General features: G+C 67.4%; 107 protein-coding genes, 2 tRNA genes, 1 pseudogene and 1 riboswitch (1 of these 111 cut by a window edge). Of the genes and pseudogenes, 61 read left to right on the top strand and 49 right to left on the bottom strand.

Going from position 1 to position 111660, the window contains the following annotated elements; genetic code table 11:
- Positions 1 to 97 precede the first annotated feature (97 nt).
- The 3 genes from Ga0080574_RS05265 to Ga0080574_RS05275 form a co-directional block, all read right to left on the bottom strand.
- The gene (locus tag Ga0080574_RS05265) at positions 98 to 1393 is read right to left on the bottom strand and encodes an MFS transporter (RefSeq protein ID WP_076695795.1); all 1296 of its coding nucleotides are present in this window, start codon (positions 1391 to 1393) and stop codon (positions 98 to 100) included.
- A 229-nt stretch (positions 1394 to 1622) separates the two neighbouring features.
- Positions 1623 to 2672: a tRNA preQ1(34) S-adenosylmethionine ribosyltransferase-isomerase QueA gene (gene queA, locus Ga0080574_RS05270; protein WP_076695797.1), complete on the bottom strand. Its 1050-nt coding sequence runs from the start codon at positions 2670 to 2672 to the stop codon at positions 1623 to 1625.
- Positions 2673 to 2679: 7 nt separating this feature from the next.
- Positions 2680 to 5970 carry a YhdP family protein gene (locus tag Ga0080574_RS05275; RefSeq protein ID WP_076695799.1) on the bottom strand — a complete coding sequence of 1097 codons (3291 nt, stop codon included), beginning with the start codon at positions 5968 to 5970 and terminating at the stop codon, positions 2680 to 2682.
- An 88-nt stretch (positions 5971 to 6058) separates the two neighbouring features.
- On the opposite strand from Ga0080574_RS05275, the gene Ga0080574_RS05280 reads away from it, so the two are divergent.
- The 10 genes from Ga0080574_RS05280 (at position 6059) to Ga0080574_RS05325 (ending at position 16238) form a co-directional block, all read left to right on the top strand.
- On the top strand, positions 6059 to 6511 hold the full coding sequence (locus Ga0080574_RS05280; protein WP_076695801.1) for a peroxiredoxin: 453 nt from the start codon (positions 6059 to 6061) through the stop codon (positions 6509 to 6511).
- Between the two features lie 85 nt (positions 6512 to 6596).
- A complete protein-coding gene (locus tag Ga0080574_RS05285; RefSeq protein WP_076705699.1) occupies positions 6597 to 7415 on the top strand; it encodes a ferritin-like domain-containing protein in 819 nt (272 codons plus the stop codon).
- A 194-nt stretch (positions 7416 to 7609) separates the two neighbouring features.
- A complete protein-coding gene (locus Ga0080574_RS05290; RefSeq protein WP_076695808.1) occupies positions 7610 to 8920 on the top strand; it encodes a M23 family metallopeptidase in 1311 nt (436 codons plus the stop codon).
- Positions 8910 to 9428, top strand: a complete 519-nt coding sequence (locus tag Ga0080574_RS05295) for a bactofilin family protein (RefSeq protein ID WP_076695809.1) — start codon at positions 8910 to 8912, stop codon at positions 9426 to 9428. Before Ga0080574_RS05290 ends, Ga0080574_RS05295 begins: the two co-directional genes overlap by 11 nt.
- Before the next feature lie 389 nt (positions 9429 to 9817).
- Positions 9818 to 10903, top strand: a complete 1086-nt coding sequence (locus Ga0080574_RS05300) for an ABC transporter ATP-binding protein (protein ID WP_076695810.1) — start codon at positions 9818 to 9820, stop codon at positions 10901 to 10903.
- Between the two features lie 38 nt (positions 10904 to 10941).
- Positions 10942 to 11910 carry an ABC transporter substrate-binding protein gene (locus tag Ga0080574_RS05305; protein WP_076695811.1) on the top strand — a complete coding sequence of 323 codons (969 nt, stop codon included), beginning with the start codon at positions 10942 to 10944 and terminating at the stop codon, positions 11908 to 11910.
- A gap of 4 nt (positions 11911 to 11914) precedes the next feature.
- Positions 11915 to 13651 carry an ABC transporter permease gene (locus Ga0080574_RS05310; protein WP_076695816.1) on the top strand — a complete coding sequence of 579 codons (1737 nt, stop codon included), beginning with the start codon at positions 11915 to 11917 and terminating at the stop codon, positions 13649 to 13651.
- Entirely contained in the window at positions 13639 to 14664 is a 1026-nt protein-coding gene (locus Ga0080574_RS05315; RefSeq protein WP_076695817.1) for an MBL fold metallo-hydrolase, read from the top strand. The genes Ga0080574_RS05310 and Ga0080574_RS05315 overlap by 13 nt, the downstream gene beginning before the upstream one ends.
- Before the next feature lie 3 nt (positions 14665 to 14667).
- The gene (locus tag Ga0080574_RS05320) at positions 14668 to 15249 is read left to right on the top strand and encodes a dual specificity protein phosphatase family protein (protein ID WP_076695818.1); all 582 of its coding nucleotides are present in this window, start codon (positions 14668 to 14670) and stop codon (positions 15247 to 15249) included.
- Positions 15246 to 16238, top strand: a complete 993-nt coding sequence (locus tag Ga0080574_RS05325) for a LacI family DNA-binding transcriptional regulator (protein WP_076695819.1) — start codon at positions 15246 to 15248, stop codon at positions 16236 to 16238. The genes Ga0080574_RS05320 and Ga0080574_RS05325 overlap by 4 nt, the downstream gene beginning before the upstream one ends.
- Positions 16239 to 16303: 65 nt before the next feature.
- Here the strand turns inward: Ga0080574_RS05325 and Ga0080574_RS05330 are convergent, their stop codons facing one another.
- The 5 genes from Ga0080574_RS05330 to phnC form a co-directional block, all read right to left on the bottom strand.
- On the bottom strand, positions 16304 to 16915 hold the full coding sequence (locus Ga0080574_RS05330; RefSeq protein WP_076695820.1) for a DapH/DapD/GlmU-related protein: 612 nt from the start codon (positions 16913 to 16915) through the stop codon (positions 16304 to 16306).
- A complete protein-coding gene (gene phnE / locus Ga0080574_RS05335) occupies positions 16912 to 17769 on the bottom strand; it encodes a phosphonate ABC transporter, permease protein PhnE (RefSeq protein WP_076695822.1) in 858 nt (285 codons plus the stop codon). Before phnE (Ga0080574_RS05335) ends, Ga0080574_RS05330 begins: the two co-directional genes overlap by 4 nt.
- Positions 17766 to 18710 (bottom strand): phosphonate ABC transporter, permease protein PhnE, encoded by a 945-nt coding sequence (gene phnE, locus Ga0080574_RS05340; RefSeq protein WP_076695823.1) that lies wholly within the window; start codon positions 18708 to 18710, stop codon positions 17766 to 17768. The genes phnE (Ga0080574_RS05335) and phnE (Ga0080574_RS05340) overlap by 4 nt, the downstream gene beginning before the upstream one ends.
- A gap of 63 nt (positions 18711 to 18773) precedes the next feature.
- Entirely contained in the window at positions 18774 to 19691 is a 918-nt protein-coding gene (gene phnD, locus Ga0080574_RS05345) for a phosphonate ABC transporter substrate-binding protein (protein WP_076695824.1), read from the bottom strand.
- A gap of 47 nt (positions 19692 to 19738) precedes the next feature.
- Positions 19739 to 20554 (bottom strand): phosphonate ABC transporter ATP-binding protein, encoded by an 816-nt coding sequence (phnC, locus tag Ga0080574_RS05350; protein WP_076695825.1) that lies wholly within the window; start codon positions 20552 to 20554, stop codon positions 19739 to 19741.
- A gap of 309 nt (positions 20555 to 20863) precedes the next feature.
- Here phnC and Ga0080574_RS05355 point away from each other — a divergent pair, with 309 nt between their 5' ends.
- Together Ga0080574_RS05355 and Ga0080574_RS05360 are read left to right on the top strand one after the other, a co-directional pair.
- Entirely contained in the window at positions 20864 to 22078 is a 1215-nt protein-coding gene (locus Ga0080574_RS05355) for an alpha-D-ribose 1-methylphosphonate 5-triphosphate diphosphatase (RefSeq protein WP_076695826.1), read from the top strand.
- Positions 22075 to 22854, top strand: a complete 780-nt coding sequence (locus Ga0080574_RS05360) for a class I SAM-dependent methyltransferase (protein ID WP_076695827.1) — start codon at positions 22075 to 22077, stop codon at positions 22852 to 22854. The genes Ga0080574_RS05355 and Ga0080574_RS05360 overlap by 4 nt, the downstream gene beginning before the upstream one ends.
- A gap of 33 nt (positions 22855 to 22887) precedes the next feature.
- On the opposite strand, the gene Ga0080574_RS05365 is transcribed toward Ga0080574_RS05360, so the two are convergent.
- A complete protein-coding gene (locus Ga0080574_RS05365; protein ID WP_076695829.1) occupies positions 22888 to 23958 on the bottom strand; it encodes an Mrp/NBP35 family ATP-binding protein in 1071 nt (356 codons plus the stop codon).
- A gap of 236 nt (positions 23959 to 24194) precedes the next feature.
- Here Ga0080574_RS05365 and Ga0080574_RS05370 point away from each other — a divergent pair, with 236 nt between their 5' ends.
- The 5 genes from Ga0080574_RS05370 to Ga0080574_RS05390 all read left to right on the top strand — a co-directional run bounded on the left by Ga0080574_RS05370 (position 24195) and on the right by Ga0080574_RS05390 (position 30476).
- On the top strand, positions 24195 to 24413 hold the full coding sequence (locus Ga0080574_RS05370; protein WP_076695830.1) for a DUF1127 domain-containing protein: 219 nt from the start codon (positions 24195 to 24197) through the stop codon (positions 24411 to 24413).
- 648 nt (positions 24414 to 25061) lie between these two features.
- Positions 25062 to 28148 (top strand): valine--tRNA ligase, encoded by a 3087-nt coding sequence (locus Ga0080574_RS05375; RefSeq protein ID WP_076695831.1) that lies wholly within the window; start codon positions 25062 to 25064, stop codon positions 28146 to 28148.
- Positions 28149 to 28193: 45 nt separating this feature from the next.
- Entirely contained in the window at positions 28194 to 29348 is a 1155-nt protein-coding gene (locus tag Ga0080574_RS05380) for a serine hydrolase (RefSeq protein ID WP_083716779.1), read from the top strand.
- A 67-nt stretch (positions 29349 to 29415) separates the two neighbouring features.
- Complete coding sequence (lspA, locus tag Ga0080574_RS05385) at positions 29416 to 29895, top strand: signal peptidase II (RefSeq protein WP_076695834.1); 480 nt, start codon at positions 29416 to 29418, stop codon at positions 29893 to 29895.
- A gap of 53 nt (positions 29896 to 29948) precedes the next feature.
- Positions 29949 to 30476, top strand: a complete 528-nt coding sequence (locus Ga0080574_RS05390) for a DUF3035 domain-containing protein (protein ID WP_076695836.1) — start codon at positions 29949 to 29951, stop codon at positions 30474 to 30476.
- Between the two features lie 199 nt (positions 30477 to 30675).
- Here the strand turns inward: Ga0080574_RS05390 and Ga0080574_RS05395 are convergent, their stop codons facing one another.
- The 3 genes from Ga0080574_RS05395 to Ga0080574_RS05405 are packed head-to-tail and all read right to left on the bottom strand — an operon-like array spanning position 30676 to position 32709.
- Positions 30676 to 31464 (bottom strand): metal ABC transporter permease, encoded by a 789-nt coding sequence (locus Ga0080574_RS05395; RefSeq protein WP_076695838.1) that lies wholly within the window; start codon positions 31462 to 31464, stop codon positions 30676 to 30678.
- Between the two features lies 1 nt (position 31465).
- Positions 31466 to 32233, bottom strand: a complete 768-nt coding sequence (locus tag Ga0080574_RS05400) for an ATP-binding cassette domain-containing protein (protein WP_076695840.1) — start codon at positions 32231 to 32233, stop codon at positions 31466 to 31468.
- The gene (locus Ga0080574_RS05405; RefSeq protein WP_076695842.1) at positions 32230 to 32709 is read right to left on the bottom strand and encodes a transcriptional repressor; all 480 of its coding nucleotides are present in this window, start codon (positions 32707 to 32709) and stop codon (positions 32230 to 32232) included. Before Ga0080574_RS05405 ends, Ga0080574_RS05400 begins: the two co-directional genes overlap by 4 nt.
- Positions 32710 to 32798: 89 nt before the next feature.
- On the opposite strand from Ga0080574_RS05405, the gene Ga0080574_RS05410 reads away from it, so the two are divergent.
- Positions 32799 to 33809: a zinc ABC transporter substrate-binding protein gene (locus Ga0080574_RS05410; protein ID WP_076695844.1), complete on the top strand. Its 1011-nt coding sequence runs from the start codon at positions 32799 to 32801 to the stop codon at positions 33807 to 33809.
- Positions 33810 to 33931: 122 nt separating this feature from the next.
- The gene (locus tag Ga0080574_RS05415; RefSeq protein WP_076695846.1) at positions 33932 to 34303 is read left to right on the top strand and encodes a DUF2237 family protein; all 372 of its coding nucleotides are present in this window, start codon (positions 33932 to 33934) and stop codon (positions 34301 to 34303) included.
- A 48-nt stretch (positions 34304 to 34351) separates the two neighbouring features.
- Here Ga0080574_RS05415 and trpB read toward each other — a convergent pair whose 3' ends face one another.
- Positions 34352 to 35578: a tryptophan synthase subunit beta gene (gene trpB, locus Ga0080574_RS05420; protein WP_076695849.1), complete on the bottom strand. Its 1227-nt coding sequence runs from the start codon at positions 35576 to 35578 to the stop codon at positions 34352 to 34354.
- 182 nt (positions 35579 to 35760) lie between these two features.
- Here trpB and Ga0080574_RS05425 point away from each other — a divergent pair, with 182 nt between their 5' ends.
- Positions 35761 to 36849, top strand: coding sequence for a transglutaminase-like domain-containing protein (locus tag Ga0080574_RS05425; RefSeq protein ID WP_076695851.1), 1089 nt, complete (start codon positions 35761 to 35763; stop codon positions 36847 to 36849).
- 26 nt (positions 36850 to 36875) lie between these two features.
- On the opposite strand, the gene Ga0080574_RS05430 is transcribed toward Ga0080574_RS05425, so the two are convergent.
- The 14 genes from Ga0080574_RS05430 to Ga0080574_RS05495 form a co-directional block, all read right to left on the bottom strand.
- Positions 36876 to 37427: an NADPH-dependent FMN reductase gene (locus tag Ga0080574_RS05430; protein ID WP_076695854.1), complete on the bottom strand. Its 552-nt coding sequence runs from the start codon at positions 37425 to 37427 to the stop codon at positions 36876 to 36878.
- A 100-nt stretch (positions 37428 to 37527) separates the two neighbouring features.
- Complete coding sequence (locus Ga0080574_RS05435; RefSeq protein WP_076695856.1) at positions 37528 to 38295, bottom strand: LamB/YcsF family protein; 768 nt, start codon at positions 38293 to 38295, stop codon at positions 37528 to 37530.
- A gap of 11 nt (positions 38296 to 38306) precedes the next feature.
- Positions 38307 to 39320 (bottom strand): 5-oxoprolinase subunit C family protein, encoded by a 1014-nt coding sequence (locus Ga0080574_RS05440; RefSeq protein WP_076695858.1) that lies wholly within the window; start codon positions 39318 to 39320, stop codon positions 38307 to 38309.
- Positions 39317 to 40054: a 5-oxoprolinase subunit B family protein gene (locus tag Ga0080574_RS05445; RefSeq protein WP_076695860.1), complete on the bottom strand. Its 738-nt coding sequence runs from the start codon at positions 40052 to 40054 to the stop codon at positions 39317 to 39319. The genes Ga0080574_RS05440 and Ga0080574_RS05445 overlap by 4 nt, the downstream gene beginning before the upstream one ends.
- 181 nt (positions 40055 to 40235) lie before the next feature.
- Positions 40236 to 41486: an aminotransferase class V-fold PLP-dependent enzyme gene (locus Ga0080574_RS05450; protein WP_076695862.1), complete on the bottom strand. Its 1251-nt coding sequence runs from the start codon at positions 41484 to 41486 to the stop codon at positions 40236 to 40238.
- A complete protein-coding gene (locus Ga0080574_RS05455) occupies positions 41483 to 41671 on the bottom strand; it encodes a DNA gyrase inhibitor YacG (protein ID WP_076695864.1) in 189 nt (62 codons plus the stop codon). The genes Ga0080574_RS05450 and Ga0080574_RS05455 overlap by 4 nt, the downstream gene beginning before the upstream one ends.
- On the bottom strand, positions 41668 to 42684 hold the full coding sequence (locus Ga0080574_RS05460) for a ribonuclease E/G (protein ID WP_076695866.1): 1017 nt from the start codon (positions 42682 to 42684) through the stop codon (positions 41668 to 41670). The genes Ga0080574_RS05455 and Ga0080574_RS05460 overlap by 4 nt, the downstream gene beginning before the upstream one ends.
- Positions 42681 to 43259 carry a Maf family protein gene (locus Ga0080574_RS05465; RefSeq protein ID WP_076695868.1) on the bottom strand — a complete coding sequence of 193 codons (579 nt, stop codon included), beginning with the start codon at positions 43257 to 43259 and terminating at the stop codon, positions 42681 to 42683. Before Ga0080574_RS05465 ends, Ga0080574_RS05460 begins: the two co-directional genes overlap by 4 nt.
- Before the next feature lie 66 nt (positions 43260 to 43325).
- Complete coding sequence (infA, locus tag Ga0080574_RS05470; protein WP_007792573.1) at positions 43326 to 43544, bottom strand: translation initiation factor IF-1; 219 nt, start codon at positions 43542 to 43544, stop codon at positions 43326 to 43328.
- A 97-nt stretch (positions 43545 to 43641) separates the two neighbouring features.
- Positions 43642 to 44526 (bottom strand): carbon-nitrogen hydrolase family protein, encoded by an 885-nt coding sequence (locus Ga0080574_RS05475; RefSeq protein WP_076695870.1) that lies wholly within the window; start codon positions 44524 to 44526, stop codon positions 43642 to 43644.
- Between the two features lie 78 nt (positions 44527 to 44604).
- Positions 44605 to 45186, bottom strand: coding sequence for a GNAT family N-acetyltransferase (locus Ga0080574_RS05480; protein WP_076695872.1), 582 nt, complete (start codon positions 45184 to 45186; stop codon positions 44605 to 44607).
- Positions 45186 to 45584: a ketosteroid isomerase-related protein gene (locus Ga0080574_RS05485; protein ID WP_237219324.1), complete on the bottom strand. Its 399-nt coding sequence runs from the start codon at positions 45582 to 45584 to the stop codon at positions 45186 to 45188. The genes Ga0080574_RS05480 and Ga0080574_RS05485 overlap by 1 nt, the downstream gene beginning before the upstream one ends.
- Positions 45581 to 46027, bottom strand: coding sequence for an arsenate-mycothiol transferase ArsC (locus tag Ga0080574_RS05490; RefSeq protein WP_076695876.1), 447 nt, complete (start codon positions 46025 to 46027; stop codon positions 45581 to 45583). The genes Ga0080574_RS05485 and Ga0080574_RS05490 overlap by 4 nt, the downstream gene beginning before the upstream one ends.
- 2 nt (positions 46028 to 46029) lie before the next feature.
- On the bottom strand, positions 46030 to 46509 hold the full coding sequence (locus Ga0080574_RS05495; protein ID WP_076695878.1) for a UPF0262 family protein: 480 nt from the start codon (positions 46507 to 46509) through the stop codon (positions 46030 to 46032).
- 146 nt (positions 46510 to 46655) lie between these two features.
- Between Ga0080574_RS05495 and Ga0080574_RS05500 the strand changes: the two genes are divergently transcribed.
- Positions 46656 to 47864 (top strand): alpha/beta hydrolase family protein, encoded by a 1209-nt coding sequence (locus Ga0080574_RS05500; RefSeq protein WP_076695880.1) that lies wholly within the window; start codon positions 46656 to 46658, stop codon positions 47862 to 47864.
- A 3-nt stretch (positions 47865 to 47867) separates the two neighbouring features.
- Here Ga0080574_RS05500 and hisD read toward each other — a convergent pair whose 3' ends face one another.
- The 4 genes from hisD to Ga0080574_RS26180 form a co-directional block, all read right to left on the bottom strand.
- On the bottom strand, positions 47868 to 49169 hold the full coding sequence (gene hisD, locus Ga0080574_RS05505) for a histidinol dehydrogenase (RefSeq protein WP_076705701.1): 1302 nt from the start codon (positions 49167 to 49169) through the stop codon (positions 47868 to 47870).
- A gap of 111 nt (positions 49170 to 49280) precedes the next feature.
- The gene (locus Ga0080574_RS05510) at positions 49281 to 49745 is read right to left on the bottom strand and encodes a DUF2948 family protein (protein WP_076695882.1); all 465 of its coding nucleotides are present in this window, start codon (positions 49743 to 49745) and stop codon (positions 49281 to 49283) included.
- Positions 49742 to 51013, bottom strand: coding sequence for a UDP-N-acetylglucosamine 1-carboxyvinyltransferase (gene murA / locus Ga0080574_RS05515; RefSeq protein ID WP_076695884.1), 1272 nt, complete (start codon positions 51011 to 51013; stop codon positions 49742 to 49744). The genes Ga0080574_RS05510 and murA overlap by 4 nt, the downstream gene beginning before the upstream one ends.
- 3 nt (positions 51014 to 51016) lie before the next feature.
- Positions 51017 to 51175, bottom strand: coding sequence for a hypothetical protein (locus Ga0080574_RS26180; protein WP_198039776.1), 159 nt, complete (start codon positions 51173 to 51175; stop codon positions 51017 to 51019).
- 99 nt (positions 51176 to 51274) lie between these two features.
- Between Ga0080574_RS26180 and Ga0080574_RS05520 the strand changes: the two genes are divergently transcribed.
- A tRNA-Thr gene (locus Ga0080574_RS05520) sits at positions 51275 to 51349 on the top strand.
- An 83-nt stretch (positions 51350 to 51432) separates the two neighbouring features.
- Here Ga0080574_RS05520 and Ga0080574_RS05525 read toward each other — a convergent pair.
- Together Ga0080574_RS05525 and Ga0080574_RS05530 are read right to left on the bottom strand one after the other, a co-directional pair.
- Entirely contained in the window at positions 51433 to 52635 is a 1203-nt protein-coding gene (locus Ga0080574_RS05525; RefSeq protein ID WP_156876305.1) for a hypothetical protein, read from the bottom strand.
- Between the two features lie 264 nt (positions 52636 to 52899).
- On the bottom strand, positions 52900 to 54936 hold the full coding sequence (locus Ga0080574_RS05530; protein WP_076695888.1) for an NADH:flavin oxidoreductase: 2037 nt from the start codon (positions 54934 to 54936) through the stop codon (positions 52900 to 52902).
- A 119-nt stretch (positions 54937 to 55055) separates the two neighbouring features.
- Here Ga0080574_RS05530 and Ga0080574_RS05535 point away from each other — a divergent pair, with 119 nt between their 5' ends.
- Positions 55056 to 55697 carry a TetR/AcrR family transcriptional regulator gene (locus tag Ga0080574_RS05535; protein ID WP_076695890.1) on the top strand — a complete coding sequence of 214 codons (642 nt, stop codon included), beginning with the start codon at positions 55056 to 55058 and terminating at the stop codon, positions 55695 to 55697.
- An 83-nt stretch (positions 55698 to 55780) separates the two neighbouring features.
- On the opposite strand, the gene Ga0080574_RS05540 is transcribed toward Ga0080574_RS05535, so the two are convergent.
- Complete coding sequence (locus tag Ga0080574_RS05540) at positions 55781 to 57436, bottom strand: thiamine pyrophosphate-dependent enzyme (RefSeq protein WP_076695892.1); 1656 nt, start codon at positions 57434 to 57436, stop codon at positions 55781 to 55783.
- A gap of 186 nt (positions 57437 to 57622) precedes the next feature.
- Between Ga0080574_RS05540 and Ga0080574_RS05545 the strand changes: the two genes are divergently transcribed.
- The 9 genes from Ga0080574_RS05545 to Ga0080574_RS05585 all read left to right on the top strand — a co-directional run bounded on the left by Ga0080574_RS05545 (position 57623) and on the right by Ga0080574_RS05585 (position 64216).
- A complete protein-coding gene (locus Ga0080574_RS05545) occupies positions 57623 to 57907 on the top strand; it encodes a hypothetical protein (RefSeq protein WP_076695894.1) in 285 nt (94 codons plus the stop codon).
- The gene (locus Ga0080574_RS05550; RefSeq protein WP_076695896.1) at positions 57904 to 58278 is read left to right on the top strand and encodes a response regulator; all 375 of its coding nucleotides are present in this window, start codon (positions 57904 to 57906) and stop codon (positions 58276 to 58278) included. Before Ga0080574_RS05545 ends, Ga0080574_RS05550 begins: the two co-directional genes overlap by 4 nt.
- 2 nt (positions 58279 to 58280) lie before the next feature.
- The gene (locus tag Ga0080574_RS05555) at positions 58281 to 60419 is read left to right on the top strand and encodes a chemotaxis protein CheA (protein WP_076695898.1); all 2139 of its coding nucleotides are present in this window, start codon (positions 58281 to 58283) and stop codon (positions 60417 to 60419) included.
- On the top strand, positions 60412 to 60879 hold the full coding sequence (locus Ga0080574_RS05560) for a chemotaxis protein CheW (RefSeq protein ID WP_076695900.1): 468 nt from the start codon (positions 60412 to 60414) through the stop codon (positions 60877 to 60879). Before Ga0080574_RS05555 ends, Ga0080574_RS05560 begins: the two co-directional genes overlap by 8 nt.
- Positions 60876 to 61745 carry a CheR family methyltransferase gene (locus tag Ga0080574_RS05565; RefSeq protein WP_076695902.1) on the top strand — a complete coding sequence of 290 codons (870 nt, stop codon included), beginning with the start codon at positions 60876 to 60878 and terminating at the stop codon, positions 61743 to 61745. Before Ga0080574_RS05560 ends, Ga0080574_RS05565 begins: the two co-directional genes overlap by 4 nt.
- 9 nt (positions 61746 to 61754) lie before the next feature.
- Positions 61755 to 62141: a response regulator gene (locus Ga0080574_RS05570; protein ID WP_076695904.1), complete on the top strand. Its 387-nt coding sequence runs from the start codon at positions 61755 to 61757 to the stop codon at positions 62139 to 62141.
- A 1-nt stretch (position 62142) separates the two neighbouring features.
- Positions 62143 to 62499 carry a DUF8776 family protein gene (locus Ga0080574_RS05575; protein WP_076695906.1) on the top strand — a complete coding sequence of 119 codons (357 nt, stop codon included), beginning with the start codon at positions 62143 to 62145 and terminating at the stop codon, positions 62497 to 62499.
- A gap of 125 nt (positions 62500 to 62624) precedes the next feature.
- On the top strand, positions 62625 to 63689 hold the full coding sequence (locus Ga0080574_RS05580; RefSeq protein WP_076695908.1) for a CheB methylesterase domain-containing protein: 1065 nt from the start codon (positions 62625 to 62627) through the stop codon (positions 63687 to 63689).
- A complete protein-coding gene (locus Ga0080574_RS05585; protein ID WP_076695910.1) occupies positions 63686 to 64216 on the top strand; it encodes a chemotaxis protein CheD in 531 nt (176 codons plus the stop codon). The genes Ga0080574_RS05580 and Ga0080574_RS05585 overlap by 4 nt, the downstream gene beginning before the upstream one ends.
- Positions 64217 to 64226: 10 nt before the next feature.
- Here the strand turns inward: Ga0080574_RS05585 and Ga0080574_RS05590 are convergent, their stop codons facing one another.
- The 4 genes from Ga0080574_RS05590 to Ga0080574_RS05605 all read right to left on the bottom strand — a co-directional run bounded on the left by Ga0080574_RS05590 (position 64227) and on the right by Ga0080574_RS05605 (position 68259).
- On the bottom strand, positions 64227 to 64949 hold the full coding sequence (locus tag Ga0080574_RS05590; protein WP_076695912.1) for a proteasome-type protease: 723 nt from the start codon (positions 64947 to 64949) through the stop codon (positions 64227 to 64229).
- 91 nt (positions 64950 to 65040) lie between these two features.
- Positions 65041 to 65877: a transglutaminase family protein gene (locus Ga0080574_RS05595; RefSeq protein ID WP_076695914.1), complete on the bottom strand. Its 837-nt coding sequence runs from the start codon at positions 65875 to 65877 to the stop codon at positions 65041 to 65043.
- A complete protein-coding gene (locus Ga0080574_RS05600; RefSeq protein ID WP_076695916.1) occupies positions 65874 to 66827 on the bottom strand; it encodes an alpha-E domain-containing protein in 954 nt (317 codons plus the stop codon). The genes Ga0080574_RS05595 and Ga0080574_RS05600 overlap by 4 nt, the downstream gene beginning before the upstream one ends.
- Before the next feature lie 7 nt (positions 66828 to 66834).
- Positions 66835 to 68259, bottom strand: coding sequence for a circularly permuted type 2 ATP-grasp protein (locus Ga0080574_RS05605; protein ID WP_076695918.1), 1425 nt, complete (start codon positions 68257 to 68259; stop codon positions 66835 to 66837).
- A 472-nt stretch (positions 68260 to 68731) separates the two neighbouring features.
- Here Ga0080574_RS05605 and urtA point away from each other — a divergent pair, with 472 nt between their 5' ends.
- The 11 genes and pseudogenes from urtA (at position 68732) to selD (ending at position 83979) form a co-directional block, all read left to right on the top strand.
- Positions 68732 to 70021: an urea ABC transporter substrate-binding protein gene (gene urtA, locus Ga0080574_RS05610; RefSeq protein ID WP_076695920.1), complete on the top strand. Its 1290-nt coding sequence runs from the start codon at positions 68732 to 68734 to the stop codon at positions 70019 to 70021.
- Positions 70022 to 70099: 78 nt separating this feature from the next.
- A complete protein-coding gene (urtB, locus tag Ga0080574_RS05615; RefSeq protein WP_076695923.1) occupies positions 70100 to 72058 on the top strand; it encodes an urea ABC transporter permease subunit UrtB in 1959 nt (652 codons plus the stop codon).
- Between the two features lie 193 nt (positions 72059 to 72251).
- Positions 72252 to 73493 (top strand): urea ABC transporter permease subunit UrtC, encoded by a 1242-nt coding sequence (urtC, locus tag Ga0080574_RS05620; protein ID WP_076695925.1) that lies wholly within the window; start codon positions 72252 to 72254, stop codon positions 73491 to 73493.
- Positions 73493 to 74233: an urea ABC transporter ATP-binding protein UrtD gene (gene urtD, locus Ga0080574_RS05625; protein WP_076695927.1), complete on the top strand. Its 741-nt coding sequence runs from the start codon at positions 73493 to 73495 to the stop codon at positions 74231 to 74233. The genes urtC and urtD overlap by 1 nt, the downstream gene beginning before the upstream one ends.
- Positions 74234 to 74306: 73 nt before the next feature.
- Positions 74307 to 75002: an urea ABC transporter ATP-binding subunit UrtE gene (gene urtE, locus Ga0080574_RS05630; protein WP_076695929.1), complete on the top strand. Its 696-nt coding sequence runs from the start codon at positions 74307 to 74309 to the stop codon at positions 75000 to 75002.
- Between the two features lie 285 nt (positions 75003 to 75287).
- Positions 75288 to 76637 (top strand): ABC transporter substrate-binding protein, encoded by a 1350-nt coding sequence (locus Ga0080574_RS05635; protein WP_076695931.1) that lies wholly within the window; start codon positions 75288 to 75290, stop codon positions 76635 to 76637.
- Between the two features lie 61 nt (positions 76638 to 76698).
- A complete protein-coding gene (locus Ga0080574_RS05640) occupies positions 76699 to 77940 on the top strand; it encodes a carbohydrate ABC transporter permease (RefSeq protein WP_076695933.1) in 1242 nt (413 codons plus the stop codon).
- Between the two features lie 85 nt (positions 77941 to 78025).
- Positions 78026 to 79231, top strand: coding sequence for a carbohydrate ABC transporter permease (locus Ga0080574_RS05645; protein WP_076695936.1), 1206 nt, complete (start codon positions 78026 to 78028; stop codon positions 79229 to 79231).
- 94 nt (positions 79232 to 79325) lie between these two features.
- Positions 79326 to 80561: an MGH1-like glycoside hydrolase domain-containing protein gene (locus Ga0080574_RS05650; protein ID WP_076695938.1), complete on the top strand. Its 1236-nt coding sequence runs from the start codon at positions 79326 to 79328 to the stop codon at positions 80559 to 80561.
- A 7-nt stretch (positions 80562 to 80568) separates the two neighbouring features.
- A complete protein-coding gene (locus Ga0080574_RS05655) occupies positions 80569 to 81597 on the top strand; it encodes an ABC transporter ATP-binding protein (RefSeq protein WP_076695940.1) in 1029 nt (342 codons plus the stop codon).
- Positions 81598 to 81817: 220 nt separating this feature from the next.
- Positions 81818 to 83979, top strand: a pseudogene (gene selD, locus Ga0080574_RS05660) (selenide, water dikinase SelD).
- Here the strand turns inward: selD and mnmH are convergent.
- On the bottom strand, positions 83961 to 85019 hold the full coding sequence (mnmH, locus tag Ga0080574_RS05665) for a tRNA 2-selenouridine(34) synthase MnmH (RefSeq protein ID WP_076695942.1): 1059 nt from the start codon (positions 85017 to 85019) through the stop codon (positions 83961 to 83963). The pseudogene selD and the gene mnmH sit on opposite strands and share 19 nt — an antisense overlap.
- A 149-nt stretch (positions 85020 to 85168) precedes the next feature.
- Between mnmH and Ga0080574_RS05670 the strand changes: the two genes are divergently transcribed.
- The 12 genes from Ga0080574_RS05670 (at position 85169) to Ga0080574_RS05725 (ending at position 95447) form a co-directional block, all read left to right on the top strand.
- A tRNA-Phe gene (locus Ga0080574_RS05670) sits at positions 85169 to 85243 on the top strand.
- 244 nt (positions 85244 to 85487) lie between these two features.
- A riboswitch (cobalamin riboswitch) is annotated at positions 85488 to 85679 on the top strand.
- A 137-nt stretch (positions 85680 to 85816) separates the two neighbouring features.
- Complete coding sequence (locus tag Ga0080574_RS05675) at positions 85817 to 87760, top strand: TonB-dependent receptor plug domain-containing protein (RefSeq protein ID WP_076695945.1); 1944 nt, start codon at positions 85817 to 85819, stop codon at positions 87758 to 87760.
- Complete coding sequence (locus Ga0080574_RS05680) at positions 87747 to 88574, top strand: ABC transporter substrate-binding protein (RefSeq protein WP_076695947.1); 828 nt, start codon at positions 87747 to 87749, stop codon at positions 88572 to 88574. Before Ga0080574_RS05675 ends, Ga0080574_RS05680 begins: the two co-directional genes overlap by 14 nt.
- Complete coding sequence (locus Ga0080574_RS05685; protein ID WP_076695950.1) at positions 88571 to 89548, top strand: FecCD family ABC transporter permease; 978 nt, start codon at positions 88571 to 88573, stop codon at positions 89546 to 89548. Before Ga0080574_RS05680 ends, Ga0080574_RS05685 begins: the two co-directional genes overlap by 4 nt.
- Complete coding sequence (locus tag Ga0080574_RS05690) at positions 89545 to 90294, top strand: ABC transporter ATP-binding protein (RefSeq protein ID WP_076695952.1); 750 nt, start codon at positions 89545 to 89547, stop codon at positions 90292 to 90294. Before Ga0080574_RS05685 ends, Ga0080574_RS05690 begins: the two co-directional genes overlap by 4 nt.
- 19 nt (positions 90295 to 90313) lie before the next feature.
- Positions 90314 to 90934, top strand: coding sequence for a MotA/TolQ/ExbB proton channel family protein (locus tag Ga0080574_RS05695; RefSeq protein ID WP_076695954.1), 621 nt, complete (start codon positions 90314 to 90316; stop codon positions 90932 to 90934).
- A 175-nt stretch (positions 90935 to 91109) separates the two neighbouring features.
- The gene (locus Ga0080574_RS05700) at positions 91110 to 91493 is read left to right on the top strand and encodes an ExbD/TolR family protein (protein ID WP_076695956.1); all 384 of its coding nucleotides are present in this window, start codon (positions 91110 to 91112) and stop codon (positions 91491 to 91493) included.
- Positions 91490 to 91873 carry an ExbD/TolR family protein gene (locus Ga0080574_RS05705; RefSeq protein WP_237219325.1) on the top strand — a complete coding sequence of 128 codons (384 nt, stop codon included), beginning with the start codon at positions 91490 to 91492 and terminating at the stop codon, positions 91871 to 91873. The genes Ga0080574_RS05700 and Ga0080574_RS05705 overlap by 4 nt, the downstream gene beginning before the upstream one ends.
- A 3-nt stretch (positions 91874 to 91876) precedes the next feature.
- Complete coding sequence (locus tag Ga0080574_RS05710) at positions 91877 to 92698, top strand: energy transducer TonB family protein (protein WP_076695960.1); 822 nt, start codon at positions 91877 to 91879, stop codon at positions 92696 to 92698.
- Positions 92699 to 92771: 73 nt separating this feature from the next.
- A complete protein-coding gene (locus tag Ga0080574_RS05715) occupies positions 92772 to 93572 on the top strand; it encodes a TatD family hydrolase (RefSeq protein WP_076695962.1) in 801 nt (266 codons plus the stop codon).
- Complete coding sequence (locus tag Ga0080574_RS05720; protein WP_076695964.1) at positions 93569 to 94369, top strand: MBL fold metallo-hydrolase; 801 nt, start codon at positions 93569 to 93571, stop codon at positions 94367 to 94369. The genes Ga0080574_RS05715 and Ga0080574_RS05720 overlap by 4 nt, the downstream gene beginning before the upstream one ends.
- Positions 94370 to 94517: 148 nt before the next feature.
- Positions 94518 to 95447 carry an AEC family transporter gene (locus tag Ga0080574_RS05725; RefSeq protein WP_076695966.1) on the top strand — a complete coding sequence of 310 codons (930 nt, stop codon included), beginning with the start codon at positions 94518 to 94520 and terminating at the stop codon, positions 95445 to 95447.
- Positions 95448 to 95450: 3 nt separating this feature from the next.
- Here Ga0080574_RS05725 and Ga0080574_RS05730 read toward each other — a convergent pair whose 3' ends face one another.
- On the bottom strand, positions 95451 to 95846 hold the full coding sequence (locus Ga0080574_RS05730; protein ID WP_076695968.1) for a DUF6524 family protein: 396 nt from the start codon (positions 95844 to 95846) through the stop codon (positions 95451 to 95453).
- A 154-nt stretch (positions 95847 to 96000) separates the two neighbouring features.
- On the opposite strand from Ga0080574_RS05730, the gene Ga0080574_RS05735 reads away from it, so the two are divergent.
- Together Ga0080574_RS05735 and Ga0080574_RS05740 are read left to right on the top strand one after the other, a co-directional pair.
- A complete protein-coding gene (locus Ga0080574_RS05735; protein WP_076695970.1) occupies positions 96001 to 97293 on the top strand; it encodes an adenylosuccinate synthase in 1293 nt (430 codons plus the stop codon).
- Positions 97293 to 97523, top strand: coding sequence for a DUF2842 domain-containing protein (locus Ga0080574_RS05740; RefSeq protein ID WP_076695973.1), 231 nt, complete (start codon positions 97293 to 97295; stop codon positions 97521 to 97523). Before Ga0080574_RS05735 ends, Ga0080574_RS05740 begins: the two co-directional genes overlap by 1 nt.
- Before the next feature lie 61 nt (positions 97524 to 97584).
- Here the strand turns inward: Ga0080574_RS05740 and glnT are convergent, their stop codons facing one another.
- From glnT to Ga0080574_RS05760, 4 genes are all read right to left on the bottom strand, one after another.
- On the bottom strand, positions 97585 to 98901 hold the full coding sequence (glnT, locus tag Ga0080574_RS05745; RefSeq protein ID WP_076695975.1) for a type III glutamate--ammonia ligase: 1317 nt from the start codon (positions 98899 to 98901) through the stop codon (positions 97585 to 97587).
- A gap of 136 nt (positions 98902 to 99037) precedes the next feature.
- Positions 99038 to 100363 carry an FMN-binding glutamate synthase family protein gene (locus Ga0080574_RS05750; protein WP_076695977.1) on the bottom strand — a complete coding sequence of 442 codons (1326 nt, stop codon included), beginning with the start codon at positions 100361 to 100363 and terminating at the stop codon, positions 99038 to 99040.
- Between the two features lie 10 nt (positions 100364 to 100373).
- Positions 100374 to 101054: a GltB/FmdC/FwdC-like GXGXG domain-containing protein gene (locus Ga0080574_RS05755; RefSeq protein WP_076705703.1), complete on the bottom strand. Its 681-nt coding sequence runs from the start codon at positions 101052 to 101054 to the stop codon at positions 100374 to 100376.
- Positions 101055 to 101090: 36 nt separating this feature from the next.
- On the bottom strand, positions 101091 to 101978 hold the full coding sequence (locus Ga0080574_RS05760; RefSeq protein WP_076695979.1) for a class II glutamine amidotransferase: 888 nt from the start codon (positions 101976 to 101978) through the stop codon (positions 101091 to 101093).
- Positions 101979 to 102265: 287 nt separating this feature from the next.
- On the opposite strand from Ga0080574_RS05760, the gene Ga0080574_RS05765 reads away from it, so the two are divergent.
- Together Ga0080574_RS05765 and Ga0080574_RS25825 are read left to right on the top strand one after the other, a co-directional pair.
- Positions 102266 to 102739, top strand: a complete 474-nt coding sequence (locus Ga0080574_RS05765) for a hypothetical protein (RefSeq protein ID WP_076695982.1) — start codon at positions 102266 to 102268, stop codon at positions 102737 to 102739.
- Entirely contained in the window at positions 102736 to 102912 is a 177-nt protein-coding gene (locus Ga0080574_RS25825) for a hypothetical protein (RefSeq protein ID WP_156876306.1), read from the top strand. The genes Ga0080574_RS05765 and Ga0080574_RS25825 overlap by 4 nt, the downstream gene beginning before the upstream one ends.
- 24 nt (positions 102913 to 102936) lie before the next feature.
- Here the strand turns inward: Ga0080574_RS25825 and Ga0080574_RS05770 are convergent, their stop codons facing one another.
- The 4 genes from Ga0080574_RS05770 to Ga0080574_RS05785 all read right to left on the bottom strand — a co-directional run bounded on the left by Ga0080574_RS05770 (position 102937) and on the right by Ga0080574_RS05785 (position 108634).
- Positions 102937 to 103575 (bottom strand): helix-turn-helix domain-containing protein, encoded by a 639-nt coding sequence (locus tag Ga0080574_RS05770; protein ID WP_076695984.1) that lies wholly within the window; start codon positions 103573 to 103575, stop codon positions 102937 to 102939.
- A 144-nt stretch (positions 103576 to 103719) separates the two neighbouring features.
- Positions 103720 to 104871: an iron-containing alcohol dehydrogenase gene (locus Ga0080574_RS05775; protein ID WP_076695986.1), complete on the bottom strand. Its 1152-nt coding sequence runs from the start codon at positions 104869 to 104871 to the stop codon at positions 103720 to 103722.
- 40 nt (positions 104872 to 104911) lie between these two features.
- On the bottom strand, positions 104912 to 107278 hold the full coding sequence (locus Ga0080574_RS05780; protein ID WP_076695988.1) for a trimethylamine N-oxide demethylase: 2367 nt from the start codon (positions 107276 to 107278) through the stop codon (positions 104912 to 104914).
- 3 nt (positions 107279 to 107281) lie between these two features.
- Positions 107282 to 108634 carry a trimethylamine monooxygenase gene (locus Ga0080574_RS05785; RefSeq protein ID WP_076695990.1) on the bottom strand — a complete coding sequence of 451 codons (1353 nt, stop codon included), beginning with the start codon at positions 108632 to 108634 and terminating at the stop codon, positions 107282 to 107284.
- 189 nt (positions 108635 to 108823) lie between these two features.
- Here Ga0080574_RS05785 and Ga0080574_RS05790 point away from each other — a divergent pair, with 189 nt between their 5' ends.
- Both Ga0080574_RS05790 and Ga0080574_RS05795 read left to right on the top strand, forming a co-directional pair.
- Positions 108824 to 109843, top strand: coding sequence for an alpha/beta fold hydrolase (locus Ga0080574_RS05790; protein ID WP_076695992.1), 1020 nt, complete (start codon positions 108824 to 108826; stop codon positions 109841 to 109843).
- Positions 109840 to 111384: a GMC family oxidoreductase gene (locus Ga0080574_RS05795; RefSeq protein WP_076695994.1), complete on the top strand. Its 1545-nt coding sequence runs from the start codon at positions 109840 to 109842 to the stop codon at positions 111382 to 111384. Before Ga0080574_RS05790 ends, Ga0080574_RS05795 begins: the two co-directional genes overlap by 4 nt.
- A gap of 63 nt (positions 111385 to 111447) precedes the next feature.
- Here Ga0080574_RS05795 and Ga0080574_RS05800 read toward each other — a convergent pair whose 3' ends face one another.
- A protein-coding gene (locus Ga0080574_RS05800; protein WP_076695997.1) for a DEAD/DEAH box helicase crosses the window boundary here: on the bottom strand, positions 111448 to 111660 show its 3' portion. 1080 nt of this gene lie beyond the right edge of the window; the window shows 213 of its 1293 coding nt (coding positions 1081-1293); the start codon falls outside the window, past its right edge; the stop codon is at positions 111448 to 111450.

A 111660-nucleotide genomic window follows, 5' to 3' on the forward strand; every position in this document is an offset into this window, starting at 1 on the left:
CGGTCCCACTCCGCGTGCGTCACAGGAAGGTTACAATCCCCCCCGAGACGAACAAAAGTAAAAAATTCTGTCAATTACGACATTCCGCCAGCGGCGATTATCCGACCGCTCCCTGTCGGCGTGCCTCCGATTCGGCCTCTGCCTCGGCTTCTGCCGCCTCGATGGCCTCGATCACCACCTCCTGGGCGGCCTCCATGGCCACCGGGGTGACGGTGGGACTCATCGCGGTATAGGCGCTGGTCTCGTCCACCGAGGGCGCCGGGCGCCGAGTCATCCGCCAGCCCGCGTAGCCGGTGAGGCTGAGCAGCAGCACCGCGATCAGCGCGAAATAGCCGCCCGGCCCGAAGGTCTCGATCGCCCAGCCGGTGACGATGGGGCCGGCGATGGCACCAACCCCGTTCACAAAGAGCAGCCCCGCCGAGGCGGCGGCCATGTTTTCGAGGTCGAGAAAGTCGTTGGTATAGGCAATGAGCAGCGAATAGAGCGGATTGGCCGCGCCCCCGATCAGGAAGGCCGCGCCGAGCAGCACATAGAACCGGTCGGGCATCACCGCCGCCAGACAGGCGGCGAGCCCGCCCATCAGCGCCACGCCGGCGACGAGCTGGCGACGGTCCATCCGGTCGGAGAGCCAGCCCAGCGGGTATTGCGTGACCAGCGCGCCGACATAAAAGGCCGCGACGAACATCGAGATCTGCGTCAGCCGCAGCCCCGCCTCGGCGGCGAACACCGCCGCCATGCCGAACTGCGCGGCGAAAACGCCACCGAGCAGGATCATACCGACGACCCCCAGCGGCGAGGCGGCGTAAAGCTCGCGCAGGCTCATCCGCTTGGTGGTGTCGAAGGCCGGGGTCGGCGAGACCGAGAGCAGAATCGGCGCGAAGGCCACCGAGACCAGCACCGAGGGGATCACGAAGAGCAGGAAGCCCGAAGGGTCTGGCACCAGCAGCATCGCCTGCGCGGCGATGATCCCCAGCATCTGCACGATCATGTAGGCCGAGAGCGTCTGGCCCCGCGACTCGTTCGAGGAGGCGTTGTTGAGCCAGCTCTCGGCGGTGACGTAAACGCCGCAATAGCAAAAGCCGATGATCATCCGCTCGATCGTCCAGGCGATGGGATGCGGGAAAGCCGGGTAGAGGATCAGCACCGCCGAGACGAAAGAACCCAGCGCCGCGAAGACCCGCACATGGCCGACGCGGCGAATCATGCCGGGCGTCAGGCGGGAGGCAAGCAGGAAGCCGGCGAAATAGGCCGACATGACCACAGACATCTCGAAGGCGGAAAACCCCGCGCCGCTGCCGCGCACGCCCAAAAGCGAGCCCTGAAGGCCATTGCCCAGCATCAAAAGCAGCATGCCGAGAAGCAGCGCCCAGGAATGTCTCAGAACCTCGAGCATGCGGGGGCTCCTCCTTCGTCGTGCCGGTTCGCGTGAGTGCGAGTCGGTTCGGCGCACCCGTGCCATTGGTCCGGGACAAAGGCAACTATCCAGTAAAGGCCGGTTGACGATCCCTCTTGCACACGGGCAATGGGCGGCCGTTTTATCTTTGGACATTCGAGCACAGTCTGCGCGGAACAAGGCGATGGCGCGGCTGCCGTTGCGTGCGGACAGGCCCCTCACCCAACCGTCACGGCAGCAGCAGCGACGAATCCCCATAGGAGAAGAACCGGTAACGCTCCGCCACCGCATGGGCATAGATCCGCTTTATCCGTTCCTGCCCCATCAGCGCCGAGACCAGCATCATCAGCGTCGATTTCGGAAGGTGGAAATTGGTCATCAGCGCATCGGTCACCCGGAACTCGAAACCGGGATAGATGAAGATCTCCGTCACCCCCGTCCAGGGGACGATGGCACCGGTCTCGCGCGCCGCCGTCTCGATCAGCCGCAGCGCCGTGGTGCCGACCGGGATCACCCGCCCGCCGGCGGCCTTGGTCGCCGCGATCTCGGCGGCGGCGGCGGCAGAGACCTCGCCCCATTCGCCATGCATCTTGTGGGTGGTCACGTCGTCGACCTTCACCGGCAGGAAGGTGCCCGCGCCCACATGCAGCGTCACATGGGTGAACGCCACGCCCCGTTCGCGCAGCGCCGCCAACAGCGGCGCGTCGAAATGCAGCGAGGCGGTGGGGGCCGCCACCGCACCGGAATGCTTTGCCCAGACGGTCTGGTAATCCTGCTTGTCGCGCGCATCGGCGGCGCGCTTGGCAGCAATATAGGGCGGCAGCGGCATGGCGCCGGCCTCGGCCAGCGCGGCGTCGAAATCCTCACCCGCAAGATTGAAGCGGAACAGCCCCTGCCCCTCCTCGCGCGCCTCCAGCGTCGCCGAGAGCGCGTCGGAAAACACCACCGTCTCGCCTTCGCGCAGCTTCTTCAGCGGCTTGACCAGCGCCGCCCAGAGCCCGCCGGCGCGCGGTTCGAGCAGCGTCACCTCGATCTGCGCCCGCGTCAGCCCCTGCGCGCTCTGCCGGCTGCGGGTGCCGAAGAGCCGCGCCGGGATCACCTTGGTGTCGTTCAGCACCAGCCGGTCGCCGGGGCGCAGCCAGTTGCCCAGATCCGAGACCACCGCATCGGTGATCCGCTCGCCCTCCGCCACCAGCAGCCGCGCAGAGGAGCGCGGTTGCGCCGGCCGCGTGGCGATCAGCGCCTCGGGCAGATCGAAATCGAAATCGCTGAGTTTCATGATGTCCCTACTGGCTCAGGCTGGGAGGCGGGCGGCGGAAGATGTCACGGAACATCCCCGGGGTGAAGGCCGAAAGCGGGTTCACCGAGACCGCCGGATCGTCCACCGAGCCCGCGAGATTGAAGTTGAAGCCGATCAGCCCCTCGCCCTTGCGCGAGAACAGCCGCCCGATGCCGTTGAGGATATAGACCGGCGACAGCACCCCCTGCATGTCCATGCGGCGGCTGGCGAGATCGTAATAGCCATCCATCGAGATGCCCATCGACGGCCCCACCGCGCTCGACCGGGAAAGCACCACCTGCGACGGTGTCAGCCGGAACCGCGCCTCGACCTCGGAGAAAAAGATCCCCGCGCCGTTCAGCTCGTCGAGCAGCCCGACGACAGAGACCGCATCGAGCAGCCCGGTGATCGCCGGCGCGTCCTGCAAGCGCGCGCCCTCGATGGCCAGCGTGCCATCGTATTCGCCCGCCCGCCCGCGCACCGGCACCAGCGTCAGATCGAAGGTGCCGTCCTGCACATTGCGGAACACCCCCGCCCCGGCGAGCACGTCGCCCGCGTCGCGGCTGCGAATGCGCACGGCGCTGCCGCCGCGCTGCGGCACGATCTCGCCGGTGACCGGGGCGCGGTCGCCCACCCGCGCGCGGAACTCGCCGTTGATGCCCCCCGCCGAAGAGAAATCCCCCTCGAAATCCGCCAGATAGATCGCATCGCTCACCTGCAACCGGTCGAGCGCGATGCTCAGCGGGCCGCCGCCACCGGCAGCGCCGCCCGCGCCGCCGCCCATGCCGAAGGGCGCGCGGCGCAGATCCAGCCAGCCGCCGTTCAGCGCCACCGCCAGCGCGGCGCCACGTCCGCGCGGGGTCAGCACCGCCGCGCTGTCGAGCCAGTTGCCGACCTTGAGCTCCGGCAGGTCGAGCCGCGTCAAACCGCCGTCATTGCCCAGCGTGACCGAGCCGCGCGCCTCCAGCCCGGCGCCGCTCAGCGCCAGCCGGTCGATGCGCACCGGCTGCGCCAGGCTGCCCGCCAGATCCAGCGCGCCGGTGCCCGCCTCCGAAAGCCGCCAGCCGATCTGCGGCAGCGAGATGCCCAGCCCCGCCAGCGACGATGTGAGGGTAAAGCGCGGCGCCGTACCCGGCTCCAGCGCGATGCTCACCTTGCCGGTGCCCCGCCCCGACAACACGCCCGGCGCCAGCCGCAGCCCCAGCGCCTCGGCCACCGACCCCGAGAGCACGATCTCGCCCTCGACCCGGCTGCCCGCCCCGGGCGGGGTCAGCGGCTGGGTCCAGCTGCCGCGGAACGGCACGCCCGACAGATCCGCCGAGCCGGAGATCACCAGTTGATCGTCGGTCAGGTCGAAGCCGAGCCGCGTGGCGCTCAGGATCTTGCCCGGCACGATCTCTTCGCTGCGCACATCCTCCAGCGTGCCGGTGCCGCGGATCCGGATATCCTCGCGCTTCACGCCCCGGACCAAGGGCACGTCGATCCGGCCCGAGACCGCAACCCGCCCCTCGCCGAGCTGCACCGGCTTGCCCGCCTTGCGCATCAGCTCAAGCTTCGGGCTGTCGAGATAGGAGAGCGCCGCCACCAGCGGCCCGCGGGCGCGCAAGGACAGCTCACCCATCAGCGGACGGGCGCGCAGATCGGGGATGACGAACCGGGTGCCGGCACCGTCGATGGCGCCGCCCTCGGGCGGGGTGGCCTGCCCGGCCTCCATCGTCACCGCCAGCCGGTTGTCGTAGATGGTAAGCTGCCCCGCCGCATCGGTGACGCGCGGGAGCGTGCGCGAATAGGTCAGCTCGATCCCTTCGAGCCTTGTGTCCAGATAGGGCACCAGGCCGCCGCCCGGCGCCAGGCGCAGCGCAAAGACCGTGTCGCGCAGCCCGCCGGCATAGATATTGTCCGCCACCCATTTGCGCGGCTTCTCGGCCAGCGCCTCGGGCCAGTAGGAGAGCAGCTCTTCATGGCCGACGGCGTCGAGCCTGCCGTCGAGCGCCAGCCGCCAGCCCTCGCGTTCGGCGGCCAGCGTGCCGGACAGCCGCAGCGGCAGCGCCGGGTCGGTGCTGCGGAAGCGGCCCAGATCGAGCCGGAACGGATCGAAATCGAGCTGCCAGTCGAGCTCGGCGCCGCTGAGCCGGACCGGGCTGTCGAGAAAGCCCCTGGGATCGGCCTCGAACCGGGTGACGCGGAACTGCCCGGTCATGCCGCGCGGCCAGCCGCCCTCGGCCCCGCGCAGCACCGCGCGCCCGTCCGAGACGATGGTGCCGAGGCGGCTCGTCACCGAGATCTCGTCGAAGCGCAGGCTGGCGCTGGCCGGGTCGTAGGAGAAATAGGTGCGCGCGCGGTCGAAGGGGATGGGCCGGGTGCGCGGATTGGGCTGCACCGCGCCGGCGCCGATCTGGAGCGTGGCGCTGAGCGCACCGAGCCGGCCGCCGGAACTGACGGAGCCGCGCAGCGCCCCGGAGATCGGCGCCCGCAGCGCGTTGAGCCAGGCCAGCGCGGGGCTCTGCGTGGCGATGTCCTGCGCGTCGAGCCCGCTGAGATTGAGGCCGAAACTGCCGCTGGTCTCGCCGATCGGGCTTTCGGCATTGAGCGCCAGCGTCGCCGCCACGTCGCCGCGCCCGAGCAGCGCCATGTCGCCGGCGAGCCGCAGCGCGCCGCCCTCGCGGGTGAGGCTGAGCCGGCCGCCATCGGCGGTCCAGCCGCGCCCGGCGCGGGCGTCCTCGTAGCGGATGGTCAGCGCGTCGGCCTGCACCTCGCGCAGCCCGGCGAGGCGCGGATCCGACATCGCCTCGTCCACCCGCGCGATGATCGTGGGAATGTCGGGCGTTGGCGTGTCGGAGGCGAACACATCCCCGAGCGCCAGCCCCAGCTCGCCCTCGGCATTGCGGCGCAGGGTCAGCACCGCGCCGGAGAGCCGCGCGGCGCGCAGCTCCGCCTCGCCGAAGAGCAGCTTGCCGGGGGTTACGCCGATCTCCACATCCGAGAGCGTCGCCACCTGCGCCCCGGTCTCGGCACGGATATCCACATCCGTCAGCACAAACCGCGCCAGCCCATCGGGCTGCACCAGCAGCCGCAGGTCGCCGAAACGGATGTCGAGCCCGGGCACCATGGCGCCCAGCCGCGACTCGATCCGCTCGCGCAGCCAGTCCGGCGCGGCAATCGCCCGGCCCTGCGCATACCAGAGCCCGCCGGCCAGCAGCAGCGCCACGAGCGTCAGCGGCAGCAATATGGCGGCCAGCCAGCGGCGCGTTCTGCGCCCTGCCCGCGTGGCCGCCGGGTCTTCGTTCTCGGATGTCACTGCCTGTCGTGTCTCTCGGTTTGCTTTGCCGCTCCGGCGTTCTACACCCTCTCCAGGGAATTGAGAAACGCAAGAATGGAGCGCCCCCATGGCCGAGACCGCCCCCGATTTCACCCTGCCCGCCACCAACGGAGAGGAGGTGACGCTCTCCGCCCTGCGCCCGGCCCCGGTGGTGCTGTTCTTTTATCCGCGCGACGACACCTCGGGCTGCACGAAGGAGAACCAGGATTTCTCTGCCCTGCTGCCCGAGTTCGAGGCGGCGGGCGTGAAGGTCTTCGGCCTGTCGAAGGATAGCCTCGCGAGCCATGAAAAATTCATGACGAAGAAAGAACTCACCGTGCCGCTGCTCTCCGACGAGGGCTCGGAGGTCTGCGAGGCCTTCGGCGTCTGGAAGGAGAAGAAGATGTATGGCAAGACCTTCATGGGGATCGAGCGCAGCACCTTCCTGATCGACGCCAGTGGCGCGATTGCAAGGGAATGGCGCAAGGTGAAGGTGCCCGGCCACGCAGAAGAAGTGCTGGAGGCGGCAAAGGCATTGTGAGCCCGCGCCGCAAATCTCTTGCAAGAGATTTGCAATGTCCTTCGAAGGACATTGGCCCGGCGGAGAGGAACGGGACGACGCGGCGATGATGAGCTTGAGCGAAATGGCGGTGGATGTGCTGACCACCGCCGACGGGCGCGAGAAGACCGCCAAATCCCATGCCCACGCGGCGGCGTGGTTCGCCGCGCGCGCCGCCGGCGAGACGATCCCGCTCGGCGAGGCGAGCCCGCCGCTGCGCCCGGCGCGCCCCGCCCGGCCCGAGCTGCTCGACCCGCGCGAGGTGCCCAAGCGCAAGCCCGGCTCGCCCGCGGGCCGCATCGCGCTTTTGCACGCGGTGGCGCATATCGAGCTGAACGCGGTGGATCTGCACTGGGACATCATCGCGCGTTTCACCGATGTGCCTTTCCCGCCGGGCTTCTACGACGACTGGGTCAAGGCCGCCGACGAGGAATCCAAGCACTTCAACCTCATCTGCGACTGTCTCGAAAGCCTCGACAGCTTCTATGGCGCCCTGCCCGCCCATGCCGGCATGTGGCGCGCCGCCGAGGACACGGTGGACGATCTCATGGGCCGGCTCGCCGTGGTGCCCATGGTGCTGGAGGCGCGCGGGCTCGACGTGACGCCGGGCATGATCGAGATCTTCCGCCGCGCCGGGGTGGACAACGCCGTCGCCGCGCTGGAGACGATCTATGCCGAAGAGGTCGGCCATGTCGCCTATGGCTCCAAGTGGTTCCACTTCCTCTGCGGTCGTCACGATCTGGACCCCAAGGAGGTGTTCCACGATCTCGTGCAGACCTATTTCCATGGCGCGCTGAAACCGCCCTTCAACGAGGAAAAGCGCGCCGAAGCCGGATTGCCGCCGGATTTCTACTGGCCGCTGGCGGACGAGCGCGGCGCCCGATGACGCGGAAATAGGCGCACCGAACCTATTGGCGTCGGCGGTTTTTCGCCATTTTGGCGGAGATTCGCGGCATGCCGCCGGGGCAAAGCCCAAAAATGTTGCGATCATGTCGGGCTCTGGGTAAGGCCCTTTGACAGGACGCCGGGTGTTTTGGGGAACCGAGCGTCGTTGTTGGGACGGGAACAAAGGACAGACAGGTGAGAACGCGTCTCGCGATCAGAACCCATGCGCTCATGGAGCGCTTTTTTCCGGAACGTCGGCTGTTTCTGAAATCGGATACCGACACACGTTTCATCCGCCTGCGCTCGGAAACGCAGCTGGTGGCTTTTCTTGGCGGCGCCCTTCTGGTCGCCTGGGCGATCATCGCCACCGCGATCCTGCTCATGGACAGCATCAGCGCCGGCAATTTCCGCGAACAGGCCAAGCGCGACCAGATCACCTATCAGCGCCGGCTGAACGAGCTCTCCGCCGAGCGCGACGCGCGCGCCTCCGAGGCGCTGGCCGCGCAGGAACGGTTCAACACGGCGCTGGCGCAGGTCTCCTCCATGCAGTCCAAGCTGCTCGATTCCGAGACCCAGCGCCGCGAGCTGGAAACCGGCATCGACGTGATCCAGACCACCCTGCGCACCACCATGGAAGAGCGCGAGGCGATCGGTGAGCGTCTGGCCAGCCTACAGACCCAGATCGAAGGCGGCGCGGTGCAGAGCGCCGGCAATGGCGAGAGCGACAGCACGCTCGATCTGCTGGCCGAGGCGCTGGCCCGCACCGCCGAGGAGCGCGACCAGGTCGTGGCCGATGCCCAGGACGCGCTGGTGCGCGCCGACGAGATGGCCACCGAGCTGCGCCTGATGGAAGAGAAGAACGACCGCATCTTCCGCCAGCTCGAGGAGGCGATGACCGTCTCGGTCAAACCGCTCGACAAGATGTTCTCCGCCGCCGGCATGGACCCGGACCGCATCATCGACCAGGTGCGCAAGGGCTATTCCGGACAGGGCGGGCCGCTGACGCCGATCACCTTCTCGACCCGTGGCGAAGAGCCCTCCGCCGATATGGAGCGCGCCAACCGCATCCTTGGCGAGATGGACAAGCTGAACCTCTACCGCATCGCCGCGCAGAAGGCGCCCTTCGCGGTGCCGCTCAAGGATCCGTTCCGCTTCACCAGCGGCTTCGGGCGCCGCTGGGGCCGCCTGCATGCGGGCACCGATTTCGCCGCGCCGCACGGCACGCCGATCTATGCCACCGCCGACGGTGTCGTCACCCATGCGGACTGGATGTCAGGTTATGGCCGTCTGGTGAAAATCCAGCACGAGTTCGGCATCGAGACCCGCTATGCGCATATGTCCAAAATCCGCGTGAAGGTGGGTCAAAGGGTCTCGCGCGGGGACCGTGTTGGTGATATGGGGAATACCGGACGGTCGACCGGAACGCATCTTCACTACGAGGTTCGCGTCGGAGGTGAGCCCGTAAACCCCATGACCTACATCAAGGCTGCAAACGATGTTTTCTAAAAGCAAGATCAACGAGCCCGGCCCCAAGGCCGAGGACACAGCACCGAAGCCGGCCGCGCCGGAAGCACCGCGTCAGCCGAGCGGCGAGTTCAAGCCGTCGACCCCGCCCAAGGCAAAGCCCCCGGCATCGGTGCTGTCGAGCGATCTTCACATCACCGGCAACCTCAAGACCACCGGCGACATTCAGGTCGAGGGCACGGTCGAGGGCGACATCCGCGCCCATCTGCTGACCATCGGCGAGACCGCCACCATCAAGGGCGAGGTCGTCGCCGATGACGTGGTGATCAATGGCCGCATCGTCGGTCGTGTGCGCGGCCTCAAGGTCCGCCTGACCGCAACCGCCCGCGTCGAGGGCGACATTATCCACAAGACCATCGCCATCGAGAGCGGCGCGCATTTCGAAGGTTCGGTGCAGCGCCAGGACGATCCTCTCTCGACGCGCGGCAAGGGCGCAGCCGCTGCCCCGGCCCCGCAGCCGAAACCGGCCGCCGAAGGTCAGGCCGGCTAAGCGCCGCCGCCTTTCATCGCTTTTCGAAACGCCGGGCCTTACGCCCGGCGTTTTCGTTTCCGGCCGGCTTGGCACCGCCGTCCGGAGAGATATCGCCTGGCACGGGCGGGCTTCGCAGGGAAACGCCAGCTGGCGTACATAAAGCGCCGCCCTCTGCTCTCTCGTGTCCCCCGCCCCCGACGTGATCCGGGGCCTCCAAGCCTCCTCACCGCACACACGCAGAGGCCCCGGACCAGGTCCGGGGCGGGTATCCGCCAACCGCTGCCCGCGCGTCCCCTCTCGCGATGTCATAAAATCATCACCGATCCGTCGCCCGGCTGTTGCGCCCTGCCCGCATCCATCGCCGCAACGCTGCACAGCTGTGCAGCCCATCGTGTAGGGGACGGATCGTGAGCGACATCGCCATCGACGCATTGGACAAGCAGTTCGGCCAGACGCAGGTGCTGCATCAGGTCTCGCTCGCCATCGCCGACGGCGAGTTCGTCGCGGTGCTCGGCCCCTCGGGATGCGGCAAGACCACGCTGCTGCGCTGCCTCGCAGGGTTTGAGCGGCTCGACGGCGGCCGCATCGCCATCGGCGGCGAAACCGTCTCCGGCCCTGGCCGTCACCTGCCGCCCGAGAAACGCGGCATCGGCGTGGTGTTCCAGAACTACGCGCTCTGGCCGCATATGAGCGTGGCGCAGAACGTCGCCTACGGGCTGAAGATCGCCGGCCTGCCGAAACCCGACCGCGACAGGCGTGTCGCCCATGTGCTGGATCTCGTCGAACTGGGCCCGCTCGCCAAACGCCGCCCCGCCGATCTTTCCGGTGGCCAGCGCCAGCGCGTGGCGCTCGCCCGCTGCCTCGCCATGGAAAGCCGCGTGGTGCTGCTCGACGAGCCGCTGGCCAATCTCGACGTGCATCTGCGCGGCACGCTGGAAGAGGAATTCGCCCGCTTCCACGCCCGCTCGGGCGCTACCATGTTCTACATCACCCACGATCAGGCCGAGGCGCTGGCGCTCGCCGACCGCGTCGCCGTCATGGACCGGGGCCGCATCCTGCAATTCGCCCCGCCGCAGGCGCTGTTCCGCCAGCCCGCCAGCGAGGCGGTCGCGGGCTTCATCGGCGAGGGCCGCGTGCTCGACGGCGAGCACCTGCACCCGACCGGCGCCGGGCTCGCCCGCGCCTCCGTGCTGGGGCATCCTGCGAGGCTGCGCTGCGCCCCTGACGAGCGCCCGCGCCATCGCGCCCGCATCTCTATTCACCCCGGCGATCTCGACCTTGTGCCCGAGGGCACCGACAACGCCATCACCGCCCATGTCACCCGCGCCAGCTTTCGCGGCGCCTATCTGCGCGCCGAGGTCATGGCCGGCCCCGCGGGCGACGTGCCGCTCTCCCTCAACATCGCCGCGCCCGCCTCGCTGGGGCAAGGGCAGCGGATCTCTCTCGCCCTGCGCGACGGCTGGGTCATCCCCGACACGGCCGCCACCTCCTGACCCTTCATCTTTCTTCAAATACTCAAAGGACGGATCCCATGAAGCTTCTCCCCATGACGCTCGCCGCGGCCCTGCTCTCCAGCGCCGCCTATGCGGAAACCACCCTCACCCTCTACACCAGCCAGGCGCCCGAGCAGGCGCAGCAGACCGTCGATGCCTTTGAAGCGGCGCATCCCGACATCAAGGTCGAATGGACCCGCAACGGCACCTCGGCGCTGATGAACGTGATGCGCGCCGAGATCGAGGCCGGCCAGGTGCAGCCCGACGTGCTTCTGGTCGCCGATGTGATCAACCTCGGCGAGCTTAAGGTCGGCGGCCACCTGATGGCCTACCCGGAGGCCCCCGTGGCCGAGTACGCGCCGGAAACCTACGATCCCGACATGACCTTTTTCGGCACCAAGGCAATCACCACCGGCATCGCCTATAACACCCAGATCGCCGAGCCGGTCGAAACCTGGGCCGAGCTGCTGACCGAAGACAATCGCGGCATGATCGCCGTGCCCTCGCCGCTCTATTCCGGCGCCGCGCTGAACCACCTGCACGCGCTGATCAACGCCGACGGCATCGGCTGGGGCTTCTACGAAGGGCTGAACGATCTCGACATCGTGCCTGAGGGCGGCAACGGTCCGGCCACAAAGGCGGTCGCCTCGGGCATGGCGAAATACGCCATCATCGTCGATGCCAACACGCTGCGCGCCAAGGCCGACGGCTCGCCGGTCGACTATATCGCGCCCAAGGACGGCGTCAGCTTCATCACCGAGCCGGCGGCGATCATGGCCACCACCCAGCACCCGGATGAAGCCAAGATCTTCATCGACTTCCTGCTCAGCCGCGAAGGTCAGGAGCTGGTGGCCGAGCAGGGCAACCTGCCGATCCTGCCCGGCGTCGCAGGCCCCGAGGGCTACCCCGCCATCGAGGACATGAAGCTGCTGGGCTACAATGTCGAAGCGGCGGTCGAGACCAATGACGCGGTCCGCGCCAAATTCGCCGACATCTTCGGGCTCTGACCCCTTGAGCCTCGCCGACAACACCCCGAAGCGCCCCTACCGGGCGCTTCGTCTCCCCCGGGCTCCGGGCGGCGAGCGGCTGTTGCTGCTCGCGCTGGTGCTGTTCGTAGGGGTGCTTTCCATCGTGCCGCTGGGGCGTCTGGCCTATGCGGCGCTCTTCCCGCAGGGCAGTTTCGACGCGGCCCGCATCGCCGATATCCTCGGCGGACGCCGGGTGGCCGAAGCGGTGGTCAACACGATCTGGATCTCCGTCGCCGCCACCCTGCTCGCCACGGTGACCGGCACGCTCGCGGCGCTGATGACCGGGCTCACCGACATGCGCAACCGCACGCTCTGGGTCTTCGGCTTCGTGCTGCCGCTGATGATCCCGCCGCAGGTCACAGCCCTTGCCTGGATCCAGGCCTTCTCGCCCGCGAGCCCCATTCTCGGCCCGCTCGGCCTGTCGCTGCCGCCGGGCACCCGCCATCCGCTCTATTCCATGGGCGGCATCATCTTTCTGCTCGGGCTCTACAACGCGCCGCTTGTGTTCCTGTCGGTCCGCGCCAGCCTGCAACGCCTGCCCGCCTCGCTGCTCGAAGCTGCCCGCGCCAATGGCGCCGGTGGCGTCGCCCTGACCCGGGACATCGTGCTGCCGTTGATCCGGGGCGGCATCTTTGCCGGAGCGGCGCTGGCCTTTGTCTCGGCCATCGGCAATTTCGGCATTCAGGCGATGCTGGGCATTCCCGCCCGCGTCTCCACGCTGATCACGCTCATCTATCGCCGGCTCAGCTCCTACGGCCCCTCGGCGCTCAACGACATGGCGCTGCTGGCGCTGCTTCTGGCGGCACTGACGGTGCTGGGTATGGCGGTCACCGCCTGGCTCGGGCGGCGCGGCGACCAGCGGGTCGATGCGGCGCAGCGCCCGCCGCGCATGGCGCTGGGGCGCTGGCGCCTGCCCATCGAGGCGACCGCCTGGGCCTATCTGCTCGCCTGCCTCGTGCTGCCGCTCTCGGCGCTGTTCGGCACGGCGCTGGTGCGCGGCTACGGCCAGCCGCTGAACGCCGAGACCATCACCTTCGAAAATTTCGCCAATGCGCTCTTTCACCACGAGGGCATCCGCGAGGCCTTTGCCACCAGCCTCTGGCTGACGCTGCTCACCGTGGCCGTATTGATCCCGGTGGCGGTGGCGCTCGGCTATGTGCTGGTCTGGCGCAAGGGCTGGGTGGCGCGGATGCTGCGGCTTGCCTCCGAGCTTGCCTACGCCCTGCCCGGCATCATCATCGGCGTGGCGATGATCCTGTTTTTCCTACGCCCCCTGCCGCTGATCGGCACCGGGCTTTACGGCACGGTCTGGGTTATCCTCGCGGCCTATCTCTCGAACTACCTCGCCCTCGCCCTGCGCCCGATCCTCGGCGGCTATGCCCAGATCGAGCGCGGGCTCGACGAGGCGGCGCAACTCGCCGGCGCGGGCATCTTCGCGCGGCTGCGCGACATCGTGCTGCCCGCGCTCGCGCCCTCGGCCATGGCCGCCGGCATCCTCGTCTTCATGACGGCGATCAACGAGATCCAGACCTCGGTGCTGCTGGTCTCGTCGCGCGCCCAGACCATCGGGCCGATGATCATCTTTCTCGAAGAGGCGGGGTCGTCGACGCTGGCCGCCGCTGTCGGCTGCCTGATGGTGCTCCTGGTGCTGGTGCTGATGGGGCTGAGCCTGATCGTCGGGCGCCGTCTGCCCGAGGGGGTGCTGCCATGGCGCGACTGACCGCCCTGAGCGGGCTGGGGCGCAAGAGCGCCGCCGTGTTCCTGCTGGAGATCGCGGGCAAGCGGCTGCTGCTCGACATGGGCACCGGGCTGGAGGCGGGCGAGCGCCCCGACCTCTCCGGCGCGGGCCGCATCGACGCGGTCCTGCTGAGCCACGCCCATGGCGACCATATCGGCGCGCTCGACCGGCTGGACGAGATCGGCGCGCCGCCGGTCTTTGCCTCCGCCGAGACCCTGCGCCAGCTGCCCCCCGCGCTGCGCCCGGCGCAGACCCATGCCCTGCCCGAACGGGGATGCACCCACGTGCTGGGTGTCACCGTAGAAACGGGCCGAGCCGGGCACGCTCCGGGCGGGATCTGGATGCGGTTCGAGACGAGTCGCGGCGGTTTCCTCTACACCGGCGATTTCAGCACCGAAACGGCGCTGCTGGTCTGCGATCCGTTTCCGCGTGCGGCCACCGTGCTGGCGGATGCCTCCTATGGCGACCGCGAAGAGGCGCTCTCCGATCAGGTCGCCGCGCTGGCAGACGCCGCAGAAGGCGGCGCCGTGCTGCCCTGCCCGGCGGACGGGCGCGGGCCGGACATGGTTGCGGCGCTCTCCGCGCGGGGGCTGGAGGTCCACGCCTGCGCGCAGGTCGCCGAGGAGATGCTGCGGCTCACCGGTTCCCGCCCGCCCGAGGCGAGTGCGGACACCGCCCGCCCCGGACAGATCATCGTTGCTTCGGGGCCGAATGCCGAAGAAGGCCTGCCCGCCGCGCTACGCGACCGGGGCGGGTTTCGCTTTGTCTTCTCCGGCCATGTGCCGCAGACAAGCCCGGCGCACGCGATGATCGCCGAGGGCCGCGCCCGCTGGATGGGCTGGAACGTGCATCCGCGCCGCTCCGACGTGGTTGCTTTGGCCGACAGCACCGGCGCGACCCGTGTCCTGCCCGCCTTCGTCGATCTCGATACCGCGCCGAACCTCGTGGCCGCGCTCGGTCCCCGGCTCTGCCGCGCCCCCTCTCTGGAGGTCTGACACATGACCCGCCATGCCCTGCCAACCGATACCCCCGCCCATGAGGCGCGCGAGGATGCGCGCCCGCTGCTCTATCGCGCAAGCGAGACGCCCGGTCCGGGGCTGGGCACGCTCTGGCTCGGCAACCTGCCCGCCGCCGAGGATGCGCAGGCGCTGCATAAGAACGGCATCACCGCCACACTGAACCTGGCGATGAACATCTTTCCCGGCCCGCTCGTCCTGTCCGACGGCACGCAGGTGCGGCGTTATCAGATCGGCATGATCGACGGGGCGGGCAACGCGCCGCAGACGCTGGCCGCCGCCGTGCAGCTGATCGACGGGCTGGCGGCGGGCTATACACCGGGCAAGCCGCACTACCCCGCCCACCGTCCCGGCGGGCTGCTGGTGCATTGCCGGGGCGGGCGTTCGCGTTCCGTCACCGTGCTGGCGCTCTGGCTGCATCTGCGCCGTCCCGCCACATACCCCGATCTTGCCACAGCCCTTGCGCATCTGCGTGCACTGCGCGGCACGGACGACACCTATCCCCTGCCGCCGATGCTGGCGCTGGCGCAGGAGGTGCTCGACCGGGGGCTCTGCGCGCGATGAGCGACCGGCGGCGCTTTGTCTCTGCGGCGGATGTGGCGCGGCGCGCGGGTGTATCGCGCTCGGCGGTGTCGCGGGCGTTTACACCTGGCGCGCAGGTCTCGGCCACTGCGCGCACGCGCATCCTCGCCGCCGCCGAAGAGCTGGGGTATCGCGTCAACCGGCTGGCACAGACGCTGCATCAGGCGCGCTCGGATCTGGTGGGCGTGGTCGGCGGCAATCTCGGCAACCCCTATATCTCGGCACAGCTCGACGCGCTGAGCGCCGGGCTGCACGCGCGCGGGCTGCAATGCCTGCTGATGAACAGCGCGCAGGGCGGCGCGGCGGATCTGGCGCGGCTGCTGGATTACCGGGTGCGCACGGTGGTGCTGCTGTCGGGCGCGGCGCCGGACGATCTGATCCGGCTTTGCGCTCGTAACGGGGCGCGCATGGTGCTGATCAACCGCCCCGCCCCGCCCAAAGGCACGCTCGCCGATCTGATCCAGGCGGATTCCACGCAGGGCGGCCGGCTGGCCGCAGAACGGCTGATCGCGGCAGGCTGCCGCAATGTGGCGGTGGTGATCTCGGGCTCTCGCACCTCGGCCAAGACCGAACGCGCCGAGGCCTTCGAGGCGGAGATGGCCCGCCACGGCATCCCGGTGACCCGGTGGGCGGAAGGCCCCAACCGCTATGAGACCGGCTGCGCGGCGGCGCGGGCGCTGCTGACCCGGCCCGGGCTCGACGGTGTGTTCGGCGTCACCGACGAACTGGCGCTCGGCGTGCTAAACACTGCGCGGGCCGAGCTGGGGCGTGCGGTGCCGGGGGATCTGTCGGTGATCGGGTTTGACGATGCACCGGTCTCGGGCTGGGCTTCGCACCGGCTGACCACGATCCGCCAATCGCTCGACGCGCTGACCCGCGCCACGCTGGAGGCAGTGGACCGCCCCGCCGAAGCGGCATCCACCTGCGAGCATATCCCGGTGACGCTGGTGGAGCGGGACAGCGTGGCGTGATCTCTTCGCACGGCTCCTGAAAATGCCAATGCCTCGTAGGGTGGGCAATCCTGCCCACCGCTCTCTCACCGCCGATATTTCTCGATAAACGCGTCGATGCTCAGCCGCCGGATATCCGGCAGCGCCGCGCGCAGCGCCTCGTGCGACCAGTCCCACCAGGCGATCTCCTGCAAGGCCATGCCCTGCGCCTCGGTGAAGCGGCGCTTGATCGGCTGCGCCGCGACACCGCCGACGATGGTGTAGGGTGCCACATCCTTCGACACCACCGCCCCCGCGCCCACCACGGCGCCGTCGCCAATGCGCACCCCCGGCAGCACCGTCACGCCATGGCCGATCCACACGTCATGACCGATGCTCACCCAGTGATCCCGGCGCCACTGAAAGAACGCCTCGTCATCCTCGCCCAGCCCGAACTGCGCCGCGCGATAGGTGAAATGATGCTGCGCCGCGCGCCAGGTGGCGTGGTTGCCCGGGTTGATCCGCGCGCCCTCGGCAATCGAGCAGAACTTGCCGATGCTCGACCAGACGACATTGCCGTGTTTGACGATATAGGAATAGTCGCCGAATTCCACTTCACGCATCGAGACATGCGCCTGCACCTCGGTCCACCTCCCCAGCGTGCAATCGACGACGCTGGAGGTCTCGTGGATCGTCGGCGCCTCTGACAGCATTTTCATTTTGCGCTTCCCCAGTCGCCGATGATGCGCGCGCGGATCTTGGCCGAGAGAAAGTCGATCACATAGACCATGAGGATGATCAGGAAGATGATCGACCAGGCCTCGTCCCAGCGATAGGCGCTGATGCGGTCGGAGAGCAGGAAGCCGATGCCGCCGGCACCGACGATGCCCAGAATGGTGCCCGAGCGCACATTGGATTCGAAATTGTAGAGCAGGATCGAGAACAGCACCGGCAGCACCTGCGGCAAGGTGCCGAAACGGATCTGCTGGGCGCGCGAGCCGCCCGAGGCCTTCACCCCTTCGACCGGCTTTTCCGACGTGTTCTCAATCGCTTCCGAAAAGAGTTTGGCAAAGGTGCCGATCTCGCTGACGGCAATCGCAAGGATGCCCGGCAGCGGCCCCAGCCCGAAGGCGCGAATGAAGATCAGCGCCAGGATCAGCGTCTCGAAGGCGCGTATGATGTCATAGCCGCGCCGCACCGAGAGCCGCAGAAACGGCAGCCGGTTGATGTTCTTCGCCCCCAGAAAACTCAGCGGAAAGGCAAAGACCGCGCCCAGCAGCGTCCCGAGAAAGGCCATGGAGAGCGTCTCGCCCAGCCCTTTCAGGATCTCGGAAAACGCCTCCCAGCTTTTCCAGACATAGGGCGGGAACATGAAGCCCGCGACATCGCCAAAGCGCTGCATGCCGGTCCAGATCCGCGCCGGCGTGATGTCGAAGGCCCAGATGCAATAGACAATGAGCCCCAGAAATCCCGCCCAGAGCGCCGCCCGGCGCAGGCGCACGGATAGCGGCGCGCGGAAGGCCAGCGGCATCGTGGCCTTGGCCCGCGCGATATCGAGATCGGTGACGCTCATGACCGTCCCTCCAGCCCGATGATCCGGTGGCGCAGCTTTTCCGAGCCGAAGTCGATTACGACCACGGTTACGAAGATGATGACGAAAAGCGCCGACAGATCGGTATATTCCTGAAAACTCATGGCGGTGCGGAACTCCTGCCCCAGCCCGCCGGCGCCGACATAGCCGATGATCGAGGAGGAGCGGACATTGATCTCGAACCGCAGCAGCGTGTAGCTGATGATATTGGGCAGCACCTGCGGCACCGCGCCATAGCGGATCTGATCGAACCAGCTGCCGCCCGCCGCCTTGACGCCTTCGAGCGGCGCCATGTCGATGTTCTCGTTCACTTCCGAATAAAGCTTGCCGAGCGCGCCGGTGGCGTGCAGCCCCACGGCCATGACACCGGCCATCGGCCCGACCGAAAAGCAGAAGACAAAGATCAGCGCCCAGACCAGCTCGGGCACGGTGCGGGCGATCTCGAGATAGCGCCGGCAGATCCACAGCACCCAGCGGTTGGGCGCAAGGTTGCGCGAGGCGGGAAAGCTCAACAGAAACCCGCCGATCACCCCCAGCGTGGTGGCCATGAAGGCGATGAGAATGGTTTCCACCAGCAGCCGCAGCCAGATCCGCCAGCGCCAGAACCATTCCGCCAGATCGGCGCCGAGGCTCTCCCAGCGCAGCACTGGCAGGGTTTTCTCGATATATTCGCCCAGTCGCGGGATGCCCGCCGGGACGATCCAGCGCCAGTCGCGCGAGCCGTCCGGCAGCGTCACCTGCGTGACCTTGAAGAAATCGCCCAGCCAGGCTGTGGCAATAAACAGCGCCACGAACACCGCCGTGCCAAGCGCCCAGTTGATCCGCGCCGCCTTGCGTTTGGCGGTGAAATCGCGCTCGAACGCCGAAATCGCGCTCGGTCCGCTGACCGGCGGATAGGCGGTCAGCTCCGCTACATCGCTCATGCCTGCCCCCTCACAAAAGAACCGGGGCGCATGATGCGCCCCGGTCTGCCTGTCTGCCCTGGCTTACGAGCCGCGGCGCTGTTCCTTGATCCACTGACGCATGTCGACGATCCACTGATAGCGGTCGTGATCGACGCGGATGTAATCGCTGTCGGGGTTGGCATCCTCGGGGTCGAAGGAGGTCACCAGCTTGAAGCCTTCGGGATCGTTCTCGGCAAAGTTCTCCAGCGCGACGGTGATGTCTTCGACCATCTCGTCGGGCAGGTTGTTGCGCACGGCCCAGGGGCCAACGGTGATCTCGGGGCTTTCCCAGATGGTGCAGATCACACCATCCTCGATCATGCCCTTGGAGACCATGCGCTGCGGGATGCCGTCGACCTCGTTGTTCTGATAGGTCGATGCGGTGTCGAAGGTGCCGTTGACGACACCCTGCACACCGGCCTCATGCGAACCGGAAAACGGCGTGGCGGCGAAATAGCTGGCCGGGTCGATGCCCAGCTTTTCCTTCATGTTGAAGAAGGGCACCGCATAGCCCGAGGTGCTGTCGGGATCGGCAAAGGCATGGACCTTGCCCTTGGCGTCGTCGAGCGACTTGATGCCGCTGTCGCAGCGGGTCACGACGATGGAGTTGTAGCCGGTGTTGCCGTCTTTCTTGGTGGTGGTGAGGATCGGGCGCACGCCGCCCTCGGTCGCGGTATAGGCGGCCGCGTAGGAGGAGGAGCCGAAGCGCGCGATCTCGATCTGGTCGGCGGCCATGGCCTGCACCACGCCATCGTAGTTACCGGCGGTGAAGATCTCGACCTTCACGCCAAGTTGGCTTTCGAGATACGTGCGCAGCGGCTCGTTGCGCATCAGGCGGTCTTTCTCGTTCTCGCCCGAGAGGATGCCGAACTTGATGACCTGATAGTCATCCTTCCAGCCCTCGGCCATGGCGGGGGCGGCGATGAGCGCCACAAGGGCGGCAGTGGTGAAGAGTTTCATAACGGGTGTCTCCCTGAGATATGTCAGAAGCTGTGAGGGGGCCACAATCACGCCGGCGTCAGGGCCGGGTTGCGCGTGACCGTGGTCGAGGTGACGGCCTCGTTGAACTCGGCGAGTCCCTCCGAGCCGTAGATGTCGCGCACCACATCGTCGGTGAGCTGGTGCGCGGTGCCGTCGAACATCACACGGCCCTCGCGCATCGCGATGATGCGGTCGCAATAGGCGCGCGCGGTGTCGAGCGTGTGCAGGTTCACAAGAACGGTCAGCCCGTCCTCATGGTTGATATTGCGCAGCGCCTCCATCACGCGGGTGGCGTTGCCCGGATCGAGCGAGGCGATTGGCTCGTCCGCCAGCATGATGCGCGGGCGCTGCACCAATGCGCGGGCGATGGCCACGCGCTGCTGCTGCCCGCCCGAGAGCGTGCCGGCGCGTTGCAATGCCTTGGGCGCCATATCCAGCCGGTCGAGCGCCTGGATCGCCAGCGTGCGCTCTTCGTCGGTGAAGTTCATCGCCATCGAGGCGAGGAACCCGCGCTCCGCCAGCCGCCCGACCAGCACGTTGGTCAGCACATCCAGCCGGTCGACCAGGTTGAACTGCTGAAAGATCATCGCGCAGTCGCGGCGCCATTGCCGCAGCGCCTTGCCACGGAGCGCCGTCACGTCGGTGTCACCGTGATGGATCTGGCCCTCGCTGCGGTCGATCAGCCGGTTGATCAGCCGCAACAAGGTGGATTTGCCCGCGCCGGAGCGTCCGATGACGCCTACGAACTGGCCCTGCGGGATATCGAGCGTCACGCGGTCGACGGCGGTGTTGCCGCCGAAACGGCGCGTGAGCGAGGTGAGGCGAAGCGATGCGTGTTCCATGAGGCCGGAGCATCGCCGTGCGAGATGACGGCTTGAACACATCCGGATGAATTTTGTATCGCCGCTTCTTGTCGCTTTCGTGAAGGCCATCGCCCCGGGTGACGGAAAATCAAGCGCTTGCCGGTTTCACGCTGTTTCCATGCCTGGAAACCGTCCCACACGGGCTTTGCCACGTCACGTTTGCATCATAGAAGCGCAGCAAAACCGTCACAAAACCGAAATGCGCCGGTCACCTGCCAGCGCCAGAAATTCATTCGGATCAATCCGCGTCGGGGTGCTGCTCCGGACGCACTCAGGGAGCCCCCGACGATGGCCATGATTTTCGAAGGCGCCGAGGTTGTCCTGCCCGATAGCACCGCGCGCGTGTCGCTGCGTGTCGAGAACGGGCATATCACCGGGCTCGACAGTACTCCGGACGGCGCAAACCGCATCGACGCGCGCGGGCTGACACTGGCCCCCGCGCTGGTGGATGTGCATGGCGACGCTTTCGAGCGCCAGCTCATGCCGCGTCCGGGCGTGTTCTTTCCGCTCGACATGGCGCTGATGGAGACCGACCGGCAGCTTGCCGCCAACGGCATCGCCACCGCCTATCACGCGCTGACGCTCTCGTGGGAGCCCGGGCTGCGCTCGGTGGATCAGGCAACGCGCATCCTTGATCGGCTGGCGGCGCTGGAACCACGGCTGGCGGCGGAGAACCGGCTGCAACTGCGCTGGGAGACCTTCTGTTTCGAGGCGCGGTCGCTGATCGCGCGGGCCCTTTCGGGCGCGCTGACCCCCTCGGTGGCGTTCAACGATCACACCTCCATGGCGATGCTCGACCCGGCGATTCCCTTGCAGGAGCGGCCCTTCGACCTCGTGGCCGATTACCCGTCCATCGACCTCACGCTGATGGCCACCGCCGGAAAGTTCGAGAAACGCGCCGCGCGCGCCGGCATCGACGCCGCCGCCTATCTGCGGCTGCTGGGCGAGGTCTGGGAGCGGCGCCCGCAGGTGGCGGGCGCCATCGCCGAGGTCGGCGGCCAGGCGCGCGCGGTGGCGGCGCCGATGCTCAGCCATGACGACACCCAGATCGAGACCCGCGATTTCTATCGCGGCCATGGCGCGCGGATCAGCGAATTTCCAATGAACGAGACCGTTGCGCGGGCGGCGCGCGAGGCCGGCGACTGGATCGTCTTCGGCGCGCCCAACGCGGCGCGCGGCGGCAGCCATCTCGGCTCGCCCGGCGCCGCCGACATGGCCGCGCGCGGGCTCTGCGATATCCTCGCCTCCGATTACTACTACCCCGCGATGCTCGCCGCCGTGGCGCGGATGCGCGCCGAGGGCCTGGCACCGCTGCACGCGCTGTGGAAGCTGGTCAGTGCTAACCCGGCAAAGGCCTCCGGGCTGCACGACCGGGGCGAGATCGCGCCGGGCAAGCGCGCCGATCTGGTGCTGCTCGACTGGCCCGAGGGCAGCGCGCCGGCGCCGGTTCTGACGCTCCGGGCCGGGCGCGTGGCGCATGCGGCGCGGGGCTTCGGGCTGTGATCTGCGAGGCCGCCGAACGCTTCGAGGGTCTGGCAGAGACCTATGCGCTGCACAGGCCCGGCTATCCGGTGGCGGCGTTTTCCGATCTGGCGACACAGGTGGACAGCCCGGCCCGCATCGCGGTCGATGTCGGCGCGGGCCCCGGCAATTCCACCCGCGCGCTGCGCGCGGCGCTGCCGCAGGACTGGCTGGTGATGGCGGTGGAGCCCGGGCGCGACATGCGCCGGGTGCTGGCGCGCAGCTTTCGCGACGAACCAAGGGTGCAGGTCGATGAGGGCGCCGCCGAGGCGCTGCCCCTGCCCAATGGCTCCGCCGGGCTGCTCACCGCCTGCGCCGCCTTTCACTGGTTCGACCGCGCGGCATTTTTCACCGAGGCCGCGCGGGTGCTCGCCCCGGGCGGTGTGCTGGCGCTGCTGCGCAATCGCCGGGTGCCCTGCCCGCTGGTCGCGGCTTTTGACGCCTATGTCGCCGAGCAATCGGTCGAGGTGTCGGATTTCCAGGCGCGCGAACGCTCCAAGGAGCCCACGGTGCGCGATCTGGGCGCGCTCGAGGCGTTCCGCTCGGGCAAGTCGCGCACCTATTCATGGCAGCAGGAGATGGAGGCTCACGGGCTGATAGATCTCTACCTGACCCGTGCCACGGTCTGGGCGCTGGTGCGCCGCATGGGGCTGGGCCGGGTGCTGGAGGATCTGCGCGCGCTCTGCGAGATCCATGGCGGCGCGGGGCGCTTTACGCTGGAGTGGGAAACCACGGTGAAATGGACCCGGCGGCGCTGAGGCGGAGGCCGTAGCGGCCCCCGCCATGAGAGGTCAGACGATACCGCCCTTGATCAGACGGTCGGCGAGCTGGGCATAGGCCTGCGCCATCACGCCATCGCCAAGCGCCACCGGTGTGCCGGCATCGCCGCCGAGCCGGGTTTCCAGGTCGATGGGCAGATTGGCCAGCACCGGCAGGCCAAGCCGCTCCGCCTCTGCCGCCACGCCGCCCTCGCCGAAGAGATGCGCCTCGTGGCCGCAATTGGGACATTTATATAGAGACATGTTCTCGATCAGCCCGAGCACCGGCACTTTCAGCGTCTCGAAAGCGTCAAGCGCCTTCTTGGCGTCGAGCATCGCCACGTCCTGCGGCGTCGAGACCACGATGGCGCCGGCAAGATCGCTCTTTTGCCCCAGCGTGAGCTGCACATCGCCGGTTCCCGGCGGCAGATCGACGATCAGCACGTCGAGCTCGCCCCACTCCACCTGCATCATCATCTGCTGAAGCGCGCCCATCAGCATCGGCCCGCGCCAGACCACCGCCTTGTCCTCGGGCAGCATGAGCCCGATCGACATCAGGGTCACCCCATGCGCGTGCAGCGGAATGATGGTCTTGCCGTCCGGGCTCGCCGGGCGCTTCGACACGCCGAACATGCGCGGCTGCGAGGGACCGTGGATATCTGCATCGAGCAGACCGACCTTCTTGCCCGCCCTGGCCAGCGCCACGGCGAGATTCGACGACACCGTGGATTTGCCCACCCCGCCCTTGCCGGAGCCGATGGCGATCACCGCCTTGACGCCCGGCGGGTTCATCCGGCCCTCCTGCGGCTGCGGATGGCCGCCGACCTTCAGCGAGGGCGGCTTGGGCGCGGCCGCCGGCGTATGCGCGGTGAGCGCCACGCGAACGGATTGCACACCGGGAATCGCCGCGACGAGCTTTTCCGCCGCCAAGCGCAACGGCTCCATCTGGCCGGCGATCTGGGGACTCGGCGCCTCGATGACAAAGCGGACATCGCCGCCCTCGACGCTCAAAGCTCGAATCATGTCTCTGGAAATCAGGTTTCCCCCGTCGGGCAGCGGCAGCCGTTCCAGCTCGGCCTTCACCGCCTCGATTGTCCGGCTCATGTCTCGTCCTTTCCCTATACGCAAACCGACGTAAGGTCACATTGCGGTGGATGCAATCCTCGCCCAGATTGCGCCTAATTATTACGCTTAACGCCTTGCTTTCGCTCAGCTCCCCGCCAAAAACCCTATGCGTTTTCCGCATAGCGGCATTGTGGCTTAGCGGGATTGTGCACTTGCAGCATTTGCCCCAGATTGATCCCAACAACGCAATAGACCGACGCAGGCAAGTTAAGCAAATGGCATACGCAACCGAACAGACCTCCCGCAGCCAAAGCGCTGTGACCGGACGCTTCGCCAATCTCGCCGCAGGTCTTCGCGAACATCTGGCACGGCGCCGTCTCTACAAGGAGACGTTCCGCGAACTCGCGGCGCTGAGCAACCGGGAACTTGGCGATCTGGGGCTGAACCGCTCGATGATCCGCCGGATCTCCTGGCAGGCCGCCTACGGGGCCTGAGACATAGGAATTGGTTTCGAAGGGCTCTCTCCTCCTCCCTGAGCCCTTCGGATATCGGCGGCGGCCTCACTCCTCCTCCCGAGGCCGCCGCCGCAAAGATCAAGGGGCAGAAATGCCCTAGACGACATCGAAGGCCCTCTCCTCCTCCCTGGGTCTTTCGTGTCAGCGACGGTGCCTCTCCTCCTCCCTGGCATCGTCGCACCCTACATCCGGGCTGAACGCCCGACAGTTTCGGAGCCCCCTCTCCTCCTCCCTGGGGCCTTCGATACGCGGCGGGGTCTCTCCTCCTCCCTGACCCCGCCGCACCGAACATAGGGGCCCGATGCCCCACCGGAACGAAGACCCTCTCCTCCTCCCTGGGTCTTTCGTGACCGCGACGGGGCCTCTCCTCCTCCCTGGCCCCGTCGCACACCACAACAAGAGCCGCGAGGCTCACCAGTTTCTGGACCCCCTCTCCTCCTCCCTGGGGTGTCCGGAAAATCGACGGCGGTGCCCTCTCCTCCTCCCTGGGCACCGCCGTTTCCTTTTCTCCCCCCCTGCTCATGACCGCTCATCCGCCGGAGGACGGCCCGGATTCGCGGCCTTCCCCTTCCCCACGGCTTTCGATAGACGAGACGGGACGACAGATGCAGGCACGGGAAGACACCCATGGCGATGGAAAAGACATTCGACGCAGGCCAGGCCGAGGCGCGGATCTACGAGGCATGGGAGAAGGCGGGCGCCTTCAAGGCCGGGGCCAACGCCTCGCGCTCTGAAACCTTCAGCATCATGATCCCGCCGCCCAATGTGACGGGCTCGCTGCATATGGGCCATGCGTTCAACAACACCTTGCAGGATATCCTGATCCGCTGGCACCGCATGCGCGGCTTCGACACGCTGTGGCAGCCCGGTCAGGACCATGCGGGCATCGCCACCCAGATGGTGGTCGAGCGCGAACTGGCCAGGGACGCCTCCAACGCCACCCGCCGCGAGATGGGGCGCGAGGCCTTTACCGCGAAGATCTGGGAATGGAAGCAGCAATCCGGCGGCACCATCATCAACCAGCTCAAGCGGCTGGGCGCCTCCTGCGACTGGTCGCGCAACGCCTTCACCATGTCCGGCGCCGAAGGGGCGCCCGCGGGCGAAGAGGGCAATTTCCACGATGCGGTGATCAAGGTCTTTGTCGACATGTACGACAAGGGGCTGATCTATCGCGGCAAGCGGCTGGTGAACTGGGATCCGCATTTCGAGACCGCGATCTCCGATCTCGAGGTCGAGAATATCGAGGTGCCGGGCCATATGTGGCACTTCAAATACCCGCTCGCCGGAGGCGAGACCTATGAGTATTTGGAGAAAGATGAAGACGGCAACGTGCTCTTCCGCGAGGAGCGCGATTACATCTCCATCGCCACCACCCGCCCCGAGACCATGCTGGGCGACGGCGCCGTCGCGGTGCACCCTTCGGACGAACGCTATGCGCCCATCGTCGGCAAGCTCTGCGAGATCCCGGTGGGGCCGAAGGAACACCGCCGGCTGATTCCCATCATCACCGACGACTATCCCGATCCCGATTTCGGCTCGGGCGCGGTGAAGATCACCGGCGCGCATGATTTCAACGACTATCAGGTCGCCAAGCGCGGCGGCATCCCGATGTACCGGCTGATGGACACGCGCGGCACCATGCGCGAGGACGGCAAGCCCTATGCGGATTGCGCCGAAATCGCGCAGCAGGTCGCGCGCGGCGAGCTGGAGCTGACCGAGGCCGAGGCGGATGCGATCAACCTGGTGCCCGACCATCTGCGCGGGCTCGACCGGTTCGACGCGCGCGAGGCGGTGATCCGCGAGATCACCGAAGAGGGTCTCGCGGTGATGACCGAGGTGACCGACCCGCGGCTCGGCGCTGCGGCGGGCAAAGCGCCGGTCGCCCCCGAAGAGGGCGGCGAGGCGCGCGACGAAGAGGCGCAATGGGTGCCCCTGGTCGAGTCGAAACCGATCATGCAGCCCTTTGGCGACCGCTCCAAGGTGGTGATCGAGCCGATGCTCACCGACCAGTGGTTCGTCGACACCGCCAAGATCGTCGGGCCCGCGCTCGACGCGGTGAAGGACGGCACGGTGAAGATCCTGCCCGAGAGTGGCGAGAAGACCTATTACCACTGGCTGGAGAATATCGAGCCCTGGTGCATCTCGCGTCAGCTCTGGTGGGGGCATCAGATCCCGGTCTGGCACACCCCCGGCTTTGGCGGCGAATGGCGCAGCTTCTGTGCCGCGACCGAGGAAGAGGCGCTGGCCAAGATGCGCGATTTCTTCGGATTCTTCGGCGAGGATACCGAGTTCCTCCTCGTCGAGGATGCGGCGGCTGCCGAGGATCTGCTCGCCGATCTGCTGTCGCAGGGCACCGATTACACCGGCGTCGATCAGCGTCAGCGCGCGCAGGCGATCCCGGTCTTCCGCGATCCGGACGTTCTCGACACCTGGTTCAGCTCGGGCCTCTGGCCGATCGGCACGCTGGGCTGGCCGGAAAAGACCCCCGAGCTGGAGAAATACTTCCCCACCGACGTGCTGGTGACCGGGCAGGACATCCTGTTCTTCTGGGTTGCGCGCATGATGATGATGCAGCTCGCCGTGGTGGACGAGATCCCGTTCCACACGGTCTATCTGCATGGGCTCGTGCGCGACGCCAAGGGAAAGAAGATGTCCAAGTCGCTCGGCAATGTGGTCGATCCGCTTGAGATCATCGACGAATACGGCGCCGACGCGCTGCGCTTTACCAATGCCGCCATGGCAAGCCTCGGCGGCGTGCTGAAGCTCGATATGCAGCGCATCGCCGGCTACCGGAATTTCGGCACCAAGCTGTGGAACGCCGCGCGCTTTGCCGAGATGAATGAGGCGGTGGGGCTCGGGGGCGGCATGCCGCAACCGCAGGCCACGGTGAACAAATGGATCCTGGGCGAGACCGCCCGTGTCCGCGAGACCGTCGATGCGGCGCTGGAGGAATACCGGTTCAACGACGCGGCGCAGGCGCTTTACGCCTTTGTCTGGGGTGTGGTCTGCGACTGGTATGTCGAGTTCTCCAAACCCCTCCTGCAAGGCGAGGATGCGGCGGCTAGGGCCGAGACGCAGGCCACCATGTCCTGGGTCATCGACCAGTGCCTGATCCTGCTGCACCCGATCATGCCCTTCATCACCGAAGAGCTCTGGGGCACGCTGGGCGAACGCTCCAAGATGCTGATCCATGCCGACTGGCCGGTCTACACCACCGAAGACCTGCTCGACCCGGCGGCGGATGCGGAGATGACCTGGGTGATCTCGCTGATCGAGGGCGTGCGCTCGGCGCGGGCGCAGATGCATGTGCCGGTGGGGCTCTATGTGCCGGTGCTGGTGAGTGAGATCGACGCCGCCGGCGAGGCCGCCTGGGCCAATAACGAGACGCTGATCAAGCGGCTGGCGCGGCTCGAAAGCCTCACCAAGGTCGAGAGCTTCCCCAAGGGCACGGTCACCGTGCCGGTGGGCGGCGCGGTCTTTGGCCTGCCGCTGGCCGATATCATCGACGTCGAGGAGGAAAAGGCCCGGCTCGAAAAGGGACTCGCCAAGCTCGCCAAGGAGCTGGGCGGGCTGCGCGGCCGGCTGAAGAACCCGAAATTCATCGAAAGCGCCCCCGAGGAGGTGGTCGAGGAGACCCGCGACAACCTCGCCGCGCGCGAAGAGGAAGAGGCCAAGCTCAAGGACGCGCTGGCGCGGCTCCAGGAGATTGGCTGACATGGCGCCGCCGTCCCGCGGCGCGCGCCGATGAGAGGCCTTCTCATGGCCCTCGCGATGCTGCTCGGCACAGGCGCGGCCTCTGCCGAGCCGGCGCCCGCGCCGGATGCGGTGCTGCGCGCCCTGCTGGATGACGGTGCGGCGGCGACGGAGTTCACCCCGGATTTTCTGCAACAGGTGCCGCGCCCGGCGCTGGAGCAGGTGCTTGGCGGGCTGCGCGAACAGCTCGGCCCGGTGACCGGAATCGAGACCTCGGGCGACGGCTATACGGTGCTCACCGAAACGCACCGCGTGCCGGCGCGGATCGGCCTCGATGCCGGGGGCCGCGTGGCGCTGCTCTGGTTCGGTACACCCGAGCCGCGCGTCGCCGATCTCGCGGCAGCGGAGGCGCTGCTGTCGGAGCTCGGGCAGGACGTGGCCTGGCTGGCGCTGCGCGAGGGTGAAACGCTGGCCGCACATCGCGCCGGAGAGGCGCTGGCGGTGGGCTCGGCCTTCAAGCTCGGCGTGCTCTCGGTGCTGGCCGACCAGATCGCCGCCGGGCGCCGCGACTGGGCGGATGTGCTGCGGATCGGGGCCCACCACCGCTCGCTGCCCAGCGGGCGGATGCAGGATTTCCCCGAAGACGCGCCTGTGACGCTGCACACGGCGGCGCTGGCGATGATCGCCGAGAGCGACAACACCGCCACCGATCTGCTGCTCGATACGCTGGGGCGCGATGCGGTGGCGGCGCGGCTGGGGCTCGCCCCCGGCGATCTGCTGAGCACGCGGGAATTCTTCGGGCTCAAGGCGGATGCCGATCTGCGCAGGGAGTGGCTGGCGGCAGAGGTCTCAGACCGCCCTGCCCTCGCCGCGCGCGCCGCCCGCACGCTGCCGCCGGTCGCGGCGGTCACCGGGCCGCATGTGGACGGGCTGGAATGGACCCTGCCGCTGGAACGGCTCTGCGCGCTCGGCGCGCCACTGGCGGAGCTGCCGCTGATGCAGGTCAATCCCGGCCCGGTGCCCCCGGGCGCGCCCTGGACGCGCATCGCCTACAAGGGCGGCTCGGAGACCGGGGTGCTGAATTTCACCGCCTTGCTGCGCGACGCGGACGGGCGCGACTATTGCGCAGCGCTCACGGTGAACGACCCCGGCATGGTGGCGCTCGACACCGCGATCAGCGCCTTTGGCGCCTTTCTGCGCAGCCTTACCGCCACGCCCTGAGCAGCGGCTTTCCATCGCGCGCCGCAACGGGTAGAGCGGAGCGGGCAGAAACGGGCGGGGACGAGCGATGCGGACAGTGGCGCTGGTGGCGGCGATCACCTTTGTGATCGACCAGCTGACAAAATGGCTGGTGGTGCATGTGATGTCGCTCGACACGCGGCTGGCCATCGACGTCTGGCCTCCTTTCGTCAATTTCCGCATGGCGTGGAATGACGGCATCAATTTCGGCCTGCTGGGCAGCGGGGACGAAGCGGCGAAGTGGATCCTGATCTCGGTCGCGCTCGGCATCGTGCTCTTTGTGCTGGTCTGGCTGCGCCGCGATCCGCCGGGCTGGCCCGGGCTGGTGGCCGGCGGGCTGCTGATCGGCGGCGCGCTCGGCAATGTGGTCGACCGGCTGCTCTATGGCGCGGTGGCGGATTTTCTCAACATGTCCTGCTGCGGCATCGACAACCCCTTTGCCTTCAACGTCGCGGATATCGCGATCTTTGCCGGGGCGCTGGGGCTGGTGCTGCTGCCCGGGCGCAAACCGGGGAAAAAGGGCTCGTGACGCGGCGGATCACATGCGTTAAAGCAGGACAAGGCAAGAACCGGAGGGTGGCAATGAAGCTGTCGCACATGGTGCTGATGATCGGGCTGGTCGGGCTCTCCGCCTGTTCCGGGCGCGAGCGGGATATCCGTCTGCACTATCTCAAGACCAATAGCGGCACGCCCGAGGAATTCGCCATTCTTCCCAACAAGCCGCTGGAAACGCCCAACGATCTGAACGCGCTGCCGGCGCCCACGCCCGGCGCGACGAACCGCACCGCGCAGACGCCGCGCTCCGACGCGGTGGCCGCGCTCGGCGGCAATCCCGCGCGGCTCGACGAAAGCGGCACCCCGCGCGGCGACGGGGCTCTGATCAACCGCGCCTCGCGTTTCGGGCGCGATGCCGGCATCCGCCAGCAGCTCGCCGCCGAGGATCTGGAATTCCGCAAGCGCAAGTCGCTGTTCAGCTGGAAGATCGTGCCGGAAGACGAGTATTACAAAGCCTATCGCGCGCAGTGGCTCGACACCTACGGTGTGCTCGACGCGTTCCGCCGCGCCGGCGTGCGCACGCCCTCCGCCCCGCCCGAAGGCTGGGACGACTGACGAGCGGCTCTCAAAGCCCAGATATCGCAGGATTATCGCATGCGCGCCCCGATCCGGGGCGGCATGGCGATCATGCTCGGGACAGACAGGTTCCCGGAGGGACCGGGCACCGCACTCCGATACGCTTCGGGAGCGGCGTCAAAGCGCCGGCGCTCCGCCCCATCCTCTCAGCGTAAGCGCGACGTGTAGCACGACCGGCTCAGCCGCGCAGGCGCCGCAGCACCGAGGCCCCGGCAAAGAGGATCGCCGCGGCGCAGACCATCGACGGCCCGGCGGGCGTGTCGAGTACGAAGGCGCCCCAGAGCCCTCCCAGCGCCGACAAAGCCCCCAGCACGGCGGCGCTCAGCGCCATGGCCTCGGGGCTGCGCGCGAAGTGGCGCGCGGCGGCGGCGGGAATCAGCAGCATGGCGCTGACCAGAAGCGCCCCCACCACCTTGATCGCCACTGCGACCGCCAGCGCCAGCGCCAGCGTCAGGATGCGCTGCTCGCGGCGCGGGTCGATGCCGCTGGCCCAGGCCAGATCCGGCGAGACCGTCGCGGTCAGCAGCGCCTGCCAGCGCCAGCCGATCAGCGCGATCACCGCCGCAGCCCCGCCCCAGATCACCGCCAGATCGCCACGGGTCACCGCCAGGATGTCGCCGAAGAGATAGGCGGAGAGATCCAGCCGCGCGCCCGGCACGAAGGTCACCGCCACCAGCCCGAAGGCCAGCGCGCTATGCGCCAGCACGCCAAGCAGCGTGTCCATCGCCAGCCCGCGCTCGGACAGGGTGGCCACCAGCAGCGCCATGACCAGCGCCACCGCCAGCGTGCCCGCCACCACCGGCAGCGACAACGCCAGGGCCAGCGCCACGCCCAGCAGCGCCGCATGCGCCGTGGCGTCGCCGAAATAGGCCATGCGGCGCCAGGCCACGAAACAGCCCAGCGGTGCCGTGGCCAGCGCCAGGCCCAGCCCGGCCAAAGCCGCGCGGATCAGGAAATCGTCGAGCATCTCAGCCGGCCTCCGCCTGTCGCGGCGCTGTGCCGTGTTCGTGGTCGTGGGTGCAGGTCTCGTCATGGCTGTGACTGTGCTGGTGACGATAAAGCGCCAGCGCGCCATGGGTGCCGGTGCCGAAGAGCGCCCGGTATTCCGCCGCCTGCGCCACCACCTCCGGATGGCCCTGACAGCAGACATGCCCGTTGAGGCAGACCACCCGGTCCGAGGCGCTCATCACCACATGCAGCTCGTGGCTGACCATCACCACGGCGCAGCCCAGATGTTCGCGGATCTCCTCGATCTGCCGGTAGAACGCCGCCGAGCCGGGCTGGTCGAGCCCCTGCGTCGGTTCGTCGAGCAGCAGCAGCTCGGGCTTGTTGAGCAGCGCGCGCGCCAGCAGCACCCGCTGGAACTGCCCGCCGGAGAGCCCCGCCATGGGCCGCTCGCCCAGGCTCTCCGCCCCGGCCTCTTCCAGCGCCGCCCGGCGCTCGGCAGCCGGCACCCGGCGCGGCAGCGACAGAAAGCGCATGACGGTCATCGGCAGGGTCGGGTCCATCAGCAGCTTTTGCGGCACATAGCCCAGCCGCAGCCCGGGCTTGCGCTGGATGCGCCCCGCCTCGGGCTTCAGCGCGCCGATCAGCATGCGCAGCAGCGTCGACTTGCCCGATCCGTTCGGCCCGACAATGGTGACGATCTCGCCCGGGTCGATGTGAAAATCGACCCCCTGCAACACCGGATGGCTGCCCAGCGAGACCGAGAGCCCGGTGGCCTCGATCAGGCTCATGCCCGCGCCTCCCGGCAGGCCGGGCACAGCCCCTCGGCCTCGATCACCATGCGGGAGACCTCGAAATTCAGCTCTCCGGCCGCGGCGCGCACCGCCTGCGCGATCCCGCGCGAGGGCATCTCGGCGACCGCGCCGCAGCCTGAACAGATCAGGAAGGCCGGGGCGTGGCGTTCGCCGGGATGGGCGCAGGCGACAAAGGCGTTCAGCCGCTCGATCTTGTGAGCGAATCCGTGGCTGACGAGGAAATCCAGCGCCCGGTAGACGGTGGGCGGCTGCGCCCCCTGCCCCTCGTCGCGCAGCACGTCGAGCAGCTCATAGGCGCCCATGGCCCGATGCTCGCGCAGCAGGATCTCCAGCACCCGCCGGCGCTGCGGCGTCAGTTGCAGACCCTGCGCCGAGCAGGTCTCCTCCGCGGCGCCGAGCGCCTGTGAAATGCAGTGACGATGATCGTGCGAGGCAAACCCGAGCGTGTCCATGACAACCTCCGTAATCCGGGGGTTGATATGTTATAGTATCCCGATTATCAACCCTTCCCACAATGTTATATCATAACGGGATTCCCACCATGCTGAAACCGCTGCTTCCCGCCGCGCTGCTGCTGGCCACGCCGCTCTGGGCCGAGGCCCCGCGCACCGTCACCGATATCGGCCCCGTGCAGGGGCTTGTCGCCTCGGTGATGGGCGATCTCGGCACGCCGGAGCTGCTGGTGCCGCAGGGCGCCTCGCCGCATAGCCACGCGCTGACACCCTCGCAGGCGCGCGCGCTCCAGCAGGCGGAGCTGGTGTTCTGGATCGGGCCAGACCTGACCCCGGGAATCGGCCGCAAGATCGAGGCGATCGCCGGCGAGGCCACGGTTCTGGAGCTCTCCGAGCAGCCGGGCGTCATGCATCTCGCCGCCCGCGACAATGCGATTTTCGACACCCGCGCCGAGGCCGATACCGGTCATGAGCACGATGAGCACGACCACGACGAAGACGCGCATGACGATCATGGTCACGACGATCATGACGACCACGCTGACGACGATCATGACGACCATGCGCATGATCACGACCATGACGGCGACGACCCGCATCTGTGGCTCTCGCCCGACAATGCCGCCGCCTGGCTGCCGGTCATCGCCGAGGCGCTGGCCGAGGCGGATCCGGAGAACGCCGAGACCTACCGCGCCAACGCCGCCGCCGCAGGCACGGCGCTGGAAGAGGCCGTGTCGGACGCCCGCGATATGCTGGCGCCGGTGCAGGAGGATCGGTTCGTGGTCTTCCACGACGCCTATCAGTACTACGAGCAGGCGTTCGGTCTGCATGTGATCGGCGCGATCAAGCTCTCCGACGCCTCCGATCCCAGCCCGGCCCGGCTCGACGCGCTGCGCGACGTCATCACCGACAGCGGCGCCACCTGCGTCTTTGCCGAGCCGCAATTCGACCCGCGCCTGATCGCCGCCGTCACCGAGGGCACGGAGATCGGCGTCGCCGATCTCGACCCGCTGGGCATGGCGCTGGAGCCGGGCGCCGGCTTCTACCCCGCGCTGATCAAGGATCTGGCGAGCCGCATCTCGGCCTGCGCAGAGGGCTGACAGCCGCATCGGCGGGGCGCGGCAGGGCCGCGCGCCGCCCCATGCGTCCAGACAGGGTCTCCCCACCGGCGCGCTGGACAGGCGCGCCGCTCTTTGTCAGGCTGGCCGCAAGGAGACGCGCTATGATCGAAAAAGAGCCTGCCATCAATGTGCTGGGCGAGCCGCTCTCGCCCTGCTCGACAGAGCCGCTGACCGGCTTTTTCCGCGACGGTCATTGCAACACCTGCGCCGAGGATCACGGCAGCCACACGGTCTGCGCGGTGATGACGGCGGAGTTCCTGGCCTTCTCGGCCTATGTCGGAAACGATCTCTCGACCCCGCGCCCCGGCTTGCGCTTTCCCGGGCTGAAGCCCGGCGACCGCTGGTGCCTCTGCGCCATGCGGTTCCTTCAGGCACATGACGAGGGCTGTGCGCCGAACGTGGCGCTGGAGGCCACGCATCTGCGCGCGCTGGAAGTGGTGCCGCTGGAGGTGTTGCAGGGCCACGCGGTCTGACCCCAAAGAGACAAGGGGCGCGGCCTTCTCAGCCGCGCCCGCCCTGTTTCAGCCCATATCGAAGCCCAGATGCTTCGCCACGGTGAAGATGTCCTTGTCGCCGCGCCCGCACATGTTCATCACGAGGATGTGGTCCTTGGGCAGCGTCGGCGCCAGCTTCATCACATGGCCAAGCGCGTGGCAGGGCTCCAGCGCCGGGATGATGCCCTCGGTGCGGCAGGAGAACTGGAACGCCTCCAGCGCCTCCTTGTCGGTGATCGAGACATATTCCGCGCGGCCGGTATCGTGCAGCCATGCATGTTCCGGCCCGATGCCGGGATAGTCGAGCCCCGCCGAAATCGAGAAGCCTTCGAGGATCTGGCCGTCATCGTCCTGAAGCAGATAGGTGCGGTTGCCATGCAGCACGCCCGGGCGCCCGCCGGTGAGCGAAGCGCAATGCTCCATCTTTTCGTTGACGCCCTTGCCGCCGGCTTCGACGCCGATGATCTTCACCGACGGGTCGTCGAGGAACGGGTAGAAGAGCCCCATGGCGTTGGAGCCGCCGCCGATTGCGGCGATGATCGTGTCGGGCAGACGGCCCTCGCCCTCCTGCTCGGGGAGCTGCCAGCGCACCTCCTTGCCGATGATCGACTGGAAATCGCGCACCATCGCCGGGTAAGGCGCGGGGCCGGCCACCGTGCCGATGCAGTAGAACGTGTCGCGCACATTGGTCACCCAGTCGCGCAGCGCATCGTTCATAGCGTCCTTGAGCGTGCCGCGCCCGGAGGTCACCGGCACCACCTCGGCGCCCAGAAGGCGCATGCGGAAGACGTTGGGCTGCTGGCGCTCGACATCATGCGCGCCCATATAGACCACGCATTTCAGCCCGAACTTGGCACAGACCGTGGCAGTGGCCACGCCGTGCTGACCGGCGCCGGTCTCCGCGATGATGCGGGTCTTGCCCATGCGCTTGGCGAGGATGATCTGCCCCAGCACATTGTTGATCTTGTGCGCGCCGGTGTGGTTCAGCTCGTCGCGCTTGAGATAGATCTTGGCCCCGCCCAGCTCTTCGGTCATGCGCGCGGCATAATAGAGCGGCGAGGGGCGACCCACGTAATGGGTCCAGAGATCGTTCATCTCGTCCCAGAAGCTCTGGTCGGTCTTGGCCTTTTCGTATTCCTCTTCCAGCGAGAGGATCAGCGGCATCAGGGTTTCCGATACGAAACGCCCGCCATAGATGCCGAAACGCCCCTTTTCGTCGGGGCCGTTCATGAAGGAATTGACCAGATCGTCCATCGCGCTTCTCCGTGTCGCAGCGGCCTCTGTCTAAGGCATCATACGGGCGCTTGACCAGCCCGCGCGGCCACCTTTCGCGCGGAAAAGCGGCGTGGGACGACACGCCGGGCTTGTCTTGCGGTGCGGCCTGCCGTTTCCTATACGCGTCGCACCGCATTCCGACAGTCAGGACACCCATCGCCATGCACAGACGCCGTCTCTTGCAAGCCGGGGCCGCCGCCGCCCTCTTCGCCACCGCGCCGCGCCTCGCAACCGCCGCCTATGCGCCCCGCCCCGAGGGCTGGCGCCGCTTCGAGCTGACCACGCGGGTCGAGCTGCCCCGCGCCGGCAAGGCGGCGCAGGCCTGGGTGCCGGTGCCCTCGCTGAGCCAGAGCCTCTGGACCCAGCCGGGCGAGACCGGCTTCGACGGCAGCGCCGCGCAGGCCGAGCTGATCGACGATCCGACGCAGGGCATCGCCTTTGTGCATGCGATCTGGCCCGAGGGCGAGGCGCCGGCGGTGCTGGAGGTGGTCTCGCAGGTCGCCACGCAGAGCCGCAAGATCGACCTCTCTGCCGCCCCCGGCGACGCCACCCTGTCGCCCGGGGAGCGCGCGAAACACACCGCCGCCACCGATCTCATTCCCACCGACGGCATCGTGCGCGACACGGCCGAGGCGATCACCCGCGGCGCCTCCAGCGATCTCGACCGCGCCCGCCGGATCTATGACTGGGTGGTCGAGCGCTCGCAGCGCAACCCCGAGACGCGCGGCTGCGGCCTCGGCGATGTGGCGACCATGCTGCATTCCGGCGATCTCTCGGGCAAATGCGCCGATCTCAACGCGCTCTTCGTGGGCCTCGCCCGTGCCGCCGGCCTGCCCGCACGCGACCTTTACGGGCTGCGCGTGGCGCCCTCGGCCTTCGGCTACAAGAGCCTCGGCGCCGGATCGTCCGACGTGACCAAGGCGCAGCATTGCCGCGCCGAGGTCTTCCTGGAGGGCTATGGCTGGGTGCCCGCAGACCCGGCGGATGTGCGCAAGGTCGTGCTGGAAGAGCCGCCGAAAACCCTCACGCTGGACGACCGGGAGGTCGAGGACGTGCGCGCCGCGCTGTTCGGCGCCTCCGAGGGCAACTGGCTCTGCTATAACGACGCCCATGACGTCACCCTGCCCGGCGCCTCCTTCGGCACCCTGCCCTTCCTGATGTATCCGCAGGCGGAAATCGGCGGCGTCGAGCAGGATTCGCTCAGCCCCGCCGATTTCGTCTACAGCATCACCACGCGCGAGATCGTCTGAACAGTCTGAACAGACAGCGCGCCGGCTCAGACCGTGCCGGCGCGCACCGCCTCGGCAAAGCCCGCCACGAACCCCGCGAGCCGCTCGCGGGTTTTCCCGTCGGTGAGGTTGCCCGCCTCGTCGAATTTCCCCGGCGCCTTCGACACCATCAGCCGCTGCCCGTTCCAGGGCCTTGTGCCAAGCGCCCGCAGCACCGGCAGCCAGGCGTTCTGCGACAGGATCGTGCCGAAGCCCATGGGCGAGGCGCCGAGCAGCGTCACCGGCTTGCCGGCGAAGAGATCCGCGCCGGGGCCGGACGACATCCAGTCGATGGCGTTCTTGAAGACGCCCGGAAGGCTATTGTTGTATTCCGGCGTGAAGAGGATGAGCCCGTCGCAGGCCTTCAGCGCGGCGCGCAGCGCGGTCACCGCCTGCGGGTCGCCCTCGGCCTCCAGATCGGCGTCATAGAGCGGCACGCCATGCACCGTATGCGCGTCGATCCCGACGCCCTCGGGCGCCTCTTCCACTGCCGCGCGCATCAGCCCGGTGTTGAAAGACCCGCGCCGCAGGCTGCCCGATAGGCCCATAAGTCGTGTCATGATGCTCTCCGCGTTTCTGTCTGGCTGCGGAAGAACCTAGGCGACGCCCGCCATTCCGCAACGCCGATCTGCGGCGCGCGCGCCAAAACCTGGCGCCGCCCTATCCGCGCCCGGGAAACACCTCCAGCGCAATCCCCGCCGCCTCGAGCGCCCCGCGCACCGTCCGCGCGATCTCGAGCGCGGTCTTGCCGTCGCCATGCAGGCAGATCGTGTCCACCGGCGCCGGGATGCGCTTGCCGCTCTCGGCGATGATCGCGCCTTCGCGCACCATCGCCACCATGCGCTCCGCCGCCAGCGCCGGGTCGTGGATCACCGCCCCCGGCTGCGACCGGTCTACCAGCGTGGCGTCGTCGTTATAGGCGCGGTCGGCAAAGATCTCGCCCGCCCAGCGGCAGCCCAGAGCCTCCACCGCCTCCTGCTGCGCCGTCGCCGCCAGCACCATGACAATGATCTCCGGATCGACCGACAGCGCCCCCTCATAGGCCGCCCGCGCCAGCGCAGCGTCCTCGGCGCTCATGTTCGACAGCGCCCCGTGCAGCTTGAGATGCCGCACAGCGCCGCCCGCCGCGCGCGCCATCGCCTGCGCCGCGCCCAGCTGATAGGCCACGAGGTTGCGCAGGCTGTCGCCGGATATCTGCATGCGCCGCCGTCCAAAGCCCTGAAGATCGGGAAAGCCCGGATGCGCACCGATCCCGGTGCCGCGCGCCACCGCCTGTCTCATGGTCGCGGCCATAACGTCCCAGTCGCCGGCATGAAAGCCGCAGGCGATATTGGCCGAGGTGATGACGTCGAGCAGCGCGCTATCCTGCCCCATCACCCAGGGGCCGTGGCTTTCGCCCATATCCGCGTTCAGATCGACCGATGCCATGGCATGTCCTTTCAATGATCGTGGTGGTCGCCGCTGGAAAAGCCGCTGACCAGCTTCAGCGATAGCAGGTCCGGCACATCCGCCGGGTCGCGGATCAGCGGCGCGATACGGCGCGGCAGCTCCGCGATCTCTTTGCGATAGGCGGCTTCCGCCTCCAGCGCCGCGTCGAGCGAGATCCAGCGGAACGACAGCCGCGCCCCCGCCGGCGCCTGCGCGACACACGGCAGATCGGCGGGAATCACCGTGGCCAGCCGGGGATAGCCGCCGGTGGTCTGGCAATCCGCCATCAGCACAAAGGGCGCGCCGTCGCCGGTCACCTGGATATCGCCGGGCGCGATCACTTCCGAGACCACCGACAGCCCGCCCTCGACGCCATAGCCCGCCCCCTCGGGGGTGAGCTTCACCCCCATGCGATTGGCGCGCATGTCGCGCACGAAGGCTTCCTCGCCGAAACGCCTGCGCTGCTCCTCGGGAAAGAGCCCGGTTTGCAGGCTTTCCACCACGCGCAGCACGCCGCCGGAGAACCGCTCCGCCACCGCCAGCTTGCGCCCGGTCTCGCCGCCCTTGTCAGGGCCGACCGCCAAGCGCGCGCCCGCTCTCACCGGCGCCCCCAGACCCGCCGTCAGATGCGCCGATTGCGCGCCGAGGATTTCCTTCTCGGCAAAGCCGCCGCCCACATGCAGATAGCCATAAGCGCCGCTCAGGGCCGGGCCGATCTCCAGCCTTGCCCCCGCCGGCAGCAGATGCGAGGCCTGCCAGAGCAGCGGCTGCCCGTCGAGCGTGGCGCGCATCGGTGCGCCCGTGAGCGCGATGCGCATCTCCTCGCTCGCCTCGAAGAGCCCGCCGACGCCGGCCATTTCCAGCGCCACGCCCGGGCGCGTGCCCAGCAGCGCCGCGCCCTCTTCCAGCGCCAGCCGGTCCATGGCGCCGCCGCGCGAGAGCCCGTAGGCGATCCAGCCGGGCCGCCCCATATCCTGCAAGGTCATCGCCGGCCCGGCGCGGTGCACGATCAGCGCCCGGCTCATGCCAATGCCTCCCAGCTTGCGCCGCCCTCGGCATCGCCCTGCATCCTGGCAAACACCTCTTCGGAGACCGAGGGGAATGTCACCTCGTCTCCCGGCGCCAGCAGAAAGGGACGCGCCTCGCCCAGCCGCACCAGCTTTGCTGCGGTCTGGCCGACATGGCGCCAGCCGGTCTGCGCCTGCACGGTGAAGAGCACGAATTGCCTTATCGCCAGCACCAGAGCGCCGGGTTGGACCTGCGGCGTCAGCGCCTGCTGGCGCGGGATGTCCCAGCACTCGGGCAGCTCGCCCAGATAGGGCTGCCCCGGCGCGAATCCCAGCGCCGTCACCCGCACCCGCGCACCGCTCAGCGAGTCCAGCGCCTCGCGCTCGGACAAGCCCGCCGCCGCCGCCGCCTCGCCGAATTGCGGCGCCAGCGCACCACCGTAGACCGTGGGAATGCGATGCAGCCGCCGCCCGCCCGGCAGCGGCGCCTGCATCCAGTCGCGGCTCTCGATCAGCCCGCGCAGCTTCGCCGCCAGATCCGCGTGGCGCAGATAGAGCGGATCGAAGCGCAGATAGCAGGAGACCAGCGAGGAGGCGCTCTCCTCGACCCCGTCCCAGCTTTCGCGCTCCACCTCGGCCCGAAAGGCCAGCGCGGCGCGGTTCGCGGGTTCGCTCAGCCGGTCGCCGAAGCTCACCAGCATGCCGTCGATCCCGACGGTGCGAATCTCCGGATATCCGGCCTCCAGCGCCATGCGCCTCACTCCTTCGACACTCCCTGCCGCAGTGTTACCACGCGCCCCCCGCATCGCAAGCGGACGCGCCGATAGAAGCGGCCCGCCGAGGCAAAGCGCCCGCCTCTTCATCTTTCTTCAAATACTCACAAAAATCCCGCCCTCTCCGCCGGCACCATCGCCGGCAGCAGGGCGCCCGGAACTACCCCAGGATCCGCTGCATCGCCGCCAGAAACGCCGCCACCTCTGCCTCTGTGTTGTAATGGCAGAGCGACACGCGCACGCAATCGGCCTGCCCCAGCGGCGCAAGGATATTGCCCGAATAGTGATCGGCCTTGCGGGTGTGCACCCGGATGCCCTGATCCGCCAGCGCCGCCACCAGATCCGGCGAGGCCTGCCCGTCGGCATAAAAGCTCACCAGCCCCTCGCGCGCCGGGTTGTCCACGCCGCCGACGACGGTAACGCCCGCCATCTCCGCAAGCCCCGGCAGGTTGCCGGTGCCGTGCAGCATGGCGCGGGTCAGCGCTGCCTCGTGATCGTGGATCGCGCGGCCCGCCGCGGCGATCCGCGCGCGCGGATCGCTCTCGCCCGAGACCTCGCCGCCCAGCCATTCGAAATATTCCACCACATCGGAGAAGGTGGCATAGGCGCCGGTATCGCGGGTGCCGAGCTCCCAGTTGCCCTCCGGCGCGCCGATCAGCGCGTCGTGGCGCAGCCCGCTCAGCCGGTCGGAGGCCCAGGCCAGACCGTAGCCGTGACGCGAGAACACCTTGTAGGGCGAGATCACATAGCCGTCGATGTCGTAGGAGGCTATGTCGATGCCGCCGTGACAGGCGTGCTGGATACCGTCCACCACGATCAGCGCCTCTGGCGCCTTCGCGCGGATCGCCGCGACGATGCCGGGCACATCCATGCTCATGCCGGTCACCGGCGAGGTGTGCAGGATCGTCGCCACGCGCACATCCCCGGTCACCGCCGCCGCATAGGCCTCGGGCGTGACCGTGCCGGTGGCGTCGTCATGCGGCACCAGCACATGGCGTTTGCCCGACACCTCCGCCCAGCGGGCGCAGGCGCTGCGCGAGGCGGGATGCTCCACCGTCGAGCCCAGCACCACGCCGCCGGGCGTGCCGAGGCAGGCATCGGCGATCAGCCGGAACAGCAGCTCCGTGCCGCTCTCCCCGACAAACACCTTGCCCGCATCCGCGCCCAGAAACAGCGCCGCATCCTCGCGCGCCTTGGCGATGATCTCTCCCAGCGCCGCCGAGGCCGGGTTGTCGCGGCCCTGATTGTCGGGGATCGCGGCGAAGCGTGCCGAGGTCTCGACCACGGAAGTCAGCGTCAGCGCGCCGCCGGCATTCTCGAAGAACACCCGCGGCCCGGTGAAGGGGCAGGTCTCGACATGGGCAAAGCGGGCGCGGATCTCGGTCAGCAGTTCGGGGGTGATGGCGGTCAATGTTTCGTGTCCTCTTGCCGGGCCTTCTCGGCGGCCTCAATGGCCTCCTCCACATCCTCGGGATCGGTCGAGGGGATGGCGTAGCTGCCCGACATCCATTTCGCCAGGTCGATATCGGCGCAGCGCTTCGAGCAGAAGGGGCGGAATTTGGCATCGGTCGCGCGACCACAGATCGGGCAGCTCATTTCAGCACCTCCCGCAGCGGAACGCGCTCGCGCTTGCGCTGCAACTCCATCAGGCCGAGCTGCGTCCAGCCGGCGAGGATGGTATCCGTATCGTCCTGCTTGAGCGCGGCGCGCAGCACCTGCTCCATCTGGCGGCGCTCCTTCTTCGGCGCCGGCGCCGGATCGACCAGCACCTGCCCGCCCAGGCCCCGCAGCCGCAACTGGCGCGGCAGCTCGCGCAGCGCCGCCATATTGGCCTTGAGCCCCGCCGCGGGCGAGGTGTCACCGCCGGTGTTGATGTCGACCGCGACCAGCGCGCGGGTCGGCTCGATGCACATGGAGCCGCCGCCCGAGAGCGGCACCAGCGGGCTGCGCAGCGCCTCGATCAGGTCGTGCACATTGTGGCGCTCGAAGCTGCCGGGCTCGGCATCGACCTCTTCCGCCTGCCATTCCCGCCAGGCCAGCGCCTGCGGCCCGTCGCCCTCGACCAGCGTCTCGGCCTCGCCCGTGGTGTCGGCCAGCACCGTTGTCGCGAGCTGCACCATGGCGTCGATATCCTCGGCGATGTCCTGGGCGTCGGCACCGGCGCAGGAGGAGCGCAGGATCAGCCCGTGATCGCCCTCCATCACGTCATGGGCGATGGCCAGCAGCTCGTCGCGCAGATCGTCATCCTTTATCTGGCGCGAGATGTTGATGCCCGGCGCGCCCGGGGTGACGATGGCATAGCGCGACTTGAAGAGCAGCCGCGTGGTGACCGGAATCGCCTTGCCCGGCTCGGCATAGCCCGTGACCTGCACCAGCAGCGCATCGCCCGGCGCCAGCCCCTTGACCTGCCGCAGAAAGGCATTGCCGTCAGGGGTTTGCAGGAACATCCCGCCCTGCCCCTTCATCGGGCGCAGCGCGGTGGCGCGATAGATCGTGCCCGGTCGCGGATGGTCGCTGTCGATCAGCAGATCGTGTAGCTGACCATCGACGATCAGCGCCGCGGCCTCGGTGCCGTCCAGCGCGTCGAGTGCAATCGTGCGTCCCTTCATGACACCGCCTTATAGAGAGGATAGCCCGCCGCCGAAAGCAGCCCGGCGGTTTCGGCAAGCGGCAGCCCGACCACGGCGGTGAAGCTGCCGTTGATCCATGGAATGAACGCGCCCGCCGGCCCCTGAATGCCATAGCCGCCGGCCTTGCCGTGCCAGTCGCCGCTTTGCAGATAGGCGTTGAGCTCTTCGTTGGAGAGGCTCTTCATCTTCACCTGGGTGACGACATCGCGTTCCCAGATCTGGTCGCCGCGCTTCACCGCCACCGCGGTGATCACCCGGTGACGGCGCCCGGACAGCGCCGTGAGAAACCCCGCCGCCTCCTTCTCATCCGCCGGCTTGCCGAGGATTCGCCGCCCCAGCGCGACGGTGGTGTCGGCGGAGAGCACGATCTCGTCCGGCCCGCAGGGAATCGCCTCGACCTTCTCGCGCGCGAGACGCACGCAATAGGGGCGCGGAAGCTCACCCTTGCGGGGATCCTCGTCGATATCGGGGGGGCGGATGTCGGCGGGTGTGACGCCGAGCTGCGCAAGCAGCTCGCGGCGGCGCGGGCTGCCGGAGCCGAGAACGAGTTTCATGCGCGGGCCCGTGCGGTTGCGCTCCGCAAAGCGGAAACTTCCGGTGAATTCAGGCCCATGCAGGACTTACTTAAAGCGATAGTTGATCCGACCCTTGGTCAGATCGTAGGGGGTCATTTCAACCTGAACGCGGTCGCCAGCCAGAACCCGGATGCGGTTTTTCCGCATCTTGCCTGCCGTATGCGCGATGATTTCATGGCCGTTCTCGAGCTCGACCCGGAATGTCGCGTTGGGCAGGAGTTCCTTCACGACGCCGGGGAATTCGAGAATGTCTTCCTTGGCCATGGTGTCTCCTGTCTGTGCCGTTCCACCAAACATTGCGGAACGCCCAAGGATATGCGCCCAATTGGCGGGATTTTCAAGGGCACATCTGCCCTGCAAATCAGGAAAGGCTCCGCAAGATGGCGGGGCGGTCACGCCCGGCCTGCTCGTCCCAGTGGGTGCGGTTGAGCACGACGCCATCCTTGCGGACCCGCGCCACCGCGTCAAGATCAAGCTCCGCATAGGTCCAGCCCGGGCGGTTCATCGCCCCTTCCGCCAGCACGCCGGTGGCGGGAAAGCCGGTATCGGGCGGGCCGAAGATGCCGCCCATGCCGCAATTCGTGTCCACCGCCTCGGACCAGTCGCAATCGCCCACGGTCGAGGCCATCACCGTCACGCATTGCTGCTCCAGCGCGCGAGCCATGGCGCCGATGCGCACGCGATTGTAGCCATGCGCCGCCTCGGTGCAGGAGGGCACGAGGAGCAGATCGGCCTCGGAAAGCGCCCGTGCCAGAAGGGGGTATTCGCTGTCATAGCAGATCAGGATGCCGATCTTGCCGAGCGCGGTGTCGAAGAGCGTCAGCGGCCCGCCGCCCACGACGCCCCAGTCCTCGCGCTCGAAGCGGGTCATGATCTGCTTGTCCTGCTGCCCCATGGCGCCCGATGGGGCAAAGAGCCGGGCGCGGTTGACCGGGCGCGGGCCGATTTCCGCGTCGAAGACCGGGGCGGAGGCGGCGAGGATATGCACGCCGTGTTTCCGCACCAGCTCTGCATGCAGCGCGTCGACCTCGGGGATGCGCTCGGAGACCGCATGCAGCGAGGCTTCGAGATCCTGCGCCGTGGCGCGGCCCGCTAGTGTCGCCAGTTCCATCGCGCCGTATTCGGGGAAGACCAGAAGATCGGCGCCCTGCCCCGCGGCCTCGCCCACCCAGCCGGTGAGCTTTGCCGCGTAAGCCTCCCAACTTTCGAGGAAATCCATCTTGTAGGCGGCGGCGGCGAGTTTCATGGCGTCGTCCTTGTTGCAAGCGGAGGTCGGGGCGCTGCCCCGGACCCCGGGATATTTATGGCCAATGGAAAACCGGAATCAGAGCGATTTGATCCAAAATTGCAAGGAATGGTCGGTCTGCTCGCGATTTCCGAGGTCTTTCCATCGAAAATGTGCAAGTACGCCGTCAAGTTTCTCATAGCCGCGCTTGCGCCAGAACGGATCGAGCGGCGCGTAATCCGCCGAGCGCGCCGGATGATCCGCAGGGCGCAGCACGCCGCAGAAGGCGGCAAAGCGCCGCCCCAGGGCGCGGGCATGAGCTTCGCGCAGATCGAAGAACCTGTGCCCGATCCCCCGCCCCCGGTAGTCCGGCAGCAGCACGGATTCCGCGCAATAAAATATCTCGGCCAGATCGTAGCCGCTGCCGGCGAAGGCGGCGGCGAAATCCTCGGCATGATCCTCCATCGGCGTGCCGGTGGCGGCGCCCACCAGCCTGTCGCCGTCGAAGGCGCCAACCAGCACCGCGCCGGGGCTGTCGCGATAGGTCTGGAGATAGCCGCGCTCGTATTCGAGATCCCCGTCATAGAGATAGGGAAAGTCGCGGAACACCGCGATGCGCAGCCGCGCCACATCGTCGAGCGCGGCATCAAGCGCCGCGCCGGTCAGCACCTCGACCCGCATCAGCCGACCTGCCGGATCCAGTCCGCGAGGTTGTAATAGGTCACCACGCGGGAGATCTTGCCGTCGGTCAGGCTGAAGAACGAGCCCGCCGGCAGCCGGTAGCTCTGGCCACGCGCCTCGGGCAGCCCGGCATCGGTGTTGAGATATGTGCCGTTGACGATGTATTCGGCGGCGGCGCGGGTGCCGTCCTCGGCCTCGAAAATCACCATATCGGTGAGGGTTTCGTCATAGCAGTGGGACATGTGGGCGCAGAACTCGGCGAATTTGGTCTTGCCGCTGCGGATCTGCCCCTCGTTGACGTGATGCGCCACCTCGGCATCGAGGCAGGCCAGCATCGCCTCCGTGTCCTTGGCGTTGAACGCATCGAAATAGCGTTTGATCGTGTCGGTGGCGCTCATCTCTCTCCCCATCGGCTCTTGATCCTGTCCAAAATCTGGTCGCGGGTCTGGCGGTAGGCGTTGAGTTTCATCTCGCGCGTCTCGCCCAGCCCGGTCGGGTCCATGATCGGCCAGTACTCCACCGTCAAGTGGTAAAACCGCGTGAGATCCAGCGCCGCGCGCTGCGAGGCCGGCGACATGGCGACGATCAGGTCGAACCCCGAGAGCGCCTCGCCCATCTCCTCGAGCTCCTCGAAGCTGCGGGCGCGGTGCTTGTCGAGCTCGACGCCGATCTCGCGGCAGACCGAGATCGCGAAGCCGTCCACATCGAGATCGTTCACCACGCCCACCGACTGCACATAAGTGTCGAAGCCGTAGAGCTTTTTCATGATGCCCTCCGCCATGGGAGAGCGCACTGCGTTGTGATCGCAGCAGAACAGCACGGACTGCGGCAAATCCGCCAAGCTCAGCCCCCGAAATGCAGCACGCAGATGAGGGTGAAGAGGCGGCGGGCGGTGTCGTCATCGACCTCGGCCTTGCCCTCCAGCCGCTCCTGAAGGATGCGCGCGCCCTCGTTGTGGATGCCGCGGCGGGCCATGTCGATGGTCTCGATCTGGCTGGGCGCGGCGGTCTTCACCGCGTCGAAATAGCTTTTGCAGATCTGGAAGTAATCCTTCACCACCTGCCGGAAGGGCGACAGCGAGAGGTGGAATTCGGCGCAGGGCTCGCCGGCCTCGGTGGAGACGTCGAAGACCAGCCGCTTCTCGCGGATCGCCAGCCCCAGCTTGTAAGGCCCCTCGGGCACCGCGCGCCCGTCGCGCGCCGGCAGGGCAAAGCTGTTCTCTTCCATGAGGTCGAACATGGCGACACGGCGCTCCTGTTCGATTTCCGGGGTCGGCGGCGGCAGGTTGGCGTCGTCCAGATCAATCTCGGAGATATGGCTCATGGCGGGATCCTTCAGCGGGCCTGACAGGAGTAGCGCGGCGGGGCGGGCTCTGCAATGCGCAGGCCGCGGCTACGGGCGGCATTTCACGCATAGAGGCAGATGTGCTAAAAAGACTCATTCTTTAGGTGTTTGACAGGAGCGCAGCCATGTCCCGGCGTGCCATTATTCTCGTTCCCGGATTTGCCCGCAAGGAGCGCAACCAGGCCCGCGACCGGCTGGTAAGGGCGTTGCAGCATTACACCGACGGCTGGCGGGTCGAGCAGACCGAGGAGGGCAGCGGCGCGACGAGCGGCGCCATCGGGCTGGTGGCAGAGGCACGCGACGGCGGCGAGACCCGCGAGATCGACGTCTACGAGGCCTATTGGGGCGATCTGATCCCCGACTGGAGCAACGAATCCCCCTGGGCGCGGTTCAAGCGCGGCTTTTTCCTGATCCGCTACTGGCTGACCGGCGGCGCGCGCGGCTGGCTGACGCGGGGCGAGGCGCCGCCGCGCGCCGCCCGGGCGATGCTGGCCGCGGCGGTGCTGCTGATCCTGTGGTGGGCGGTGGTGGCGGTGTTCCTGATGCAGGCCATCGGCAGCGGCACGGTCACCCTGCCCGACTCGCTGACGCAGATCCCGCTGGTGCAGACCGCCTGGGGCTGGCTCACCGGCTGGACGGCAACGGTCGCCGGATCGGTCTTTGCGCTGGTCATGCTGTGGATCTGGAGCCTCGGCTGGCTGGAACAGTTCGCCAATATCTCCGCCTATACAAAGGCCTATCTGCGCGATGAGGCGCTTGGCGACGACGATATCGGGCTGCGGGCCAAGGCGCGTCACCGGGTACTCGACATGCTCGACCAGGTGGCCGATGTCGAGGGCGACAAAGCGTATGACGAGATCTATGTGGTCGGGCATTCGCTGGGCGGCGCCATCGCGGTGGACGCGCTGGCCGAATGCGGCGATCTGCTCGACCGCGTGGTGCTGTTCACCTGGGGCTCGGCGCTGGGGATGATGGCGCAGCAGGAGCCGCTGGTGGAGCAGGAGATCGCCAAGTTCTACACCTCGAAGACGCGGGTGCGCTCGTGGATCGACGTGGTCTATGCAAAGGATTACATGGGCTCGAAAGTGCCGGTGCCGCGGCGTTTCGGCAAGGACGGCGCGCCGGGGCCGAGCTATGACATGCTGTTCCCCGGCTCGCTTGCGCCGACGCTGCCCAAGGGCATGCATGTTCTGGAGCTGACCCGCATTCACGAATCCTATTACCGCTGCGAAAGCGCGGCGCTGATGCTGGTGGAGCCGATCACCGCGCTTCCGCCGCTGCCGAGCGAGCCCGTGGGCTATGTCCCGCACGAGCTGCGCGCCGTGCAGGGCTGATCCCTACTCGTTGAGCTTGCGCAGCCGCGCGGTGACGCTCAGCCCGTGCGCCTGAAGACTTTCCGAGCTGGCCAGAACCTCGGCGGCGGGGCCGATGGCGCGCAGCGCCTGCGGCGACATCTGCGCCAGCGTGGTGCGCTTGAGGAAATCCAGCGCCGAGAGCCCCGAGGAGAAGCGCGCCGAGCGCGCCGTGGGCAACACATGGTTGGGCCCGCCGACATAATCGCCGATGGCCTCGGGCGTCCATTGCCCGAGGAAGATCGCCCCCGCATGGTGGATCTTTTCCGAAAGCGCCAGCGGATCGGCGACGCAAAGCTCCAGATGCTCGGGTGCGACGCGGTCCGAGAGCGCCGCCGCCTCGTCGAGATCGCGCGCGACGATCACCGCGCCGAAATCGCGCCAGCTGGCGCCGGCGATGGCGCCGCGCTCCAGCACCTCGAGCTGCCGCTCGACCTCCGCCGCGACCGCCTGGCCGAATTCCGCATTGTCGGTGATCAGGATCGACTGGGCGCTCTCGTCATGCTCGGCCTGGCTCATCAGATCGAGCGCGATGAACTCAGGATCGTTGTCACTATCCGCAATCACTAGGATCTCGGAGGGCCCCGCGATCATGTCGATGCCGACCTTGCCGAAGACCCGCCGCTTGGCCGCCGCCACAAAGGCGTTGCCCGGCCCGGTGATCTTGTCCACCGGCGCCACGCTTTCGGTGCCATAGGCCAGCGCCGCGATCGCCTGGGCGCCGCCGATGCGATAGATCTCGTCCACCCCGGCGATGCGCGCGGCCAGCAGCACCAACGGATTCACCACGCCGTCGGGCGTGGGCACGCAGATACAGAGCCGCTCGACCCCCGCCACCTTGGCGGGAATCGCGTTCATCAGCACCGAGGACGGGTAGCTCGCCAGCCCGCCCGGCACATAGAGCCCCGCCGCCGAGACCGGCGTCCAGCGCCAGCCCAGCGTGGCGCCGTCGGGATCGGTCCAGAGCGCGTTCTCGGGCATCTGGCGGACATGATAGGCGCGGATGCGCTCGGCAGCCTTTTCCAGTGCCGCGCGTTCGGCATCGGGCACTGCGGCGCAATGCGCGTCGATCTCCTCGGGCGTGAAGGCCAGCGCGCCGGGCGCCAGCTCCAGCCGGTCGAACTTCGCCGTCAGCTCGATCAGCGCCGCGTCGCCGCGGGCGCGCACATCGGCAATGATCGCCGCGACGGTGTCGTCCACATCCGGGCTGTCCTCGCGCTTGGCGCTCAGCAGCCGGGCGAACTCGATCTCGAAATCCGATTCGGTGGTGTCGAGAAAGACGGGCATGACGGATCCTTTCGCAAGCTCCTGCCGCTCATAGAACGCCGGCCACGCCATCTCAAGCCTGCCGCCGCCCTTTCATCTTTCCCTCAAATACTCAGGTCGCGCCGCCGGCCCTCAGGCGCCGTGATCGGGCATCCTGCCCGACACCGCCCGGTAAGGCCGCGTCACGTCGCGCAGCCGCAGCTCCAGCGCCTCGACCCGGGCGCGCAGCGCGCCGTCGCCGGCGAGCGTGAAGACCACGAAGCCGCTGCCCTCCTCGCCCGGCTCGAAATCGACCGAGAGCAGCGACAGCACCGTGTCGCGCTCCTCGCGCGCCACACCCTGGCTCGACACGCCGAGCACGTTCTCGACCGAGACCAGCGCCCGCACCCGTTCGGGCGGCTGCACATGCTGACCATCCTCGCGGCGCAGCCGGTTGACCAGCAGCGTCAGCCGCTGGTGGCGTTTCTGGAAAGCGACATCGCCCACGGTCAGCACCGCGTCCTGCAACAGCGCCGAGAGCACTTGCAGATCCTCCGGGTCCATCGCGCCCAGATTCAGCGGCGTGCCGCCTGCGTCTTCAAACCGTGCGTCCGTCAATCGCCCTTCACCCGTTCGATCTTTGCGCCCACCGCGCTCAGCTTGCTCACCACATGCTCGTAGCCGCGGTCGAGATGGTAGACCCGGCTCAACACGGTTTCGCCCTCTGCCGCAAGCCCCGCGAGGATCAGCGACACGCTGGCGCGCAGATCGGTGGCCATCACCGGCGCGCCTTTGAGCTTCTCCACGCCGGTCACGGTGGCGGTGCCGCCATGCACGTCGATCCGGGCGCCCATGCGCATCAGCTCCGGCGCATGCATAAAGCGATTCTCGAAGATCTTCTCCTCCAGCACACTGGTGCCCTCGGCGGTGCAGAGCAGCGCCATCATCTGCGCCTGAAGATCGGTGGGAAAGCCCGGGAAGGGCTCGGTCACCACATCGACCGCGCGCACCGCGCCGTTCCTGCGCGACACCTTGAGCCCGTCCGGCGTCTCCTCGACCGAGACCCCGGCGGCATCGAGCTTTTCGCAAAAGCTCTCGACCAGCGCGATGGTGCCGCCGAGGCATTCCACCTCGCCGCCGCAGATCGCCGGCGCCAGCATATAGGTGCCAAGCTCGATCCGGTCGGTGACCACGCGGTGGGTCGCCCCGCCCAGCCGGGCGACGCCCTGGATCTCGATGGTATCCGTGCCCTCGCCCGAGATCTGCGCGCCCATCTTGCGCAGGCATTGCGCCAGATCGACAATCTCCGGCTCGCGCGCGGCGTTTTTCAGCACCGTGGTGCCGTTGGCCAGCGTCGCCGCCATCAGCGCATTCTCGGTGGCGCCGACCGAGACCAGCGGAAACTCCACCTCCCCGCCGCGCAGCCCGCCCGACGGCGCCTTGGCGTGCACATAGCCCTCTTTCAGCTCGAGCTCGGCGCCCATCGCCTCCAGCGCGCGCAGATGCAGATCGACAGGCCGCGCGCCGATGGCACAGCCGCCGGGCAGCGACACTTCCGCATGGCCGTAGCGCGCCAGCAGCGGGCCCAGCACGAGGATCGAGGCGCGCATCTTGCGCACGATATCGTATTCGGCGCGGGTGCCGGTCAGGTCGTGGCTCGACATCGCCAGCACCTGATTGTCCTGAAGCCCCTGCACCTCGGCGCCCAGCGATTGCAGCAGCAGCGTCATGGTGCGGATGTCCGACAGGCGCGGCGCATTGGTCAGCGTCAGCGGCTCGTCGGAGAGCAGCGTCGCCGGCATGAGGGTCAGGCAGGCGTTCTTGGCCCCTGCGATGGGAATCTGGCCGGAAAGCGGGCCGTTCCCGGTGACGAGGATGGAATCCATTTCCTAGGGGTCCTTTTCACTGCTCTGTTCGGACGCGGGCTTTGCCGCGCCGCGTGCCTTTGCCTGTTGCTTGCGCCGGGCGAGATTCGCCTTCAGCGCCGCTTTCAGCCGCGTATCGCGGTCTTTCGGCGTGGGTTTCTGGCTGCCTGTCTTGCGCTCCATGAGCCTTCTTTAAAGCAGGGGTGAAAAACCGTCCAGATTGCGCTTGCACCGGAATCAATTTGCGTCTAATCACCCGCCACGCTGATAAGGCGCCCCGGCGCTGCTGTAGCTCAGAGGTAGAGCACTCCCTTGGTAAGGGAGAGGTCGAGAGTTCAATTCTCTCCAGCAGCACCACTTTCCAATCCGGTTTTTGCTTGTTTCGCATCTGCGTGGCGGTGCCTTTGGCACTTGCACAGTCTCCGACGCAAGCGGCGGCGTCACTTTCCGTAAAGCTTGAAGCGCAACGTTCTGTTCATGGTCGACAGAGTGCTCACCGGCATTTCGTGCCAGGAGGTGAAACGGAACGCGGCGATATCGCCAAGCGCCACGGACTCGCTGCGCCACCGGCCAGAGGCGATGTTGCGGGCAAAGGCCACCGACTCGTCCCAGTACCGTGCATCGGCGGCATTCTGTTCGGATACGCAATCGCGCGGCATCTTTCTTCCGCGGGCGTTTTCGTAGGGAAGGTAGGGCAGACTGCCCCCCGAGATCTGCCAGTTGTCCTGCCAGACACAGCGGACCGTCCCGCGGTATTTGCGGTAGCGCGGCATGTCGAGACCGGGATAGAGCGCATAATTCGTGTTGGTCACGATGGTCAGCTTTGCCCGTGTGCGGGGCAAGGTTTTGAGGATCTCCAACAGTGCCGCCGTCTTTGCACGAAACGCCGCCGGATCGGCCTTGGCGTGATTATAAGGATAGTCGACGACCGCGCCGCTGAGGGCGAGTGGGCGATCCTTGTCAGCCTCCATTGCGAGCTTGAGTTCCGAGAGCACCCCCGTCATCACGTCGGTGGTTTTGCCTGCGGTCTTCAGCGCGGAATGCCGACCTGCCGCCCAGTTCGGAAGGTTGACCAGCAGCGCCATGTCCACCGTCACACCGGCGGCGCGGTTGGTGGCGTGCGCGTTGGTCAGATCCCTCAGCCGCTTCATATAAAGCAGCGCGACCCGCGCCGCACCGCGATCCGAATACCCCCGACCGGTTGCGGTTTCCGCACAGCTATATGCCTTCCGCGATCCGTCGAGCAGCCGCAGGAACGGGCCATCGACATCAATCGCCCGGATCGGAACGCCCGCATCCAGCACTCGCCGGACGATCCGTCTGAACTCCCACTCGGCGGCGGCGTTCGCGGTTTGCGCCGGATCGGCCCCCGGTGCACAACCAGAGACGCCCAGACCGTAGCCCGCAACATATGTGACGCGAAAATCATCTGCGGCGGACGCACCGCGATTGAGTGTGCGCCGCAAATTCGCGAGATCGCCATCGGACAGATAGGTGCCGTCCGGGCGCCTGGAATGATCCGGCGCGAAGGGCGACACCAGCGCCTGCGAGATCACGATGCGGCGTAGCCCGTTCGCGTGAAACTTGTTCCACATACTCGCACGCGCCTCGACGCTGCTGTCGAAGACATCCGCGAAATCCATCGAGCGCAGATTCGGGCCGAACTCGATCTCCTGCGCCGAGAGCGTGTTGGCCACCACGGTTGCGACAAGCGCAGCAGCGATCAAAAGACCACGCGGATTGAACAGTTTCATCATCGGACCGCCTGCGCTGTTTCCCGGACCGCGCAGGCACCTCTGCAACGCGCGGCGTTGCTTCGCAGGATAGCTCACCAGCCCCGGCAGGCAACAGCCGGCGGCCAGCCGCCCTGCCCTTGAGCCGGATATGGCCATCCGGTGCCGGCGCTGTCAAAGCGCCCGCGACAACCGCAGCGCGTCGTAGATCGCCGCGTGGGTGTTGCGGGCCGATACCGCGTCGCCGATGCGGAAGAGCCGATAGGCGCCCTCCGGATTGCGGCGCACGTCCTGCGGCGCCAGCGCCACCAGCGCCTCATAATCCACCTCTCCGAGATTGACCGAGCCCGGGCGCAGCTCGAAATAAAGATCGTCGAGCGGCCTTGTGCCGAGATTGACCACCACCTGATCGACCTCGCGGGTCCGGGTGAAGGCGCCGTAATCGCTGCCGAGCTGCGCCTCCAGCACGTTGCCTGCCCGGCGCACCGCGTCGAGCTTCCAGGTCACGGTGAAACGCACGTCGCGGCCCTGAAGCGCGCGCAGTGACGGTGTCAGCGACATGCCCATGACCTCGGAGGCGATATTGCGGTCGCGGGTGACGATCTCCACCGACGCACCGGTGGCGGCGATGGTCTCGGCGGCCTGAAGCGCCGCGAAATCCCCCGCGTCGTCAAAGATCAGCACATTGCTGCCGGGGCGCGCATCGCCCGAGAGGATATCCCAGGCGGTCACCACCAGCCCGTCGCCCTCCGCCAGCCCCTCCGCATGGGGCAGCCCCCCGGTGGCGACGATCACCACGTCCGGCGCCTCGGCCCGTACGGTGTCGGCATCGGCGAAGCTGTTGAAATGAAAGCGCACCCCCAGGCGCTCGCATTCGGCAAAGCGCCAGTCGATCAGCGACATCATCTCGGCCCGGCGCGGCGTCTGCGCGGTGAGCCGCACCTGCCCGCCGGGATCGTTCGCCGCCTCGTGCACCACCACCTCATGGCCACGCAGCGCCGCAACCCGCGCCGCCTCCAGCCCCGCGGGGCCCGCGCCCACGATCACCACGCGGCGTGTCTCCGTCGCCGGCGCGATCTCGTGCGGCAGCTCCAGCTCGCGCCCCGTCGAGGGGTTGTGCAGGCAGAGTGCGCCGCCACCCATATAGATCCGGTCGAGGCAGTAATTGGCGCCGACGCAGGGCCGGATCCGGTCCTCCTCGCCGCGCAGGATCTTGGCGACGATATGCGGGTCGGCCATATGCGCGCGGGTCATGCCGACGATATCGAGCTTGCCGCTGGCGATGGCGTGGCGGGCGGTGGCCACGTCCTGGATCTTGGCGGCGTGCAGGGTGGGGATCTGTGCCTCGGCGCGGATCTCTCCGGCGAAATCCAGATGCGGGGCGCTGCGCATGCCCTGCACCGGGATCACATCGGTCAGCGCCGCGTCGGTGTCGATATGGCCCCGGATGACATTGAGGAAATCCACCAGCCCACTGGCTTTGAGCCGCCGCGTGATCTCCATCCCCTCGGCTTTCGTGATGCCGCCCTGCTCCACCTCATCCGCCGCGTAGCGGATGCCGACGATAAAGTCGGCGCCCACCCGCTCGCGGATCGCGCCCAGCACCTCCATGGCAAAGCGCATGCGGTTGTCGAGCGACCCGCCATAGGGCGCCTCCATCTCATTGACCAGCGGCGTCCAGAACTGGTCCATCAGGTGGCCGTAGGCTTCGAGCTCGATCCCGTCGAGCCCTGCGGCCTGCATCCGCTCGGCGGCATCGGCGTAATCCGCGATCACCCGCGCGATATCCCAGTCCTCGGCCTTTTTCGGAAAGGCCCGGTGCGCCACCTCGCGCGCGTGCCCGGCGCTGAGCGACGGCAACCAGTCGCCCCGGTCCCAGCGGGTGCGGCGGCCCAGATGGGTGAGCTGGATCATCACCGCGCAGCCGTGATCGTGGCATTCCTCGGTCAGCGCGCGCATCCAGCCCACCACCTCGTCCTTCCAGGCGAGGATATTGTTGAAGGCGGGCGGGCTGTCGCGCGACACGCTGGCCGAGCCCGCCGTCATGGTCAGCCCGACCCCCGCCCGCGCCCGTTCGGCGTGATAGGCGCGATAACGCGCCTTGGGCATGCCATCCTCGGCATAGGCGGGCTCGTGCGAGGACAGCATCAGGCGATTCTTCAGCGTCAGATGCTTGAGCTGGAACGGCTGGAGCAGCGGATCGGCGGACATGGGCGGACTCCCTGTTGGACAGGCGTGACGCTGCGCAAAATGTTCACTTATGTCAAGTTTGAGATCACCTCTGTCCATTTCCGATTGTTGCGCCCTGCAAGACCGGCTAATCTGTTGGCATGAGCAGTCAGGACGCGCAGGCAGAGACCGACAAAACCGCCGGCTGGCGCGGCTCGCGCGAGCTCTGGCTGGAGGCGGCAAGGCAGGCCTTTGTCGAGAGCGGTCTGGAGGCGGTGAAGATCCAGCCTCTGGCTGCACGGCTGGACCTCTCCCGCACGAGTTTTTACTGGTTTTTCAAGGACCGGGGTGCCCTTCTTCAGGCATTGCTCGAACTCTGGGAAGCGCGGAATACCGGCGCCATCCAGGCCGCCTGCGAGGCCTATGCCGAGACCCTGCCCGAAGCGGTTCTGACGCTGATTGCCGCCTTTCTGGAGGAAACCGGGTTCGAGCCGCGTTTCGATTTCGCGGTACGTGGCTGGGCGCATCGCGACGCGACGGTCGCGGCGCGGGTGCAGGCGGCGGACGAGGCCCGGCTTGCGGCGATTCGCGCCATGTTCACCCGTTTCGGCCTGCCCGCGACAGAGGCGGATGTGCGCGCGCGGACGGTCTATCTCACCCAGATGGGCTATATCTCGATGCAGGTGCAGGAGACGCTGGAGATCCGGCTGGCGCGTGTCGCCGATTACGTGGCGATCTTTGCCGGCCAGCCGCCGCAGCCGAACGAGATGGCGCGATTCCGGGCACGGTTCGGCAGGGGCTAGCGGCGCCGTAGGGTGGGCAATTTGCCCACCGCGCCGGGCGGTTGCGTGGGATGACGCTGGAAGCGGTGGGCAAATTGCCCACCCTACGAGCCTGCGCGGATCTGCGTCAGCGTCCGGTACGGCGTCAGCGCCTCGGTATCCACCGTCAGTTCCAGCAGCGCACCATTGGGCGCCGCCAATGCCCGTTCGAAGGTCTCGGCGAATTGCGCGGTCTCGGACACCACTTCGCCATGCAGGCCACAAGCCCGCGCAAGCGCCGCGAAATCGGGGTTTTGCAGGTCGGTGGCGCTGACCCGTGCCGGGAATTCGCGCTCCTGATGCGCGCGGATCGTGCCGTAGCTGCCATTGTTGACCACGATCACGATCACCGCCGCCCCCGCCTGCCGGGCGCTGGCAAGCTCCTGCATCGTCATCTGGATATCGCCATCGCCGGCAAAGCAGAGCACCACCGCATCGGGGCGCTCCAGCTTGGCCGCCACCGCCGCCGGCAGCCCGTAACCCATCGCGCCGGATTGCGGCGCCAGCAGCCGGATGCCCGGCTGGAACCGGAAGAACCGCGAGGACCAGACGGTGAAATTGCCCGCGCCATTGGTCAGCACCAGCTCACGGTCTTCCAGCCGCTCGCGCAGATGCGCGCAGACCGCGACCATATCCACCGGACCGGGCTGCGCCGGCGCCTTGTCGATGAAGCCGAGATACGCCTCCCGCGCCGCCTCGCGCCACGCCGCCCAGCCGCCGGAAACCTGCTCCGTCAGCGCCAGCGCAAAGCGCTCGGGGGAGGCGTGAATGCCCAGCGTCGGGCGATAGACCTTGCCGATCTCGCGGTCCGAGGCGTGCACATGCACGATCTTCTGCACCGGATCGGGCACATCGAGGAGCGTATAGCCGTCGGTCATGTTCTCGCCGAACCGGATGCCCAGCGCCAGAATCACATCGGCCTCGCGCAGAAGCGCCTTGGTCGCAGCGCTCATCCCCACCCCGGCATCGCCGCAGAACACCGGCGAGCGATTGTCGAACTGGTCCTGATAGCGGAAGGAGGTCGCGACCGGGATGTCCGCCCCTTCGGCAAAACGCTGCAACGCCGCGCTGGCCTCGCGATCCCAGGGCGCGCCGCCCATCAGGATCAGCGGGCGCTCGGCGCGCTCCAGCATCTCCAGCGCCTCGACCATGGCGCCCGGCGCGGGCTCGGGCGGGAAGACCGGCACCGGCCCGTCGAGCGGCGCCGTCTCGGTCTCGGCCATCAGCATATCCTCGGGCAGCGCGATCACCACCGGGCCGGGGCGGCCGGTGGTGGCCACCGTCCAGGCGCGCGACAGGATCTCGGGCACGCGGGCGACATCGTCGATCTCCACCGCCCATTTCGCCATGGTGCCGAAGACGGCGCGGTAGTCGACCTCCTGAAACGCCTCGCGCCCGCGCATGTCGGTGGCGATCTGGCCCACCAGAAGCAGCATCGGCGCGCTGTCCTGCATCGCCGTATGCACCCCGATGGAGGCGTTGGTGGCGCCCGGGCCGCGCGTCACCATGCAGATGCCGGGCTGACCGGTGAGCTTGCCATGCGCCGCCGCCATGAAGGCCGCCCCGCCCTCCTGCCGGCAATTGACGAAATCGAGCCGCCCCCTGCTGTCATGCATCGCGTCGAGAACCGCCAGATAGCTTTCGCCCGGCACGCCAAAGGCCCGCCGTGCGCCCAGCGCCGTCAGGCACTCCACCACCAGTTGCCCACCATTGCGCGCCATTGCCGTTCTCCTTTCGCTGATAGGCGTGTTGTGAAGAAATCGCCCGACAACCGCAAGCGCGTGCAGAAAACACCACTCGCCAGAACGCTTTGTTAAGACACGCGCCGTATTTCTCATCCCGGACCGGCGCGGATTTGGCCCGCCGGCAACAGACCCCGCGACGCTGCCAGAGGTGCCGATCCCACGATGTCCGACCTTCACTCCCACCTTCTCGAACCCGTGCGGAACCGCAACGGCGAGGATGCGCTGGTGCCCTTCCTGCTGGGTGCGCGTCACATGCCGGTGTCGATCTCGGCCCGCGACGTGGCCCGGCTCGATGCGCACCGGCTGCAAATTCTGCTGGTCGCAGAAAAGCAATGGGCCAGCGAAGGGCTGCCCTTCCGGCTGACCGACACTTCCGACACGTTCCGCGCCGGGCTCGAACGGCTCGGCCTGGCCCCCGATCACTTCGACAAGGACCCCATGCAATGACCACCAAAGTCCTCGCGATCGACGATTCCCGGACCATCCGTAACCTGCTGCGCGTCTCGCTCGAAGGGGCCGGCTTCGAATACCATTCGGCCTGCGACGGGGTCGAAGGGGTCGAACAGTTTTCCGAGGTCGAGCCCGATGTCGTCATCACCGACATCAACATGCCCAATATGGACGGGTTCGGCGTGATCGAGAATCTGCGCAGCGGTCCCAACCGCACCACCGTGCCGATCATCGTGCTGACCACCGAAAGCGGCCCCGATCTCAAGACCCGCGCCCGCGAGGCCGGCGCCACCGGCTGGATCGTGAAACCCTTCGACGACGCCTCGCTGGTCTCGGTGCTGCGCCGTCTTACCGGGCATGTGGTGTAACCATGTCGAACAGCTCGATCCGCGATACGTTTTTCGAAGAGTGCGAGGAGCTTCTCGAGGCGCTCGTCGAGGGGCTCTCGGCGATGGAAGAGAACGCCGAGGATATGGATGTGGTCAACGCGGTGTTCCGCGCGGTGCATTCGATCAAGGGCGGCGCCGGTGCCTTCGCGCTCGACCGTCTGGTGAACTTTGCCCACACGTTCGAAACCGTGATGGACAAGGTGCGTTCGCACGAGCTCTCCGTGGACGAGTCGCTGATGCGGCTCTTCCATCGCTCCGGCGATCAGCTCGCCGATCTGGTCGAGGCCGCCCGCGACGAGCGCGAACCCAACGCGGAGTCGGAGGCCGCGATCCTCAAGGAGCTCGACACCTATCTCGGCGATGTCGACAAGAACGACGATTTCGCCTTCGACGCGGTGACGCTGGATTTCGACACCGGCCCGGTGCCCATCGACCTTTCCGAGCCCGAGCCGGTGATGCGGCATTTCGATATCCGCTTCCAGCCCTCGCCTGCGCTCTATTCCAACGGCCACGAGCCGCTGCTGCTCTTCGATGCGCTGGCGGAGCTTGGCACGCTTTCGGTCAGCGCCAATCTCGACCGGTTGCCTGAATTCGACGCCTTCGATCCCAATGACGCGGTGATCGACTGGCAGCTGTCACTGGAGACCGCCGAAGATGAGACAGTGCTGCACGAGGTATTCGAATTCGTCGACGCACTCTGCACGCTCGATATTTCGGTACGTGAGGAGGGAGATGAGGCCCCTGCGGCGACGCCGGAACCGCTCGCGCCAGCCGAGGTGGCAGAGGCCGACTCCGAGCCCTCTCCGCCATCATTTGCGCCACAGCCAGTGTCAGAACCCAAATCCGCGGCGCAGCAATCCACGAGCCAGCAAGCCGCCGCCCGCGAGGAGCCGCGCGGCCCGCGCCCGACCCTGCGGGTCGATCTCGAACGCGTCGACCGCCTGATCAACACTGTCGGCGAGCTGATCATCAATCAGGCGATGATCTCTCAGCGCATCGAAGAGCTGGAACTGCCCGCAGTGGCGCATCTGACCAATGAGCTCGAAGCCTACAAGCTGCTCGCCCGTGACATCCAGGAAGGTGTCATGGCGATCCGTGCGCAACCGGTCAAACCGCTCTTCCAGCGCATGTCGCGCATCGTGCGCGAGGCCTCGGAAGCCACCGGCAAGAAGGCCAAGCTGGTGACGGTGGGCGATTCCACCGAGGTCGACAAGACGGTGATCGAACGGCTCGCCGACCCGCTCACCCATATGGTGCGCAATGCTGTGGATCATGGGCTCGAAAGCCCGCAGAAACGCCGCGAGGCCGGCAAGGATCCAACCGGCTCGATCCGGCTCTCGGCCTCGCACCGCTCCGGCAGCGTGTTCATTGAAATCGCCGATGACGGCGCCGGGCTGAACCGCGCGCGCATCCTGGAAAAGGCCATCGAAAAGGGACTTGTGTCGCCCGATGCCGAGCTTTCGGAACAGGAGGTCGACAACCTGCTCTTCCTGCCCGGCTTTTCCACCGCCGCCGAGGTCTCCAGCCTCTCGGGCCGTGGCGTCGGCATGGATGTGGTCAAGAACGCGGTGGCAGCACTTGGCGGGCGTGTCTCGATCAGTTCGGTTCCCGGCAGCGGCACCACCTTCACCATCGTGCTGCCGCTGACCCTGGCGGTGATGGACGGCTTCGTGATCTCCATCGCCGATCAGACCATGGTCATTCCCATCGCCTCGATCATCGAGACGATCCGCCCCAACAGCAAGGATCTGCACTCTATCGGCACCACCGGCCAGGTGATCTCGGTGCGCGGCGCCTATGTGCCCATTGTCGATGTCGCCCGCAATCTCGGGCTCACGCGTGAGCGTGCGCCCATCGGCACCGGTGTGCTGCTCTTGGTCAGCACCGAGGGCCAGGGCCTCACCGCGTTGCGGGTCGGCGGCATCCACGACCAGCGACAGGTGGTGATCAAGAGCCTCGAGAGCAATTACGGCGCCATCCCCGGCGTCTCGGCCGCAACGATCCTCGGCGACGGCAAGATCGCCCTGATCCTCGACCCCGATGAACTCGTGAAACTCAACCCCGGGGCGCCGTTCCTGCCCCCCGCCCCCTCCCCCAGAATGGAGCTGCGCCATGCTTGACGTCACCGAAGCCCCGACCGAGACCCAGTTCGAATTCATCACCTTCTCGGCCGGCGAGCAGAGTTTCTGCCTCGAAATCACTCAGATCCGCGAGATCCGCCGCTGGGCCCCGGTGACCAAGCTGCCACATACGCCCGACGATGTTCTGGGCGTGATGAACCTGCGCGGCGCGGTGATCCCGATCTTCGATCTCGCCGCCCGCTTCGGCCTCGGCACCACGCCCGATAATGAGCGCAATGTGGTGATCGTGGCCGCCGCCGGCGGCACCACGATCGGGCTGCTGGTGGAATCCGTCTCCGAGATCCTCTCGGTGGACAAATCCGCGATTCAGGAAACCCCCGACATCAAATCCGAAGCAGCGCGGCAGGCCATTCTGGGCGTCATTTCGGTGGGCGAAAACATGGTCCGCGTCGTCAATCTCGACGCGGTGCTCGACAACGAAATGGGAGGCGCGGTATGACCGCCACCGCGCCAGATCTGGGATCTCGGGAGTTCAGCTTCACCGATCAGGATTTCCGCGCGCTTGCGCAGCTTGCGCGGGCCGAATTCGGCCTCAGCCTCGCTGAAAGCAAGAAGCCGCTGGTCTATTCTCGACTGGCACGACGGCTGCGTGCGCGCCATATCTCAAGCTTTCAGGACTATATGACCCTGCTCGGCGGGCAGGAAGAGGCGGATGAGCGGCTGGAACTGATCTCGGCGCTCACCACCAATGTGACCAGCTTCTTCCGCGAAAAGCATCATTTCGACACGCTGCGACGCGAACTAATGCCGCAGCTGGCGAAACAGCCGCGCATTCGTCTTTGGTCCGCCGGCTGTTCCTCGGGGCAGGAGCCGTTCTCCATCGCCATGACCCTGCTCGACGCCTTGCCCGAGACGTCGCGACGCAATGTCCGGATTCTGGCCACCGATATCGACCCTGCCATCGTGCGCCGCGCCCGCGCCGCCCGCTACCCGAAGGAGGAGAGCGAGACCATTCCCGCCGAGCTGCGACGCGCCTGGACAAAGCCCTGCCCTGAGGAAGACGACCAGGTCGAGATGTCGCAAACCGCTCGGCAGATGATCTCTTTCGCCGAGCTGAACCTGATCGAGCCCTGGCCATTCCACGGCCCCTTCGACGCAATCTTCTGCCGCAATGTGGCGATCTATTTCGATCACGACATCCAAAAGACGCTGTGGAGCCGCTTTGCCGGCATGCTGCGCGACGGCGGCTTCCTGTTCATCGGCCATTCCGAGCGAGTTTCCGGGCCGGCGCTCCAGAGCCTCACCACCGCCGGGGTCACCACCTATCGCAAGACATCCGCGTCCGGCCCCGCCGTCGCGACCTAGGAGACGAGAATGAGTCTGAAAGAATCCCTGCGCGTCATGGTGGTCGACGACATGGCCACGAGCCGCGGCCTGATCACCCAGGCGCTCGACGAGATCGGCATCAAGAACTACCAGACCGAGAATGACGGGCAAAAGGCGCTGACCCGCCTCGCCGCGAGCCCGGTGCATCTGGTGCTGTCGGATTTCAACATGCCCAATATGGACGGGCTGGCGCTGTTACAGGCGGTGCGCCAGAACAAGGCGACCCAGCGCATGGGCTTTATCCTCGTCACCGGCAAGCCGACGCCCGACATGGTCGCCGCCGCCAAGAAATGGGGGCTCAACAACATGATCAAAAAGCCGTTCACCTCGCTGTCGATGAAGCAATGCATCGAGAGCGTGGTGGGAAAGCTCTGACATGCCGCTGAGCGATATCCACCTGTCCCCGTCGGAGGCGACCCGGTTGCTGTCGCAGGAGATCCGTCACCTGCAACACCGGCTGGAGCGGCTCGAACAGGGTATGGAGCATTTCTATGCTGCCGGCAGCGGGCGGCTGGGCACCGTGGCAGTGACCGCATTGCAGGAGCTCGACATGCTGGCGCAATCCACCGACGCGCTGGCGGGCTACGTGGAAAAACTCTCGCCCCGGCTCGATGCCGAGTCCGCGCTGGATCTCACGCCGGAGCTTCGTGCCATTCCGCTACGCGCGCTCGGCCGGAGACTAAGCGGCGGGCAGCAGGAGGATCTGGCGGCCAACGCGCCAGAGCTGTTCTGAGCGTGGCCGCCCGGCCCGGCGGGGCCTGGTCCCGCCCTTCCGGCAGCCCATAACGGGCTGCGGTCAACCCAGTCTCGCCAGCCTGCCGATGCAGGTCTGGCAGCCCAGAAAAGAAGGGGGCGCCGATGAGTCCGATCTCGCTGATCATCGCCATTCCGGACAGAAGCCTGCGCCGCAGACTCGCACAGGAGGTGGGGGGCTCGCCCCAGATCGAAGTGATCGCCGAGACCCACGATCTCATGACCACCTATGCCGAGGTGGAAGAGCGCGAACCGATGGCAGTGCTGATCTCCGGGCAGCTGGCGCGCCAGCCGGAGTTCGAGGTGATGCGCGCGCTCTTCGCCACGCTCGATGTGCGCTGGCTGGTGATCACCGAGCGCCCGGATACTGGCGCGCGCGCACCGGATTCTCCTTGGGGGCGCAGCTCGGATCTGTTCGCGGTGGATACCGGCGCGCCCGCCAGTCTGCTGATCGAAACGCTGCGCAGCCTGACCCGCACCGCGCGACGCCCAGACCGCTCGTCCGCGCCGGCCACCGGTACGCGCCCCCCAGCGCAGCCGCGCAGCAACGCGCCCTCGCTCGGCCACAGCAACCGCTTCATCCTGATCGGCGCCTCCACCGGCGGGGTCGATGCGCTGCTCACCGTACTCTCGGCCTTTCCCGCCGACTGCCCACCCACCTTCATCGTGCAACATACCGGCGGCGGGTTCGGCGAGAGCCTGACGCGGCTGCTCGACCGGCAATGCGCCGCTGAGGTCAGGCCCGCCCGCGACGGCGACCGGATCGGGCACGGACAAATCGCGATTGCCGCGGGAAGCCGGGCGCATATGCGGCTCGCGGGCGGCAAGCCAATGCGCATCGTGCTGGAGGCGGGTGCGCCGATCTCCGGTCACATGCCCTCGGTCGATGCCATGTTCCACTCCGCCGTGCCGGGGGCGCAGCGGGCGGTGGCAGCGCTGCTGACCGGCATGGGGCGCGATGGCGCCGAGGGGCTTAAAGCGCTGCGCGACGCCGGCGCCGCGACCATCGCGCAGGACAAGGCCACAAGCACCGTCTACGGCATGCCGCGCGCGGCGATGCAACTCGACGCGGCGCAGATCAGCCTGCCGCTGCAAAAGATCGGCCCGGCGATCCTGCACGCCTGCGCCAAGGACGACACAGGGACCGGCAAGAGGGTGGCAACGAAATGACGCATGCAGTGGAAAAGATCGAGAACGTGATCCAGGGCGAGTACCGCATTTCGAACGATCCGAACTGCGTGCTCTCGACGGTGCTGGGGTCCTGCGCGGCGGTCTGCCTGACCGATCCGGTTGCTGGCGTCGGCGGCATGAACCATTTCCTGCTGCCGCACCGGGCCGGGCGCGATGGCGAGGATGTGCGCTATGGCGCCTATTCGATGGAGTTGCTGATCAACGGGCTCCTGAAACGCGGCGCGCGCAAGAACCGGATGCTCGCCAAGCTCTTTGGCGGCGCCAAGATGCTCACCCAGCTGCGCGATATCGGCGATTCCAACGTCGCCTTCGCCCGCGAATTCCTCCAGAACGAGGGCATCCCCGTTGCCTCGGAAAGCACCGGCGGCAATGCCGCGCGGCGGATCCGGTTCTGGCCGACGGACGGACGGGTGAAACAGTTCATCGTACCGGGCGAGGTCGAGCGCGTGGCACCGCCGGTCGCCGCCCCGGCGCCGCCGTCGCATGGCGAAATCGTGCTGTTCTGAGCCCCGCCGCTCAGATCGGGTCGATCTGCTGGAAGGCGTTGCGCAGCGCCTCGGACCAGGCGGCGCTCATCCGGGCAAAGCCCTCGTCATCCGGCTCGATCCGGCGGCGGCGGCTGATCTCGAACGCATCCGCCTCGATGATGGCGAGGTCGAGCGGCATGCCGACGCTGAGATTCGACCGAAGCGTCGAATCCATCGACAAAAGCACCGCCTTCTCGGCATCGGCCATGCCGGTGCCGGGCTCGATCACCCGGTCCAGGATCGGCTTGCCGTATTTATGCTCGCCGATCTGCAAGAACGGCGTGTCGGCGGTGGCTTCGATGAAATTGCCTTCGGGATAGATCAGGAACATGCGCATCGGCCCGCCCTTGCGCTGCCCCGCCACGATCATCGAGGCGGTGGCGCCCTGGCTCATGCGCTCCATCCGCGCCGCCACCTCGGAGGTGACATCCGACAGCATGCTGCCGACGATCTCGGCCACCTGCAACATGGTCGGCGCGCTCAGGATCGACTTGCCGCTTTCGGGGTCGTCGATGGCGTCTCTCAGCCGCGCCATGGTGGTCTGGGTGATCGACAGCGAGCCCGCCGTCATGATGCCGATGGCGCGCTCGCCCGGCTGCTCGAAGAGGAACATCTTGCGGTAAGTCGCGATATTGTCGAGCCCCGCATTGGTGCGCGTGTCGGAGAGCAGCACGATGCCCGCGTCCAGCAGCAATCCAACGCAATAGGTCATTCCCGAATCCCCTGAAGCACCCTGCCCCGCCCCGGCTATAGTGCCGCGCGGCGCACCGGGCAATGGGGGCAAGGCGCCGCGCGCCGCCGCATCACTGTGCCTGCTGCTGGCCCGGCGCCGCGGTGACGGTCACTTCCACCTTGAGATGTTCCTCCGGCGTGCTGCCCTGCACCACGCCACGGATCGGCGCCGCGTCCTGCGCATCGAAGCCCGAACCGAGGCGGATATAGCGCTCGTCCGGACAGCAGCGGTTGGACGGATCGAAGCCGACCCAGCCCAGATCGGGCACGAAAAGCTCGGCCCAGGCGTGGCTGGCCTCATGCGGCTTGCCATCCTCGTCCACCTGCAAATAGCCTGTGACGTAACGCGCCGGAATGCCCGCCACATGCGCGACGGCAATCAGCGCATGGGCGTGATCCTGGCACACACCCTTGCCGCCCGAGAGCGCCTCGGCAGCGGTGGTGTGCGGCTTGGTCTCGCCCGGTGCATATTCGATGGCCTCGGCGATCGCGCCGGACAGCGCATGGGCGCGGTCGAGATCGGTGGCCGATTTCATCCCCTCCAGCGCCGAAGCCGAAAGCTCGCGCAGATCGTTGTCCGGGCGGATGAACCGGGTGGAGCGCAGATAGAGCGAGGCCGGCCCCTTTTCGCGATGATCGCGCAGCACGCCAAAGAGATCGACGGTCTCGACCTCGCCGGTCACCTCGACGCTGAGCTCGTCGAGCGGGCCGCGCCAGCTCACAAGCGCCGTGCGGTCGCCGGCGCCGTCGGTGAACTCGGCGCCGCGCAGGGCGCCTTCGGTCTTCACCTCCCAGGACAGCAGCTTTTGCGAGGCGCAATCGGCCGGCCAGAGCCGCAGCGACTGCACCACCCCGCGCACGGGATGGTCGAAACGGTAATGGGTGATGTGGCGCACGCTCAGTTTCATGCCGGCATCCCATGCAGATAGACATCCTGGACGGTGATCGCGAGGCCCGCGTTGCGCGCCATGAACCGCCCCAGGAATTCGTGCAGCCCCTCGTCGAAGATATCGTCGACCGTGGCGCGGCTGAGATCGTCGAGCAGCTGATGCGCCACGTCCTGCGCGCGGGTGCCGGTCTGGTAATTCTCGGCGATATTGTCGAGATGCTCGCAGCTCCACCGCACGCAGGACAAGAGCGAGCGCGGGAACTTGCGGTTGAGGATCAGCAGATGCGCGATCTTCTGCGCGGTGATCTCGCCGGTATAGGTCCAGTTGAAGGCGCGCTGCGCGGTCATCGACTGCAACAGCAGCGCCCACTGGCTCTGATCGAGCCCGGAGCCGACATAGGACAGCGACGGCAGCAGCACGTAATATTTCACGTCGATCAGCCGCGCGGTGTTGTCGGCGCGCTCGACCGAGGTGCCGATGCCCATGAAATCGTAGCCGTCATTGCGCAGTTGCGTGGCCTGGATGCAGCCCCGCACCAGATGACAGGTGCGCAGCGTCCATTCGCTGAGATCGCTCAGCATGAGCTTGCTGCGCTCGGTGCGCTGGAGCTGCTTGAGTTCTTGAAAGGCGGAGTTGATCGCATCCCAGACCGGCGCGGTCAGCGCGGTGCGCACCACGCGGGCATTCTCGCGCGCGGCGTTGATGCACGACAGCACCGAGGACGGGTTCTCGGCGTCGAAGAACAGCCAGGTCTCGATATTGCGCTGGTTGGGCTCGCCGTATTTCTCCTTGAACTCCTCCAGCGTGCCCTTGGCCTGAAGCACGGCCTCCCAGTCGTTGCGATAGCCGCCCGAGGGATCGGGCAGCAGCGCGTTGCGGGCGCCCACTTCGAGCAGGCGCGCGGTGGTTTCGGCGCGCTCGAGATAGCGGGCCATCCAGTAAAGGTGATCTGCGGTGCGGCTCAGCATGTCGTCTTCACTCCGCCAGGACCCAGGTGTCTTTCACGCCCCCGCCCTGCGAGGAGTTCACCACCAGCGAGCCTTCGGTCAGCGCCACGCGGGTCAGCCCGCCCGGCACGAGTTCGATCTTTTCGCCCACCAGGCAGTAGGGGCGCAGATCCACATGGCGCGGCGCGATGCCCTCTTCCACGAAGGTCGGGCAGGCCGAGAGCGACAGCGTCGGCTGCGCGATATAGTTCTCGGGGTTCTCGCGGATCTTGGCCTCGAATGCCTCGATGGTGGATTTGTCCGATTTCGGCCCGACCAGCATACCGTAGCCGCCCGATCCGTGCACCTCTTTCACCACCAGCTCCGGCAGATGTTCGAGCACGTATTTGCAATCGTCCTTCTTGGCGCATTGCCAGGTGGGCACGTTTTCCAGCACCGGCTCCTCGCCGAGATAGAAGCGGACCATCTCGGGCACATAGGTATAGATCGCCTTGTCGTCGGCCACGCCCGCCCCTGGCGCCGAGCAGATCGTCACCCCGCCCGAGCGGTAGACATCCATCAGCCCCGGCACGCCCAGCATGGAGTCGGGGCGGAAACACAGCGGATCGAGGAAACTGTCGTCGATCCGGCGATAGATCACGTCGACCTTTTTGGGGCCCTCGGTGGTCTTCATCCAGACGAAATCGCCCTCGACGAAAAGATCCTGCCCCTCGACCAGCTCGACCCCCATGAGATCGGCCAGGAAGGAATGTTCGTAATAGGCGGAGTTGAACTGGCCGGGCGTGAGGATCACGATATTCGGCTCGCTCATGCATTTCTTGGGCGCAACCGAAGCCAGCGTCTTTTTCAAGAGCCCGGCATAGCCGTCGACCGGTGCGATGCGGTTCTCCATGAAGAGCTGCGGATACATGCGCATCATGATTTCGCGGTTCTGGAGCATATAGCTCACGCCCGAGGGGGTGCGGCAGTTGTCCTCCAGCACATAGAACTGATCCGGCCCCGTGCGCACCAGATCGACGCCGACGATATGGCTGAACACGCCCTTGGGCGGCATGAAGCCGACGGCGGCCTTTTCGTAGGCCTCGTTATTGGTGACCAGATGTTCGGGGATGCGACCGGCGCGGATGATCTCGCGCCGCCCGTAGACATCGCAGAGAAAGGCGTTCAGCGCCGCCGCCCGTTGTCGGATGCCACGGTCGAGCTTGCGCCATTCCCCGTCGGTCAGCACCCGGGGGAACATGTCGAACGGAATGAGCCGCTCCGGGTCGCCGCCCTCGCCATAGACGGCAAAGGTGATCCCCACCCGCCGGAACAGCGCCTCGGCCTCGGATTGCTTGAGGCTTCGGAGCTCCGCGGGCATGGAGCGATACCATTGTTCGAGATTTCGATAGGCGGCGCGAACGTCTTCGCCATTCATCATTTCATTGAAGATCGGGGCTTGCTTAGCGCTCATTGTGTTCCCTTCGCTCTGCGCCTCAAACTCCACGTTTCCGCGCGAGAGGAAAAGGCCCCGCCACGAAAATTCTGTCCCTCATATGGAGCGTCGCCCAATTCTTGGGCATCGCCAACACTCGAATCCCGAGAGGCTCGCCTCAGGGCTGTTTTTCGTACTTATCATGAAAATTACGCAATTAACCGCACTCATATTAAGCACAACCCATGATTTCAGCCCACAAATCGGGCAAAACCCTCAACCCAGAGGTACCTTTCGGAAATTGACGTGGAGGCACTTGGGCGCTCCGCTAAGCATCTGGTGTGCTCCAGAGAGGGCATGACAACGGGGATGCTCCGGCGCGAAAGCTAAAAAGCCAATTCCGCCGGCGCGAAACAAAAACGAAGCGGCGAGCAGTCATTTTCTGCCCCGCCCGACCGATGGGTCCGGGCGGCGACGGGAGGATCGCGCCGCACATAAGGGATGAGTTCTAATGATCAAATCGCTGAAATTGTCGGGTGTGGCCGCAGCCGCCCTGTTCGCGGCCGGCGCGGCCTCGGCACAGGACGTGTCCTGCCCGATCAAGGTGGGCGTCCTGCACTCGCTTTCGGGCACGATGGCAATCTCGGAGACCACGCTGAAAGACACGATGCTGATGCTCGTCGAGGCGCAGAACGAGAAAGGCGGCCTGCTGGGCTGCGATCTCGAGGCGGTGGTGGTCGACCCGGCCTCCGACTGGCCGCTCTTCGCCGAAAAGGCGCGCGAGCTGCTGACCGTGCATGATGTCGACGTGATCTTCGGCAACTGGACATCGGTGTCGCGGAAATCGGTGCTGCCGGTGATCGAAGAGCTGAACGGCCTGCTCTTCTATCCGGTGCAGTACGAGGGCGAGGAAAGCTCGAAAAACGTGTTCTACACCGGCGCCGCGCCGAACCAGCAGGCAATCCCGGCGGTGGATTACTACCTCGAAGAGCTGGGCGTCGAGAAATTCGCGCTGCTCGGCACCGACTATGTCTATCCGCGCACCACGAACAACATTCTGGAATCCTACCTCAAGGACAAGGGCATTGCCGAAGAGGATATCTTCGTCAATTACACCCCCTTTGGCCATTCCGACTGGGCGACCATCGTCGGCGATGTCGTGGCGCTCGGTGAGGACGGCAAGCAGGTGGGCGTGGTCTCGACCATCAACGGCGACGCCAATATCGGCTTCTACAAGGAACTCGCTGCCGCCGGCATCTCGGCCGACGACATTCCCGTCGTGGCCTTCTCGGTCGGCGAAGAGGAACTTTCCGGTCTCGACACCTCCAACCTGGAGGGCCATCTCGCCGCGTGGAACTATTTCATGTCCGCCGACACGCCCGCCAATGCCGAATTCATCGAGCAATGGCATGACTTTATCGGCGACGATGCCCGCGTCACCAACGACCCGATGGAAGCGCATTACATCGGCTTCAACATGTGGGTGAACGCCGCGACCGAGGCCGGCACCACCGATGTCGATGCCGTGCGCGAGGCGATGTGGGGCCAGGAATTCCCGAACCTGACCGGTGGCACCGCCGTAATGGGCGTGAACCACCACCTCTCCAAGCCGGTGCTGATCGGCGAGATCCGCGCCGACGGCCAGTTCGACATCATCAGCCAGACCGATCCGGTCCCCGGCGACGCCTGGACCGACTTCCTGCCGGAATCGGCGGTGCTGAAGTCCGACTGGAAGGATCTCGAATGCGGTATGTACAACACCGAGACCTCGACCTGCGTGCAGATCAAGTCGAACTACTGATCTGACACCAACGCGGCGGGCGCGCAGCTCCCTTTCGTGCCCGCCGCACCAAAGCCCCCTCCTCCGCAAAGGCTCTCCATGCTGCGTGCGCTTTTTCTCGCCTTCGCGCTTGTTCTCTGTCTCTGCCTGCCCGGTTCCCGGGCCGCGGCGCAGACACAGGACCTCCAGGCCATCCTCCAGACCCATGCAGAGGAAGTCGCGAGCCCCGGCCGGCGCAGCGTCGGCACGGTGATCGACGCGCTGGTCGCCTCCGGCCTGCCGGCCGTGCCGCAGTTTCTCGAACGCTGGGCCGACCGCAGCGTCTATCGGCGCGACAGCGACGGGCTGTTCTACTATGCCGAGGAGAACGGCGACACGTATTCGCTCACCGATATCTCCACCGGCGCCGAGGCCGGCACCGCCCCAAGCACCGAGATGACCGAGATCCGCCCCAATGGCGGCGTCCGCCGGGTCATCGCCACGGCGCTGGTGCAGTTCCAGCTCTCCGATCCCGATATCGCCCGGCGCCGCGACGCGCTCGACGCGATCTCCCGCAGCCCCGAAGCCGATCAGCTCGAACCGCTGCGCGCCTCCATCGAGGGCGAGACCGACGACGATCTACGCGCCCGCAAGGAGCGCCTTGCCGGCATGCTCGCCGCCCGCTTCGGCGACACGCCCGAAGAGCGCATCGCCGCGATCGAGGCGCTTTCCGGCGCGCTTTCGGTCGATGTGCGCGCGGTGCTGAACCAGATCCTCTCCTCCGACACCGCCGTCGCCGCCGCCATGCCCGAAGGCGCCAATATCGCCCGCATCCTCAGCCCCGGCGAGGATCTCGCCGAGGCCGAGGCCTATGAGCAGCTCGTCGCGGCGGATCTCGCCCCCGCCATCCAGAGCCGTGACGAGATCAAGGCAGCGCTGACCGCGAACATCGGCGACGGCCGTGTCGGCGGCGTGCCCATCGGCGCGCTAAACACCGAAAACGGTCGCGCCCGCGCCTATGCGGCGCTGGCCGAGGCCGGCACCGTGCCGCCGCTGGTCACCGAAGAGGGCCGCGCCGCAGCCCTCGCCGGACATGTCTTCTACGAGGAATATGACGAGCCCGACGCGGCGATCACCGATGCCGCCCGCGAAGCGCTGGACGAGGTCGAGACCCGCGTCGCGATGAACCAGGCGCTGGATCTCGGGCTCGACGCGCTGTCGCTGGCCTCGATCTATTTCCTCGCCGCCATCGGGCTGGCCATCACCTTCGGGGTGATGGGGGTGATCAACATGGCGCATGGCGAGTTCATCATGATGGGCGCCTATACCGGCTATGTGGTGCAGCAGATTATCCCCGACTACACGGTGAGCATCATCGTCGCCCTGCCGCTGGCCTTTGCCGTCACCTTCGGCGCCGGCGTGGCGATGGAGCGGCTGGTGATCCGCTGGCTCTATCACCGCCCGCTGGAGACGCTGCTCGCCACCTTCGGCATCTCCATCGCGCTGCAACAGCTTGCCAAGAACATCTTCGGCACGCAGGCCCGCCCGCTGACCTCGCCCTCCTGGCTCGACGGCGCCTGGGTGCTGAACGACGTGGTGAGCATCGCCAATATCCGCATCGCGATCTTCGTGCTGGCGCTGATCTTTCTCGGGCTGATCCTCTTCGTGCTGAACAAGACCCGGCTCGGACTGGAGGTCCGCGCGGTGACGCAGAACCCCGGCATGGCGGCTTCGATGGGCATCAACCCCGACAAGATCAATATGCTGACCTTCGGCCTCGGCTCCGGCATCGCCGGCATCGCCGGGGTGGCCATCGGGCTCTATGCCAAGGTGACCTCCGAGATGGGCGCCGATTACATCGTGCAGAGCTTCATGACCGTGGTCGTGGGCGGGGTCGGCAATGTCTGGGGCACGCTGGCGGGTGCCGGTCTGATCGGCATCCTCCAGAAGGGGATCGAGTTCCTCAACCCGTCCAACACGCTGGCGGCGCAGACCTATATGATCCTCTTCATCATCCTCTTCATCCAGGTCCGCCCCAAGGGCATCGTCGCCCTCAAGGGCCGCGCCGCGGGAGACTGAGCATGCGCGCCCTTTTCTCCATCCTCACGCCCGGCCCCGCCCTCCGGACTGCCTCCGGCGGGGATATTTTCAGCCAATGGAAATCCAGAGCACGGCCCCTGTCTTCCATTGGCTCCCAATATCCCGGGGGGACGCGAGCCCCGGCTCGCGGAGGGGGCAGCGCCCCCGCCCTTGCAAAAGGACAGCAGCCGTCATGACCCGACAAACCTTTCTTACGCAGAACCGCTCGATCTTCTGGTTCCTGCTGGCGCTCGCCGTTTTCGTGCTGATCGTCACCGTGCTGTCGGAGGCGACGGGCAACGGCATGATCTCCACCAGCTTCGTCAAGACGCTGGGCAAGACGCTCTGCCTGATGCTGGTGGCCATCGCCATGGATGTGGTCTGGGGCTATACCGGCATCCTGTCGCTTGGCCACATGGCGTTTTTCGGGATCGGCGGCTACATGATCGGCATGTGGTTGATGTATGCCCGCACCGAGATCATCGTCAGCGAGAGCCTGCGCGCCGCCGCCATCCCCCCCACCCCGGAAGAGATCCACGACGCCATCGGCACGCAGATCTTCGGCGTGGTGGGCAGCTCGGACTTTCCGCTGATCTGGGCCTTCGCCTCCAGCTTCTGGGCTCAGCTCGCGCTGGTGGTGCTGGTGCCGGGTGTGCTGGCGCTGGTCTTCGGCTGGCTCGCCTTCCGCTCGCGGGTCACCGGTGTGTACCTGTCGATCCTGACCCAGGCGATGACCTTGGCGCTGTCGCTCTATCTCTTCCAGAACGACAGCGGGCTGCGCGGCAATAACGGGCTTTCGGGTCTGCAAAACCTGCCCGGGCTCGACGCGGTGCCGCAGGCCCAGGTCTCCATCGCCTTCTTCTGGGCCTCTGCGGTGGCGCTGGGGGCGGGATATCTCCTCTTCGCCTGGGTGGTGTCGGGCAAGATGGGCTCGGTGATCCGGGGCATCCGCGACAATGAAAGCCGGGTGCGGTTTCTGGGCTACCATGTGGAGAGCTACAAGCTCTTCGTCTTCACCCTGACCGGCATTGTCGCGGGCATCGCGGGCGCGCTCTATTACCCGCAGGCGGGCATCATCAACCCCAACGAGATCGCCCCCATCGCCTCGATCTATCTCGCGGTCTGGGTCGCCATCGGCGGGCGCGGGCGGCTTTACGGCGCGGCGCTCGGCGCGGCCTTCGTGTCGCTGCTGTCGAGCTGGTTCACCGGCGGCGGCGTGCCGTCTATCCCGCTGGGTTTCTATACGATCCAGTGGACCGACTGGTGGCTGGTGCTGCTGGGCGTAAGCTTTGTCGCGGTCACGCTGCTGGCGCCCAAGGGCATCGGCGGGCTCTTCGATCTGATCACCGCGCGCCACGCGGTGCCCGAGCGGGTCGGCGATTTGGGTCCCGACAAGGGCGCGCGGCGCACGGTCGAAGGCGAGGAGGAACGGTAATGGCCACGCTTCTGGAAATGTCCGGCGTCTCGGTGAGCTTCGACGGGTTCAAGGCGATCAACAATCTGAGCTTCCGCATCGGCGAGCCGGAGCTGCGCGCCATCATCGGCCCCAACGGCGCCGGCAAGACCACCTTCATGGACATCATCACCGGCAAGACCCGGCCCGACGAGGGCAAGGTGATCTATGGCGAGAAATCCATCTCGCTGCTGAAGATGAGCGAGAGCCAGATCGCCATGGCCGGCGTCGGGCGCAAGTTCCAGAAACCCACCGTCTTCGAGGCGCAGACCGTGCGCGAAAACCTCGCCATGGCGCTGAAGAACAAGCGCGGGCCCTTCGACGTGCTGCTCTATCGCAAGACGACGCGCGGCGCCGAGCGGATCGAGGAGCTGGCCGAAACCATCGGCCTCACCGAGCAGCTGCCGCGCGTGGCCGGAGAGCTGAGCCACGGCCAGAAACAGTGGCTGGAGATCGGCATGCTGCTGGCGCAGGATCCGCGCCTCCTGCTGGTCGACGAGCCCGCCGCCGGCATGACGCCCGCGGAGCGCGAGCACACCACCGACCTGCTGAAACGCGCGGCACAGAAACACGCGGTGGTGGTGGTCGAGCACGACATGGAGTTCATCCGCCGGCTCGACTGCCGGGTGACGGTGCTCTGCGAGGGATCGGTGCTGGCCGAGGGCTCGCTCGATCATGTGACCTCGGACCCGCAGGTCATCGAAGTCTATCTGGGGCGCTGATCATGACGCGCGCCAAATCTTTTCGAAAAGATTTGCAAATTCCTTCGAAGGAATTTGCGTCCGGAGACATGCCATGCTGAGCGTCGAGAACCTCACCCTGCATTACGGCCAGAGCCAGATCCTGCACGGTATCTCGCTGACCGCCGAACCCGGCAGGGTCACCGCCGTGACCGGCACCAATGGTGTCGGCAAGACCTCGCTGCTGAAGGCCATCGCCGGGCGCCACCCCTATTCCGGCGGCACCATCACGCTCGACGGCACGCCGCTCAACCATCTCAACGCCTTTCAGGCGGGCCGCGCCGGCATCGCCTATGTGCCGCAGGGGCGCGAGGTGTTTCCGCTGATGACCGTGCAGGAGAACCTCGAAACCGGTTTCGCCTGCCTGCCGAAATCCGAGCACAAGGTGCCCGAACACATTTTCGATCTCTTCCCGATCCTCAAGGACTTCCTGCACCGGCGCGGCGGCGACCTCTCCGGCGGCCAGCAGCAGCAGCTCGCCATCGCACGGGCGCTGATCACCAGACCCCGCGTGCTGCTGCTTGACGAGCCGACCGAGGGCATCCAGCCCAATATCATCCAGCAGATCGGCCGGGTGATCTCGCAGCTGCGCGACGAGGGCGGCATGGCGATCGTGCTGGTGGAGCAGTATTTCGATTTCATGTGGGGGCTCGCCGACAGTTTCGTCGCCGTGCAGCGCGGCGCGGTGTCGCTGGCCGGCAAGGCGGGCGAGATCGATCGCGAGGCGCTGCTGGCCAAGGTTTCGATCTGACCAAGCCCTCAGAAACGCCCGCAAATTTGCTGCACTGCGGCGGATTTTCCACTTGCTCAAAACGCTTTGAACGCCAATTCTCCCGCTCGGGAGATTTGTTTGCATGCTGCCGAAGGCAACGATCCGTGACCGCGCCCTGACCCCCGTGCCGCAAGGTACGGGATCCGTCGGCAAAGGCGGTCGCGCGGCGCTCGTCTCCCTCTCTCCAAGGCTTTTTCCGTCCCGCCCCTGTCATGGGCGCGGGGCGATTTCCGCGTTTCCGACATCCAGTGACAGGAGGACCTCATGAAAACGATTCGCACGCCGCTGCTGGCCAGCGCCGCCATGGCGCTGGTGCTGAGCGCCGGGGCCGCAGGGGCGGAAACCATCCGCTTCTGGACCACCGAGGAGCAGCCCGAACGGCTGGCCCGGCAGGAGGCGATGGCCGCCGCCTTTTCCGAGGCCTCCGGCCATGAGGTCGAGGTGATCCCCGTCACCGAAAGCGATCTCGGCACCCGCGCCACCGCCGCCTATGCGGCGGGCGACCTGCCGGACGTGATCTATCATCCGCTCTCCTACGCCCTGCCCTGGGCCGAAGCCGGCATTCTCGACCCCGACGCCGCCTCCGACGTGATCGAGGATCTGGGCGCCGACACTTTCGCGCCGGGCGCGCTGAACATGGCCTCCTTCGATGGCGGCTATGCCTCGGTGCCCGCCGATGGCTGGACGCAGATGATCGTCTACCGCGCCGATCTCTTCGAAGAGGCCGGGCTCGAGCCGCCGACCTCCTATGCCAATGTCGAGGCGGCGCTCGACGCGCTGCACAACCCGCCGGAGATGTATGGGTTTGTCGCCGCCACAAAGGTGGACGAGGCCTTCATGTCCCAGGTGCTGGAGCATGTCTTCCTGGCCAATGGCGTCTCGCCGGTGGGGCCGGACGGGTTCGCGCCGCTGGATGAGGCCAAGACCACCGAGGTGCTGGAATTCTACAAAACCATCGCCGAGGCCTCGCCTCCGGGCGATCTCTACTGGGATCAGTCGCGCACGCTCTATTTCTCGGGCAACGCCGCGATGATCATCTGGTCGCCCTTCATCCTCGACGAGCTGGCGGGCCTGCGCGACAGCGCGCCGCCCACGATCAATGACGATCCGACCTCGCCGGAGCTGGCCTCGAAAACCGGGATCGTGACCAATTTCTCCGGCCCCTCGAACCCCGACGGCGCCGCCTGGGCCTTGGTTAACATGTTCGGGATCACCGGCGATGCCTCCACCGACGCCGCCATCGACTTCGTGAAATATTCGATGGACGAGGGCTATGTCGACACGCTGGCCATCGCGCCCGAGGGCAAGTTCCCGATCCGGCGCGGCACCGAGGACGATCCCGAAGCCTTTGTCAGCGCCTGGTCCGAGCTGCCGGTGGGCGTCGACCGCAAGGCGCCGCTGGGTGAGCTCTATCCGCAGGAGATGATCGACGAGATCGTCGCCGGGCTTGACGTGGCGCAGCGCTGGGGCGTCGCGGACGGGCAGCTCGCGCTGACCTCCAAGATGATCAATTCCCAGGTCGTGAACCGCGTGGTGCGCGAGTTCATCGACGGGCAGATCGACGCCTCCGCCGCCGTGGCGGAGCTGAACGAGGAGCTGGGCGCGATCGACTGATCGCCCTGCCCCGGGGCCTTCACGCGGAGGTCCCGGGGCAAGCCCGGGACGGGAGTATCTCATGACCGACGCTGTGCCCCCCACCGGCACCGGCCCGCTGGCCAAACGCGAGGCGCGGCTGGCCTGGGGATTGCTGTTTCCGACGCTGGCGGCGGTGTCGCTGGTGGTCATCCTGCCGCTGCTGGCGGTGTTCTGGATCAGTTTCAAACCGGTGGGGCTCGCCAATCTGCGCCCGCCCACCCCCATCGTGCGCGAGGACATCCGCGGCGACCTGGAGGCGCCGGGCGACGCCGCCACGCTGCGCTACCGGCTGCGCAACTCCTCGCAGGACCAGCCCATTCTGGGGGTCACGCTGAGCGATGCCTGGCCCGAGGGGCTGGAGGCGAGCGAGCTGGACCCGCGCTGTGCCATCGCGGAGGGGCGGCTTTCGTGCGATTTCGGCGACTGGGAGGGCGGCGCGCGCGAGCAGCTCCGCATCCCGGTGACCGCGACGGAGGCCTATTTCGCCGGCCCCGACGCCACGGCGAGCGATCCGGCTCTGACCGGTCAGGCGCAGAACGTGCTGACGAGCTTCGACTTCACGCTGGAGAATTTCGCGCAGGTCTTTGACGGCTCGGAATTCTGGGCGGTGCTGGGGGTGACGCTGTTCTACACGGTCTTCGGCACGCTGGGCGCGCTGATCATGGGGCTGTTCGCCGCCATGCTGCTCAACAAGAGCTTCAAGGGTCAGGGCATCCTGCGCGGGCTTTACCTGTTTCCCTATGTGGCGCCGGTGATCGCCGTGGCCTTTGCCTGGATCCTGCTTTTCGATCCGTTCTCGGGCTCGGCCAATGCGCTGCTGATCCAGATGGGGGTCAGTCAGGGCGCGATCAATTTCTTCGGCGAGCGGCCGCTGGCGCTGATCATGGTGACGCTGTTCGAGATCTGGCGCTATTTCCCGCTGTCGTTCCTGTTCATCCTCGCGCGGATGCAGAGCATCGACCACGACATGTACGAGGCCGCCGATATGGACGGCGCCTCGCCCTTCCAGAAATTCTGGTATCTTTCGCTGCCGCAGCTTCTGGGGATCCTCTCGGTGCTGTTCCTGCTGCGCTTTATCTGGACCTTCAACAAGTTCGACGACATCTTCCTGCTGACCGGCGGCAATGCCGGCACGCGGGTGCTGACGGTGAATGTCTACGAGCAGGCCTTTGCGCTGTCGAATATCGGCGCCGGGGCCGCGGTGGCGGTGGTGATCTTTGCCTGCCTGCTGCTCTTCTCGCTGTTCTTCTTCAAGGTCATGAGCCGGGAGGAAGGGCTGTGAGGATGCGCGTTACACCCGGCGGAACGCCCGGCCCCGCGGTCGGATGTTTGCGTATTTGGAAAGAGAAGACGATGCGGGGTGCGACATGAATGCCCTGAGATACGGATACGTGACGGCGCCGGTGCTGGGGGCGCTGTGGTGTTTCGTCATAGCGGTGACCGTGGCGGTGGCGATGAGCTTTGCCACCGGCGCGCCGTTCCGGCCCTCGCTGATCCTGTCGCTGATCTGGGGGGCGGGCATCGGGTTTGCGGCGCTCTTCGGGGCGGTGGCGCTCTGGGGCGCGGCGCTGGCGGTTGCGGCGCTAGGGATCGTCGGCATCGGCCCGATGGCTTCGGGAGACGGCACCGGCCTCGTGGCGCTGGCGGTGGGGCATGGCGCCTTGGCGCTCTTCACCGCTCTGGGCGTGCGCAAGATCCTTGAGGAATGCCGGATCGGCGCGCTCACCCGGCACGAGTTCGAGGAGGCGGTGATCCGGTTCCTGACCGGCTTCGGCTATATCTTCTTCACCGCCATCGTGCTCATCCCCTTCTATGTGATGGTGATGACCAGCCTGAAGAACCAGGCGGAACTGATGGCCAACCCGCTGGATTTCTCCATCGACCTCACTCAGGGCTGGGGGCTCCTGCGCAGCTATGGCGAGCTGATGACCGAGTACGGCTTTGGCTCCTATCTCTGGACCAGCTTCTACGTCTCGGTGCTGACCGTGCTGATCACGCTGGCCTTCGCCATTCCCGGCGCCTATGCGGTGGCGCGGCTGCGCTTTCGCGGACAGGCGCTGTTTTCGCGCTCGATCCTGCTCATCTACATGGTGCCGATGATCGTGCTGGCGCTGCCGATCTATATCGCCTTTTCGATGACCGGGCTGCGCAACACCATCTTCGGCATCGTGATCATCTACCCGGTGACGACGATCCCGGTGGCGCTCTACATGCTTCAGGGCTATTTCCGCGGGCTGCCGGCAGAGATCGAGGAGGCCGGGCTGATGGACGGGCTGAGCCGCCTCAAGGTGATCTGGAAGATCACCCTGCCGCTGTCGCTGCCGGCGCTGGCCTCGGTATCGCTTTACGTCTTCATGATCGCCTGGAACGAGTTCCTGCTGGCCTTCATGCTGCTTGACGACCCGTCGAAATTCACCCTGACGCGGGGGATCGCCTCGCTGAACTCCTCCGAGGTGCCCCGCCAGCATCTCATGGCCGGCGCGGTCATCGCCACGGTGCCGATCATGGTGCTGTTCCTGGGGCTGGAGCGCTTCATGACCAAGGGGCTGACGGCGGGGAGCGTCAAGGGGTGAGACATGGTTTTGCATCGCAAAATGAAAGACGCCGGGGGCGTATTTCAAATGTCGAACGCGCCGGGCAGCCGCACGGCGCGGGGAGGAGCGCGCCGTGAGCCATAGTCTCGATGAAAAGGCCCGCGCCGTGCTGCGCGGCAACGACCGGGGCGGCTATACGGTGCCGACCGACATGCTCTATCCGTTCCAGTGGAACTGGGACAGCGCCTTTGCCGCCTGGGGGTTTTCCACCTTCGACAATGCGCGGGCGTGGCGCGAGCTGGAGACGCTCTTTGCCGCGCAATGGAAGGACGGAATGGTGCCGCATATGGTGTTCCACGACGACGCGCCGGGCTATTTTCCGGGGCCGGAGGTCTGGGACGCGGGCGGCGAAGTGCCGACCTCGGGAATCTCGCAGCCGCCGGTCGCCGCGACGCTGGCGCGGATGATCTGGGAGGGCGATGCGGAGGCCGGGGAAGCGCCGATGCGGGCGCTCTACCCGAAGCTGAAGGCCTGGCACCGCTGGTGGATGGAGACCCGCTGCGACTCGGGCGCGGTGGCGGTGTGCCACCCGTGGGAATCGGGCCGCGACAATTGCCCCGACTGGGATGTCGGGCTGGCCAATGTGGATGGCTCGGGCGCGGGCGACTATGCGCGCCGCGACGCGACACAGGTGGATGGCGCACAGCGCCCCACCAAACAGGAATACGACCGCTATCTGGAGCTGGTGCGGTTCGGCAAGGAGTGCGGCTGGGATCAGGCGCGGATCGTAGCCGACTGCCCCTTCCTCATGGCCGATCCCGGCATCACCTTCCTCCTGATCCGCGCCCATGACGATCTGGCCGCGATCGGCCGAGCGCTCGGCGAGGACGTGACAAAGATCGAGGGCTGGGCGGCGCAGCTCCGCGAGGGTGTGCAGACGCTCTGGAACCCGGCGCTCGGCGCCTATGACGCAAAGGATCTGCGCAGCGGGCAATGGGCGGGCGTGATCGGCTCGGGCGCCCTGCTCTGCTGGCTGGCGCGTTGCGAGACGCCGGAGATGGAGGCGCATCTCGCCCGCATGTGGGACGCGGTGACCTATGGGCTGCCCTCCTCGGATCCGGAGGCCGCGAGTTTCGAGCGCAAGCGCTACTGGCGCGGGCCGGTCTGGCCGCAGATGAATGCGCTGATCGCGCTGGGGTTTCTGAGCGCCGGCAAGGACTGGGACGAGGCGCGGCTGCGCGAGGAAAGCGCGGCGCTGATCGAGGCCTCGGGCTTCCGCGAATATTTCGATCCGATGGATGCCGCCCCCTGCGGCGGCGATAATTTCACCTGGACCGCCGTGGTGTGGCTGGCCTGGGCGGGGAGGTAAGACAGACATGGCAAGCATCGAGCTGAAAGCCGTCGAGAAATGGTATGGCGACGCGCAGGTCATCAAGGGCGTTGATCTGGACATCGAGGAAGGCGAGTTCGTCATCTTCGTCGGCCCCTCGGGCTGCGGGAAATCCACCCTTCTGCGGATGATCGCCGGGCTGGAGGAGACCTCGCGCGGGCAGATCCTGATCGGCGGCAAGGATGCGACCTCGGAGCCGCCGGCGCGGCGCGGGCTGGCGATGGTGTTCCAGAGCTACGCGCTCTACCCGCATATGTCGGTGCGCGAGAATATGGGGTTCTCGCTAAAGGCGGCGGGGGTGCCCAGGGACGAAATGGCCGCCAAGGTCGACGAGGCGGCGCGGGTGCTGAAGCTCGAGGCGCTGCTCGACCGGCGGCCAAAGGATCTTTCCGGCGGGCAGCGTCAGCGGGTGGCCATCGGGCGCTCCATCGTGCGCGACCCGACGGCGTTTCTCTTCGACGAGCCGCTCTCCAATCTCGACGCGGCGCTTCGGGTGGAGATGCGCTACGAGATCGCCAAGCTGCACCAGTCGCTGCAATCGACGATGATCTATGTGACCCATGACCAGGTGGAGGCGATGACGCTGGCCGACCGCATCGTGGTGTTGGAGGCGGGCAAGGTGAGCCAGGTGGGCACCCCGCGCGAACTTTACGAGCGGCCCGGCAACCTCTTCGTCGCGCAATTCATCGGCTCGCCCAAGATGAACGTCTTTCCCGCCGCCACCGCCGGGCTGCGGCTGGAGACGCCGTTGCCTGCGGAGGCCGAACATTTTGGCATCCGGCCCGAGCATATCGTGCTGGGGGCACCGGGCTCGGGGCAGATCGACGGCATTGTGGATGTGGTCGAATATCTCGGCGCCGACACCTATGTGATCGTGGATTGCGAGGGCGCGGGCAAGATCACCGTGCGCAGCCATGGCGATGCCGGGCTGGCGCCGGGCGAGACCTGCGGGCTCGGTTTCGAACCCGGGCAGACGCATGTGTTCGACGCGGCGGGGCTGGCGATCCGCGGGTGACGTGGTTTGACGCAGCGGACCCCGTGATGTGTCGCGGGTTCGGTGGGCAGGATTGCCCAGCCTACGGTTCCGCCCCTCCCGCCCCGGACTTGATCCGGGCCTCTTGATTTGGCTCTGCGGCACCCGTTCCATTTGAAAGATCAATCCCCGCGCATCATGGCGCATGGGCAGCCATGCCGACACATGCTAGAGGCGGCATAGCGTTCAAGGAGTGCCGCCCATGAAGCCCCCCAGCCTGCCCCTGACCCGAGATCTGGTGCTGATCGGCGGCGGGCATACCCATGCGCTGGTGCTGCGCATGTGGGGGATGGATCCGCTGCCCGGCGCCCGCGTCACGGTGATCAATCCCGGCCCGACCGCGCCCTATTCCGGCATGCTGCCGGGCTTTGTCGCCGGGCATTACAGCCGCGAGGCGCTGGATATCGACCTCGTCAGGCTCGCCCGGTTCGCCGGCGCGCGGGTGATCCTCGGCACAGCCGAGGGCATCGACCTCGCCGCAAGACAGATCCATGTCGCCGAACGCCCGCCCATCGGCTTCGACGTGGCTTCGGTGGATATCGGCATCACCTCGGCGATGCCAGATCTTCCGGGTTTTACCGACCACGCCATCCCCGCCAAACCGCTCGGTGCCTTCGCCAGCGCCTGGGCGGCCTATCGCGCGCGCAGCGGCCCGGCCTCGGTCGCGGTGATCGGCGGCGGCGTGGCGGGCGCCGAGCTCGCCGCCGCCATGGCGTTTTCCCTGAGAACGCGCGGCCGCGCCGCCGAGGTGCATCTCATCGACCGGAACACCGCCCTCTCCGCCCTGCGCCCACAGGCGGCGGCCAGGCTGCGCCACGCGCTTGCCGCACAGGGCGTCACCCTGCACGAGCGCGCCAATATCGCCGAGGTCACCGCCACCGACCTCACGCTGGACAACGGGCACCGGATCGCTGCGGATTTCGTCACCGGCGCCGCCGGCGCCCGCCCCTATGGCTGGCTGCGCGAGACCGGGCTGGCGCTACATGAGGGCTTCATCGCCGTCTCTCCCACGCTGCAAAGCGCCGACCCGAATGTCTTCGCCGCCGGCGATTGCGCCCATCTCACGCGGAGCCCGCGCCCCAAGGCCGGGGTCTATGCGGTGCGCGAGGCGCCGATCCTCTTCGACAACCTCCGCAAACGGCTTTCGGGCGAGGACTCCCCCCGCCGCTATCGCCCGCAAAAGGATTATCTCAAGCTAATCTCGCTGGGCGAGAAATCCGCCCTCGGCGACCGCTTCGGTCTGGCGCTCTCCGGGCCGCTCATGTGGCGCTGGAAGGATCGTATCGACCGCAGGTTCATGGCGAAATTCCAGGCCCTGCCGCAGATGCCGCAGCCGCCCCTGCCGGTGCCCCGCGCCGCCGGTAGCGCCGACGCGCTCGGCGACAAACCCATGTGCGGCGGCTGCGGCGCCAAGGTCGGGCGCGATGCGCTCTCGGCGGCGCTGTCGCACCTGCCTCCCCCGCACCGCAGCGATGTCACCGCCCTGCCCGGCGACGATGCCGCGCTGCTGCATACCGGCGGCACCCGTCAAGTCTTGACCACCGACCATCTGCGCGCCTTCACCGAAGACCCCGTGGTCATGGCCCGCATCGCCGCCGTGCATGCGCTTGGCGATATCTGGGCGATGGGCGCCGCGCCGCAGGCCGCCACCGTCAGCCTCACCCTGCCCCGCATGTCCGAAGCGCTGGCCGAACGGACGCTGACCGAAATCCTCACCGCAAGCTCTGCAATCTTCCGCGGCGCCGGCGCCGAGATCGTCGGCGGGCATTCCTCCATGGGCGACGAGCTGACCATCGGCTTCACCATCACCGGGCTTTGCGAGGCGGCGCCGATCACCCTCGCGGGCGCGCAGGAGGGCGACGATCTGGTGCTGACCAAACCGCTGGGTTCCGGCGTGATCATGGCCGCCGAGATGGCCGGAGAGGCCAGCGGCGACTGGGTGGCAGAGGCGCTGACCAGCATGACCCGACCGCAGGGCGACGCGGCGGCGCTGCTGAGCGGCGCGCATGCGATGACCGATGTCACCGGATTCGGCCTCGCCGGGCATCTGCACGGGATCTGCCTGGCCTCGGGCAGGAGCGCCGAGCTCGTCCTCGACGCGATCCCGCTGCTGCCCGGCGCCGAAGAGCTGGCCGAAAAGGGCATCCGCTCAACCCTCTATCCAAAGAACCGCGCCGCCGTCCCCGGGCTGAGCGCCGAGAGCCCCCGCGCCGATCTGCTCTTCGATCCGCAGACCGCCGGGGGCTGCTCGCGGCGATCCCGGACGGCGCCGCACGCGTGGCCGAGCTGCGCGCGCTCGGCTTCGGGGCGGCGGTGATCGGCAGGATCTCCGGCGACTGGCCCGGTCACATCTCGATCGTCTGAAGCCTCTCGGCGATGCGGTCGGCCAGCGTATCGAGCGCCGCCTCGTCCAGCGCCGGCGTCCCGAACCGGTCCAGCACGCGCGGCGCGAAGACCGTCCTGGATTTCTCATAGGCCGGGTCGTAGTGATCCTCGGCCAGCGAGCGACACAGCGCCCGCCGCTCGCCCGCGTCGATCAGCGCGCCCCAGCGATCCACCAGCGCATGGCCGCGATGAAAGCGCAGCGGGTCGAGCATCTGCTTCAGTCGCGCCCCGTCCGAGAGGATGTCGTCATAGGCGGCATCGAGATACGCCGCCCGCGCGTCCAGAGGTGCCGTGACCTCGATCCAGGGCGCCTGTTTCATCGCCTCCCAGAGCGAGGGCGGCAGCAGGATCTGCCCGATCTTGCTGCTCTCCGCCTCCACCAGCACCGGGCGCGCCGGATCGAGCGCGCTCAGCGCCTGCGCCAGCCCGGTCTCGAAGCCCTTCTGGCTCGGCTGCCCGCCCGGCATCTCGCCCAGCAACGAGCCGCGATGCCGCGCCAGCCCCTCCAGATCGACCACCTGCACCCCGCGCGCCGCCAGACGCGGCAACAGCGCGGTCTTGGCGGTGCCGGTATAGCCGCCGAGCTGGATCAGCCGATACGGCAGCGGGCTGTCGTAAAGCGCCCCCGTCACCAGCCGTCTGTATGTGCGATAGCCGCCCTCCACCGCCTCGGCACGCCAGCCGATCTGTTGCAGCATCCATGCGAAGGAGCCCGAGCGCTGCCCGCCGCGCCAGCAATAGACCAGCGGTCGCCAGCCGCCCTCGTGATGCGCCAGCGGCCCCTCGATATGGGCGGCGGCATTGCGGAACACCAGCGCGGCACCGAGCTTGCGGGCGAGAAACGGGCTCTCCTGCTTGTAGATCGTACCGACGCGGGCGCGTTCCTCATTGTCGAGCACCGGCAGGTTGATGGCGCCGGGCACGTGATCCTCGGCGAATTCCGCCGGGCTGCGCACGTCGATCACGGTGTCGAACCCGTGGTCGAGCAGAGCGGAAAGGGAGAGAAAGGAGCGCGCCATAGGGTCAGATCTACCCTGCCCCCGGGACGGAGAAAAGCCGGATCGCGCAAAGCTCGGCATGATACGGTTTTTTCGTCGAAAACCCTCTGGACACCGGCGCGGCGCTCGGCTATCCCCCCTGCACCCGAAGGGCGCTGCCCTTCTCCCGTGCCCGGGTAGCTCAGGGGTAGAGCAGTGGATTGAAAATCCTCGTGTCGGTGGTTCGATTCCGCCCCCGGGCACCATTAATAAAACCCTGTATCGATGTGTTTTGCGGCTACCCGAGCCCCTTGGAACACGGCGCCCGCTCGTCGTTACCGATGCGTTCGATCAGTCATCGTTGCGTTGATCGCCACGAACTAGGCCCCCCGTCTACATCGGCGCCCGCAGAAAACATCGGCGTCGAGCTTGAGCGGCTCCGCCCTGTTGTCCGCGCTCGCGATGTGTGTTGCGGCCCAACACGGCCCTTGCGCGATAGCGCCCGGCAAAGTATGCGATATGCGCCTTGGTTCCGGGCCAGATGTCCGGAGAATAGGGAACGCGGTGCAAATCCGCGACTGCCCCCGCAACTGTGAGCGGCGAGCGTCATCGGTATCATGCCACTGGGCGAGCAGGCCCGGGAAGGCCCGACCGGCGCTGTGACCCGCAAGTCAGGAGACCTGCCAGGGTGATCACCCTCCCCATGCGCGGGGCGCGCCTTGGGAACGGTCCTTCCGTTCGTGGTGACATGACGCACCGTTCGCGCGAGGGGCCAGCCTTTCCAGCGAGCATCACCGCATAGCCCCGCCCAGGGGCCGACAAGGAAAGGACCGCCGTCCATGAAGAAGATCCTCGGATCCGTCTCTGCGCTGGCGCTCGGCAGCCTCCCGCTGCACGCGCAGGACAATGCAGCCTATGAACTGCCGCCGATCACCATCTATGTGGGCTACGAGGCCACCACCCCGCTCCAGACCGGCGTCAGCGTGGATGTGCTGACCGAGGAAGATCTGGAGCGCGACGGCGACACCCGGGTCATCGACATCCTCGCCCGCCAGCCCGGCGTCTCGATCCGCTCGAACGGGCCGCTCGGCACCAATGCCGGGATCACCATCCGCGGCGTGTCGCAGCAGAACATCGCCGTGCGCATCGACGGCATCGACGTGTCGGATCCGGCGGCCACCCAGGTGGCCTATGATTTCGGCGGGCTCACCGCCGGCGATATCAGCCAGATCGAGATCCTGCGCGGCTCGCAATCGGCGCTGTTCGGTTCCGAGGCGATCGGCGGCGTGGTCAATATCACCACCAAACGCGCAAGCCGCGACGGGCTCAGCGCCGATGTCTTCGCCGAATACGGCAGCCACGACACGCTGCGCAGCGCCGCGACACTCTACAATCGCGGTGAGGGGCACGAGACCGCCGTGACGCTGTCCTATGTCTCGACCGACGGGTTTTCCGCGGCGGATGAGGACGGGCTGAATTACGGCACCGCCAACCCCAACGACAAGAACGACGAAGAGGACGGCTACGAGGCGCGGCGCCTGAGCTTTTCGGGCCATTACGATCTGGGCGGCGGTGCCGCCGAGCTGAGCCTTTCGGGCTTCTACGAAGAAGCGAAATACGATTACGACGAAAACAGCAGCGGCCGGGTCTTCGACGGCTCGCCCGACGATGTTGTCGACAGCGAAAAGACCGGCCTGCGCGCCGCCCTCGCCTTTGCCACCGGCGGCGTCGATCACGAGATCTCGGCCACCTGGTTCCGGAGCGACCGCGCCCTGCACGGCACCTCGCTCGACAGCTCTGCGCCCGACACGCCGCCCTATACGGGCACGCCCTACCCGTTCCGCTTCGAATACGAGGGCACGCGCCAGACCTACCGCTATCAGGCGGGCTTCGATCTTGGTGCCACCACCCGCGCGGTGGTCGGAGCCGAGCGCAGCATCGAGACCTATGAGGACAAGATCGCCGGCGCATCGAGTTTCGGCCCCTATGGCAGCTCGCAGGATCAGGAGACCACGGTGACCTCGCTGTTTTCCGAGTTCACCTTCACGCCGAGCGAGAATATCGACCTGAGCTTTGCGCTGCGCCACGACGATCACTCGGAATTCGGCGGCCACACCACCGGGCGGCTCTCCGGCGTCTGGCGCGCCCGGCCCGACCTGAGCCTGCGCGCCAACCTCGCGACCGGCTATCGCGCACCCTCCAACTACGAGCTCTACGATGCCTATTCCGGCAATGCCGGGCTCGACCCGGAGACCTCGGTCAGCTTCGACCTCGGCGTCGAGAAGCGCTTTGGCGATACCGCCTGGCTGAGCGCCACCGCGTTCTGGATCGAAGCCGAAGACATCATCGACTACTCCTATACGAGCTACGCCTATGTGCAGGCGGACGGAACCAGCACCCGCCGCGGCATCGAACTGGCCGGGGCCTATGAGCTGCGCCCGGGCCTGACGCTCGACGGCAGCTATACCTGGACCGACAGCTTTTCGTCGGTGTCGCTGGACAGCTCCGGCTGGCAGGCCTCGGTGCCCGAGCATGTCTTTGCGCTGGGGCTGAGCGCGGATATCACCGACCGCGCCCGCATCTCGGTAAACGGCCTTTACGAGGCCGACCGCGAAGGGCTCGACGATTACGGGCTGGTGAATTCCTCCTTCACCTATGACGTCACCGACACCGCCCAGGCCTATCTGCGGGTCGAGAACCTCTTCGACGAGGATTACCAGACCGCGCCGGGCTACGGACAGTCCGACCGTGCCTGGTATTTCGGGGTCCGTGCGAGCTTCTAGGCGCATAGCGCTGGCTGCCGCCCTGTGTCTGGCGGCGGTCGCTGCCGGCGCGGCTCCGGGCCGCGTCGTCTCGCTCAATGTCTGCACCGATCAGCTTGCGCTGCTGATCGGCGCGCCGGGGCAGCTCGTCTCGGTCTCGCGGCTTGCCCAGGATCCGCGCAGTTCGGCCATGGCCGAAGAGGCGCAGGCGCTGCCCGCCAATACCGCCAGCGCCGAAGAGGTGGTGCTGCTGCATCCCGATCTGGTGATCGCCGGCAGCTACACCGCCCGCGCCGCCACGCAGATGCTGGAAAAGCTGGGCTACAGGGTCGAACGCTTCTCCCCCGCCCGCTCGCTCGAGGACGCGCGGCAGAACATCCTGCGCATGGGCGCGCTGCTGGGCCGCGAGGCCCGCGCCGCCGAGGTTCTGGCCGGTTTCGACGCCCGGCTCGCGGCGCTGCGCGAAACGCCAACGCGCAAACCCCGCGTGGCCTATTACATGCCCTTCAACGAGACCGCCGGCGCCCAGACCCTGACCGGCGATATCCTCAACGCCGCCGGCATGGCCAATCTCGCCGATGAAAAAGGCATGGCGACACGCGGGCGTCTGCCGCTCGAAGGGCTGCTGCTGGCCGAGCCCGACCTGATCCTCGTCAGCCGCCCCTATGACAGCCCGGCGCAGGCGACCTCGCTGCTGCAACACCCCGCGCTTCAGGCTACCGGCGCGCTGCATCAGGTGGTGGACAGCCCGAACTGGATCTGCGGCACGCCGGCGCTGCTCGATGCGGTGGCGGCGATGCGCGATCTGCGCCACGACTGGGAGGCGGCGCAATGAGGCTCGCCCTGCCGCTCGCCGCGCTGGTGCTGGCGCTGTTCTTCACCTCGCTGGGGCTGGGATATGCCGCGCTGCCGCCCCGCGCGGTGCTGGGCGGGCTCGTGGGCCTCGGCGATCCGCTGCATGTCATGGTGATGCAGGAAATCCGCCTGCCGCGCAGCGCCTTGGCGGCGCTGGTGGGCGCCGCGCTGGGGCTTTCGGGCGCCGCGATGCAGGGCTATCTGCGCAACCCGCTGGCCGAGCCGGGGCTGATCGGCGTCTCCGGCTCGGCGGCGCTCGGCGCGGTGCTGGCGCTGCAAACCGGGCTGGCGGCGGCGTTTGCGCTGGCGTTGCCGCTGATGGCGCTGCTCTTCGCGCTGGCGGCGGTGGCGCTGATCCTGCTGCTGGCGGGGCCGCGCGGCGGCTCGCTGGTGCTGATCCTCGCGGGCATCGCGGTCTCGGCGCTGGCCGGTGCACTGACCTCGCTGGTGCTGAACCTGTCGTCAAACCCCTATGCCACCTATGAAATCGTGTTCTGGATGATGGGCTCGGTCGCCGACCGCTCACTCACTCACCTGACACTGGCCGCGCCGCTGATCGCCCTCGGCGGTGCCGCGCTGCTGACGCTGGGGCGCGGGCTCGACGCGCTGACGCTGGGCGAGGACGGCGCACAGGCGCTCGGCATCTCGCTCACCTCGCTGCGGCTGCGGCTGCTCTTCGGCACCGCCGCCGCCGTCGGTGCCGCCACCGCCGTGGCCGGCGCCGTGGGCTTTGTCGGACTCGTGGTGCCGCATCTGCTGCGCCCGCTCTGCGGCGCCCGGCCCTCGCGGCTGCTCTGGGCCTCGGCGCTCGGCGGCGCGGCGATGCTGCTGGCCGCCGACATCGCCGTGCGGCTGATCCTGCCCGAGCGCGACCTCAAGCTCGGCGTTGTCATGGCGCTGATCGGCGCGCCGCTCTTCCTGCACCTGATCTACAAGACGCGGAGGGGGTTATGAGCCTGCTGACCCTCGACGCGCTCACCGTCACGCGCGGGCAATGCCCGGTGGTGGATGGCGTCACGCTTTCGATCGGCCCCGGCGAATGCGTCGGCCTCATCGGCCCCAACGGCGCCGGCAAGACCACGCTGATGCGCGCCGCCCTTGGCCTCATGCCACATGGCGGCACCTCCTCGCTCTCGTCCCTGCCCGCCCGCGAGCGCGCCCGTGCCGCCGCCTGGCTGCCGCAGGCGCGCGAGATCGCCTGGCCGGTCAGCGTGGAGACGCTGGTGGCGCTCGGCCGCCTGCCGCATGACAGCCGCGCCGGGGCGCTGCGCGCCGATGCGGTGGAGGCCGCGCTCGCCCGCATGGGGCTGGAGGGCTTCCGCAAGCGCAAGGCCACCGAGCTTTCGGGCGGCGAGCAGGCCCGCGTGCTGATCGCCCGCGCGCTGGCGCAGGAGGCGCCGCTGCTGCTGGCCGACGAACCCATCGCCGGGCTCGACCCGGCAGCCCAGATCGCCACGCTGCGCATCTTCGAGGGGCTCGCGCAGGAAGGCCACGCGGTGCTGACCTCGCTGCACGACCTGACGCTGGCGGCGCGCCACTGCACCCGGCTGCTGCTGCTCGACCGCGGCAGGCTCGCCGCCGACGGCCCGCCGCTGGAGGTGCTGACCGAAGACACTCTCGCGGAGGTCTTTCACCTGCGCGCGCATATGCTGCAAACCGAGCACGGCCCGCTGCTGCAACCGCTTGGCGTGCTGCCATGACCCCGAAGGGAGCGCCCATATGACCCGGATCACCGAGTTCCTCGACCGTGGCGGCCCGGCGCTCTGGGTGATATTCGCCTTGTCAGTGGCGACGCTGGCGCTGATCCTGTGGAAGCTCTGGCGGCTGTCGCGCAGCGGCGCCTGGCGCCGCGACCGCGCCGAGCGCGCGGTGACGCTCTGGCGCGAGGGCGCGCGCGAGGCGGCGCAGGATCTGCTGCGCCAGCGCGGCGGGCTGCGCGCGCGCTTCCTCTCCGCCGCCATGGCCGCGCTCATCGCCTATCCGGAAGAGCCCGCCCGCGAAGAGGCCTCCCGCATCGCGCGCGCCCTGCTGACCGAGGCGCGTTCGGGCCTGCGCGCGCTCGATCTGGTGGTGATGATCGCGCCGCTGATCGGCCTTCTGGGCACGGTGCTCGGCATGATCGGCGCCTTCCAGGCCTTGCAGGAGGCCGGCGCCCAGGCCGATCCGGCGGCGCTGGCGGGCGGCATCTGGGAGGCGCTGCTGACCACCGCGGCCGGCATGGGCGTGGCGATCCCAGCGGCCATGGCGCTGAGCTGGTTCGACAGCGTCACAGATGCGCTCGCCCATGATTTCGAAGACCTCGCCACACGGCTCTTCACCGCGCCGCGAGACAAGCAATGACCGCCCGGCGCGCCCCGACCCCGGCGCCGGGACGAGCGGCCAGCGCCGGACGCCTCCGGCGGGAGTATTTGCGGAAAGATGAAAGCCCCTTGCGGCGCGCCCCCGGGGGTCTTCTCTTTCCAAATACGCACCCGCGCCCTCTCCACCCGCGCAGCGCCGGGGAGGATGCGCCGCCATGCTGAACCTGCCGCAGCAGACCCGCCGCCGCCGGCCCAGCCTCACGCCGATGATCGACGTGGTGTTCCTGCTGCTGGTCTTCTTCATGCTCGCCGCCCGCTTCGGCAGCGTCGAGGCGCTGCCGCTCACCCTCGCCGGCGGTGGCTCCGAACGCTGGCAGGGGCCGCCCCGCCTTGTCACCGTCGCCCCCGATGCGCTGCTCCTGAACGGCCAGCCGGTCTCCGATCTGCCAGAGGCGCTTGCGCCACTGATGCAGGGCCCCGACGACACGATCCTGCTGCGCCCGGCGCCCGGCACCGATACCGAACGTCTGGCGCAGGTGCTCGCCGCGCTGCGCGACGCAGGTCTTACCAGCCTCGCCCTGCTGGAGCCCGCGCCGTGACCCCACGCCTGCTGCCCGACCGCCCCCGCCGCCCGCGCCCGGAGCCGGTGGTGCCGATGATCAACGTGGTCTTCCTGCTGCTGATCTTCTTCCTGATGACCGCCAGTCTCACCACGCCCGCGCCTTTCGACATCGCCGCCCCCGAGGCGCCGGGCGACCCCGACAAGGCGCAGCGCGACACGCTCTATCTCTCCGCCGGCGGCCAGCTCGCCTATGGAGAGCAGCGCGGCGCTCCGGCGCTGGAGGCCGCAGCGGCAGCCGGCGCGGTGCGTCTCGCAGCCGACGCCCGCCTGCCCGCCGCCGAGCTCGCCCGCATCCTCGCCCGCCTCTCCGCGCAAGGCGCGCCGGAGGTGCAGCTCGTCACCGCCGGAGGCCACTGAACCATGCGCCTCCTGGAGCCTCTCGTCTTCACCGGTGTCGCCGCCGCGCTGCATGTGGTCGCACTCGGTCTCGGCCTTGGCACCGGCGGTGGTGGCGCCCCCCAGGGCGATGGCGGCGACGCCTCGGTGACGCTGCAAGCCGCGCCCGCAGGGCTCGCGGCGCTGGCCGAGCGCTGGGAGGCCGCGCCGGCTCTCCCAACGCCAGCGGCCCCGGCGCCCTCCGCTCCCGCCCGGAAAACCGCGCCGAAGGCGCCTGCGATGCCGACCGCCGCCCCCCGAAGCGCCGCGCCAGCGGCGCCCGCCCCGGCCAAGGCGCCGGAGGCGCCCGCGCTCGACACCGCCCCGGCGCAGGCGCGCAGCGCCCCGGCCGCCTCGCCCCGGCCGCAGGCAAGGGCCACGCCCGCCGCCAGAACCACCGCAGACGCAAAGCCGCGCAGCGGCGGCGCGCAGCCCCGCAAGGCGCAAGTCGCGAAAGGCAGCGCGACGCAAGGCGGCAGCGGCGCGAGCCCGGCGAGCCCCGCCGGCCCCTCGCAGGCGGCCATCGCCTCGGCAAAGGCGCAATGGGGCGCCCGGATCCGCACCGCCGTCGCCCGTGCCCAGGCGCGCGTCAGCCAGCCTCAGGCCACCGGCCAGGTCCGCCTGCGCATCGCGCTCACCCCAGAGGGCCGGCTCGCCGCGCTGAGCCTGCTGCGCTCCTCGGGCAATGCCGCGCTCGACCGCGCCGCCCTCACCGCCGCCAAACGTGCCAGCTACCCGCGCGCGCCGCGCGCACTCACCGCCGGACGCTACAGCTTTGACCTTCCGCTGGCCTTTGCCCGCCGCTGAGTGCCGCAACCGGTCCCATCCGCTTGACCCTGCCCGCGCCATCCGAGATACCGGGCCGCAAAGGACGTGCCCAATGACCACCCCCTACATCACCGACAGCCACTGTCATCTCGATTTCCCGGATTTCGACGAAGAGCGCCCGGAGGTCATCGCCCGCGCGGTCGAGGCCGGCGTGCACCGCATGGTCACCATCTGCACCCGCCTGCGCAACGAGCCGCAGGTGCGCGCCATCGCCGAGGCGCATGACCCGGTCTTCTACGCCGCCGGCACCCACCCGATGAGCGCCGCCGAGGAACCGCTGGCCACACTCGACGAGCTGGTCGCACTGACGCAGCACCCGAAATTCGTGGGCATCGGCGAGACCGGGCTCGACTATCATTACTCCGCCGAGAGCGCGGAGATCCAAAAACAATCGCTGCGCACCCATATCGAGGCGGCGCAGGAAACCGGACTGCCGCTGATCATCCACGCCCGCGCCGCGGATGAGGACATGATCGATATCCTCACCGCAGGCTATCGCGCCAGACCCTACCCTTGCGTGCTGCACTGCTTCTCCTCCGGGCCGGAGCTGGCCAAGGCCGCGCTCGATTGCGGGTTCTATCTCTCGATGTCCGGCATTGCCGCCTTCCCGAAATCGAAAGAGCTGCGCGAGATCTTCGCCTCCGCCCCGCTCGACCGCATCCTGGTGGAGACAGACAGCCCCTATCTCGCGCCGCCGCCCTATCGCGGCAAGCGCAACGAGCCGGGCTATAGCGTGCACACCGCCAAGGTCGGCGCCGAGACCTTCGGCCTCTCCTACGAAGACTTCGCCGCCGCGACCGAGGCCAATTTCGACCGGCTCTTCGCCAAGGCCGCCGCGTGGGAGCCCGCATGACCGAACTGCGCTTCACCATTCTCGGCTGCGGCTCGTCCGGCGGCGTGCCGCGGCTCGGCGGGCTCTGGGGCGATTGCGACCCGGAAAATCCGAAAAACAGCCGCCGCCGCTGCTCGCTGCTGGTCGAGCGCGAAAGCGCGGACGGCATCACCCGGGTGCTGATCGACACCACCCCCGACATGCGCGCCCAGCTGCTCGACGCCGGTATCGGCATGCTCGACGCGGTCGCCTGGACGCATTCCCACGCCGATCACACCCACGGGCTCGACGATCTCCGCCAGATCGTCTTCAACCGCCGCGAGCGGTTGCCGGTCTGGGCCGATGGCGACACCCAGAACGCGCTGTTCTCGCGCTTCGGCTATGCCTTCGTGCAGCCCGAGGGCAGCCCCTACCCGCCGATCCTCGACATGCACACGATCTCGGAGGCGCCCTTTACCATCGACGGCGCCGGCGGGCCGATCACGCTGACCCCGTTCGAGGTCAATCACGGCAGCATCGACGCGCTCGGCTTCCGCATCGGCGATGTCGCCTATCTACCGGACGTGATCCGCATCCCCGAGGCCTCCTGGGCGCATCTGGAGGGGCTCGACTGCTGGATCCTCGACACGCTGCGCCGCACCCCGCACCCGACCCATGCCCATCTCGACCTGGCGCTGGAATGGATCGCGAAGATGCAGCCGAAACGCGCGGTGCTCACCAATATGCATATCGACCTCGACCACGATGCCGTCGCCGCCGAGACCCCCGAGCACATCGTTCCGGCCTATGACGGCATGGTCCTGCGCTATGCGCTCTGACCCGGCCCCGCAGCGTCTTCTCTTTGCAAATACGCCACCCTGCCCGCGCCGGCCCGTGCCGCGCCGGGGTATCTGCGCGACCTCTCACCGGCGCCCCCCGGCGACGCGCGCAGCGCGGCGCAATCCCTCTCCGGAGCACCGCTAAACCGTGCAGGCGCTGATCGACGTCATCCTGCCGGTCTTCATCGTGATCGGCGCGGGCTATCTCGCGAGCTGGCGGCGGCTGCTACCGGAGCAGGCGATCGACGGGCTGATGGAGTTCACCCAGACCATCGCCGTGCCCTGCCTGCTGTTCCGCGCCATGTGGCAGCTCGATCTCGGCAGCAATTTCTCGATCCCGCTGCTGCTGGCCTTCTATGGCGGCGCGGTCGCGGCCTTCGCCGCCGGGCTGTTCGGCGCGCGGCTGCTGTTCGGCCGCGACTGGGAAGACTCCATCGCCATCGGCTTTGTCTGCCTGTTCTCCAACACGCTGCTGCTCGGTCTGCCGATCACCGAGCGCGCCTATGGCCCCGATGCGCTCAGCGGCAATTACGCCATCATCGCGCTGCATTCGCCCTTCGGCTATACGCTCGGCATCACCGCGATGGAGATCGCCCGCGCCCGGGGGACCCAGATCCGCCGCCTGCCGCTCACGGTGCTGCGCGCGGTGTTCCGCAATGCGCTGGTGGTGGGCATCCTGATCGGCATCACCTTCAATCTCGGCTCGGTCACACTGCCCGAGCCGGTCACCCAGGCGCTCGACATGGTGACCCGCACCGCCCTGCCCGGCGCGCTCTTTGCGCTCGGCGGCGTGCTCTATCGCTACCGCCCCGAGGGCGATCTGCGCGCCATCCTCTATGTCTGCTCCATCGCGCTCGGGCTGCATGCGGCGCTGACCTATCTCTTTGGCAGCCTCCTGGGGCTCAGCACCGACAATATGCGCTCGGCGGTGCTCACCGCCGCCATGGCGCCCGGGGTCAATGCCTATCTCTTCGCCAATATGTACGGGCGCGCCAAGCGCGTCGCCGCCTCCTCGGTGCTGATCGGCACGGCGCTCTGCGTGGTCACAAGCTGGGTCTGGCTTCAGGTCCTGCCCTGAGGCCTATTCCTCCACATCGTCCACATCCGCCTGCCCCGAGAGCCGGCGCCGCACCAGCGACCAGCTGAGCCCGATCCCCAGCACCAGCGACAGCGCAAAGATGCCGATCCAGGCGGAGAGGTCGGGATCGGAGAGCTCGATCACGCCCCAGTCCCACAGCACCCAGAGCAGTGCGCCGACCAGCGCCAGCACCAGCGCCATGCCGAACGCCCCGATCGAGCGCAGCGTGGCGCGCAGATAGATCACATAGGCGGCAAAGAGCAGCAGGCCGAGCAGAACCGCCAGCGGCAGCTGCCCCGGTCCCTCGCTGCGGACCCAGCGCAGATAGTTCCATTGCGACGGATTCCACGTCGCCGCCACCAGTCCGAACGCCACCGCCCAACGCAGAACAAACCCCATGACACGCTCCTTTTACCATACCCGCGCCAAATGCACCGATCCGGCACGACCTGTCCAGCGCCCGCGTGGCGCGGATCGCTCAAATTGACGGTTTCGCCCGCCCCGGCGCTTCGCTATACGGAGCCCGTTTGGACCTTCAAAAGGACACAGAGCTATGGCGAACGTGGTCGTCGTGGGCGCCCAGTGGGGCGACGAGGGCAAAGGCAAGATCGTGGACTGGCTGTCGAGCCGTGCCGATGTGATCGCCCGCTTCCAGGGGGGCCACAATGCGGGCCATACCCTTGTGATCGACGGCACCGTCTTCAAGCTGAACGCGCTGCCCTCGGGCGTGGTGCGCAGCGGCAAGCTCTCGGTGATCGGTAACGGCGTGGTGCTCGACCCCTGGCACCTGGTGAAAGAGATCGCGACGATCCGCGAACAGGGGGTCGAGATCACCCCCGAGACGCTGATGGTGGCCGAGAACACGCCGCTGATCCTGCCGATCCACGGCGAGCTCGACCGCGCCCGCGAGTCGCAGAACTCGGTGGCCAAGATCGGCACCACCGGTCGCGGCATCGGCCCGGCCTATGAGGACAAGGTCGGCCGCCGCGCCATCCGCGTCGCCGATCTCGCCGATCCGGCGACGCTGGAGGCGCGGGTCGACCGGGCGCTGGTGCATCACGACGCGCTGCGCCGCGGGCTCGGGCTCGACCCCGTCGACCGCGACGGGCTGATCGCGCAGCTCAAGGAGATCGCGCCGGAGATCCTGAAATATGCCGGGCCGGTCTGGAAGGTGCTCAACGAAAAGCGCCGCGCCGGCAAGCGCATCCTCTTCGAGGGCGCCCAGGGCGCGCTGCTCGATATCGACTTCGGCACCTATCCCTTTGTCACCTCGTCCAATGTAATCGCCGGTCAGGCCGCCACCGGCACCGGCATCGGCCCGGGCGCCATCGACTTCGTGCTGGGCATCGTCAAGGCCTATACCACCCGCGTCGGCGAAGGCCCCTTCCCGACCGAGCTCGACGACGAGGACGGCAACCGGCTGGGCACGCGCGGGCACGAGTTCGGCACCGTCACCGGGCGCAAGCGCCGCTGCGGCTGGTTCGACGCGGTGCTGGTGCGCCAGACCTGCGCCACCTCCGGCGTCAACGGCATCTCGCTGACCAAGCTCGACGTGCTCGACGGGTTCGAGACCATCAAGATCTGCACCGGCTACATGCTCGACGGCGAGCTGCTCGACCACCTGCCCATCGCCGCCGACCAGCAGGCCCGCTGCACGCCGGTCTACGAGGAAATGGAAGGCTGGAGCGAGTCGACCGAGGGCGCGCGCAGCTGGGCCGACCTGCCCGGCGCCGCGGTGAAATACGTGCGCCGCGTCGAGGAGCTGATCGGTTGCCCGGTCGCCCTGCTCTCGACCTCGCCGGAGCGTGACGACACCATCCTCGTCACCGATCCGTTCGAAGACTGATGGCGCTCACGCACAAGACCCGCAAGCGCCTGTCGCTCTTTCTGCTGCTGGTCTGGCTGCCGCTCTACATCATGGCGGCGGTCAGTCTCGTCAACGCGCTCGGACGACCACCGATCTGGGTCGAGCTGCTGGTCTATGTGGGTCTGGGTTTTCTCTGGGCGATCCCGTTCAAATTCGTCTTCAAGGGCGTGGGCCAGCCCGATCCGGACGCGAAAGACGACCGGAAATGACAGGCGCCGCGCCCCGGGTTGCCCGGGCGCGGCGATCACCGGCTGAGCGCGCGGGCGGCGCTCAGATATCCAGCGTGTGCTCGCGCTCCCAATGGGAGAAATGCGAGACGAAGCTGTCCCATTCCTGGCGCTTCATCTTGGCATAGGCGGTCGAGAACTCCGCCCCCAGCATCGCCTTGAGCTCGGTATCCGCATCCATCGCGCGGATCGCGTCGAGCAGGTTGAGCGGCAGCTTCGGCGCATCCGTGACCATGTGACCCTCCGCATACATGTCGATATCGTGGCGCGGCCCGGGATCGGCCTTGGAGCGCAGGCCCGAGAGCCCCGCCGCGATGATCACCGCCTGAAGCAGATAGGGGTTGGCGGCGCCATCCGGCAGGCGCAGCTCGAACCGGCCCGGCCCCGGCACCCGCACCATATGGGTGCGGTTGTTGCCGGTCCAGGTGACGGTGTTGGGCGCCCAGGTGGCGCCCGAAAGGGTGCGCGGCGCATTGATCCGCTTGTAGCTGTTCACCGTCGGATTGGTGATCGCCGCCAGCGCCTCGGCGTGTTTCATGATGCCGCCGAGGAAATACCCGCCCTGCTCGGAAAGCCCGACCTCGCCGATCTGACCGCCGCCGTCGCCGGCAAAGGCGTTGGTGGTGCCGCTCGTGTCCCAGACCGAGATATGCGCGTGGCAGCCATTGCCCGTCAGCCCCTCGATGGGTTTGGGCATGAAGGTGGCGCGCAGCCCGTGCCTTTCGGCGACCGATTTGACCATGAACTTGAAGAAGGAATGGCGGTCGGCGGTGACCAGCGCATCGGCGAATTCCCAGTTCATCTCGAACTGGCCATTGGCGTCCTCGTGATCGTTCTGATAGGGACCCCAGCCGAGCTCCAACATGTAATCGCAGATCTCGGCGATCACATCGTAGCGCCGCATCACCGCCTGCTGGTCGTAGCAGGGCTTGGCGGCGGTGTCGGCGGGATCGGAGATCTCGGTGCCCTCGGGCGTGAGCAGGAAGAACTCCGCCTCGATGCCGGTCTTGACCCGCAACCCCTCTTTCGCGGCCTCGGCCACCAGCGCGCGCAGCACATTGCGCGGCGCCTGGGCGACCTCCTTGTCCTCCATCACGCAATTGGCCGCGACCCAGGCGACCTCGGGTTTCCAGGGCAGCTGGATCACGGTGTCGGGATCGGGCACCGCCAGCATGTCGGGATGCGCGGGCGTCATGTCGAGCCAGGTGGCAAACCCGGCAAAGCCCGCGCCGTCTTCCTGCATATCTGCGATGGCCTGTGCGGGGACCAGCTTGGCGCGCTGGCCACCGAAGAGGTCGGTGAAGGAGATCATGAAATATTTCACGCCCTTGTCCCGGGCGAAGGCGGTGAGGTCGGTCATGGTCGGTCTGTCCCTGTCTTTTTATTGGTTTCGGACCGCTTGCGCGGTCCGACCGGCCGGGGGCTTTGCCCCCGGACCCCCAGGATATTTCGGGCCAATGGAAACCTGCGAGGGGGCGCAGGCCCATGGGGCGCGCTCAGAAACCGGGCTTGCCGGGATACCAGTCGGTGCCGGCGAGCGGCACCTGCGCCATGGCCGCGGCCTCCATGGTCAGCGCGCAGAGGTCTTCGGGTTCGAGATTGTGCACGTGGCTCTTGCCGCAGGCGCGCGCCAGGGTCTGGCATTCCAGCGTCAGCACGTTGAGATAGTTGCGTAGCCGGCGACCGGCCTCGACTGGATCGAGCCGCGCCATCAGCTCGGGATCCTGGGTGGTGATGCCCGCCGGATCGCGGCCCTCGTGCCAGTCGTCATAGGCGCCGGTGGTGGAGCCGAGCTTTTGATATTCGAGCTCCCATTTCGGGTCGTTGTCGCCGAGCGCCACCAGAGCGGCGGTGCCGATGGAGACCGCATCCGCGCCCAGTGCCAGCGCCTTGGCCACGTCGGCGCCGGTGCGGATGCCGCCCGACACCACGAGCTGCACCTTGCGGTGCATGCCGAGATCCTGAAGCGCCTTCACCGCCGGGCGGATGCAGGCCAGCGTCGGCTGGCCGACATGTTCGATGAACACATCCTGCGTCGCCGCCGTGCCGCCCTGCATGCCGTCGAGCACGATCACATCCGCCCCGGCCTTGACGCTGAGCGCCACGTCGTAATAGGGCCGCGCGCCGCCGACCTTGATATAGATGGGCTTTTCCCAGCCCGTGATCTCGCGCAATTCGAGGATCTTGATCTCGAGATCGTCCGGCCCCGTCCAGTCCGGGTGGCGGCAGGCGGAGCGCTGGTCGATGCCCACCGGCAGGTCGCGCATGCCGGCGACGCGTTCGGTGATCTTCTGGCCCAGCAGCATGCCCCCGCCGCCGGGCTTGGCGCCCTGCCCGACCACCACCTCGATGGCATCGGCGCGGCGCAGATCGTCGGGGTTCATGCCGTAGCGCGAGGGCAGATACTGGTAGACCAGCTTTTCGCTATGACCGCGCTCTTCCTCGGTCATGCCGCCATCGCCGGTCGTGGTGGAGGTGCCGGCCATGGTGGCGCCGCGCCCCAGCGCCTCCTTGGCGGGGCCCGACAGCGAGCCGAAGCTCATGCCGGCAATGGTGATCGGGATCTTCAGCTCGATCGGCTTCCTGGCAAAGCGGGTGCCCAGCGTCACGCCGGTCTCGCATTTCTCGCGATAGCCCTCCAGCGGGTAGCGCGACATCGAGGCGCCGAGAAACAGCAGGTCGTCGAAATGCGGCACCCGGCGTTTCGCGCCGCCGCCGCGAATGTCGTAGATGCCGGTATAGGCGGCGCGGCGGATCTCGGAATTCACCTCGTTGGAGAAGGTCCAGGACTGGCGCGGCTGGGTTTGCGGGATGTCTTTCATCGGGCCGTCCTCAGTATTCGTCTGCGTGGTCGATATTGAAATTGTAGAGCTTGCGGGCGGAGCCGTAGCGCCTGAACTCTTCGGGTTTCGCGTCGGCGCCGGCCTTTTCCAAGAGCTCGGAGAGCAGCGCGATGTGCTCCGGGCGCATCTCCTTTTCGATGCAGTCGGCGCCCAGCGACGCGACGCTACCGCGCACGAAGAGCCGCGCCTCGTAGATCGAGTCGCCCAGGGCCGAGCCCGCATCGCCCAGCACCACGAGGTTGCCCTTCTGCGCCATGAAGGCCGACATATGGCCGATATTGCCATGCACCACGATGTCGATGCCCTTCATCGAGATGCCGCAGCGGCTCGACGCGTTGCCCTTGATCACCAGCAGACCGCCATGGCCGGTGGCGCCGGCATATTGCGAGGCGTCGCCCTCGACCACCACGGTGCCGGACATCATGTTCTCGGCGACGCCGGGACCGACGGAGCCGGTCACATGCACGCTCGCCTGCTTGTTCATGCCGGCGCAGTAATAGCCGGTGGAGCCGCGGACGGTGACCGCGATGGGCGCGTCGAGCCCGACGGCGACCGCGTGGCTGCCGCGCGGGTTGAGGATCTCGAACTGCGTGTAATTGGTGGCGGGCGCGGCCTGGAGGGTGGCGTTGACCTCGCGCAGCTCCATCTGGCTCATGTCCAGCGGCTGCATGTCGGTTGCGGTGGCGGTGGCCGTGGCTTGCATGGTTCAGCGCTCCCAGAAATAGACGGTGGCGGGTTCGGGTTCCCAGATGCGGGCGGTCTCGATCCCGGGCAGATCGGCGAAGGCGCGGTATTCGCTGCCGAAAGCGACGTAATCGTCGGTCTCGGCCATCACCGCGGGTTTGCAGGCGATGGGGTCGCGGACCACGCCGAAGCCGGTCTTGGTGCCCATGACAAAGGTGAAGAACCCGTCGAGATCGGCCAGCGTGCCGTCCAGCGCCTCGCCCAGATTGGCGCCCTCGGCGATGCGCGAGGAGATGTAGCAGGCGGCGACCTCGGTGTCGTTCTCGGTCTTTGGCGCAAAGCCCTTTTCGGTGAGGATCCGGCGCATGGTGTTGTGGTTCGAGAGCGAGCCGTTATGCACCAGGCACTGATCCTCGGCGGTGGAGAACGGGTGCGCGCCGAGCGTGGTGACGGCGCTTTCGGTGGCCATGCGGGTGTGGCCGATGCCATGGCTGCCGGCCATGCCGCGCAGGCCGAAGCGGGCGGCCACGTCCTTGGGCAGGCCGATCTCCTTGTAGATCTCCATCGCCTCGCCGAGCCCCATCACGCGCAGGCCCTTTTCCCCGAGCGCGTCCAGCGCCGCGTCGCGGCTGCCGGCGGGAATGGTCAGCACCGCATGGGTGTCGATCACCTTCATGGTGACCGGCCCGCCCAGCACCTCCGAAAGCGCAGTATCGAGCCCGTCAAAGGCGCTCTCCGGCGTATCGGACTGCACGGTCACCTTGAGACCGTCGCTGTCATCGCCATAGATCGCGATCCCCGCCGAATCCGGCCCCCGGTCGGACATGGTGATCAGCATATCCGTCAGCATGTCGCCCAGCTTCGGGCGCAGGTCTTCCTTCTTGAGGAACAGCCCAACGATGCCACACATGGTTTTCTCCGTTCGTATCCGGGCGAGTCCGCCCTCTCACCTGAGTGAATAACCATATCGCAAGTTTCGCTACAAGAAATTTTTTTTACCAAGAGAAAAGCGGTGGCGAGCAGGTTTTGCTGCCTAAGAACTGGGCAAACTGTCGCGGTCGGTGCGGTTTACCGGCCAGTACCGGGCGCGCCACTGGTGGGTGCAAACCTCGCCGCCCACCACGAAACACACGAGAAAGTTGCATGACAGCGTGATTGCCGACACACTCCGCTGCGGGAGACGACGGGGAGTGTGTCATGAGTGGCGGATCGGGGAAAACCGCAGCGCTTGAAACCTGGGATACGATTCTGGGGGTGGTGCAAAAGCTTGCCGTGATCTGCGGTATCGGCATCGGCGCAGTGTTCTTTTTCATGCGGCTGGAGCACACGCCCAGCCTCGATACCGAGCTGCGCTTCGTGGGCATTTCCGATTGCACCGCCAAGGGCGAGCTGACGCTCACGAATATCGGCACCTGGCCGTTCGAGCTGACCGACGCCTATATCGCGGCCCGGCCCGATCCGAATGACGCGGTGAGGCTCGAAAGCGCACTGAACCAGACGCTGGCCGCGAAGGAAAGCGTCAGCATCCTGTTCGATCTGCCGCTTGAGCCCGCCATGCTGACCGGCTGGGTGCCCGTGAAACTTTCGCTCATCACCGATAAAGACAAGGAGAACCAATGGCGGCTTACAAACCAATGGGTCGATTTCGGAACGCTCGGCGGCTCCTGTTGATCGGCCTCGTTCCGCTTGCGGCACTCGGTGGCTGCGGACAGGGCGCTGCCCGTGTCGATGGCAACGATCCGGACAATTGCGACCTGCTGAGCCAGCGTTTGCCTGCCCATGCGCTGCCGCCGGAATGCCGGGACGGCGGCATGTCCTCCGATCCGGATCCGCGCACCGTCTGACATCGGTGTCCGGCGCCGTGGCGCTCAGCGCGCCTGCGGATAGGTGATGATCGACAGGTAGCGCGCCGGCAGCTCGACCAGCCCCTCGGGCCCGTGCGGGGCGTCGGAATCGAAGAGCAGCGAGTCGCCCGGCTCCAGCAGGTAGAGCTGGTCGCCATGGCGATAGTCGAGCACGCCGTCGAGCATGTAGATCAGTTCGATCCCCTCGTGCTGGAACGCCGGGAAGCGGTCGGAATCGCTGTTGAGCGTGATGAGATAGGGCTCCACCACCACGCCGGAATTGTTCGACCCGATATGGCCCAGCAGGTTGTACTGATGGCCCGCCCGCGTGCCCGCGCGCTCGATCTCGACCCCCTGGCCTGCCTTCACATGCATCGCGCCGCGCGGCTCTTCGAAGCCGGAGAAAAGCTGCACCAGCGGCACCCGCAGCGCATTGGCCAGCGCCTGGAGCGTGTTGAGCGAGGGCGAGATCACCCCGTTCTCGATCTTTGACAGCATGCCGACAGACAGGCCGGTCTGCTGCGCCAGCTCCGAGCCGGTCATGCGCTGGCGCTTGCGCAGATCGCGCACCTGGCGCCCGATGGCCACTTCGAGGTTCTTTTCGCGCTGCTCGCGGACGGCGTGCGGGTTCTGGGTCAGTTTCGACCGGGAGCCGTTCTTCATTGTCTTTCCATCACCGGTTGGGGTGTCCCGTCGTGCAGGGGCGGCGGCGGTCATGTCAAGCCTCCGTCCGACAAGAACGCGCCCGGCTGGCAAAGCGCGGGGCCGAAACGGGGGGCAAACCGGTTATGGATCGTCATTCACACCTCAGTCTTGAAAGCAGCTCCTGTAGAGCGGCAGGATATTCTCGGCATTCAGCGCGACCGGGTTGGTTCCCGCGGTCGGATCCTTGAGCGCCGAGGCGCAGAGTATACCGAAATCCGGGTCGGTGACACCCAGCGCATCCAGCGTGGCAGGAATATCCAGCCCGGCGATGAGCTCCGCCACGAAATCGTAGAAGCCATCGAAGCCCGGCGCCAGCCCGAGATAGGCGGCGGCGCGGGACAGTTTCTCCTCCACCGCCGGGCGGTTGAAGCGCAGCACCGGCAGCATGACCACGCCATTGGTGGTGCCGTGATGGGTGTCGTAATGCGCCCCTATGGGGTGGCTCAGCGAATGGATCGCGCCCAGCCCCTTCTGGAAGGCCGTCGCGCCGGCGGCAGCGGCGGTCATCATCTGCGCCCGCGCCTCGATATCGCTGCCATCCCTGTAGGCGCGCAAAAGGTATTCCTTGCAGAGCCGCATCCCCTCCAGCGCGATGCCGTCGGCCATCGGGTGATAGACGGGCGAGCAATAGGCCTCCAGACAATGGGCAAAGGCGTCCATGCCGGTGCCGGCGGTGATCGCCGGCGGCATGCCCACGGTCAGCGCCGGGTCGCAGATCACCTGCGCGGGCAGCATTCCGGGGTGGAAGAGGATCTTTTTCTCATGCGTCTCGGCATTGGTCAGCACCGCCGCGCGGCCCACTTCAGAGCCAGTGCCGGCGGTGGTCGGCACCGCCACGATGGGTGCGATGGCGTCGGCATCGGCGCGGGTCCACCAGTCGCCGATATCCTCGAAATCCCAGACCGGGCGCGTCTGCCCGGCCATGAAGGCGATGAGCTTGCCCAGATCCAGCCCCGAGCCGCCACCGAAGGCGATCACCCCGTCATGCCGCCCCTGCTTGAAGGTCACCACCCCCACACCGAGATTGCGCTCGGTCGGGTTCGGGTCGACATCGGCGAAGAGATCCGCGTCGATCCCGGCGCGGCGGAGGATATCCATCGCCTGCGCGGTGATCGGCAGATCCGCCAGCCCCCGGTCGGTGACCAGCAGCGGACTGGAGATCGCGGCGGCGCGGCAGGCCTCGGGCAGTTCCTCGATGCGCCCGGCGCCGAAGCGGATGGCGGTGGGATAGGACCAGTTGGCACGCAGGGTCATGGGGAATCCTTTCGCTCTTGTCCGGGCGCGGCGGTGCGCCTCATGCGTCGTACTCGCCCCTGGCGCGCGATTTCGTCGGGTCGAAATGCGGAAAGGGCACGACGCGCGCCGCCAGACGTTTCTGATGCCCGTCGAGCTGGCCGATCTCCAGCTCGGTGCCGGTCTCGGCATAAGGTATATCGACCCGCGCCAGCGCGATGGTCCTGGACAGCACCGGCGAGCGCGTGGCCGAGGTGATCACCCCCACCTGCACCCGCCCCAGCCGCACGCAATCGCCATGCGCGGGCACGGTGGTGGCGTCGATCTCCAGCCCCACGAGCCTGCGCTGCGGATGCGCCTTGCGCTCTTCCAGCGCGGCGCGCCCGACGAAATCCGCCGCCTTCGATTTCAGCGGCACGGTAAAGCCGATGCCGGCCTCGAACGGGTCGGTCTGGTCGTCGAACTCGTGCCCGGCAAAGGCCAGCCCGCTCTCGATCCGCAGCATGTCGAGCGCGGCGAGCCCCAGCGGTTTCAGCCCGTAGCCCTGCCCCGCCTGCCAGATCGCATCGAAGACCGCCGCCGCGTCCCTGGGATGGCAGAACACCTCATAGCCCAGCTCGCCGGTATAGCCGGTGCGCGAGATCACCACCGGCACCCCGTCGAACCCGCCGATCCGGGCAACGGTAAATCGGAACCAGCCCAGCTCCTCGATGCTGGGGCGGTCGGGCGCGGTCCAGAAGACCTCCGCCAGCAGCGCGCGGCTGTTGCGCCCCTGCACGGCGACGTTGCAGAGCTGATCGGTCGAGCTGCGCACATGCGCATCCAGCCCCAGCGTTTCCGCCTGCTCGCGCAGGAACATGCCCGAGCCGTCGCAACCGCCGATCCAGCGGAAATTATGCTCGGTCATGCGAAACACGGTGCCGTCGTCGATCATGCCGCCATGCTCGGCGCAGACCGCGGTATAGACCACCTGCCCCACCGCCAGCTTTTCCATGTTCCGCGTCACGCAATGCTGGAGCAGTTTCTCCGCATCCGGGCCGGTGACCTCGAACTTGCGCAGCGGCGAGAGATCCATGATCGCGACGGACTCGCGGCAGGCCCAGTATTCGCCCAGCGTGCCCTCTCCGGGAAAGCTGTTCGGCAGCCAGTAGCCGTTATATTCCACGAAATCGCGGGTGTGTTTCGCGAAGCTGGCGTGAAAGCCTGTTTCCTTCGTGTGCTCCACGTCGTCCTCCGGTCGTTTCCGCCAGCCGATGGAGCGGCGGAAGTCTTCGCCCGCGCCATAGGTGCGGAGCTGGATGTCGGTCGGGTTCCAGCCATTGGCCGGGTCGATATCGTCGGGGCAGGCTGTCGAGACGCAGACCAGATCGGTCAGCGCCCGCAGCAGCACGTAATCGCCGGGGCGCGACCAGGGCTCATCTGTGACGATGCCGTGATCCGCGTCGATCAGCGTGTTGAAGAAGAAGTTGATCGCGGGCCAGCCGGCGCGCGGGCGCACGCCATAGGGGTCGAGCCCGGCGTTGATGTTCTGGGTGCAGTTGACATGGCCGGGATAGCCCATGTCCTCGTAATAGCGCGCGGTGCAGGCCAGCCCGAACGTGTCGTGCCGCCCGCAGGTGTCCTGCACGATCTCGACCAGCGGCTCGAAATCGACATTCCAGTATTTCGCGTGCAGCCCGGGGCGCGGATAGATCGTGCCGGTCATCGAACGGGTGGCGGTGGGATCGACCTCGCGCTCGATGCCCTTGTCGAGCGCGCGGGCGGAAAAGGCCTGAAAATCCGAGCACTCGCGCCCCTGCACGTCGAGCACCTGAATAAAGGCGCCCTTGGGCACTTCGTAGACAAAGGCCTCGCCGGGCCGGATATTGTGATCGAGCAGCGGGTCGGCGAGCGGATCCGGCGCCCGATGCGCGCCCCTGAAGGTCTTGGGATCGGCGCGGCGGATATAGAGCAGCAGGTCGGTCACCGTGTCCTGCGCCTGCGGCTCCATCGGCCCGCCGGGCGCGGCCACGACAAGCAGCCCGTCGCCCTGCGCCGTGAGAACCGCCATGTCGCCCGCCCGCGCACCCTCGCCAAAGAGCCGCACGCCCCGCGCCCGGCCCAGATCGAACCCGGCTTGCGCCAGAGCCTTGGCAACCCCGCGCCCCGAGGGGCTGGCGCTCAGCGCGGCACGCAGCCCGTCGGGCGCCACCGTCTGCGTCACCCCGATCAGCCCCGGATCGCCGACGCCGGTGGGCGTGAAGGCCACCAGTTCCGCCAGCTGCCCGCCCTCGCGGTCCACCAGCGTGATCTCGTCGCCGGCAAAGATCTCCACCGCGCGCGAGCCGCCGCCGGGCACCGGATGGCGCTCCACCCCGGGCGGCAGATGCAGCAGGCCGGGCGTGATCACGCCCGACCGTGCCGTGTTGCTCTCGAAAGGCAGGCCCATGGCTTACTCGGCAGCCTCGGTGCCGAGCTGGAGATAGCTTTCCAGGCTGTCATCGAGCGCATGCCGCCAGGGCGTGTGATGCGGCGGCGCCACCGTGCCGGTGATCGGCGAGGTATAGCCATTGTCGCGGAACGCCATGATCGCCTTCTTCTTGTGTTTCTTCCACTGAAAGAACGCCTCGTTGGCACCGTCCACATTGAAGCTCGGGTAATCGGTCTCGGCGATCAGCTCTTTCACGTAATCGCCCTGATAGACGATGGCGTCGTGATCGCTGTCATAGGCGTCCTCATCGGCCTGCCGCTTCTGCCAGTCGGCATCCATCGCGGCGCGGTCGGGCAGCGCGATCCTGCCGAGGATCGCGTCGCGCACCCACCAGGCCTGGGCGTCGAACATGTTGAAGGTGAACCACTGGTCCTGCATGCCGAGATAGAACATCTTTGGGTTCTTCACCCAGACCACCCCCTTGTAGAGATCGGTCGCCGCCAGCCGGTTCGCCGTCTTCAGCCGCAGATCGTCGGGCAGGAAGGGGAAATGGTGCTTGTAGCCGGTGCACAGAATGATCGCATCGACGGTCTTTTCGGTGCCGTCCTTGAAATAGGCGGTCTTGCCCTCGACCCGCTCCAGCGCCGGCACTTCCTGCCAGTTGTCGGGCCAGTCGAAGCCCATGGGCGCGGTACGATGCGAGACCGTGATCGACTTGGCGCCGTATTTCCAGCATTGCGAGCCGATATCCTCGGCGGAATAGGAGGTGCCGAGGATCAGGATATCCTTGTCCTCGAACTCGCGCGCGTCGCGGAAATCATGGGCGTGCAGGATGCGGCCGTTGAAGCTCTCGAAACCGGGATAATACGGCACGTTGGGAAAGGAGAAATGCCCCGAGGCGACGATGACGTGGTCGAACTGCTCGGCGGTCTCGGTGTCGGTCTCGCAATTGCGCGCTGTGACGGTAAAGAGCCCCGTGCCCTCGTCGAAGGAGACATCGCGCACCACGGTGGAGAACTGGATCCAGTCGCGCACGCCCGCCTTTTTCACCCGGCCCTCGATATAATCGAAGAGCACGGCGCGCGGCGGGTAGCTGGCGATGGCCTTCCCGAAATGTTCGTCAAAGGTGTAATCGGCGAATTCCAGCCCTTCCTTGGGGCCGTTGGACCACAGGTAGCGATACATCGAGCCATGCACCGGGTTGCCGTACTCGTCGACGCCGGTGCGCCAGTCGTAGCGCCAGAGCCCGCCCCAGTCCTTCTGCTTCTCGTAACAGACGATCTCGGGAATCGCCTCGCCCTTTTCCTTCGCCGATTGAAAGGCGCGCAATTGCGCCAGTCCGGACGGCCCGGCACCGATGATGCAAATCTTCATATCCCTGAACTCCCTGTGAGCAAGTTTTCCTCATGGTCACAAATTTTTCCCCTTACGCAACAAATTTTCTTGTCCCCCGGTCTCTTCGGTGTGAATTTGCATTGCAGATGCGGCGCTCTGCCCAAGGATGAGGCAGCGGCCCGGACACGAGGCCCAAGAGAGGGAAAACGAGATGCGGAAAGGTGAGCGATGAGCGCGGAACTGACGCCCTACAAGGTCTTCGAGGCCGGAAACGTCGCGCTTCAATGCGGCATCACGCTGGTGGGCGCAAAGCTCGCCTATGCCACCTATGGCAGGCTGAACGCGGCAAAGGACAATGTGATCGTCTACCCCACCCGCTACGGCGGCAGCCATGCGGACAACGAGTTCCTGCTCAAACCGGGCATGGCGCTCGATCCGGAGAAATACTTCATCTTCGTGCCCAATATGCTGGGCAACGGCATCTCTTCCTCGCCCTCGAACACGCCGATCCCGCTGGCCGGGCCGGATTTCCCCGCGATCACCCAATACGACAATGTGCTCTTGCAGGAGCGGCTGCTGCGCGAGGTCTTCGGGATCGAGCAGATCCGCCTCGCCGCCGGCTGGTCCATGGGCGGGCAACAGGCGTTTCACTGGGCGGCGCTTTTCCCCGACCGGGTGGCCGCCATGGCGTGTTTCTGCGGTCAGGCGATCACCGCCGGGCACACCTATGTGTTTCTCGAAGGGGTCAGACACGCGCTGATCACCGATCCCGCCTGGATGCAGGGGCGCTACAGCGAACAACCCTGGCGCGGCATGACCGCCAAGGGCCGGGTCTGGGCCGGCTGGGTGCTGTCGCAGGACTGGTTCCGTCAGGAGCTGTGGCGCGACATGGGCTATGTCAGCGTCGAGGATTATCTCAAGAATGTCTGGGACGCGATGTATTACGGGCTCGACGCCAATGACATGCTGTCAATGATCCGCACCTGGCAGGCCTGCGACATCTCGGCGAACCCGCTTTACAATGGCGACCGCAAGGCGGCGCTGGCGGCGATCACCGCGAGATCCATCGTCATGCCCTGTCGCACCGATTTCTATTTCCCGCCCGAGGACAACGCGGCAGAGGTCGCGCAGATGCCCAATGCCGAGCTGCGGGTGATCGACAGCGTCTGGGGGCACTACGCCGGCGGCGGGCGCAACGCGCCGGACACCGCCTTCATCGACGCGGCACTGAAAGAGCTGCTGGCATGAGCCACGATGTCATTATCGTCGGCGCGGGCAGCGCCGGCTGCGCCGTGGCCGAGCGTCTGTCGCGCGATCCGGCCTGCCGCGTGCTGCTCATCGAGGCCGGCCCCGCCGGGCGCCACCCGTTCATCTCCATGCCGGCGGGGGTGGCGAAGGCCATCGCCTCGCCGCGCTTCAACTGGCATTTCGAGACGGTGCCGCAGCGCCATATGGACGGGCGCCGGCTATACGTGCCGCGCGGGCGGGTGCTGGGCGGCTCCTCGGCGATCAATGCCATGGTCTGGGTCACCGGCCACGCCTCGGATTACGATCACTGGGAGGCGCAGGGCTGCGACGGCTGGGGCTGGGCGTCGGTGAAACCGGTGCTGGACGCGGTGACAGAGGTCATGGCCCCCACCCTGCCCGAAAGCGGCAATGCCGCCTATGCGGGCTTTGTCGATGCGGGCGGACAGATGGGCGCGCCGGTGGCGGAGGCGGTGGATGGGCAGGCCGAGGGGTTCGGGCTCTATCGGCTGAACATCGCGGGCGGCAGGCGGCGCAGCGCGGCAAAGGCCTATCTGGCGCTGGCAAAGGGCCGCCCCAACCTGACCTTGCGCACCGGGGTGCACGTGCTGGGGCTCACCGGGAACGGCACACGCATCGACGGGCTGCGCGTGGCGAAGGGCGCGGGAGAGGAGCGGCTCTCGGCGGGCCATGTGGTGCTCTGCGCCGGGGCCATCGGCACGCCGCATCTGCTGATGCTCTCCGGCATCGGCCCGGCCGACGCGCTGCGAAGCCACGGCATCGACATCCGCGCCGATCTGCCCGGCGTGGGCGAGAACCTGCACGATCATCTCGAGGTCAAGGTCAAGCACCGCATGACCGAGCCGCTCTCGCTCTGGGATCACGCGAAATTCCCCAACAACCTCGCGGTGGGGGCGCAATGGCTGCTCACCGGCACCGGCGTCGGGCGGCAGCAGGGGCTGGAGGCCGGCGCCTTCCTGCGGCTGGCGAATGGCGACGGCCCGCCCGACACGCAGCTGCATTACATCAACGCGCTGGCCTTCGACGGCGCCACGGCAGAGGATCGCGGCCACGGCTTTGCCATCGACGTGACGCAGCTCCAGCCGGAAAGCCGGGGGCGGCTGACGCTGGCCTCGGGCGATCCCCGTGACAAGCCGCTGATCGACCCGAATTATCTGGCTGCCGAGGCCGACCGCGTGGCGCTGCGCGAGGGGCTGAAATACCTGCGCGACCTCTGCCGGCAACCGGCCCTGGCACGCTTTGCCGGCGCGGAGCTGCGGCCCGGCCCGGCGGTCACATCGGATGCGGAGCTGGACGCGGTGGTGCGGGCGACAGCGGATTCGATCTATCACCCGGTGGGCACCGCGCGGATGGGGCGCGACGCGCTGTCGGTGACCGATCCGGAGACGATGGGCGTGCACGGGGTGGCGGGGCTGTCTGTGGCCGATGCCTCGGTGATGCCGCGCATCACCGGCGGCAACACCAACGCCCCCAGCATCGTGATCGGCGCGCTTGGTGCCGAAAAGATCGCGGCGCGGCTTTAGCGCTTGCCGGACATGAAAAAACGGGGCGGAAAACCGCCCCGTCTTACAACATGATGCCGTGGCTCAGGCAGCGCGGCGGCGCGGACGCCGGCGCCGGGCCTGACCGGGTTTCGCGGCACCGCCACCGGCGCCCTTGTTGAACCCGCCCGGCTTGCCGCCGCCACCGCCGCCACGGCGACGCGACGGGCCGCCACGGCGCCCCTGCCCGCCACCGGAGGTCAGCTCTTCGGGCGCCTCGCCGCTGGCCACGGGGATGTCGATCTTCATCAGGCGCTG

The sequence above is a fragment of the Salipiger abyssi genome, assembly GCF_001975705.1.
Taxonomy (GTDB): Bacteria; Pseudomonadota; Alphaproteobacteria; order Rhodobacterales; family Rhodobacteraceae; genus Salipiger; species Salipiger abyssi.

Excerpts from the sequence above, each read along its gene's own strand:
- Ga0080574_RS05585 (WP_076695910.1), top strand. The coding sequence starts at position 63,686 with ATGACGCATGCAGTGGAAAAGATCGAGAACGTGATCCAGGGCGAGTAC.
- Ga0080574_RS05760 (WP_076695979.1), bottom strand. The coding sequence starts at position 101,978 with ATGTGTGGCATCGTTGGGCTGTTCCTCAAGAAGGAAGACCTGCGCCCG.
- queA (WP_076695797.1), bottom strand. The coding sequence starts at position 2,672 with ATGAAACTCAGCGATTTCGATTTCGATCTGCCCGAGGCGCTGATCGCC.
- Ga0080574_RS05570 (WP_076695904.1), top strand. The coding sequence starts at position 61,755 with ATGAGTCTGAAAGAATCCCTGCGCGTCATGGTGGTCGACGACATGGCC.
- Ga0080574_RS05400 (WP_076695840.1), bottom strand. The coding sequence starts at position 32,233 with ATGAGCCTGATCGAGGCCACCGGGCTCTCGGTCTCGCTGGGCAGCCAT.
- Ga0080574_RS05560 (WP_076695900.1), top strand. The coding sequence starts at position 60,412 with ATGCTTGACGTCACCGAAGCCCCGACCGAGACCCAGTTCGAATTCATC.
- Ga0080574_RS05475 (WP_076695870.1), bottom strand. The coding sequence starts at position 44,526 with ATGAAACTCGCCGCCGCCGCCTACAAGATGGATTTCCTCGAAAGTTGG.
- Ga0080574_RS05790 (WP_076695992.1), top strand. The coding sequence starts at position 108,824 with ATGAGCGCGGAACTGACGCCCTACAAGGTCTTCGAGGCCGGAAACGTC.
- urtD (WP_076695927.1), top strand. The coding sequence starts at position 73,493 with ATGGCCACGCTTCTGGAAATGTCCGGCGTCTCGGTGAGCTTCGACGGG.
- Ga0080574_RS05605 (WP_076695918.1), bottom strand. The coding sequence starts at position 68,259 with ATGAGCGCTAAGCAAGCCCCGATCTTCAATGAAATGATGAATGGCGAA.
- Ga0080574_RS05700 (WP_076695956.1), top strand. The coding sequence starts at position 91,110 with ATGCTGAACCTGCCGCAGCAGACCCGCCGCCGCCGGCCCAGCCTCACG.
- urtB (WP_076695923.1), top strand. The coding sequence starts at position 70,100 with ATGCTGCGTGCGCTTTTTCTCGCCTTCGCGCTTGTTCTCTGTCTCTGC.
- mnmH (WP_076695942.1), bottom strand. The coding sequence starts at position 85,019 with ATGGCGCGCTCCTTTCTCTCCCTTTCCGCTCTGCTCGACCACGGGTTC.
- urtC (WP_076695925.1), top strand. The coding sequence starts at position 72,252 with ATGACCCGACAAACCTTTCTTACGCAGAACCGCTCGATCTTCTGGTTC.
- Ga0080574_RS05555 (WP_076695898.1), top strand. The coding sequence starts at position 58,281 with ATGTCGAACAGCTCGATCCGCGATACGTTTTTCGAAGAGTGCGAGGAG.
- Ga0080574_RS05690 (WP_076695952.1), top strand. The coding sequence starts at position 89,545 with ATGAGCCTGCTGACCCTCGACGCGCTCACCGTCACGCGCGGGCAATGC.
- Ga0080574_RS05540 (WP_076695892.1), bottom strand. The coding sequence starts at position 57,436 with ATGGCGCGCAATGGTGGGCAACTGGTGGTGGAGTGCCTGACGGCGCTG.
- Ga0080574_RS05435 (WP_076695856.1), bottom strand. The coding sequence starts at position 38,295 with ATGGCATCGGTCGATCTGAACGCGGATATGGGCGAAAGCCACGGCCCC.
- Ga0080574_RS05305 (WP_076695811.1), top strand. The coding sequence starts at position 10,942 with ATGAAGCTTCTCCCCATGACGCTCGCCGCGGCCCTGCTCTCCAGCGCC.
- Ga0080574_RS05765 (WP_076695982.1), top strand. The coding sequence starts at position 102,266 with ATGAGTGGCGGATCGGGGAAAACCGCAGCGCTTGAAACCTGGGATACG.
- Ga0080574_RS05480 (WP_076695872.1), bottom strand. The coding sequence starts at position 45,186 with ATGCGGGTCGAGGTGCTGACCGGCGCGGCGCTTGATGCCGCGCTCGAC.
- urtA (WP_076695920.1), top strand. The coding sequence starts at position 68,732 with ATGATCAAATCGCTGAAATTGTCGGGTGTGGCCGCAGCCGCCCTGTTC.
- Ga0080574_RS05285 (WP_076705699.1), top strand. The coding sequence starts at position 6,597 with ATGATGAGCTTGAGCGAAATGGCGGTGGATGTGCTGACCACCGCCGAC.
- Ga0080574_RS05545 (WP_076695894.1), top strand. The coding sequence starts at position 57,623 with ATGTCCGACCTTCACTCCCACCTTCTCGAACCCGTGCGGAACCGCAAC.
- phnD (WP_076695824.1), bottom strand. The coding sequence starts at position 19,691 with ATGAAACTCTTCACCACTGCCGCCCTTGTGGCGCTCATCGCCGCCCCC.
- Ga0080574_RS05375 (WP_076695831.1), top strand. The coding sequence starts at position 25,062 with ATGGCGATGGAAAAGACATTCGACGCAGGCCAGGCCGAGGCGCGGATC.
- Ga0080574_RS05785 (WP_076695990.1), bottom strand. The coding sequence starts at position 108,634 with ATGAAGATTTGCATCATCGGTGCCGGGCCGTCCGGACTGGCGCAATTG.
- Ga0080574_RS05715 (WP_076695962.1), top strand. The coding sequence starts at position 92,772 with ATGACCACCCCCTACATCACCGACAGCCACTGTCATCTCGATTTCCCG.
- Ga0080574_RS05295 (WP_076695809.1), top strand. The coding sequence starts at position 8,910 with ATGTTTTCTAAAAGCAAGATCAACGAGCCCGGCCCCAAGGCCGAGGAC.
- lspA (WP_076695834.1), top strand. The coding sequence starts at position 29,416 with ATGCGGACAGTGGCGCTGGTGGCGGCGATCACCTTTGTGATCGACCAG.
- Ga0080574_RS05395 (WP_076695838.1), bottom strand. The coding sequence starts at position 31,464 with ATGCTCGACGATTTCCTGATCCGCGCGGCTTTGGCCGGGCTGGGCCTG.
- Ga0080574_RS26180 (WP_198039776.1), bottom strand. The coding sequence starts at position 51,175 with ATGGAGCGCAAGACAGGCAGCCAGAAACCCACGCCGAAAGACCGCGAT.
- Ga0080574_RS05710 (WP_076695960.1), top strand. The coding sequence starts at position 91,877 with ATGCGCCTCCTGGAGCCTCTCGTCTTCACCGGTGTCGCCGCCGCGCTG.
- Ga0080574_RS05795 (WP_076695994.1), top strand. The coding sequence starts at position 109,840 with ATGAGCCACGATGTCATTATCGTCGGCGCGGGCAGCGCCGGCTGCGCC.
- Ga0080574_RS05485 (WP_237219324.1), bottom strand. The coding sequence starts at position 45,584 with ATGAGCGCCACCGACACGATCAAACGCTATTTCGATGCGTTCAACGCC.
- Ga0080574_RS05410 (WP_076695844.1), top strand. The coding sequence starts at position 32,799 with ATGCTGAAACCGCTGCTTCCCGCCGCGCTGCTGCTGGCCACGCCGCTC.
- Ga0080574_RS05530 (WP_076695888.1), bottom strand. The coding sequence starts at position 54,936 with ATGTCCGCCGATCCGCTGCTCCAGCCGTTCCAGCTCAAGCATCTGACG.
- Ga0080574_RS05390 (WP_076695836.1), top strand. The coding sequence starts at position 29,949 with ATGAAGCTGTCGCACATGGTGCTGATGATCGGGCTGGTCGGGCTCTCC.
- Ga0080574_RS05405 (WP_076695842.1), bottom strand. The coding sequence starts at position 32,709 with ATGGACACGCTCGGGTTTGCCTCGCACGATCATCGTCACTGCATTTCA.
- Ga0080574_RS05425 (WP_076695851.1), top strand. The coding sequence starts at position 35,761 with ATGCACAGACGCCGTCTCTTGCAAGCCGGGGCCGCCGCCGCCCTCTTC.
- Ga0080574_RS05380 (WP_083716779.1), top strand. The coding sequence starts at position 28,194 with ATGGCCCTCGCGATGCTGCTCGGCACAGGCGCGGCCTCTGCCGAGCCG.
- Ga0080574_RS05695 (WP_076695954.1), top strand. The coding sequence starts at position 90,314 with ATGACCCGGATCACCGAGTTCCTCGACCGTGGCGGCCCGGCGCTCTGG.
- Ga0080574_RS05740 (WP_076695973.1), top strand. The coding sequence starts at position 97,293 with ATGGCGCTCACGCACAAGACCCGCAAGCGCCTGTCGCTCTTTCTGCTG.
- Ga0080574_RS05590 (WP_076695912.1), bottom strand. The coding sequence starts at position 64,949 with ATGACCTATTGCGTTGGATTGCTGCTGGACGCGGGCATCGTGCTGCTC.
- Ga0080574_RS05675 (WP_076695945.1), top strand. The coding sequence starts at position 85,817 with ATGAAGAAGATCCTCGGATCCGTCTCTGCGCTGGCGCTCGGCAGCCTC.
- Ga0080574_RS05325 (WP_076695819.1), top strand. The coding sequence starts at position 15,246 with ATGAGCGACCGGCGGCGCTTTGTCTCTGCGGCGGATGTGGCGCGGCGC.
- Ga0080574_RS05755 (WP_076705703.1), bottom strand. The coding sequence starts at position 101,054 with ATGCAGCCGCTGGACATGAGCCAGATGGAGCTGCGCGAGGTCAACGCC.
- phnE (WP_076695822.1), bottom strand. The coding sequence starts at position 17,769 with ATGAGCGTCACCGATCTCGATATCGCGCGGGCCAAGGCCACGATGCCG.
- Ga0080574_RS05365 (WP_076695829.1), bottom strand. The coding sequence starts at position 23,958 with ATGAGCCGGACAATCGAGGCGGTGAAGGCCGAGCTGGAACGGCTGCCG.
- Ga0080574_RS05440 (WP_076695858.1), bottom strand. The coding sequence starts at position 39,320 with ATGAGCCGGGCGCTGATCGTGCACCGCGCCGGGCCGGCGATGACCTTG.
- Ga0080574_RS05730 (WP_076695968.1), bottom strand. The coding sequence starts at position 95,846 with ATGGGGTTTGTTCTGCGTTGGGCGGTGGCGTTCGGACTGGTGGCGGCG.
- Ga0080574_RS05735 (WP_076695970.1), top strand. The coding sequence starts at position 96,001 with ATGGCGAACGTGGTCGTCGTGGGCGCCCAGTGGGGCGACGAGGGCAAA.
- Ga0080574_RS05465 (WP_076695868.1), bottom strand. The coding sequence starts at position 43,259 with ATGAAACTCGTTCTCGGCTCCGGCAGCCCGCGCCGCCGCGAGCTGCTT.
- phnE (WP_076695823.1), bottom strand. The coding sequence starts at position 18,710 with ATGAGCGATGTAGCGGAGCTGACCGCCTATCCGCCGGTCAGCGGACCG.
- Ga0080574_RS05280 (WP_076695801.1), top strand. The coding sequence starts at position 6,059 with ATGGCCGAGACCGCCCCCGATTTCACCCTGCCCGCCACCAACGGAGAG.
- Ga0080574_RS05460 (WP_076695866.1), bottom strand. The coding sequence starts at position 42,684 with ATGAAGGGACGCACGATTGCACTCGACGCGCTGGACGGCACCGAGGCC.
- hisD (WP_076705701.1), bottom strand. The coding sequence starts at position 49,169 with ATGCCCGTCTTTCTCGACACCACCGAATCGGATTTCGAGATCGAGTTC.
- Ga0080574_RS05775 (WP_076695986.1), bottom strand. The coding sequence starts at position 104,871 with ATGACCCTGCGTGCCAACTGGTCCTATCCCACCGCCATCCGCTTCGGC.
- Ga0080574_RS05595 (WP_076695914.1), bottom strand. The coding sequence starts at position 65,877 with ATGAAACTGAGCGTGCGCCACATCACCCATTACCGTTTCGACCATCCC.
- Ga0080574_RS05455 (WP_076695864.1), bottom strand. The coding sequence starts at position 41,671 with ATGAGCTGCCCGATCTGTGGTCGCGCGACCGATGCCAAATTCCGCCCC.
- Ga0080574_RS05565 (WP_076695902.1), top strand. The coding sequence starts at position 60,876 with ATGACCGCCACCGCGCCAGATCTGGGATCTCGGGAGTTCAGCTTCACC.
- Ga0080574_RS05265 (WP_076695795.1), bottom strand. The coding sequence starts at position 1,393 with ATGCTCGAGGTTCTGAGACATTCCTGGGCGCTGCTTCTCGGCATGCTG.
- Ga0080574_RS05640 (WP_076695933.1), top strand. The coding sequence starts at position 76,699 with ATGACCGACGCTGTGCCCCCCACCGGCACCGGCCCGCTGGCCAAACGC.
- Ga0080574_RS05320 (WP_076695818.1), top strand. The coding sequence starts at position 14,668 with ATGACCCGCCATGCCCTGCCAACCGATACCCCCGCCCATGAGGCGCGC.
- Ga0080574_RS05780 (WP_076695988.1), bottom strand. The coding sequence starts at position 107,278 with ATGGGCCTGCCTTTCGAGAGCAACACGGCACGGTCGGGCGTGATCACG.
- Ga0080574_RS05535 (WP_076695890.1), top strand. The coding sequence starts at position 55,056 with ATGAGCAGTCAGGACGCGCAGGCAGAGACCGACAAAACCGCCGGCTGG.
- phnC (WP_076695825.1), bottom strand. The coding sequence starts at position 20,554 with ATGGAACACGCATCGCTTCGCCTCACCTCGCTCACGCGCCGTTTCGGC.
- Ga0080574_RS05330 (WP_076695820.1), bottom strand. The coding sequence starts at position 16,915 with ATGAAAATGCTGTCAGAGGCGCCGACGATCCACGAGACCTCCAGCGTC.
- Ga0080574_RS05685 (WP_076695950.1), top strand. The coding sequence starts at position 88,571 with ATGAGGCTCGCCCTGCCGCTCGCCGCGCTGGTGCTGGCGCTGTTCTTC.
- Ga0080574_RS05355 (WP_076695826.1), top strand. The coding sequence starts at position 20,864 with ATGGCCATGATTTTCGAAGGCGCCGAGGTTGTCCTGCCCGATAGCACC.
- Ga0080574_RS05575 (WP_076695906.1), top strand. The coding sequence starts at position 62,143 with ATGCCGCTGAGCGATATCCACCTGTCCCCGTCGGAGGCGACCCGGTTG.
- infA (WP_007792573.1), bottom strand. The coding sequence starts at position 43,544 with ATGGCCAAGGAAGACATTCTCGAATTCCCCGGCGTCGTGAAGGAACTC.
- Ga0080574_RS05430 (WP_076695854.1), bottom strand. The coding sequence starts at position 37,427 with ATGACACGACTTATGGGCCTATCGGGCAGCCTGCGGCGCGGGTCTTTC.
- Ga0080574_RS05600 (WP_076695916.1), bottom strand. The coding sequence starts at position 66,827 with ATGCTGAGCCGCACCGCAGATCACCTTTACTGGATGGCCCGCTATCTC.
- trpB (WP_076695849.1), bottom strand. The coding sequence starts at position 35,578 with ATGGACGATCTGGTCAATTCCTTCATGAACGGCCCCGACGAAAAGGGG.
- Ga0080574_RS05315 (WP_076695817.1), top strand. The coding sequence starts at position 13,639 with ATGGCGCGACTGACCGCCCTGAGCGGGCTGGGGCGCAAGAGCGCCGCC.
- Ga0080574_RS05655 (WP_076695940.1), top strand. The coding sequence starts at position 80,569 with ATGGCAAGCATCGAGCTGAAAGCCGTCGAGAAATGGTATGGCGACGCG.
- Ga0080574_RS05500 (WP_076695880.1), top strand. The coding sequence starts at position 46,656 with ATGTCCCGGCGTGCCATTATTCTCGTTCCCGGATTTGCCCGCAAGGAG.
- Ga0080574_RS05720 (WP_076695964.1), top strand. The coding sequence starts at position 93,569 with ATGACCGAACTGCGCTTCACCATTCTCGGCTGCGGCTCGTCCGGCGGC.
- Ga0080574_RS05415 (WP_076695846.1), top strand. The coding sequence starts at position 33,932 with ATGATCGAAAAAGAGCCTGCCATCAATGTGCTGGGCGAGCCGCTCTCG.
- Ga0080574_RS05750 (WP_076695977.1), bottom strand. The coding sequence starts at position 100,363 with ATGAAAGACATCCCGCAAACCCAGCCGCGCCAGTCCTGGACCTTCTCC.
- Ga0080574_RS05445 (WP_076695860.1), bottom strand. The coding sequence starts at position 40,054 with ATGGCGCTGGAGGCCGGATATCCGGAGATTCGCACCGTCGGGATCGAC.
- Ga0080574_RS05525 (WP_156876305.1), bottom strand. The coding sequence starts at position 52,635 with ATGGATTTCGCGGATGTCTTCGACAGCAGCGTCGAGGCGCGTGCGAGT.
- Ga0080574_RS05635 (WP_076695931.1), top strand. The coding sequence starts at position 75,288 with ATGAAAACGATTCGCACGCCGCTGCTGGCCAGCGCCGCCATGGCGCTG.
- urtE (WP_076695929.1), top strand. The coding sequence starts at position 74,307 with ATGCTGAGCGTCGAGAACCTCACCCTGCATTACGGCCAGAGCCAGATC.
- Ga0080574_RS05495 (WP_076695878.1), bottom strand. The coding sequence starts at position 46,509 with ATGAGCCATATCTCCGAGATTGATCTGGACGACGCCAACCTGCCGCCG.
- Ga0080574_RS05645 (WP_076695936.1), top strand. The coding sequence starts at position 78,026 with ATGAATGCCCTGAGATACGGATACGTGACGGCGCCGGTGCTGGGGGCG.
- murA (WP_076695884.1), bottom strand. The coding sequence starts at position 51,013 with ATGGATTCCATCCTCGTCACCGGGAACGGCCCGCTTTCCGGCCAGATT.
- Ga0080574_RS05580 (WP_076695908.1), top strand. The coding sequence starts at position 62,625 with ATGAGTCCGATCTCGCTGATCATCGCCATTCCGGACAGAAGCCTGCGC.
- Ga0080574_RS05770 (WP_076695984.1), bottom strand. The coding sequence starts at position 103,575 with ATGAAGAACGGCTCCCGGTCGAAACTGACCCAGAACCCGCACGCCGTC.
- Ga0080574_RS05550 (WP_076695896.1), top strand. The coding sequence starts at position 57,904 with ATGACCACCAAAGTCCTCGCGATCGACGATTCCCGGACCATCCGTAAC.
- glnT (WP_076695975.1), bottom strand. The coding sequence starts at position 98,901 with ATGACCGACCTCACCGCCTTCGCCCGGGACAAGGGCGTGAAATATTTC.
- Ga0080574_RS05370 (WP_076695830.1), top strand. The coding sequence starts at position 24,195 with ATGGCATACGCAACCGAACAGACCTCCCGCAGCCAAAGCGCTGTGACC.